Source organism: Luteimonas lutimaris, assembly GCF_039537065.1.
Taxonomy (GTDB): Bacteria; Pseudomonadota; Gammaproteobacteria; order Xanthomonadales; family Xanthomonadaceae; genus Luteimonas; species Luteimonas lutimaris.
Genome location: NZ_BAAAZU010000031.1, coordinates 181,839 through 273,984 on the forward strand (window position 1 = coordinate 181,839; position 92,146 = coordinate 273,984).

At 69.3% G+C, this 92,146-nt stretch carries 77 protein-coding genes, 1 tRNA gene, 1 pseudogene and 2 riboswitches; of the genes and pseudogenes, 36 read left to right on the plus strand and 43 right to left on the minus strand.

From position 1 onward, the window contains the following. Nucleotides 1-110: 110 nt before the first annotated feature. Nucleotides 111-1,115, plus strand: a complete 1,005-nt coding sequence (locus ABD679_RS14600) for an alpha/beta fold hydrolase (RefSeq protein WP_344760740.1) — start codon at nucleotides 111-113, stop codon at nucleotides 1,113-1,115. Here ABD679_RS14600 and ABD679_RS14605 read toward each other — a convergent pair. The 3 genes from ABD679_RS14605 to metX are packed head-to-tail and all read right to left on the minus strand — an operon-like array spanning nucleotide 1,084 to nucleotide 4,510. Further along, the gene (locus ABD679_RS14605; RefSeq protein WP_344760741.1) at nucleotides 1,084-2,226 is read right to left on the minus strand and encodes a homoserine dehydrogenase family protein; all 1,143 of its coding nucleotides are present in this window, start codon (nucleotides 2,224-2,226) and stop codon (nucleotides 1,084-1,086) included. The two genes, ABD679_RS14600 and ABD679_RS14605, sit on opposite strands and share 32 nt — an antisense overlap. Next, entirely contained in the window at nucleotides 2,223-3,470 is a 1,248-nt protein-coding gene (locus ABD679_RS14610; protein ID WP_344760742.1) for an O-succinylhomoserine (thiol)-lyase, read from the minus strand. The genes ABD679_RS14605 and ABD679_RS14610 overlap by 4 nt, the downstream gene beginning before the upstream one ends. Then, a complete protein-coding gene (metX, locus tag ABD679_RS14615; protein WP_344760743.1) occupies nucleotides 3,467-4,510 on the minus strand; it encodes a homoserine O-succinyltransferase MetX in 1,044 nt (347 codons plus the stop codon). Before metX ends, ABD679_RS14610 begins: the two co-directional genes overlap by 4 nt. A 98-nt stretch (nucleotides 4,511-4,608) precedes the next feature. Beyond that, nucleotides 4,609-4,741, minus strand: a riboswitch (SAM riboswitch). 124 nt (nucleotides 4,742-4,865) lie between these two features. Between metX and ABD679_RS14620 the strand changes: the two genes are divergently transcribed. From ABD679_RS14620 to ABD679_RS14650, 7 genes are all read left to right on the plus strand, one after another. Then, nucleotides 4,866-5,981 carry a 6-bladed beta-propeller gene (locus tag ABD679_RS14620; RefSeq protein ID WP_344760744.1) on the plus strand — a complete coding sequence of 372 codons (1,116 nt, stop codon included), beginning with the start codon at nucleotides 4,866-4,868 and terminating at the stop codon, nucleotides 5,979-5,981. Further along, nucleotides 5,969-6,796, plus strand: coding sequence for a M23 family metallopeptidase (locus tag ABD679_RS14625; protein WP_344760745.1), 828 nt, complete (start codon nucleotides 5,969-5,971; stop codon nucleotides 6,794-6,796). The genes ABD679_RS14620 and ABD679_RS14625 overlap by 13 nt, the downstream gene beginning before the upstream one ends. A gap of 118 nt (nucleotides 6,797-6,914) precedes the next feature. Continuing rightward, nucleotides 6,915-8,519 (plus strand): peptide chain release factor 3, encoded by a 1,605-nt coding sequence (locus tag ABD679_RS14630; protein WP_344760746.1) that lies wholly within the window; start codon nucleotides 6,915-6,917, stop codon nucleotides 8,517-8,519. Between the two features lie 86 nt (nucleotides 8,520-8,605). Further along, the gene (locus ABD679_RS14635; RefSeq protein ID WP_344760747.1) at nucleotides 8,606-9,046 is read left to right on the plus strand and encodes a hypothetical protein; all 441 of its coding nucleotides are present in this window, start codon (nucleotides 8,606-8,608) and stop codon (nucleotides 9,044-9,046) included. Nucleotides 9,047-9,077: 31 nt separating this feature from the next. Next, nucleotides 9,078-9,731 carry a PAQR family membrane homeostasis protein TrhA gene (trhA, locus tag ABD679_RS14640; RefSeq protein WP_344760748.1) on the plus strand — a complete coding sequence of 218 codons (654 nt, stop codon included), beginning with the start codon at nucleotides 9,078-9,080 and terminating at the stop codon, nucleotides 9,729-9,731. Between the two features lie 55 nt (nucleotides 9,732-9,786). Further along, the gene (locus ABD679_RS14645) at nucleotides 9,787-11,742 is read left to right on the plus strand and encodes an AsmA family protein (protein ID WP_425561912.1); all 1,956 of its coding nucleotides are present in this window, start codon (nucleotides 9,787-9,789) and stop codon (nucleotides 11,740-11,742) included. A gap of 72 nt (nucleotides 11,743-11,814) precedes the next feature. Beyond that, a complete protein-coding gene (locus ABD679_RS14650; RefSeq protein ID WP_344760749.1) occupies nucleotides 11,815-12,237 on the plus strand; it encodes a hypothetical protein in 423 nt (140 codons plus the stop codon). A gap of 51 nt (nucleotides 12,238-12,288) precedes the next feature. Here the strand turns inward: ABD679_RS14650 and ABD679_RS14655 are convergent, their stop codons facing one another. The 3 genes from ABD679_RS14655 to mtgA are packed head-to-tail and all read right to left on the minus strand — an operon-like array spanning nucleotide 12,289 to nucleotide 14,456. Then, nucleotides 12,289-12,717, minus strand: a complete 429-nt coding sequence (locus tag ABD679_RS14655) for a CBS domain-containing protein (protein WP_344760750.1) — start codon at nucleotides 12,715-12,717, stop codon at nucleotides 12,289-12,291. Beyond that, nucleotides 12,656-13,696, minus strand: a complete 1,041-nt coding sequence (locus tag ABD679_RS14660; RefSeq protein WP_344760751.1) for a glycosyltransferase family 2 protein — start codon at nucleotides 13,694-13,696, stop codon at nucleotides 12,656-12,658. The genes ABD679_RS14655 and ABD679_RS14660 overlap by 62 nt, the downstream gene beginning before the upstream one ends. Before the next feature lie 37 nt (nucleotides 13,697-13,733). Beyond that, on the minus strand, nucleotides 13,734-14,456 hold the full coding sequence (gene mtgA, locus ABD679_RS14665; RefSeq protein ID WP_344760752.1) for a monofunctional biosynthetic peptidoglycan transglycosylase: 723 nt from the start codon (nucleotides 14,454-14,456) through the stop codon (nucleotides 13,734-13,736). Nucleotides 14,457-14,571: 115 nt separating this feature from the next. Between mtgA and hslO the strand changes: the two genes are divergently transcribed. The 3 genes from hslO (at nucleotide 14,572) to ABD679_RS14680 (ending at nucleotide 19,808) form a co-directional block, all read left to right on the plus strand. After that, nucleotides 14,572-15,489, plus strand: a complete 918-nt coding sequence (gene hslO / locus ABD679_RS14670) for an Hsp33 family molecular chaperone HslO (protein WP_344760874.1) — start codon at nucleotides 14,572-14,574, stop codon at nucleotides 15,487-15,489. A gap of 140 nt (nucleotides 15,490-15,629) precedes the next feature. After that, on the plus strand, nucleotides 15,630-16,463 hold the full coding sequence (locus ABD679_RS14675; protein WP_344760875.1) for an XOO1806 family protein: 834 nt from the start codon (nucleotides 15,630-15,632) through the stop codon (nucleotides 16,461-16,463). A gap of 492 nt (nucleotides 16,464-16,955) precedes the next feature. Then, nucleotides 16,956-19,808, plus strand: coding sequence for a TonB-dependent receptor plug domain-containing protein (locus ABD679_RS14680; RefSeq protein WP_425561919.1), 2,853 nt, complete (start codon nucleotides 16,956-16,958; stop codon nucleotides 19,806-19,808). A gap of 182 nt (nucleotides 19,809-19,990) precedes the next feature. On the opposite strand, the gene ABD679_RS14685 is transcribed toward ABD679_RS14680, so the two are convergent. The 3 genes from ABD679_RS14685 to ABD679_RS14695 all read right to left on the minus strand — a co-directional run bounded on the left by ABD679_RS14685 (nucleotide 19,991) and on the right by ABD679_RS14695 (nucleotide 24,121). Further along, on the minus strand, nucleotides 19,991-21,601 hold the full coding sequence (locus ABD679_RS14685) for a tetratricopeptide repeat-containing sulfotransferase family protein (RefSeq protein ID WP_344760753.1): 1,611 nt from the start codon (nucleotides 21,599-21,601) through the stop codon (nucleotides 19,991-19,993). 121 nt (nucleotides 21,602-21,722) lie between these two features. Beyond that, nucleotides 21,723-23,501: a phosphoenolpyruvate carboxykinase (GTP) gene (locus tag ABD679_RS14690; protein WP_344760754.1), complete on the minus strand. Its 1,779-nt coding sequence runs from the start codon at nucleotides 23,499-23,501 to the stop codon at nucleotides 21,723-21,725. Next, nucleotides 23,498-24,121: a TetR/AcrR family transcriptional regulator gene (locus ABD679_RS14695; protein ID WP_344760755.1), complete on the minus strand. Its 624-nt coding sequence runs from the start codon at nucleotides 24,119-24,121 to the stop codon at nucleotides 23,498-23,500. Before ABD679_RS14695 ends, ABD679_RS14690 begins: the two co-directional genes overlap by 4 nt. Nucleotides 24,122-24,352: 231 nt before the next feature. Between ABD679_RS14695 and ABD679_RS14700 the strand changes: the two genes are divergently transcribed. Beyond that, the gene (locus ABD679_RS14700; RefSeq protein ID WP_344760756.1) at nucleotides 24,353-25,438 is read left to right on the plus strand and encodes a tetratricopeptide repeat protein; all 1,086 of its coding nucleotides are present in this window, start codon (nucleotides 24,353-24,355) and stop codon (nucleotides 25,436-25,438) included. A gap of 108 nt (nucleotides 25,439-25,546) precedes the next feature. Here the strand turns inward: ABD679_RS14700 and ABD679_RS14705 are convergent, their stop codons facing one another. Beyond that, nucleotides 25,547-28,534, minus strand: coding sequence for an outer membrane beta-barrel protein (locus tag ABD679_RS14705; RefSeq protein ID WP_344760757.1), 2,988 nt, complete (start codon nucleotides 28,532-28,534; stop codon nucleotides 25,547-25,549). 399 nt (nucleotides 28,535-28,933) lie between these two features. Between ABD679_RS14705 and ABD679_RS14710 the strand changes: the two genes are divergently transcribed. Together ABD679_RS14710 and ABD679_RS14715 are read left to right on the plus strand one after the other, a co-directional pair. Continuing rightward, entirely contained in the window at nucleotides 28,934-31,411 is a 2,478-nt protein-coding gene (locus ABD679_RS14710) for an acyl-CoA dehydrogenase (RefSeq protein WP_344760758.1), read from the plus strand. Between the two features lie 84 nt (nucleotides 31,412-31,495). Next, nucleotides 31,496-31,963 carry a hotdog fold domain-containing protein gene (locus tag ABD679_RS14715; RefSeq protein ID WP_344760759.1) on the plus strand — a complete coding sequence of 156 codons (468 nt, stop codon included), beginning with the start codon at nucleotides 31,496-31,498 and terminating at the stop codon, nucleotides 31,961-31,963. A 160-nt stretch (nucleotides 31,964-32,123) separates the two neighbouring features. On the opposite strand, the gene ABD679_RS14720 is transcribed toward ABD679_RS14715, so the two are convergent. After that, the gene (locus tag ABD679_RS14720; protein ID WP_344760760.1) at nucleotides 32,124-33,428 is read right to left on the minus strand and encodes an NTP/NDP exchange transporter; all 1,305 of its coding nucleotides are present in this window, start codon (nucleotides 33,426-33,428) and stop codon (nucleotides 32,124-32,126) included. 113 nt (nucleotides 33,429-33,541) lie between these two features. Between ABD679_RS14720 and ABD679_RS14725 the strand changes: the two genes are divergently transcribed. After that, nucleotides 33,542-35,155 (plus strand): GMC family oxidoreductase, encoded by a 1,614-nt coding sequence (locus ABD679_RS14725; RefSeq protein WP_344760761.1) that lies wholly within the window; start codon nucleotides 33,542-33,544, stop codon nucleotides 35,153-35,155. A 100-nt stretch (nucleotides 35,156-35,255) separates the two neighbouring features. Here the strand turns inward: ABD679_RS14725 and ABD679_RS14730 are convergent, their stop codons facing one another. Both ABD679_RS14730 and ABD679_RS14735 read right to left on the minus strand, forming a co-directional pair. Next, nucleotides 35,256-37,157, minus strand: a complete 1,902-nt coding sequence (locus ABD679_RS14730) for a M48 family metallopeptidase (protein WP_344760762.1) — start codon at nucleotides 37,155-37,157, stop codon at nucleotides 35,256-35,258. A gap of 23 nt (nucleotides 37,158-37,180) precedes the next feature. Beyond that, nucleotides 37,181-37,777, minus strand: a complete 597-nt coding sequence (locus tag ABD679_RS14735) for a LemA family protein (RefSeq protein WP_344760763.1) — start codon at nucleotides 37,775-37,777, stop codon at nucleotides 37,181-37,183. 81 nt (nucleotides 37,778-37,858) lie between these two features. On the opposite strand from ABD679_RS14735, the gene ABD679_RS14740 reads away from it, so the two are divergent. Continuing rightward, nucleotides 37,859-39,274, plus strand: a complete 1,416-nt coding sequence (locus tag ABD679_RS14740; RefSeq protein ID WP_344760764.1) for a serine hydrolase domain-containing protein — start codon at nucleotides 37,859-37,861, stop codon at nucleotides 39,272-39,274. 391 nt (nucleotides 39,275-39,665) lie between these two features. On the opposite strand, the pseudogene ABD679_RS14745 reads toward ABD679_RS14740, so the two are convergent. The 6 genes and pseudogenes from ABD679_RS14745 to ABD679_RS14770 form a co-directional block, all read right to left on the minus strand. Continuing rightward, nucleotides 39,666-39,749: pseudogene (locus ABD679_RS14745) on the minus strand (histidine biosynthesis protein HisIE); the annotation flags it as partial. A 1,386-nt stretch (nucleotides 39,750-41,135) separates the two neighbouring features. Further along, the gene (gcvH, locus tag ABD679_RS14750; protein ID WP_344760765.1) at nucleotides 41,136-41,531 is read right to left on the minus strand and encodes a glycine cleavage system protein GcvH; all 396 of its coding nucleotides are present in this window, start codon (nucleotides 41,529-41,531) and stop codon (nucleotides 41,136-41,138) included. A gap of 90 nt (nucleotides 41,532-41,621) precedes the next feature. Then, complete coding sequence (gene gcvT, locus ABD679_RS14755; RefSeq protein ID WP_344760766.1) at nucleotides 41,622-42,725, minus strand: glycine cleavage system aminomethyltransferase GcvT; 1,104 nt, start codon at nucleotides 42,723-42,725, stop codon at nucleotides 41,622-41,624. Between the two features lie 90 nt (nucleotides 42,726-42,815). After that, nucleotides 42,816-43,475: a hypothetical protein gene (locus ABD679_RS14760; RefSeq protein ID WP_344760767.1), complete on the minus strand. Its 660-nt coding sequence runs from the start codon at nucleotides 43,473-43,475 to the stop codon at nucleotides 42,816-42,818. A 20-nt stretch (nucleotides 43,476-43,495) separates the two neighbouring features. Continuing rightward, nucleotides 43,496-43,930 (minus strand): NfeD family protein, encoded by a 435-nt coding sequence (locus ABD679_RS14765; protein ID WP_344760768.1) that lies wholly within the window; start codon nucleotides 43,928-43,930, stop codon nucleotides 43,496-43,498. A 6-nt stretch (nucleotides 43,931-43,936) separates the two neighbouring features. Further along, nucleotides 43,937-44,899 carry an SPFH domain-containing protein gene (locus ABD679_RS14770; RefSeq protein WP_344760769.1) on the minus strand — a complete coding sequence of 321 codons (963 nt, stop codon included), beginning with the start codon at nucleotides 44,897-44,899 and terminating at the stop codon, nucleotides 43,937-43,939. 97 nt (nucleotides 44,900-44,996) lie between these two features. Between ABD679_RS14770 and ABD679_RS14775 the strand changes: the two genes are divergently transcribed. From ABD679_RS14775 to ABD679_RS14785, 3 genes are read left to right on the plus strand one after another with little or no spacing between them, the layout of a single operon-like run. After that, nucleotides 44,997-45,614, plus strand: coding sequence for an RNA polymerase sigma factor (locus ABD679_RS14775; protein WP_344760770.1), 618 nt, complete (start codon nucleotides 44,997-44,999; stop codon nucleotides 45,612-45,614). Then, the gene (locus ABD679_RS14780; RefSeq protein ID WP_344760771.1) at nucleotides 45,607-46,197 is read left to right on the plus strand and encodes a hypothetical protein; all 591 of its coding nucleotides are present in this window, start codon (nucleotides 45,607-45,609) and stop codon (nucleotides 46,195-46,197) included. The genes ABD679_RS14775 and ABD679_RS14780 overlap by 8 nt, the downstream gene beginning before the upstream one ends. A 31-nt stretch (nucleotides 46,198-46,228) precedes the next feature. After that, on the plus strand, nucleotides 46,229-47,371 hold the full coding sequence (locus ABD679_RS14785) for a PDZ domain-containing protein (RefSeq protein WP_344760772.1): 1,143 nt from the start codon (nucleotides 46,229-46,231) through the stop codon (nucleotides 47,369-47,371). Nucleotides 47,372-47,436: 65 nt separating this feature from the next. On the opposite strand, the gene ABD679_RS14790 is transcribed toward ABD679_RS14785, so the two are convergent. The 4 genes from ABD679_RS14790 to ABD679_RS14805 form a co-directional block, all read right to left on the minus strand. After that, nucleotides 47,437-48,381: a DUF6607 family protein gene (locus ABD679_RS14790; RefSeq protein WP_425561920.1), complete on the minus strand. Its 945-nt coding sequence runs from the start codon at nucleotides 48,379-48,381 to the stop codon at nucleotides 47,437-47,439. A gap of 108 nt (nucleotides 48,382-48,489) precedes the next feature. Further along, nucleotides 48,490-50,751: a TonB-dependent hemoglobin/transferrin/lactoferrin family receptor gene (locus ABD679_RS14795; RefSeq protein WP_344760774.1), complete on the minus strand. Its 2,262-nt coding sequence runs from the start codon at nucleotides 50,749-50,751 to the stop codon at nucleotides 48,490-48,492. Between the two features lie 115 nt (nucleotides 50,752-50,866). Beyond that, nucleotides 50,867-51,064, minus strand: coding sequence for a hemin uptake protein HemP (gene hemP / locus ABD679_RS14800; RefSeq protein WP_344760775.1), 198 nt, complete (start codon nucleotides 51,062-51,064; stop codon nucleotides 50,867-50,869). Nucleotides 51,065-51,146: 82 nt separating this feature from the next. Beyond that, nucleotides 51,147-52,118, minus strand: coding sequence for an aldo/keto reductase (locus ABD679_RS14805; RefSeq protein ID WP_344760776.1), 972 nt, complete (start codon nucleotides 52,116-52,118; stop codon nucleotides 51,147-51,149). Between the two features lie 92 nt (nucleotides 52,119-52,210). Here ABD679_RS14805 and ABD679_RS14810 point away from each other — a divergent pair, with 92 nt between their 5' ends. The 8 genes from ABD679_RS14810 (at nucleotide 52,211) to ABD679_RS14845 (ending at nucleotide 59,657) form a co-directional block, all read left to right on the plus strand. Beyond that, complete coding sequence (locus ABD679_RS14810; RefSeq protein ID WP_344760777.1) at nucleotides 52,211-53,347, plus strand: GGDEF domain-containing protein; 1,137 nt, start codon at nucleotides 52,211-52,213, stop codon at nucleotides 53,345-53,347. 106 nt (nucleotides 53,348-53,453) lie between these two features. Then, entirely contained in the window at nucleotides 53,454-54,734 is a 1,281-nt protein-coding gene (locus ABD679_RS14815; protein ID WP_344760779.1) for a nucleoside permease, read from the plus strand. A 19-nt stretch (nucleotides 54,735-54,753) separates the two neighbouring features. After that, a complete protein-coding gene (locus tag ABD679_RS14820) occupies nucleotides 54,754-55,719 on the plus strand; it encodes a ribokinase (protein WP_344760780.1) in 966 nt (321 codons plus the stop codon). Between the two features lie 59 nt (nucleotides 55,720-55,778). Next, the gene (locus ABD679_RS14825; RefSeq protein WP_344760781.1) at nucleotides 55,779-56,114 is read left to right on the plus strand and encodes a YegP family protein; all 336 of its coding nucleotides are present in this window, start codon (nucleotides 55,779-55,781) and stop codon (nucleotides 56,112-56,114) included. Between the two features lie 66 nt (nucleotides 56,115-56,180). Further along, the gene (dusB, locus tag ABD679_RS14830; RefSeq protein ID WP_344760782.1) at nucleotides 56,181-57,179 is read left to right on the plus strand and encodes a tRNA dihydrouridine synthase DusB; all 999 of its coding nucleotides are present in this window, start codon (nucleotides 56,181-56,183) and stop codon (nucleotides 57,177-57,179) included. A 206-nt stretch (nucleotides 57,180-57,385) separates the two neighbouring features. Beyond that, nucleotides 57,386-58,030 carry a CDP-alcohol phosphatidyltransferase family protein gene (locus tag ABD679_RS14835; RefSeq protein WP_344760783.1) on the plus strand — a complete coding sequence of 215 codons (645 nt, stop codon included), beginning with the start codon at nucleotides 57,386-57,388 and terminating at the stop codon, nucleotides 58,028-58,030. Next, nucleotides 58,027-58,632 (plus strand): lysophospholipid acyltransferase family protein, encoded by a 606-nt coding sequence (locus tag ABD679_RS14840; protein ID WP_344760784.1) that lies wholly within the window; start codon nucleotides 58,027-58,029, stop codon nucleotides 58,630-58,632. The genes ABD679_RS14835 and ABD679_RS14840 overlap by 4 nt, the downstream gene beginning before the upstream one ends. A gap of 89 nt (nucleotides 58,633-58,721) precedes the next feature. Further along, nucleotides 58,722-59,657: a phosphatidate cytidylyltransferase gene (locus tag ABD679_RS14845; protein ID WP_344760786.1), complete on the plus strand. Its 936-nt coding sequence runs from the start codon at nucleotides 58,722-58,724 to the stop codon at nucleotides 59,655-59,657. On the opposite strand, the gene ABD679_RS14850 is transcribed toward ABD679_RS14845, so the two are convergent. From ABD679_RS14850 to ABD679_RS14870, 5 genes are all read right to left on the minus strand, one after another. Beyond that, nucleotides 59,632-60,795, minus strand: a complete 1,164-nt coding sequence (locus tag ABD679_RS14850) for an ABC transporter permease (protein WP_344760788.1) — start codon at nucleotides 60,793-60,795, stop codon at nucleotides 59,632-59,634. The two genes, ABD679_RS14845 and ABD679_RS14850, sit on opposite strands and share 26 nt — an antisense overlap. Next, nucleotides 60,792-61,970 carry an ABC transporter permease gene (locus tag ABD679_RS14855; protein WP_344760789.1) on the minus strand — a complete coding sequence of 393 codons (1,179 nt, stop codon included), beginning with the start codon at nucleotides 61,968-61,970 and terminating at the stop codon, nucleotides 60,792-60,794. The genes ABD679_RS14850 and ABD679_RS14855 overlap by 4 nt, the downstream gene beginning before the upstream one ends. Next, nucleotides 61,955-62,974, minus strand: a complete 1,020-nt coding sequence (locus tag ABD679_RS14860) for an HlyD family secretion protein (protein ID WP_344760790.1) — start codon at nucleotides 62,972-62,974, stop codon at nucleotides 61,955-61,957. Before ABD679_RS14860 ends, ABD679_RS14855 begins: the two co-directional genes overlap by 16 nt. Further along, on the minus strand, nucleotides 62,967-64,352 hold the full coding sequence (locus tag ABD679_RS14865; RefSeq protein ID WP_344760791.1) for a TolC family protein: 1,386 nt from the start codon (nucleotides 64,350-64,352) through the stop codon (nucleotides 62,967-62,969). The genes ABD679_RS14860 and ABD679_RS14865 overlap by 8 nt, the downstream gene beginning before the upstream one ends. A 118-nt stretch (nucleotides 64,353-64,470) precedes the next feature. Further along, nucleotides 64,471-65,493 (minus strand): metal-dependent hydrolase, encoded by a 1,023-nt coding sequence (locus ABD679_RS14870; protein WP_344760793.1) that lies wholly within the window; start codon nucleotides 65,491-65,493, stop codon nucleotides 64,471-64,473. Between the two features lie 186 nt (nucleotides 65,494-65,679). Here ABD679_RS14870 and metK point away from each other — a divergent pair, with 186 nt between their 5' ends. Continuing rightward, nucleotides 65,680-66,891 carry a methionine adenosyltransferase gene (metK, locus tag ABD679_RS14875; RefSeq protein WP_344760794.1) on the plus strand — a complete coding sequence of 404 codons (1,212 nt, stop codon included), beginning with the start codon at nucleotides 65,680-65,682 and terminating at the stop codon, nucleotides 66,889-66,891. A gap of 246 nt (nucleotides 66,892-67,137) precedes the next feature. Here the strand turns inward: metK and ABD679_RS14880 are convergent, their stop codons facing one another. The 7 genes from ABD679_RS14880 to ABD679_RS14910 form a co-directional block, all read right to left on the minus strand. Next, nucleotides 67,138-68,379 (minus strand): serine hydrolase domain-containing protein, encoded by a 1,242-nt coding sequence (locus ABD679_RS14880; RefSeq protein WP_344760795.1) that lies wholly within the window; start codon nucleotides 68,377-68,379, stop codon nucleotides 67,138-67,140. A gap of 36 nt (nucleotides 68,380-68,415) precedes the next feature. Continuing rightward, entirely contained in the window at nucleotides 68,416-69,300 is an 885-nt protein-coding gene (locus ABD679_RS14885) for an SDR family NAD(P)-dependent oxidoreductase (RefSeq protein WP_344760796.1), read from the minus strand. Nucleotides 69,301-69,349: 49 nt separating this feature from the next. Beyond that, nucleotides 69,350-69,982, minus strand: a complete 633-nt coding sequence (locus ABD679_RS14890) for a TetR/AcrR family transcriptional regulator (protein WP_344760797.1) — start codon at nucleotides 69,980-69,982, stop codon at nucleotides 69,350-69,352. A 156-nt stretch (nucleotides 69,983-70,138) separates the two neighbouring features. After that, a complete protein-coding gene (locus ABD679_RS14895; RefSeq protein ID WP_344760798.1) occupies nucleotides 70,139-71,743 on the minus strand; it encodes an AMP-binding protein in 1,605 nt (534 codons plus the stop codon). After that, nucleotides 71,734-73,395: a carboxylesterase/lipase family protein gene (locus tag ABD679_RS14900; protein ID WP_344760799.1), complete on the minus strand. Its 1,662-nt coding sequence runs from the start codon at nucleotides 73,393-73,395 to the stop codon at nucleotides 71,734-71,736. The genes ABD679_RS14895 and ABD679_RS14900 overlap by 10 nt, the downstream gene beginning before the upstream one ends. Next, nucleotides 73,392-74,699, minus strand: coding sequence for a spinster family MFS transporter (locus ABD679_RS14905; RefSeq protein ID WP_344760800.1), 1,308 nt, complete (start codon nucleotides 74,697-74,699; stop codon nucleotides 73,392-73,394). The genes ABD679_RS14900 and ABD679_RS14905 overlap by 4 nt, the downstream gene beginning before the upstream one ends. Then, nucleotides 74,699-76,978: a TonB-dependent receptor gene (locus ABD679_RS14910; protein WP_344760801.1), complete on the minus strand. Its 2,280-nt coding sequence runs from the start codon at nucleotides 76,976-76,978 to the stop codon at nucleotides 74,699-74,701. Before ABD679_RS14910 ends, ABD679_RS14905 begins: the two co-directional genes overlap by 1 nt. A 359-nt stretch (nucleotides 76,979-77,337) precedes the next feature. Beyond that, a riboswitch (S-adenosyl-L-homocysteine riboswitch) is annotated at nucleotides 77,338-77,417 on the plus strand. Between the two features lie 50 nt (nucleotides 77,418-77,467). Here ABD679_RS14910 and ahcY point away from each other — a divergent pair. Beyond that, nucleotides 77,468-78,916, plus strand: coding sequence for an adenosylhomocysteinase (gene ahcY / locus ABD679_RS14915; protein ID WP_344760802.1), 1,449 nt, complete (start codon nucleotides 77,468-77,470; stop codon nucleotides 78,914-78,916). Between the two features lie 90 nt (nucleotides 78,917-79,006). On the opposite strand, the gene ABD679_RS14920 is transcribed toward ahcY, so the two are convergent. Then, nucleotides 79,007-79,342, minus strand: a complete 336-nt coding sequence (locus ABD679_RS14920) for an ArsR/SmtB family transcription factor (RefSeq protein WP_344760803.1) — start codon at nucleotides 79,340-79,342, stop codon at nucleotides 79,007-79,009. A gap of 17 nt (nucleotides 79,343-79,359) precedes the next feature. Here ABD679_RS14920 and arsH point away from each other — a divergent pair, with 17 nt between their 5' ends. Beyond that, entirely contained in the window at nucleotides 79,360-80,103 is a 744-nt protein-coding gene (gene arsH / locus ABD679_RS14925) for an arsenical resistance protein ArsH (RefSeq protein WP_344760804.1), read from the plus strand. A gap of 9 nt (nucleotides 80,104-80,112) precedes the next feature. Here arsH and ABD679_RS14930 read toward each other — a convergent pair whose 3' ends face one another. Then, complete coding sequence (locus ABD679_RS14930; RefSeq protein WP_344760805.1) at nucleotides 80,113-80,670, minus strand: DUF3228 family protein; 558 nt, start codon at nucleotides 80,668-80,670, stop codon at nucleotides 80,113-80,115. 238 nt (nucleotides 80,671-80,908) lie between these two features. Here ABD679_RS14930 and ABD679_RS14935 point away from each other — a divergent pair, with 238 nt between their 5' ends. The 4 genes from ABD679_RS14935 to ABD679_RS14950 all read left to right on the plus strand — a co-directional run bounded on the left by ABD679_RS14935 (nucleotide 80,909) and on the right by ABD679_RS14950 (nucleotide 84,888). Then, nucleotides 80,909-82,240 carry a M12 family metallo-peptidase gene (locus ABD679_RS14935; protein WP_344760806.1) on the plus strand — a complete coding sequence of 444 codons (1,332 nt, stop codon included), beginning with the start codon at nucleotides 80,909-80,911 and terminating at the stop codon, nucleotides 82,238-82,240. A gap of 144 nt (nucleotides 82,241-82,384) precedes the next feature. Next, on the plus strand, nucleotides 82,385-83,209 hold the full coding sequence (gene metF, locus ABD679_RS14940; RefSeq protein WP_344760807.1) for a methylenetetrahydrofolate reductase [NAD(P)H]: 825 nt from the start codon (nucleotides 82,385-82,387) through the stop codon (nucleotides 83,207-83,209). A gap of 99 nt (nucleotides 83,210-83,308) precedes the next feature. Then, nucleotides 83,309-83,863 (plus strand): hypothetical protein, encoded by a 555-nt coding sequence (locus ABD679_RS14945; RefSeq protein WP_344760808.1) that lies wholly within the window; start codon nucleotides 83,309-83,311, stop codon nucleotides 83,861-83,863. Between the two features lie 113 nt (nucleotides 83,864-83,976). Beyond that, nucleotides 83,977-84,888, plus strand: a complete 912-nt coding sequence (locus ABD679_RS14950; RefSeq protein ID WP_344760809.1) for a branched-chain amino acid transaminase — start codon at nucleotides 83,977-83,979, stop codon at nucleotides 84,886-84,888. Between the two features lie 134 nt (nucleotides 84,889-85,022). On the opposite strand, the gene ABD679_RS14955 is transcribed toward ABD679_RS14950, so the two are convergent. The 6 genes from ABD679_RS14955 to ABD679_RS14980 form a co-directional block, all read right to left on the minus strand. Beyond that, a complete protein-coding gene (locus ABD679_RS14955) occupies nucleotides 85,023-86,375 on the minus strand; it encodes a sensor histidine kinase (protein WP_344760810.1) in 1,353 nt (450 codons plus the stop codon). Further along, the gene (locus ABD679_RS14960) at nucleotides 86,332-87,015 is read right to left on the minus strand and encodes a response regulator transcription factor (protein WP_344760811.1); all 684 of its coding nucleotides are present in this window, start codon (nucleotides 87,013-87,015) and stop codon (nucleotides 86,332-86,334) included. Before ABD679_RS14960 ends, ABD679_RS14955 begins: the two co-directional genes overlap by 44 nt. A gap of 281 nt (nucleotides 87,016-87,296) precedes the next feature. Then, nucleotides 87,297-88,226, minus strand: a complete 930-nt coding sequence (gene rimK / locus ABD679_RS14965; RefSeq protein WP_344760813.1) for a 30S ribosomal protein S6--L-glutamate ligase — start codon at nucleotides 88,224-88,226, stop codon at nucleotides 87,297-87,299. Beyond that, entirely contained in the window at nucleotides 88,223-88,702 is a 480-nt protein-coding gene (locus tag ABD679_RS14970) for an ATP-dependent zinc protease family protein (protein ID WP_344760814.1), read from the minus strand. Before ABD679_RS14970 ends, rimK begins: the two co-directional genes overlap by 4 nt. A gap of 43 nt (nucleotides 88,703-88,745) precedes the next feature. Beyond that, nucleotides 88,746-88,819, minus strand: a tRNA-Gly gene (locus ABD679_RS14975). Nucleotides 88,820-88,937: 118 nt separating this feature from the next. After that, the gene (locus ABD679_RS14980; RefSeq protein ID WP_344760877.1) at nucleotides 88,938-90,764 is read right to left on the minus strand and encodes an autotransporter domain-containing protein; all 1,827 of its coding nucleotides are present in this window, start codon (nucleotides 90,762-90,764) and stop codon (nucleotides 88,938-88,940) included. Between the two features lie 174 nt (nucleotides 90,765-90,938). On the opposite strand from ABD679_RS14980, the gene thiS reads away from it, so the two are divergent. Then, entirely contained in the window at nucleotides 90,939-91,139 is a 201-nt protein-coding gene (gene thiS, locus ABD679_RS14985; protein WP_344760878.1) for a sulfur carrier protein ThiS, read from the plus strand. 220 nt (nucleotides 91,140-91,359) lie between these two features. Beyond that, the coding region (locus tag ABD679_RS14990) for a thiazole synthase (protein WP_344760816.1) at nucleotides 91,360-92,146 on the plus strand (787 nt) is incomplete at its 3' end.

A 92,146-nucleotide genomic window follows, 5' to 3' on the forward strand; every position in this document is an offset into this window, starting at 1 on the left:
ATGAAAGCTCGCGGCTGAAGCCGCTCCTACAAACCCGCGTGCCGGCAACTTTCACGGCCCCGCGGCGGCGCCGTCCCTATCCTCGACGCGGCCTGTCCCCGGAACTCTCCATGCGTCGCTCATTCCTTCCCGCCGCTGCCATCGCCCTCGCGCTGGCCGCTGTCCCCGCCTTCGCCGCGGAACCGCCCTTCTACGGCCCGCAGCTGGAAGGCTTCGCCTACCCGCATCCGGTCAAGCGCTTCGAGTTCGAATCCCAGCGCCAGAAGCTGGCGATGGCCTACATGGACGTGGCGCCCGCCGCGGAGCCCAACGGACGCACGGTGCTGTTGCTGCACGGCAAGAACTTCTGCGCGGCGACCTGGGAAGCGCAGATCACCGCACTGTCCGATGCCGGTTTCCGCGTGATCGCCCCCGACCAGATCGGCTTCTGCAAGTCGAGCAAGCCGCGCCGCTACCAGTTCACCCTCGGCCAGCTGGCCGACAACACCCATGCGCTGCTGCAATCCCTCGGCATCACGCGCGCGGTGGTCGTGGGCCATTCGATGGGCGGCATGCTTGCGGCGCGCTATGCGCTGCAGTATCCGCAGGCCACCATGCAGCTGGTGCTGGTCAACCCGATCGGGCTGGAGGACTGGCGCGCCGAGGGCGTGCCCTGGCGCAACGTCGATGCCTGGTACGCGGGCGAACTGAAGACCAGCTTCGACAGCATCAAGGCCTACCAGCGCAAGGTCTATTACGGCGGCAAGTGGAAGCCGGAGTACGACCGCTGGGTGGCGATGCTCGCCGGCATGTACGCCGGCCCCGGCAAGGCCGCGGTGGCCTGGGACCAGGCGCTGGCCTCGGACATGATCTTCAACCAGCCGGTGGTGTACGAGTTCCCGCGCATCCGCGTGCCGACCACGCTGCTGATCGGCCAGCGCGACCGCACCGCGATCGGACGCGACCTTGCATCACCCGAACTGTCCGAACGCCTCGGCGACTATCCCGAGCTCGGCAAGCGCGCCGCGCGCCTGATCCGCAATTCACGGCTGGTCGAATTCGAAGACCTGGGCCACTCGCCGCAGGTGGAAGCACCTGGGCGCTTCAACGCGGCGCTGTTGGAAGCACTGGAGTAGGCGCGGGGGCGCCACGCACGATCCGCAGCACGTCATCCAGCAGCGCGGCGGCGGTGACTTCCGCACCGGCGCCCGGCCCCTGCACGACCAGTGGCTGCCCGCGATAGCGGTCGGACCAGATCGCAACGCGGTTGTCGGTGCCGGCCCCTGCGGCCAGCGGGTCGCTCGGATCCAGCGCCTCGGGTCCCACGCTGGCGCGAACGCGGCCGTCATCGCCACGCTGCAGGCGGGCGATGAAGCGCAGCGTCGCGCCGGCCGCCGTGGCCTGCGCATGGCGCGCGCGCAGCGGTGCGTCGAGCGTGGACAGCACGGCATCGACCTCGCCCGGCGCGGACGCGGCGAGCGCGGGCGTCAGCAGCGATTCGACGGCGACGTCGTGCGCTTCCAGCGCGATGCCCGCGGCGCGCGCCAGGATCAGCAGCTTGCGGCGCACGTCCTCGCCGGACAGGTCCTCGCGCGGGTCGGGTTCGGTGTAGCCGGCATCGCGCGCGGCACGGACGCAGTCGGAAAACGGCGCGCTGCCGTCGTAGCGGTCGAACAGCCACGCCAGCGAACCCGAGAGCACGCCGGCGATCGCGTGGACGCGGTCGCCACCGGCGCGCAGTTCGCGGATCGAACGCAGCAGCGGCAGCCCCGCGCCCACCGTGGCGGCGTCGCCGTAGTGCGTGCCGCCTTCGGCGCGGGCGTGCGCGATGGCGTGCGCGCGATCGCCGTGGGCGCCGGCGCCGAGCTTGTTGGCGGTGACTACGTGGATGCCGCGCGCCAGCCATTCGCCGTGCCAGCCGGCGACCAGGTCGCTGGCGCTGGCGTCGACGAGGATGTCGCCCCGGCGCAGCGCCTCGGCTTCCACCCAGGGTGACCACGCGTCCGCCCGCGCGGGGGCAGCACGCAGGCGTTCGAGCACGCGCTCCGGCGCATCGCCGGTGCAGGCTTCGAGTGCGCGCGAGTTCGACAGCCACGCGAACGCCGGCAGCGGCACGCCGGCCGCACGCAGTTCGCCGCAGCGGGCGACGAAGGCGCCACCGACGTTGCCGGTGCCCAGCAGTGCCACGCGCGGCGGCGCTGCGTGCGCGACGGCGGCGGGTAGCGGCAGGCTGACGACGTTGCTCATGCGTCCACCTGCGCGGCCTGCCGACGCGTGGCGCCGTCGATCACTGCCTGCGCGCGCGACAGCGCCGCGGCGAGATCCGCCTGCAGGTCGTCCAGCGCCTCGATGCCCACCGACAGCCGCAGCAGGCCGTCGGAAATGCCGGCCTGCGCGCGCGCCTCGGGGGACATCGCCGCGTGCGTCATCGTCGCCGGATGCGCGACCAGGCTTTCCACGCCGCCCAGCGATTCGGCCAGGGTGAAGCACTGCAGGCCGTCGAGGAAGGCGCGCACCGCCAGCTCCTGCGTCGCGTCGTCGCCGCCGCCGAGCTCGACGCCCAGCATCGCGCCGAAGCCCTTCTGCTGGCGCGCGGCCAGCGCATGGCCGGGATGCTTGGCCAGGCCCGGGTAGTACACCGTCGCCACCGCCGGGTGCGCGTCGAGCTGTTCGGCGATCGCGACCGCGTTTTCCTGGTGCACGCGCAGGCGTGCATCCAGCGTGCGCAGGCCGCGCAGGGTGAGGAAACTGTCGAACGGCGAGCCGGTGATGCCCAGGCAGTTCGCCCACCACGCGAGCTGCTCATGCAGCTCCGGCGTCTTCGCCACCACCGCGCCGCCGACCACGTCGCTGTGGCCGTTGATGTACTTGGTGGTCGAGTGCACCACCACGTCGGCGCCGAATTCGATCGGCGCCTGCAGCGCCGGCGACAGGAAGGTGTTGTCGACCACCGCCAGCGCGCCGGCGCGGTGCGCGGCATCGATGACGAAGCGCAGGTCGGTGACACGCAGCAGCGGGTTGGAGGGGGTTTCAATCCACACCACCTTCGGCGCCGGCGTGAGCGCGGCGGCCAGCGCGCGCGGATCGGTCAGGTCGGCGAGCACCAGTTCGAACGCACCTTTGGCCGCCAGCGCCTGGAACAGCCGCCAGCTGCCGCCGTAGCCGTCGTGCGGCACCACCAGGCGGTCGCCCGGCTGCAGCAGCGCGTGCAGCACCAGCGTGATCGCGGCCATGCCGGTGGACGTGATGGTGCCCCCGAAGCCGCCTTCGAGTTCGGCCAGCGCCTCGCCGAGCAGGTCGCGCGTCGGGTTGCCGCTGCGGGTGTAGTCGTATTGCCGCTTGTCGTTGAAGCCGGCGAAGCTGAAGTTGGAGGACAGCACCAGCGGCGGGGTGACCGCGCCGAAGGCCTGGTCGCGGTCGATGCCGGCGCGCACGGCGCGGGTGGCGGGGGCGCGGCAGGCGCCGCCGGTCGAAGCGTCGTGGAAGCTCATGCGTTGTCTCCGTTGTCGCGCAGCGCGTTCGCCAGGATGGCGTCGATGCGGTCGGTGTCCTTGAGGAAGGCGTCGTGCCCGTAGTGCGAGCGCAGCAGGCGCAGCTTGCCGAGCGTGCCCAGGCCTTCGACCAGCGCGACGGCGTCGGACAGCGGCACCAGCCAGTCACCTTCCACTGCCACCACGGTGGTCGGGATGCGGACCCGGGCCGGGTCGACGCGCTGCAGGTCGATCGATTCGGACAGGCGCAGGAAGGCAGTGGCCGGCGTGCGCCCGACGTAGCGCGCGCCGATCGCGTCGAGGTAGTCCTCCGCGGCGACGCGCACGCGGCCGTGGATGAGTTCGGGTGCGGCGTCGAAGCGCTGCCCGAATTCCTCGGGCGTGCGGTACGAGAGCATCGCGAACTGCCGCGCCAGCGACAGCCCCTGCCCGTCCGCGCACTGCAGCTGGCCCAGCTCGACCGCCTTGCGCTGCAGCGCGCGCCAGGCCGCGGCGTAGGGATGCGGCCGGTGTGCGCCGCTTGCGGCGACCAGCCGGCGCACGCGGCCCGGATGGTTCGCCGCCAGCTGCAGCCCCACCAGCGCGCCGTAGGAGTAGCCGACGAAGGCGTCGAGCACGTCGATGTCCAGCGCATCGAGCAGGCCGCGCACGGCCTCGGCCTGGTCGGCCGGATCGATCGGCGCGTCGAGGCTGCCGTCGGCGCCCACGTAGTCGAAGGAAAGGATGCGGCGGTTGGCCGGATCGAGCGTACGCCCGGCGCCAACCAGCTCGTTCGCCCAGCCGGCCTCGGGGAACCGTGCGCTGGCGGCGACGTGGCGATGCGCCGAAATCCCGCCGGCGACCAGCACCACCGGCGCATCGGCGGCGCCGACCGCCTCGAACGCCACGCGCACGCTGCGCACGCCGGCGTGGCGCATCGACAGGACGAGGTCGACGTGGCCGCGCAGCGCGGGCACGGCGTCGTCGTGCGCGGCGGGCGCGAACGCGGGCGGGAAGCGTGGGGCGGAGGACTGTCCGGCGGGGCTTTCGAGGAGGCTCATTGGCGCATTCCGATGGTGGGAAGGGCCATCGAGTTGCGCGGGGCATGCCGGAAGTGGCCGCGAGGCGGCGAGTGCGCATCCACCGCGGGGGAGGATCGCAACCATCTTCCGGTGGACGCACAGGTCCCCGCAGGATTTGGCACCGCGAAGGAGCGCATTCCGCGAGGAAAAGCGCTCCATCAGGTTGCCCCGGCGTCTTCGGGCCTGTCCCTCAGCCGGTCTCGATGGAGCGGGCAGGTTGCCTGCCCGGATCCGGTTTGTCAATCGCTTTATCGGCATGAAGCGATGGAAACTTCGACGCACATCACGAGCCGGCCCTGTCGACCGCCCCGACGCCCTCGCGCATACTCCGCGCATGTCGAAAAACCCCCTGTTCAGTATCGCCGCCGCGCTGTGCCTGGCGGCCTGCACCACGCCGGCCACGCGCTCCGATGCACCCCCGCCCGCTGCCACGGCGCCTGCCACCACCGCGGCCCCGACCGCGCTGGTGCCGGAGCGCTACGTTTCCGCCGACAACCCCGGCGACGAACTCGATTCACTGGCCACCTGGCCGGCTGCGGACGGCCGCACCTGGCTGATCGCCACCGCCAAGTCCAGCCATTCGCTGGTGGTGTTCGACGCCGACAGCGGCGAGCGCCTGCGCGCGTTCGGCCACAAGGGCGGCGGGCCGGGCGAGTTCCTGCGCCCCAACGGCATCGCGGTGTACGGCAACCACCTGTTCGTGGCCGAGCGCGACAACCACCGGGTGCAGGTGTTCGAACTGCCGGGCTTCGAGCCGCTGGGCACGTTCGGCGCCGGGCAGCTCACCAGTCCCTACGGCCTGTGGATCCACGAGGCCGCGCCGGGCGAGTACGAGGTCTACGTGACCGACAGCTTCATGGAGGGCGAGCACTACGACGTGGTGCCACCACTGGAGCAGCTCGACCGCCGCGTGCGCCGCTATCGCGTCACCTTCGACGACGACGGCCGCCGCTTCCGGGCACGCGACGAGGGTTCGTTCGGCGACACCAGCGAGTCGATGGCACTGCGGATCGTGGAATCGATCGCCGGCGACCCGGCGCAGCGCAGGCTGCTGGTGGCCGACGAGGACATGCGACACGCCTCGAACCTGCGCGAGTACACCTTCGACGGCCAGCCCACCGGGCGCGAGCTGCCCGCCGGCACGTTCGAGGCGCAGGCCGAGGGCGTCGCACTGTGGAGCTGCACGCCCGACAGCGGCTACTGGGTGGCCGCCGACCAGCGCTACCCGCAGACGCATTTCCTGCTGTTCGACCGCGACACGCTGGCAGCGCGCGGCAGCTTCATGGGCGAGACCACCGCGCATACCGACGGCATCGCACTGCACGCGGCGGCGACGCGCGAATTCCCGTTCGGCGCACTGTTCGCCGTGCACGACGACAAGGCCGTGACGGCGTTCGACCTGGGCGACGTGGTGCGCGCGCTGGAGCTCGATTCGCGGTGCGCGCAGTAGCGCAGACAGGCACGCCAAGGCGCGCGCACCGGCTGGTCGGCGTGCTGCTGGCCTGCGCCGCGTCCGTTGCGGCCGCGTCCACGTCCGACGACGTCCGCCTGCGCATCGAAGGCGCGGACGGCGGCTACCTGGCCTGGGCCGACAACACCCTCGCCGGCCCGGTGGAGGTGATGCTGCACAGCGACCGCGGCGACATGGTCGGCGAACCACAGCTGCCGGCGCGCGCCACCGTGCCCGCCGGCGCGAGCGCGCTGGTCGCACGCGTGCACCGCCTGCCCGGCGCGCGCGATGGGGGGCTCGGCCTGCGGCTGGAGGTCGTGCCCGGCAGCGTCAACGCGCGCCCGGCCGACTATGAGTACCTGTTCCCGCTGCACGCGATCGCGCCGCGCGTCGAGCAGGCCTGGGGCGGCCGCTACAGCCATGCCGACGCCGAAAACCGCCACGCCGTGGACTTCGCCGCCGCGCCGGGCACCACCGTGCTGGCGGCGCGCGACGGCGTGGTGATGCAGGTCGAAATGCATGATGCCGGCGCCGGCCACGGCCGCGCCAACCTCGTCCGCATCCTCCACGGCGACGGCAGCATGGCCGTCTACGCCCACCTGCAGCCCGGCGGCGCGCTGGTCCGCCCGGGACAGCGCGTGCGGCGCGGCCAGCCGATCGCGGTGTCCGGCAACAGCGGCGCCAGCACCGGCCCGCACCTGCACTTCGCCGTGCAGGCCAACCGCGGCATGCACCTGGAATCGATCCGCTTCCGGATGTTCGGCCCCGGCGGCATCCTGCGCTTCAGCGAACCGGCGGCGGACAACGGGGAATGACCCGGTTCCAGCCCCTCTCCCGCTTCGCAGGGGAGGGCTGAGGCGGGGGCTTTGATTCCGCAGCCCGTATAATCCGCATCCTTCCCGCCTCCCCGTCGCGCCAGCTGGCGCTTTCGCCATGCCTGACGTCGCCGCCGAAGCCGCCCGCCGCCGTACCTTCGCGATCATTTCGCACCCGGACGCCGGCAAGACCACGCTCACCGAGAAGCTGCTGCTGTTCGGCGGCGCCATCCAGATGGCCGGCTCGGTCAAGTCGCGCAAGACCTCGCGCAGCGCCACCTCCGACTGGATGGCGCTGGAGAAGGAACGCGGCATCTCGGTCACCAGCTCGGTGATGCAGTTCCCCTACGGCGAGCGCATCGTCAACCTGCTCGACACCCCCGGCCACGCCGACTTCGGCGAGGACACCTACCGCGTGCTCACCGCGGTGGACTCGGCGCTGATGGTGATCGACGTGGCCAAGGGCGTGGAGGAGCGCACGATCAAGCTCATGGAGGTGTGCCGCATGCGCGACACGCCGATCATGACCTTCATCAACAAGCTCGACCGCGAGGGCCGCGACCCCGTCGAACTGCTCGACGAGGTCGAAAGCGTGCTCGGCATCCAGTGCGCGCCGGTGACCTGGCCGATCGGCATGGGCAAGCGCCTCAAAGGCGTGGTGCACCTGGTCAGTGGCGAGGTGCACCTGTACGAACCGGGGCGCAACTTCACCCGCCAGGACTCGACCATCTTCGCCTCGATCGACGACCCGCAGCTCGAAGCGCGCATCGGTGCCGACATGCTGCGCGAGGTGCGTGACGAGCTGGAACTGGTGCAGGGCGCCTCGCACCCGTTCGACGTCGACGCCTACCTGGCCGGCAAACAGACGCCGGTGTTCTTCGGCTCGGCGGTCAACAACTTCGGCGTGCAGTTGCTGCTGGACTTCTTCGTCCGCCACGCGCCTGCGCCGCGGCCACGCGAAACCACCACGCGCCCGGTGGAACCGGCCGAGCCGAAGCTCAGCGGCTTCGTGTTCAAGATCCAGGCCAACATGGACCCGATGCATCGCGACCGCGTGGCCTTCATGCGCGTGTGTTCCGGGCGCTTCGTCGCCGGGATGAAGGCCTTCCACGTGCGCAGCGGCAAGGAGGTCAAGCTGGCCAACGCGCTGACGTTCATGGCGTCCGATCGCGAGATCGCCGCCGAGGCCTGGCCGGGCGACGTGATCGGCATCCACAACCACGGCACGGTCTCGATCGGCGACACCTTCACCGAGGGCGAGGCGATCTCGTTCACCGGCATCCCCAACTTCGCACCGGAACTGTTCCGTCGCGCGCGCCTGCGCGACCCGCTCAAGCTCAAGCAACTGCAGAAGGGACTGGCGCAGCTGGCCGAGGAAGGCGCGACCCAGTTCTTCCGCCCGCTGATGAGCAACGACCTGATCCTGGGCGCGGTGGGCGTGCTGCAGTTCGACGTGGCCGCTTACCGGCTCAAGGACGAATACGGCGTGGAGTCGGCGTTCGAGCAGGTGCAGGTGGCCACCGCGCGCTGGATCCGCTGCGACGACGCGAAAAAACTCGAGGAATTCCGCGAGAAGAACGCGCAGTACCTGGCCATCGACGGCGCCGGCGAGCTGGTGTACCTGGCGCCGACGCGGGTCAACCTGCAGCTGGCGCAGGAGCGCGCGCCGGGCGTGGAGTTCCTGGCCACGCGCGAGCAGGCCTACACCGCCGGCACGGGCTGAGGGCCGGTCTCCCCCGCCGCGGCCGTCACTTCGCGACCGCGGCGCATCGTCCAGACTCGGGGTTCCCTTTGCAGCGGGAATCCCCCATGACGCGACTTCTCCTTCCGTCCGCACTCGCCATCGCACTCGCCTGCAGCGCCTGCGGCCCGGCACCCGAGGACCCCGCGCGACGCGCGGCCGTGCAGTCCGGGCCGGATGCGCCCGCGACGCCCTCCCCTGCCGCCCCTGCCGCGGATAAGGCCGTCGACACTCCCGGCGACAGCAGCCCCGGCGACGGCGAGGTCGGCTACGCCTGCGACGACGGCAGCCGGCTGGCGGTCGCCTGGCTCGACGGTCACGCGCGGATCCGGCTTCCCGACGGCCGCAACGTGACCCTGCCCAGGGCCGAGTCCGCCTCGGACGGCGAGGACGACGTCTTCGTCGGCAGCGAGATCGGGCTCGAACGCCAGGACAAGGGCGACACGGTGATCCTGTCCACCGGCGCCGAGGAACGCCTGCAATGCCATCCGGACAAGGCCACCGAGTAATTACTCCACCCCGTCGGCGCATGGTGCCCTGATGCACGCTGCACCCGCCATCGTCCACGATCCACGCGAGGAATTCGCCAGCGCGCTGACCCACGGCGTCGGCGCGGCGGCGGCGCTGGCCGGGGGCGCGGTGCTGATCGCGCTGGCCGCGCTGCACGGCGACGGCTGGCAGCTGACCGCGGCGATCGTGTTCGGCATCTGCCTGCTGCTGCTGTACGTCGCCTCCACCCTGTACCACGCGGTCTCGCACCCGGTCGCCAAGCCGCGGCTGAAAGTGTTCGACCATTGCGCGATCTACCTGCTGATCGCCGGCACCTATACCCCGTTCACCCTGGTCGGCCTGCGCGGCACGCTGGGCTGGTCGCTGTTCGCGGCGATCTGGACGCTGGCGATCGCCGGCGTAGTGTTCAAGCTGTTCTTCACCGGCCGCTTCCGGCTGTTGTCCACCGCGATCTACGTTGCGATGGGCTGGCTGGTGATCGTGGCGATCAAGCCGGTGATGGCGGCGCTCGACGACTGGACCTTCGGCTGGCTGGTCGCCGGTGGCCTGTTCTATACGCTGGGCACGGTGTTCTACCACCGCGAATCACTGCGCTACTCGCACGCGATCTGGCACCTGTTCTGCATCGCCGGCAGCGTCTGCCACTACGTCGCGGTGATGGCGCAGGTGCTGCCGCCGCGATGAATCGCCGCTGACGGCGTTCACTGCTGCTTGATCCGCCTGCCCGGACAGTGGGCGCGTGCCCCAGTCCCCCACTCCCACAGCAGGCCGCCGCGCGCGCGATGCCGTCACCGGGTATCCGTGGCTCACGGTGCTCGCCGCCGTGGTGGTGGCGCTGGTGGTGCTGGCGCTGCTGTGGGACTGGAACTGGTTCAAGGGTCCGGTCGAACGCGCAGTGGAAGCACGCACCGGGCGCAGCTTCGAGATCGCCGGCGACCTGGACGTCGACCTCGGCCGCGTCACCACGATCCGCGCCGGCGGTCTGACACTGGGCAACGCCGAGTGGTCGAAACAGGCGCGGATGGCCAGCGCCGACCGGCTGGAACTGCAGATCCGTCCCTTCGCGCTGCTGCGCGGCGACATCGTCGTCCCGCAGATCCGCCTCGACAAACCCGACGTGCGCCTGGAAACCGGCCCCGAAGGCGGCGGCAACTGGGACTTCGGCATGGCGCCGGGCGACGGCGATCCGCCGCGCCTGCAGAGGATCTGGATCGAGGACGGCCACCTGCAGTTCGTCGACGCGGCCAACGGCACCGACATCAACGTCGACGTCGCCAGCCGCAAGCCGAGGAAGGCCGGCCATGCGCCGCCGGTGGAAGTGGAAGGCGGCGGCAAGTGGTCCGGCAACCGCTTCACCCTCGAAGGCGTCGCCGAATCGCCGCTGGAACTGCAGCAGACCGACACGCCCTACCGCATCAACCTGCGCGCCGCCGCCGGCGCGACCCGGGCACACGCGCGCGGCACGCTGGTCAATCCGTTCCGGCTGCGCGATTTCGACCTGCGCATGGCGCTGTCGGGCAAGAACCTCGAAGACCTCTACCCGCTGCTGGGCATCTCGCTTCCGCCCACGCCACCGTACGCGCTGGACGGGCGCTTCATCCGCGACGGCAACACCTGGCGCTACGAAGGTTTCGAGGGCAAGGTCGGCGACAGCGACCTGTCCGGCACCGCCAGCGTGGAAACCGGCGGCGCGCGCCCGATGCTGCGCGCGGAGCTGGTGTCAAGGCGGCTGGACTTCGACGACCTCGCCGGCTTCATCGGCGGCGCACCGCAGGCAGGCGGCGGGGAAACGACCAACCCAGAGCTCCAGGCACTGGCCGCCAAACGCGAGGCGAACCCGAAGCTGCTGCCCGACACGCCGTACCAGCTGGAAAAGCTGCGCGCGATGGACGCCGACGTGCGCCTGAAGGCGCAGCGCATCAACGCGCCATCGCTGCCGCTGGACGAGATGGACGCGCACCTGCAGCTGGACAACGGCCTGCTGCGGCTGGACCCGCTGGACTTCGGGGTCGCCGGCGGCGACATCCGCGCCACCATCCAGATGGATGCGCGCGAGAAAACCATCCGTACCCGCGCCGACATCAAGGCCAGCGGCCTCAACCTCGGCGAACTGTTCCCCGACGCCAAGCTCACCGACGACGCGATCGGCAAGCTCGGCGGCCACGTCGCGATTACCGGCACCGGCAACTCGATCGCGCAGATGCTCGGCAGCGCCGACGGCGACATCGTGCTGGGCATGGGCCGTGGCCAGGTCAGCAACCTGCTGATGGAGCTGGCGGGCATCGACATCTACGAGTCGCTGAAATTCCTGATCGGCAAGGACCACAAGGTCCCGATCCGCTGCGCGTTCGGCGACTTCGGCGTCAAGGACGGCCTGATGACCTCGCGCGCACTGGCGTTCGACACCACCGACACGATCATCGTCGGCGAAGGCACGGTGAACCTGCGCGACGAAACCCTCGACCTGCTGCTCAAGCCGCGGCCGAAGGACCGCAGCATCCTGACCCTGCGCTCGCCGCTGGTGGTGGACGGCACGTTCAAGAACCCTTCGTTCCGGCCCGACCTCAAGCGCCTCGGCCTGCGCGGCGCAATCGCGGTGGCGCTGGGCAGCATCGCCCCGCCAGCGGCGCTGCTGGCCACCATCGATCTGGGCGGCGGCGAGGACAGCGGCTGCGGCGGGCAGTACGCGAAGTAGACGCGCGGCCGCGGGGCGTCACCTGCGCTTGACCACTCCGCGCGCACGATTGCAATCCCGCCCGGAGGCCACGTGCGCACGCTCCCCACCCTTGCGACAGCCTTGCTGGCGGCCTGCCTCGCAGGCTGCGGCAACAACGCCCCGCCACCGGCGCCCGCGCCGGACAAGCCTGCAGCCGGCGCGCCCGCGGATGCCGCCGCTTCCGCACGGGATGACGAAGGCGTCCTGCGCCGTTTCGACTGCCAGGCCGGCACCACCGTCGCCGTGCTTGCCAACGGTGACGCGCGCGTGTCGCTGCCGGGCGGCCAGCAGCACTTTCTCTCGCCCGTCGCCGGCAGCGAGCCGCAGGTCTACACCGGCGACACGCTGTACTTCACGGTGGAAGCCGCTTCCGCGGATGCGGACACTGCGGACGCGGCGTCGACCGGCGCGGCCACAGCGCACCTGTCGCAGCAGGACGGCGCGCGCGAACTGGCGTGCGGGGAAACGTCCTGACTGCTGCCGTTTCCGGCCTCCCGCGATCGCGGGAAAATCGATTGACGGAAATCAGGACGCGATGTAGCGCTGCAGCTGGTCCAGCTCGTGCTGCTGGTCCTCGATCACGGCCTTGACCAGGTCGCCGATCGACACCACGCCCAGCACCGCGTCGCGGTCGACCACCGGCAGGTGGCGGATGCGGCTTTCGGTGACGATCTGCATGCAGCGTTCGGCGGTGTCGTCCAGGCCGACGCTGACCACGTCGACGGTCATGATGTCGCGCACCGGGGTGGTCGACGATGCACGCCCCTGCAGCACGACCTTCCGCGCGTAATCGCGTTCGGACAGGATGCCGGCGAGGCGGCCGCCCTGCATCACCAGCAGCGCGCCGATGCCCTTCTCCGCCATCAGGCGGACCGCGTCGATCACCGGCGCATCAGGACCGATCGCGAAGACTTCCGGACTCTTCCCTTCCAGCAGGTGCCGTACCGTACGCATGGGAGTCTCCCCGGTGGTGGACACCGCCCGAGCATACCTCCGATCCCGGATGCCAGCTATCGACCAGGTACAGCGGCCGCTGTTTGGATTCCTCGTACAGGCGGCCAAGGTATTCGCCGATCATGCCCAGCGCCACCAGCTGCATGCCGCCGAGAAACAGGATCACCGCCATCATGCTCGGGTAACCGGCCACCCGGTCGCCCCAAAGCAGCGCCTTGACCACGATCCACACCGCATACAGGAACGCCAACAGCGCCGTGGCCACGCCGACGTAGGTGGCCAGCCGCAGCGGCGCGGTCGAAAAACTGGTGATGCCTTCCAGCGCGAAGTTCCACAGCCGCCACAGGCTGAACTTGCTGCTGCCTGCCAGCCGCGGCTCGCGCCGGTACTCGATCGCGACCTGGCGGAAGCCGACCCAGCCGAACAACCCCTTCATGAACCGGTGCCGCTCGCGCAGCTGCCGCAGCGCCGCCAGCGCGCGCGGCGACAGCAGGCGGAAGTCGCCGGTGTCGGTGGGGATCGGCGTGCGCGAAAGCCGCTGCATGAGCCGGTAGAAGACGTGCGCGGTGGTCTTCTTCACCCAGCCCTCGCCCTCGCGTCCGCTGCGGGTGCCGTGGACGTCGTCGTGGCCTTCGCGCCACTTCGCCACGAATTCCGGGATCAACTCCGGCGGATCCTGGCCGTCGGCGTCGAGGATCATGGCCGCGCCCTGCTCGACCCGGTCCAGGCCCGCGGTCAGCGCCGCCTCCTTGCCGAAGTTGCGCGACAGCCGCAGCAGCGACACCCGCGCGTCGCCGTTGGCGATGCCGCGCAGCACGTCCCACGTGCCGTCGCGGCTGCCGTCGTCGACATAGAGCACGCGGCCGTCGACCTCGCCCGCCAGCCCGTCCAGCACCGCGGCGATGCGCGGGTGCAGCGACGGCAGGGCCTGCGCCTCGTTGAAGGCGGCGACGACGACGGTGAGCGGTTCGCGGGGCATGGGCGGATCGTAGCGCGTCGCGGGACCGCGCTGCCCCTCAATCAAGGCGTTCGAGATAAGCGGTGCCGCCGATCCGGCGCACGTTGTTCTCGATCCAGCGCGCGCGACGCTGCACGTACGGCCCGGGCCGCGCGGCGCTGTAGCCCTTGGGGTTGGGCAGCACCGCCGCCAGCGTCGCGCTCTGCGCCGGGGTCAGGCGCGCGGCATCCCGGCGCCAGTAGCTGCGCGCTGCGGCCTGCGCGCCGTAGATGCCGTCGCCGAACTCGGCGACGTTGGCGTAGACCTCCAGGATCCGTGTCTTCGGCCACAACACCTCGATCAGCACCGTGTACCAGGCCTCCGCGCCCTTGCGTACCCAGCGCGAAACGCGGTTGCCACCGTTCCACAGGAACAGGTTCTTGGCCACCTGCTGGCTGATCGTGCTGGCCCCGCGCAGCCTGCCGCCGCGGGCGTTGCTGGCACGCGCCTTCTCGATCGCCTCCAGGTCGAAGCCGCGGTGACGGGCGAAGTTCTGGTCCTCGGCCGCGATCATCGACAGCGGCAGGCTGGGCGCGATGTCGTCCAGGTCACGCCAGTCGTAGGCGATGCGGAACGACCCGTCGCCCGCCATCCACGCCTGCGCCTGGCGCGCGGCCATGAAGGCGCTGAACGGCGGATCGACGAAGCGCAGCACCAGCACCTGCAGCACGCTCAGCGCAAGCAGCAGCAGTGGCAGCTTCCACAGCCAATGCAGCCATCGCCGCCCGCGGCGCGGCGCCATCACCTGCACGCCCCGGCGCGCTTGCCCATTCGTGCTGCAGTCCCCACCTGTGATTCCCATGACAGCGACCAAGGCATTATCCGCGATGCCGCCCACCAGGGAATCGACCAACCACATGGCCACCGACTGCACGGACCAGCCGCAGGACAGCGACCGCCTGACCCGTTTCCTCCTCGACCGCGCGGGCGTGCGCGGGGTGCGCGTGCACCTGTCCGACAGCTGGGCGCAGGTCCGCGAACGCGGCCACTACCCGCCGACGGTCACCGAGATACTCGGCGAGGCCACGGCCGCCGCCGCGCTGTTCACCGGCCACGTCAAGGTCGACGGCCGCCTGTCGGTGCAGCTGCGCGGGCCGGGGCGCCTGCGCACGCTGTTTGCCGAGTGCACCGCGGCGGGCACCGTGCGCGGCATCGCCCGGCTCGCCGGGGACGACCCGTCCCCGGTCCCGCGCGACCTGCGCGAACTGGGTGCGGACGCCATGCTGGCGATCACGATCGAGAACCGCGGCCTGTCCGGGCGCGAACCGGTCCGCTACCAGGGCATCGTGGCGCTGGAGGCCGACTCGCTGGCGACCGCCTTCGAACAGTATTTCCGGCAGTCCGAGCAGCTCCCCACTCGCCTGCTGCTGGCGGCCGACGGCAGCCAGGCCGCCGGGCTGATGCTGCAGAAGCTGCCCGGCGACGAAGGCGACGACGACGGCTGGAACCGCGCCGGCATGCTGTTCGACACCCTGCGCCCGGACGAGCTGCTGCAATGGCCGGCCGAAACCCTGCTGGCGCGTTTGTTCCCGGAAGAAGGCGTCCGCCTGCTGGGCGACCGGCCGCTGCGCTTCGCCTGCTCCTGCTCGCGCGAACGGGTGGCGGCGATGCTCGAATCGCTGGGTCCCGACGAAGCCCGGGCCGCGGTCATCGACGGCAGCGCCGATATCCATTGCGAGTTCTGTGGACAGGCGTACAGTTTCAGTCCGGGGGAGGTCGAGGCACTGTTCAGCCGCCCCGGCCCGGACACCCCGGCGCCCGGGGGCCTTCAGTGAACCGGACAGTTTCCGGGGATTGTTAAAGAAACATAAATCGGATAGAGTCAAGGACCCCGCGACTGCGGGAACTTCGACTGGAGAAAGGGGTCGATCCAAGTCCCATGCGCAAGCACCTCGTCCAACTGTCGGTCGCCACCCTGCTCGCCCTCGGCGCGGCAACGGGCGCGCACGCGCAGTCGAAGGCGAAGGCCGATCCGGCCAACACCGCGGTGTTGCCGATCATCTACAAGGACGCCGGCAACGAGATCGGCGGCTACCTGCTGCTGGAACCGGCCGACGGCCAGCAGGCCGGCGCGCGCTGGCGCTTCGGCGGCAAGAACGAGCTCGACGCGGCCTTCGGCCTCGAAGCGGGCGATTCGCTGGCCCTGCTGTGCAGCCGCAAGGGCGCCATGGGCAGCGCGCTGTCGAGCCTGGTCAACAACTGCATGCTCGGTTCGATCAGCGACGGCGACGACAGCCACCACGCCAGCGCCACGGCCGCCTTCAGCCGCCCCGGCGGCAGCGTCGGCGTCACCGCGGGCAGCGGCCGCGCCAACCTGCCGAACTGGCTCACGCCCAACGGCAACCAGCGCAGCGACGTCAACATCAACGACCTGACCGTCTTCGCGCAGAAGAACATCGGCAGCGAAGGCGTGGTCTCGATCGCCGGCACCATGGCCAGGGCGCAGCTGGTGGCCAGCGGCGAGATCCCGTCGGGCATTGCCGACAACTGGGACAGCAAGACCCTCTCGGTCGGCGGCGCCTACGGCAACTTCGGCGCCAGCATCATCGGCCAGGTGGTCAGCACCCCCGGCCAGCAGCAGTGGGAAGGCCTCGGCATCGGCCTGACCTGGCGCACCCCTTGGAGCGGCCAGCTCACGGTCGGCGCCGACAACCTCGTCACCCGCGGCAAGAACCCGTTCTCGCCCAGCGTCGACGGCAAGCAGGACGAAGGCGCCATCCCCTACGTGCGCTACGAGCAGGATCTCTGACCTGCCGGGCGCCCCGCGCGCCCTGCAAACGCCATCACCAGCCCACCAGCGCCACCCGGCATCGGGCATGCGGCGCGGATGATGCCTGCGCGTGACGTCGGCAATTCTCCGATCCATACATTATTAATGTGATGCACGCCGCAGAATCCTGCCGGGCGCGGCTCCGGCCTGCGTCACCAGTTGTGCAAAGCAGCAGCGGCGAGACCCACCTGAATGCGGTCGCCGCGCGCCCATTCATCATGTGCTGCGCCTGCGCCCGCATGCAAAACAGTACCGGTGAGTACTGTTTTCAACAGCCCTGCCTGCGAAAACCCGTTTGTTAACGACACTTTAATTTCTCGGCCAGCCGGACTACTATCGCCGCAGCCTTACCGGAGCTTGGGGTCTTTCTTGACGCCATCCGGCAAGGTTCTCATGGGATTTACCCGAGCTTTTCCACGTTTGGAGAGAGAGATGACCCTCAAGACCACCAAGCTCCGCGACGCCATTTCGATGGTGCTTGCCGTGAGCGCCACGACCCTGATGGGTAGCGGTGTCGCGTTCGCGCAAGACACCTCGAGCGACCAGGATTCCACCACCACGCTCGATCGCATCGAAGTCACCGGTTCGCGCATCCCGCGCGCCGAGATCGAAAACGAGCAGCCGATCATCACCATCAGCCGCGCGCAGATCGAGGAGCAGGGCTTCAGCTCCGTCGCCGACATCCTGCAGAACCTGACCTCCGCCGGTTCGCCGGCCATCAGCCGCGCCGACGCCCTGTCGTCCGGCGAGAGCGTCGGTGGCTACTACATCGATCTGCGCAACCTCGGTGCCAACCGCACCCTGGTGCTGCTCAACGGCAAGCGCCTGGGCGTTGACACCAACGGCCTGCAGGACCTGAGCCAGGTGCCGATGTCCGCCATCGAGCGCATCGAAGTCCTGAAGGACGGCGCCTCCTCCATCTACGGTTCCGACGCCATCGCCGGCGTGGTCAACGTCATCACCCGCCGCAACTTCGAAGGCGCCGAGTTCAACGGCTACATCGGTGCGTTCGACGAAGGCGAAGCCAAGCAGAACTACAGCGTGACCCTGGGCGCCAGCAACGACCGCGGCGGCATCACGGTCAGCGCCGAATACGCCAAGGACGATCCGGTCTACGGCAAGAACCGCGAGTTCTCCAAGTACGGCAACAGCCCCGACCTCCCGTACGACGGCTGGAGCCTGGTGAGCCAGAACGGCCTGTGGCTGGGCAATGTCAACGATGCCGGCGACTTCACGGATCCGTCCTGCGCCAGCGGCCTGTGCACGCTGGACAAGGGCTCCGACCCGCGCAACCCTGCCAACTACCACGACATCACTGCCGCCGAACAGGCCAACGCCAACGAGCAGATGATGGTGCAGACGGGCATCGAACGTAAGTCGCTGTTCACCAGCGCCTACTACGACATCACCGATACCATCCGCTTCACCACCGACATCGGCTACAACCGCCGCACCACCGACCAGCAGATCGCCGGCTACCCGGGCCAGTACTACTACGGCCTGGTCTCCGCTGACAGCTATTTCAACCCGAATCCGACCGCCGGTGATGCCTACTGGCTGCGCCGCTTCTGGGAAGTGCCGCGCACCACCCAGAGCCAGTTGGACACCTTCCGCGTGACCCTGGGCCTGGAAGGCACCCTGGAGTTCGGCGAAGACCGCCTGTGGAACTGGGACGTCGGCTTCCTCTCCAACGAGAACACCGTCAACAAGACGGGGCGCGGCGACGCCTACCTGCCGTCCCTGCAGGCCTCGATCGGCCCGTCGTTCTACAACGCCGAGACTGGCCGGGTCGAGTGCGGCACCGCCGCCAACCCGATCCCGTTTGGCGGCGCCTACGGTGCCGGCGAATGCATGCCGTTCAACCCGTTCCTGCCGTACGGCGAGGCCGGTGACGGTTCGCTGGGCGACACTGCCCTGCAGACCTACCTGTTCCCCGAGTACCACGACCACGGCAAGACCAAGACCACCGACTACACCGCCAACCTGGCCGGCACGCTGTTCAGCCTGCCCGCCGGCGACCTCGGTCTGGCGGTCGGCATCGAGCACCGTCGCGAGCAGGGCCGCTTCGTCCCCGACGCGGTCAACCAGACGGCGCAGAGCACGGGCCTGCCGGCGACCACCACTGCCGGTTCGTACGAACTCGACGAAGCCTATGTCGAACTCGAGATCCCGGTCCTGGCCGACGTGCCGGGCGCCAAGGAACTGACGTTCAACGTTGCCAGCCGCTATTCGGACTACTCGAACTTCGGCGACACGATCAACAACAAGTTCCAGATGCGCTGGCGTCCGATGGACGGCCTGCTGGTCCGCGCCACCTATGCCGACGGCTTCCGCGCCCCGGCCATCAATGACCTGTACGGCGGCACCGGCGGCAGCTACGAGTTCTACACCGACCCCTGCGCCGTGGGCCAGCCGGGCAACGGCGGTGCGGCCTGCACCGCAGCCGGCGTCCCGGCCGACTACGTCCAGATCGGCCAGGCAGGCGCGCCCTGCACGACCTACCCGTGCCAGACGGGTTACCAGTTCACCAACGGTTCGAACCCGAACCTGACGGCGGAAATGGCGACCTCGAAGACCGCGGGCATCGTGTGGAGCCCGAACTTCGCCGATGGCCTGTCCTTCAGCCTGGACTGGTACAACGTCAAGATCGAGCAGAGCATCGTCTCGGACTCCGTCGACAACATCCTGCGTGACTGCTACGTGGCCGGCGTCACTTCGCGCTGCGAAGGCATCGTGCGCAATGCCGACGGCGTCATCACCGACATGTTCTACGGCCTGACCAACGCCGGCGGCACGGAAACCGAGGGCTACGACTTCGGCGTCAACTACCGCATGCCGGAAACGTCGTTCGGCCAGTTCACCATCAACTGGCAGAGCAGCTACGTCAGCAAGTACGACACGCTGGCCGACAACGCGCCGGAAACCCGCTGGGAAGGCAACGTCGGTTATCCGGGCGTCTTCCGCGTCCGCTCGAACCTGGGCGTGAACTGGGAGATGGGCGACTACTCGATCTCCTACATGGCCCGTTACTACTCGGGCATGAAGGAAGGCTGCACCACGGACGTCCGCAAGCCTTGCGACACCCCGGACCACCTGGACGTCTACGGTGCCGCGGATCCGCTGAACTACACCGGTTCCAACACGTTCTCGGACCTGCAGTTCTCGGTCAAGCTGCCCTGGAACGCCACCGCGTCCCTGGGTGCGAACAACATCTTCGACCACGCCGGTCCGCAGATGTTCTCGCAGCCGAACAGCAGCTTTGCCTACTACGGCGGCTTCGACATCGGCCGTTTCTGGTACATGAAGTACCAGCAGCGCTTCTGATCGAACGCTTCATTGCTGCACTTGCTACGGCCCCGAAAGGGGCCGTAGTTTTTTGTGGAAGACGGTCTGGCGAAAGCCGTCGCTGCCGGGATGCCCGGCCACCGGGCACGGCGGATCCGGAAGACCCGGTTCCGCAACGAGAGGCATGGCGCGCGGCCCACCCGGACCGCCGCGGGACCCGGTCAGCCGGCGGCGCCCGCTTTCCCGCCCGCGTCGTCTTCGAGGGCTTCGCGCAGCCCGCGGATCAGCGGCTGCAGTTGCGCTTCGTACGGCTTCCATGCCTGGCCGCGGTTCTTCAGCACGCCCTGCCGCACGTGCGCGGCACTGGCCGTGGCCGCCATCCCCTGCCGGCTGCCGATGTCCAGCGCGCCCGGCACGTAGTCCAGCCCGCAGTGCGCCATCACGCGGCGCGCCTGCGCTTCGGGATCGGCGACGAACCGCGCGTAGTCCACGTCCAGCACCCTGCCCGGCGCGACCGCATGCCAGTGCGCCATCAGGCGTCGGTACTTGAGGTAGTAGTCGGCCAGGTCTCCCTGGTCGCACGCATATGGTGCGCCGCCCCGGAACAGCGTGCGCAGGTTCGAAAAGCAGGTGTCGACCGGGTCCCGGCGCATGTGCAGGATCCGCGCTTCAGGCAGCGCATGCAGGATGAAGCCGATGTGCAGGAAGTTGGAGGGCAGCTTTTCGGTCAGCCAGCGCTTGCCCGGCGCGCGCCAGTTGGCGAACTGCTGCATGCGCGCCCTGACCGCGGCGAAGTCCGCGTGCGGGGCACGCGCCACGATCGCCGGGGACAGGGGCTGGTCGCTGTCGCAATCGGTGGCATCGCGCATGCAGGCGCTGAACGTCGACGTCTCGCCGCCGTCCTGGACGTCCGGGTGCCCGGCCAGCAGGCGTTCCAGCAGCGTGGTGCCGGAGCGGAACATGCCCACGATGAAGATCAGACCGGTCTGGCCGTCCGGCGCGGGCGCCGGTTCGAACGCCGGCAGCACCATGTGCTCCAGCGCCTGGACCAGTTCGCCCTGTTCCTGCCGGCTGTAACGGGTGAGCCTACGCAGGGTCGCATGGCCGTGTGCCAGCGCCTGCCAGGCTTCGTCGTGGCGGCCGAGGGCGTGGTAGCTGTGATGCAGCGAATAGTCGAAGCCGGCGCGTGCTTCCGAACCCGGCTCCGCGGCGCCCATGACGCGCCGCATGGCGTCGATGTGCCCTTCCGCGGTATCCGCCTTTTCCTGCATGGACAGCAGCCAGTGCGCGTTGACCATGCGCGGCTCGAGTTCGAGTGCACGCCGGACCGAATCCCGCGACCCCGCCATGTCGCCGGAGAACATCCTGAACAGGCCGCGCAGGTAATGGACATCGGGCGACGCGGGATCGATCGCACCGGCCTGCGCGAGGCATTCGAACGCGAGCTCGTACAGGCCGCTGAAGCCCAGCAGCTGCGCCACTTCGGCCAGCGCCGGCGCCGAATCCAGCTCACGCCACGCCGTCGCCAGGAACACGCGTTCCAGCGCCTCGGACTCCTCGAACCGGCGCAGCAGGCGCGCGATGCGCAGCAGGTCGCCCGGCTGCACGCGCAGCGTGGACGCCTGCAGCGCGAGCCGGCGCGCGGCGCGGTAGCGCCCTTGCTGCAGCATGAGCACCGACGCCAGCGTCGTTGCTTCCACCGAGTCCGGGGCGCCGTCGCGCACGCGCAGGATGAGGTCGGTCGCCTGGCGCAGGTCGCCGCGCGCGGCCAGCACCATCGCCTGGCCGAACGCCTGCTGCAAGTGCGGCGGCAACTGCGCGGGCGGGCTCACCGCGTGCCGCCCCACAAGCCAGGCCGCATCGCCCCGAAGCCCGGTGGGAGTGGCCCTGGCCGCGACGGGTTCACCGACAGGAGCATCGCGGCCAGGGCCGCTCCCACAGCCACCGGCACGGTCAACCGCCGAGGCGCTTCGCGATGCGGGCGTGCTCGGCCAGCAGTGCTTCCGGTGCGCGTTCGCCGTATCCGGCCAGGTACTCGCCGATCCCGTCGAACTCGCTCCGCCAGCCCTCCGGATCGAAGCCGAACAACTTGTCGCGCGCCTCGTCGGACAGCTCGACGCCGTCCAGGTTGAGGTCCTCCGGCCGCGGCAGTGCACCGATCGCGGTGTCGACCGCGCCGGCCTCGCCCTTCACGCGGCCGATCATCCACTCCAGCACGCGCAGGTTGTCGCCGAAGCCCGGCCACAGGAAATCGCCGCCGTCGCCCTTGCGGAACCAGTTGACGTGGAAGACCTTCGGCAGCTGCGCGCCGGGCTTGTCGAACGACAGCCAGTGGCCGAAATAGTCGGCGAAGTTGTAGCCGCAGAACGGCTTCATCGCCATCGGGTCGCGGCGCATCACGCCGACCTGGCCGGTCGCCGCGGCGGTGGTTTCCGAGCCCATCGAGGCACCGACCAGCACGCCGTGGGTCCAGTCGCGGGCCTCGAACACCAGAGGCACCAGCGAGGCGCGGCGGCCGCCGAACACGATCGCCGAGATCGGCACGCCCTGCGCGGCTTCGGCCTGCGGGGAGTACGACGGGCACTGCTTCGCGCTCACGGTGAAGCGCGAATTCGGGTGCGCGGCCTTGCCGCCGCCGGCGACGTAATCGCGGCCCTGCCAGTCCCTGGCCGGCACGCGGTCGTCCAGGCCCTCCCACCACGGCTGGTTGTCGTCGGTCACCGCAACGTTGGTGAAGATGGTGTCGTGCTGGATCGACGCCAGCGCGTTCGGGTTGGACTTCGCCGAGGTGCCCGGCGCCACGCCGAAGTAGCCCGCCTCCGGGTTGATCGCGTACAGGCGGCCGTCCTCGCCGGGACGCATCCAGCAGATGTCGTCGCCGACGGTCCAGACCTTCCAGCCCTTCTCGCGATAGGCGTCCGGCGGGATCAGCATCGACAGGTTGGTCTTGCCGCAGGCGCTGGGGAACGCCGCGGCGATGTAGTGGGTCTCGCCCTGCGGGTTCTCGATGCCGACGATGAGCATATGCTCGGCCAGCCAGCCTTCGCTGCGCGCCTGGTGGGAGGCGATGCGCAGCGCGTGGCACTTCTTGCCCAGCAGCGCGTTGCCGCCGTAGCCCGAGCCGTAGGACTTGATGCTCAGCTCGTCGGGGAAATGCATGATGTAGCGGCGGTCCGGATCCAGCTCGCCGGTCGAGTGCAGGCCGCGCACGAAGCTGCCCTCGCGCTCGATCCGCGCCTGCGCGTCGGCACCCATGCGCGTCATCAGGCGCATGTTGGCGACCACGTACGGCGAGTCGGTGATCTCGACGCCGCAGCGCGACAGCGGCGAGTCGATCGGCCCCATGCAGTACGGGATCACGTACATCGTGCGCCCGCGCATGCAGCCGTCGAACAGCGCGTCGATCTTCGCGTGCGCCTCGGCCGGCGCCATCCAGTTGTTGTTGGGGCCTGCGTCTTCTTCCTTCTCGTAGCAGACAAAGGTCAGGTGCTCGACGCGGGCGACGTCGTCCGGATCGGAGCGGTGCAGCCAGCTTCCGGGGTGCGTGTCCTGGTTGAGCGGCAGCAGGGTGCCGTCGGCCTGCATCCCGGCGACCAGTGCGTCGAACTCGGCATCGCTGCCGTCGCACCAGTGGATGCTGTCGGGATTGGTCAGGGCTGCAACCTCCGCGACCCAATCATTCAGGGCCTCCAGCGAGCTGGGGGTCGAGGAAGGAAGGGGACTCGCGTTCATTGGCTGCTCTCTTGCACGGGAAGGGGTGGAATCAGCGTCGCCATCATGTGTTCGACGTAGGCTTCGAACTCCTCGCGCGGCGGGCGCGAGTTCTGCAGCTGGAGCTGCAGTTGCAGGAAGCCGACGTAGGCGGCGTACGCGAGCCGGGCGCGGTGCTGGGCGTCGCTGCGGCCCAGGCCGGCCTGGCGGAAGGAGGCGGTCAGGTATTCGAGCCGGCGCTGCGACACGCGCTCCATCACCGGCTGCACGGTGGGATGATCGAGCGCATTGAGCAGCGCGCTGTAGATCACGTGCGACTTGGCTTCGTGCGCCACCAGCTGGAACAGGTTGCGCAGGCGCTCGCGCGGGTCGGGGATGGCCTCCAGGGTGCCGAACACGGCCTCCTGCTCGATGCTTTCCCAGCGCTCCAGCGCGGCCTGCAGCAGGGCGTCGCGCGAGGGGAAGTGCCAGTAGAAGCTGCCCTTGGTCACGCCGAGCCGGCGCGCCAGCGGCTCGACCGCAACCGCCGCCACGCCATGCTCGGCAATCAGGTCCAGCGCAGCCTGGGCCCAGTCCTCGGCGCTCAGGCGCCCCTTGCGTTCCGGCTTGTCGGATGCCGGTGCCGTTGTGGTCGACGTCATCGTCACAGTGTATCCATACGCCACCGGCTGGAACAGTATCGTCGCGCGCGAGCCGTTGTGCGGCGCAGCATCCGGGGTACGGGCATTCGGACGCTCCATCCGCTCGACAGCCGCGAGCCTCCCACCGCGCCGCCCAATACCGATCCCCGCACTTGTTCCCGATGCCCGTCGGGGCATACTGGCCGCCTCGATGGGAAACGCGGAGCGACGCGGCTCCGCTGCGGAGGCGCCATGCTGCGGACATTGCTGGTCCTGCTGCTCGCCTGCTCCGGCGGCATTGCGCTGCATGCCGATGCGGCACCGTCCCGGGCGTCGCAGGAGGACGCCCGGGTGCAGGCGGCCATGGCGGTGCCGGAGGACCTGCGGCAAGCGGTCGCGGCGCTGGAACTCGACCGTGCCGGGATCCCCCAACTCGATCGCGTGCGCCGGCTGTTCGAATTCATGGTCGCCGAGGACGGCCTCGGCCTGCACTACCAGGAACAGCCCACCTACGACATCTCCGGCAGCCATGCGCAGCGCAAGGTGAACTGCCTCTCGTTCACCATGATGTTCATTGCCCTGGCCCGCTCGGTCGGCATCAATGCCTACGCGCAGGCCTCGCAGGACGCGCTTGCGATTCGCGTCGTCGACGACACCGTGTTCCGCGCCAAGCACGTCAAGGCGGGCGTCGACATCGAGGGGACGCAGTACACGGTCGACGTCGGCTGGCGTTCGGTGGTTGCCGAACGCAGGCCGCGGCGGATCCCCGACGCCCAGCTGGTGGCGCTGCTGTACAACAACAATGCGGTCGAGCGCCTGCAGCACGGCGACCACGCCGCCGCCAGCGCGCAGATCGCGACGGCGCTCGCGCTCGACCCGGACAGCGCGACGATCTGGAGCAACGCCGGCGTGATCCATGCGCGCTCCGGGCGGCGCGACGCCGCCGAACAGGCCTACCTGCACGCGCTTGAGCTGGACCGCGACCATATCGGCGCGCTCGGCAACCTGGTGGGCCTGTACCGCACCGCGGGCGAGGCCGCACTTGCGCACCGGTACGACCAGCGGCTGCAGCGCGCGCAGGCCTCGGACCCGTTCTCGCAGTTCCTGATGGCGCAGGACCTCATGCGGCTCGGCGCGTACGACGTCGCAGTGTCGCACTACCGGCGCGCCATCCGCCTGTTGCCGAACCAGCCGGAGTTCCACCGCAGCGTGGCCGAGGCCTACCGCAAGCTCGGCAACGACTGGGCGGCGCGGCGCGCACTGCGCCAGGCGCAGTCACTGGAGCAGCGCAAGGTGTCCCAGCGCGGCCTTGGCGGCGCGGGAGCGGACGCCGGCTGACGCAGCGGCCGGGCGGCGGCGCAATCGCACCGTTCCACGCATTTCATGAAGAAAAAACGCCGGCGCTTCCGCGCCGGCGTCAAGTGGGTCCCGAGTTTTACGTCTGGATCAGAACGAGTAGCGAACGCCCAGGTAGGCACGACGCGGCTCGACCCAGTCCATCGCCTGGCCGAACTGGAAGCCGGAACCGCCAGCGAGCAGGCTCTGCTCCGAGGTCGCCGACTGCTTGTCGAGGATGTTGAACACATCGAGGAAGAACTCGAGCTTGCCGAACGGCAGCGGCCGGGTGTACTTGGCGCGGACGTCGAGCGTGTAGTACGCCGGGCCGGTTTCGCTGCCCACCGCACCAGGCACGACCCAGCTGTCGTACACGCCGCCGTACTCGTACACGTCACCCATTTCCGGCAGGTTGCGCGAGGAAACGAGGAACGTCCGGCTGTACAGGAGGCCGCTGTTCCAGTTGAACACGCCGCTGAGCTCGAAGCCCGAATCCCAGAAGTAGGTACCGAACGCCTTGAACTGGTGTTCGATGTTGCCCGGCTGCGGGCCCCACATGTTCGGCGCGCGCGGATCGATCGCGATCCAGTCACCCTGGAAGTCGGCGTTGCTGTCCGAGTTCGTGTTGCCCTTCGCGTCGTTGTACGTGTAGGACATCATGCCCTGCCAGTTGTTGCTCTTCTGCTTCATCAGGGTCACTTCGAGGCCCTGGTACTCGCGCTTGCCGCCCGCGAGCGTGCCGATCACGTAGTTCGAGTTCGGCTTGCCGTCATACCCGAAGTAGGAATACGGCAGGTAGAACGCGGAAGCGGAATTGGCCTCGCCGTTCTCCGGGTCGCCGTCCGGGTTGGAGTACAGCGCCAGGTCGTAGTCCTCGAGGATGTTGCTGGTCTTGCGGTTCGTGTAGGTCACCTGCAGGCTCAGGTCCTGGCCGAAGGTGGTCGCGTAACCGAGCATGAACTCGTCCGTGTACGGCGTCTTGGTCGAAGGCGCGAACACCGCATCCGGGGTGGTCGGGCCGCCGCGGGTACGGAAGGTCAGCCAGCGATCGCCAAGGAAGATCTGCTCGTCATACACCGAACCGGTCAGGTTGCCGGCGAAGTCCGTCATGTTGGTGCGGATCGGATCGTAATACCGGCCGTAGAAGCCCCAGAGCTTGCTGCGGCCATCGCCGAAGATGTCGTACACCACGCTCAGGCGGGGAGCGAATTCCCAGTCGAACGTGAACAGCTCGGCGCCGTCCGAACCGTGGTGCGCCCACTGCTCCGCGCGCACGCCGGCGTTGACCGTCCACTGGTTCAGCGTCCAGGTGTCCTGGATGTAGGCCGACTTGCCCTTGGTCTGGACGTTGTAGGGCGCCGCGGTCGACTGCACGATGCGGTAGTTGTTCACCGCGCCCGTCGGATTGCCGGCGGTGCTGGTGAAGCGGTAGGCACCCACTTCCTCATTGGATACGGTGCCGTCGTTGTTGGTGTCCAGCAGGCCCAGGAAGTAGGCCCTGTCCGAGCTGCTGTTGATCGCGGCCTGGATGCGCGGGATGTCCACGCCGGTGACCGAGCGCGAACCCGACCAGCCTGCGTCCACGAACTCGTCGAAGCTGACGCCGGCGAAATCATTGCCGATCGACGTGTACTGCGCGAGTTCCTCGCTGGTGTAGCGCAGGTCTTCCTTGTACTCGTTGTCCGAAACCGCGAGCCCGCCCTTGAAGGCGTGCGAGCCGAACGAGGTGTCCAGCCAGTACTCGAGCGTCAGGCCGTATTCCTTGCGATTGCGCCAGGTTTCGATATCGGAGCCCGCGCCGCCCTGCTGCTGCTCGGCCGCCGTCGACGGACGCCGGAAGGCAACGTTGTTGCGCGCCGTACCAACCGCCGCGATGTCCGAGACTTCCGACTTGTGCTCGAACCCGTACATGCTCAGGCGCACGTTTTCCCAATCGTGCGAGTACTCGAGCTTGTAGTTGTCGCCGCCCTGCTTGCGCGCCAGGCTGCGGTTGTTGAGGGTGTTGGGACTGGTGGAACCGTCGCGCTCGTACGGGTCGTTGAAGAAGGTACCCGTCAGGCGGTCGTCGTCGGTGAGCTGCCAGGTGGCCTTGAAGAACGCCAGCTTCTGCTCGGTCGACACCGAACGCAGGGCTTCACCGGTGGTCGGGCTGGTGATGTCGTCGTCGCGGTTCTTGATCTGGTAGGAGCCGAAGAACCACAGCTTTTCCTTGATCAGCGGACCGCCCAGCGTGATAGCGGTGTCATAGGTCGAGAACCCGGCCGACTGACCGTGCTTGTCGTTGGCGACGAGGCTGTCGTTCTGCAGGTAGTAGTTGATCGAACCATGGAATTCGTCGCTACCGGACTTGGTGACGACCTTGGAGATCAGGCCAGAACCGCCCGCGTACTCGGCGGGCACGCCGCCGGTCAGCACCTGCTGCTCCTGGATGATCTCGGAGTTGAAGTTCGCACCGAAGGTGCCGGTCTGGTTGTCCGTGACGTCGACGCCGTCCAGGTAGTAGAGGTTGTCGGTGGACGTACCGGTGGTGCCACCGATGTCGGAATAGTTCACGCCCGACTTCGATGCCGGGTTGCCGCCCGCGCTGGGTTTCACGCCCGGAACGAGCTGCAGGTAGCTCTGGTAGCTGCGTCCGGTCGGCAGCGCTTCCACGATGTCGAGGTTCAGCGTGGTGCCGACGGTGGCCGAGGTGGTGTCCACCGCGGCCAGCGCGGTACCGGTCACGACGATCGTGTCCAGGTTGGTCGCGCCGAGGGCATAACCGAGGCTGAGGTTCTTGCCGCTGACCACCGCGACGTTGTCGGCGCTGAAGTCCGAATAGCCGCTGGCATCCACCTGGACGGTGTAGTTGGTGGCCGGATCCAGGCCGGTCAGGCGGACGCTGCCATCGGCCTCGGTCACGCCGGACCTCGACACCAGGCTGTCCGGCGAGCTGACCTTCACCGTCGCGCCCGCGACAGGCTGGCCGTCATTGCCGGTGATGGTGATGCGCAGGCCGCCGGTTTCGGCGGCCAGCGCCGCGCCGACGAAGCACATGCCCAACGCGGCAGCGAGCGCGCTGCGTCGCAGGCCTTTGACAAAGTAATGACTGGAAGCCATCAGTGTTTACCCTCCCCAGGAACAGTCGTGGCTGGAATTACATGCCCCCCTGCAAGGCCGGTTTTAACGAGAACGGCCTGCCAAAAAGGACTGCATGTCGTCAAGGCCGGAATGGCATGACTGGATCGACTATAAGTGACGGAACAAATCTTTAACAAGCCCCTTGTTGCAAAAAAGTTCCCGGCATTGCAGGCATTGTTGCGCCGCATTAATTCCCGCCCACTACTGCGGGCCTGAAAAGCCCGTGAGATCAAGGACTTTCCTCCGAATACACCCCCTTGAGGCACGGCCATTGACTTTGCCGGCCAAGCATCCATACTTGAGCGTATGGTAAAGCTCGCGCCGCGGCAACGCCGCGCCGGCTACCCTCCCCGTTCAGGCAGCTCACGGAGTCCAGACATGGGCATCGCACTTCCCTTCATCGCCTTCCTACTCGCCGGCGCATTTGCCGCCTACCACCGGCTGCGGCTGGCCTGGTGGGCCGCGATCACCGCCACCCTGCTGGTTGGCTGCTGGCTGCTCGGCGCCAACCATGCCGCGGTGATCGTCGCCGCCGTGCTGGTGGCGCTGATCGCGGTGCCACTGCTGATCCCGGCCATCCGCAAGCCGCTGATTACCGCGCCGCTGCTGAAGTTCTACCGCAGGATCCTGCCGCCGCTGTCGCAGACCGAACGCATCGCGCTGGAGTCGGGCTCGGTCGGCTTCGAGGGCGAACTGTTTTCCGGCGACCCGGACTGGGACCAGCTGCTGTCGCAACCGGCGCCCAGGCTGACCGACGAGGAGCAGGCCTTCCTCGACGGCCCGGTCGAGGAGCTGTGCACGCGGATCAACGACTGGGAGATCACCCACATCCACGCCGACCTGCCGCCGGAGTTGTGGGATTTCATCAAGCAGAACAAGTTCTTCGGCATGATCATCCCGAAGGAATACGGCGGCCTGGGTTTCTCGGCGCTGGCGCACCACAAGGTGATCCAGAAGATTTCCTCGATGTCGAGCGTGGTCAGCTCCACCGTCGGCGTGCCCAACTCGCTCGGCCCGGGCGAGTTGCTGGTGCACTACGGCACCCAAGAGCAGAAGGACCACTATCTGCCGCGCCTGGCCGACGGCCGCGAGGTGCCCTGCTTCGGCCTGACCGGCCCGTTCGCCGGCTCCGACGCCACCTCCATCCCCGACTACGGCATCGTCTGCCAGGGCGAGTGGAACGGCGCCAACGTGCTCGGCATCAAGCTCACCTTCGACAAGCGCTACATCACCCTGGCGCCGGTCGCCACGCTGATCGGCCTGGCGTTCCGCCTGTACGACCCGGACGGGCTGATCGGCGACACCAACGACATCGGCATCACCATCGCGCTGGTGCCGCGCGATACCGCCGGCGTGGACATCGGACGCCGCCACTTCCCGCTCAACTCGCCGTTCCAGAACGGCCCGATCCACGGGCGCGAGGTTTTCATCCCGCTGAGCCAGCTGCTGGGCGGCGAGGACTACGCCGGCAAGGGCTGGCAGATGTTGAACGAACAGCTGTCGATCGGCCGCTCGATCACCCTGCCTTCCACGGCCAGCGGCGGCGCCAAGATGGGCGCGATCGCGACCGGTGCCTATGCGCGCATCCGCAAGCAGTTCGGCCTGTCGATCGGCCGCTTCGAGGGCGTCGAGGAAGCGCTGGCACGGATCGCGGGCAAGGCATACGCGATCAGCGCGCTGTCGCAGGCCACCGCCATGGCAGTGGATCGCGGCGAGACCCCGGCGGTGCCGTCGGCGATCGCCAAGTACCACTGCACGACGATGGCGCGCGAGGTGTCCAGCGACGTGATGGACGTACTCGGCGGCAAGGGCATCATCCTGGGGCCGCGCAACTTCGCCGGCCGCGCCTGGCAGGCGGCACCGATCGCGATCACGGTCGAGGGCGCCAACATCATGACCCGCAGCCTGCTGATCTTCGGCCAGGGCGCGATCCTGTGCCACCCGTGGGTGCTGAAGGAAATGAAGGCCGCGCAGAACCCGGACGAGAAGGCCGGGCTGGAGGAGTTCGACCGCAACCTGTTCGGCCACATCGGCTTCGCGATCTCCAACGCGGTGCGTTCGTTCTGGTTCGGCCTGACCGGCGCGAAGGTCGGCAAGGCGCCGGGCGACGACTACACGCGGCGCTACTTCCGCAAGCTCGACCGTTATTCGGCGAACCTGGCGCTGATCGCCGACGCCTCGATGCTGCTGCTGGGCGGCAAGCTCAAGTTCAAGGAGTCGCTGTCCGGGCGCCTGGGCGACGTGCTCAGCCACCTGTACATGACCAGCGCGATGCTCAAGCGCTATCAGGACGAAGGCTGCCCGGTCGGCGACCAGCCGCTGCTGGCGTGGGCGTTCCACGATTCCGTGCACCGCACCGAGCTGGCCCTGTCCGCGGCGCTGCGCAATTACCCGATTCGCCCGGTGGGCTGGCTGCTGTGGCTGCTGGTGTTCCCGTGGGGCCGCCGCGCGCAGGCGCCGAGCGACCGCCTGGGCCATCGCGCCGCCGCGCTGCTGATGGCGCCCAACGAAGCGCGCGACCGGCTTGCCCGCGGCGTGTTCACCACGCCCGGCGAGAACAACCCGGCCGGCCGCATCGACAGCTACCTGGCGAAGGCGATCGCCGCCGAGCCGGTGGAGCGCAAGTTCCTCAAGGCACTGAAGAACAGCGACATCGAGGCGCTGGACTTCGCATCCCAGCTCGACGAGGGCGTGCGCGAGGGCTGGATCACCGCCGACGAACGCGTCCAGCTCGAGGAACTGCGCGCGCTGACGCTCGACGCGATCATGGTCGACGACTTCGACACGCACGAACTGCGCGCCGCGTCCTACTACGACCTGCCGCAGCACAAGCGCGAGCCGCGCGAAGCGGCCTGAGGCGCCTCCCATCGCCACCTGTGGGAGCGGCCGTGGCCGCTCCCACAAGGCAGGGGCACGAATCCCCGATCGCACGGACACGCCATGCCCGCATCCGTCCTTGACCTCTACCGCCGCATCACCCGCTGGCCGGCCGGGCACTGGCTGTTCTCGCGCGCGGTGTGCTTCAAGGCGCCCTACTTTTCCAGCATCCGCCCGCGGATCGAACTGCTCGAACCCGGCCGCTGCGTGGCCAGCCTGCGCCACCGCCGCGCGGTCACCAACCACATCGGCACCGTGCATGCGATCGCGCTGTGCAACCTGGCCGAACTGACCGGCGGCCTGGCGATCGACGCCGGCCTGCCGCCGTCGATGCGCTGGATCCCCAAGGGCATGACGGTCGAATACCTGCGCAAGGCGACCGGCACGATGCGCGCGGTGGCCACGCTCGCGCGGCCGGTGGCCGAGGCTGGTGAAGGCTACGAGTTGCCGGTCGACGTAGCCGTCAACGATCCGGCCGGCGAGACCGTGTTCCGTGCCCGTATCGCGATGTGGGTGTCACCGCGCCGCTGAGCCGGGGCCGGACTCCGGCGGTGCAGCGCGCACCCGTCGAGGTGCTTCGGCGCAATCGGCAACGCCCCGGCACGCCGCATGGATGCCGTCGGCAAGCCCCTTGGTGGCCGCGCAGCAGCGGCATCCACATCTCCCGCGGGCAACAGCGTGCAGCGGCAGGTCAGCGCGCCGCTTCGGCGGGCTGCGTGCCCGGCACGCTTTCCACGCGTCGCGCCAGCCGCCAGCCGATGGCCGCTGCCGCCACCGCGGCCACGGCGCTGAGGCTGGCGAATCCGCCGGTGGTCATGCCGAGCGTCCTCAGGCCGTTCATGCCCGAGGCGATCGCCACGTCCCCGAACCGCCACACCGCAGTGTCGACCGCGTTCTGCCCCTTGTAGCGGACGCTGCGCGGCACCCGCGTGTACAGGCTGTGGCGGGCCGGTTCGGCCATGCCGTAGGCCAGGCCGCGGCTGACGACCAGCGCGATCGCCACCGCCGGCATGCCGGCCAGCAGCGGGGCGTGCGGATCCGGCGAGAACACCACCACCATCAGCACCACGATGCTCGTCAGTGCCCAGACCAGGATCACGAAGCCCGGCCCCCTGCGCGGCAGCAGCCAGCGGGTCACGAACAGCTGGGTCACCATCGTCAGCAGGTTGCCCGCGAGATCGACGTTGGCGGCGAAGCGCGTGCGGGCCACCGCGTCGACGAAGGTCGCACCGGAATAATCGGTCACCAGCGCATAGTTGACCGTGCCGATACCGTCGGCCAGCAGCAGCAGGATCGCCATGCCGCGCATGAACGGGTCGGCGAAGATCTGCTTCAGCCCGTCCCACATGCTGCCGCCGACCGCGTCCTCGTGGCCGGCCTCGTTCCGGCGCGCACCGTGCTCTCGCGCCCATCTCCCGAGCAGTACCACGCAGACCAGGGCCACGCCGAGCAGGCTGGCCGAGACGATCAGCAGCGGCCCCACCCCGATCACGCCCACCAGCGTGCGGGTCAGCGTCGGCCCCGCCACCGCGCCCAGCGTCCCGGCCACCGCAATGATCGGGAACAGCCGCCGCGCCTGCTCGGTGCTCCAGATGTCCGACATGAAGCTCCAGAACACCGACACCACGAACAGGTTGAACACGCTCACCCAGACGAAGAACACGATCCCCAGCATGCGCGGGCTGAGCAGCCCCTGGTGGGTGAACAGCGGCACGAACGCCAGCAGGCAGGCGATGAAGAACGCATAGACGACCGGCACGACGATGCGCCGCGGCCAGCGCGAGATCAGCGCCGCGAAGATCGGGCTCAACGCCAGGGTGACGATGAAGGTGGCCCCGTAGAACCACGGCAGCTGGGTCGAACCCACCGCGGCCGAGAGCTGTTCGCGCACCGGCCGCATCACGTAGTACGCGGCCAGCACGCAGAAGAAATACACGAACGACAGCGCCACCGCGCGCCATTCGCCGCCATGCACCCTGCCGCCTTCGCTGCTCATCCGGATCCCGTCGTGCCGGCAGGCGCCGGTTGCGCGCACGTTAGCCGATGACCGCCCTGTCCCGCCAGCGCGCGCCGAGCATATGCTCTAGGCCCGCTGCCCAACATGGCCCGATGACCGAATCCAGCAACAACGCGCGCGCGGACTACGACTACATCATCGTCGGCGCCGGCTCGGCCGGTTGCGTACTCGCCAACCGCCTGACCGAGGACCCCGCCTGCCGGGTGCTGCTGCTGGAAGCCGGCGGCCGCGACTGGCACCCCTTCATCCACATGCCCGCCGGCCTGGCGAAGATCGCCGGCAACCGGCGCATCAACTGGGACTACAGCACCGTGCCCGAGCCACAGTTGGGCAACCGCGTGATCTGGTGGCCACGCGGCAAGGTGCTCGGCGGCTCCAGTTCGATCAACGCGATGTGCTACATCCGCGGCGTCGCCGGCGACTACGACGGCTGGGCCGCGCAGGGCGCCGACGGCTGGGACTGGGCGAACGTGCTGCCCTGTTTCAGGCGCGCCGAGGGCAATGCGCGCGGGGCCGGCGAACTGCACGGCGGCGACGGCCCGCTGACGGTCTCGGACCTGCGCAACGTCAATCCGTTGTCACGGGTCTTCATCGAAGCCGGGCAGCAGGCCGGCCTGGCGCGCAACGACGACTTCAACGGCCCCTCGCAGCTCGGCGTCGGCCTGTACCAGGTCACCCAGCGCGACGGCGCGCGCTGCTCCGCCGCGGTCGCCTACCTCGACCCCGCCAGGCCGCGCCCGAACCTCACCGTGCGCACCGGCGCCATGGTCGAACGCATCACCTTCGACCGCCAGCGCGCAACCGGCGTGGCCGGTCGGCAACGCGGCCGCGCATTCCGCTACCAGGCCACGCGCGAGGTGATCCTCAGCGGCGGCGCGATCAACTCGCCGCAGTTGCTGATGCTGTCGGGCATCGGCCCGGAGGCCGAACTGCGCCGGCACGGCATCGACGTCCTGCTCGATCGTCCCGGCGTGGGCGCCAACCTGCAGGACCATCTCGACGTGTGCACCCTGCAGCACGAGACCCGCCGCACCAGCTACGACCGCGCCAACGAGCTGAAGCTGGCCTTCGACTACTTCCTGCGCGGCCACCGCGGGCCGGGCACGAGCAACATCGCCGAAGGCGGCGCGTTCCTGCGCTCGCCGCTGGCCACGGACGACCGCGCCGACATCCAGCTGCACTTCATCCCCGCGATGATCGACGATCACGGCCGCAACCGCCTGCCCGGCGACGGTTACACCCTGCACGCCTGCAACCTGCACCCGCGCAGCCGCGGCCGGATCACGCTGGCCAGCGACCGCGCGACCGACAAGCCGCGGATCGAGGCCAACTACCTGGGCGACCCGGAAGGCTTCGACCTGAAGGTGATGGTCGAGTGCGCGCGCATTTCGCTGGACCTGTTCGCGCAGCCGGCCTTTGCCCCGTATCGCGGCGCACCGATCTTCCCGCCTCGCCTGCCGCGCAACGATGCCGAGCTGGTCGAGTTCGTCCGCGCCAAGGCCGAGACCGTCTACCACCCGATCGGCACCTGCCGCATGGGCAGCGACGATGCGGCGGTGGTCGACCCGCAACTGCGCCTGCGCGGCATCGACGGCCTGCGCGTGATCGACGCCTCGGTGATGCCGACGCTGCCGACCGGCAACACCAACGCGCCGACGATCATGATCGCCGAGCGCGCAGCGGACCTGATTCGCGGCCGGGCCTGATTCCCGGGGCAGGCTGCACGCCCACCCGTGCCGAAGTCACTGGCTCCCCGCCTGCGCGGGGATGACGGTTCATTGGATGTCGCGCAGCGGTAATGCGCTGCTACGCCCGCTCCAGCATCGGCGGCAGCGGACAATGCAGCACTGCGCAGATCGTGCGCAGCAACTCCGCCTCGGCCACCGAGATGCGCCCGTCGTGGCTTGCCGCAGCGGTGATCGCTTCGACCATCACCTGCTTGGCCAGCGGGTCGAGCGCATCCAGCGGCTCCCATACCGCGTCCAGCGCCAGCACGCCCTCGGCCGGCGGCGCGTAGGGCACGTGGTCGCGCGGCAGCACCCGCTGCATGCCGGCAAGGTAGGCGCGCTGCGCCTCCGCCTGGTCGTCCGGGTTGCCGGCCTTCGCGACCACTGCCAGCAGGGTCGCGAACTCCTGCTTCACGTTGCCGGGCTTGCGCCGCCCGAAGTGCGCGTAGCGCCCCGGATCGAGCGACTCGCGCACCTGCACGCGCAGCAGTTGCCCGAGGCAGTACTCGAACAGCGACACCTGCCCGTCCGCATTGACGGTAGCGGCCACCGTGTCCATGAACACGTCCAGCTGCGGCCGCGGCCGCAGCCGCAGCACCTGGAACGAGAGCGACGCCAGCGGCAGCCGCTGCATCGGGTGCAGCGCCTGCCCCAGGGTGCCGCGCAGGGCGAACGCGGCTTCGGCCATCTCGTTGCCCATGCGCGAGGCGATCTCGATGCGCTGCTTGCCAAGCACCGCCTGGTCGCTGCCGAGCAGCATCGCCAGCAGCAGCGGCATCACCTGCTCGCGGTCGCGCGCCAGCTCGCGCAGCGCATCGGGGATCGAATGGACGATGGCGTCGGCGCGGCGGTAGTCGTCCGACTCCGGCTGCGCGACCTGCGCGGACACCATCGCCGGGGTGACGTTGAGCCGCGTCGCCGCCGCGGGCAGCGCATCGTGCGCGCCGGCCAGGCCCATGCGCGCATCCTCCTGCAGGCCGTTGGGCGGCGCGGCGCGCCACTGCGCCTGCAGGCGCTCGAGTTGCGCGGCGTTGAAGCCCGGCTCCAGCGCCTGGATGCGCTTGAGGATCGGAGGATGGGTGGCGAACAGGCCGCTGAAGCCCATGCCCTCGCCGAACAGCATGTGGCTGATTTCCTCGGTCTCCGCGGCCCCGCCCAGGCGCGAGCCTTCGTACACGCCGGCGATCTTCTTCAGCGCGCCGGCCAGGCCCGCGGTCTGGCGGGTGAACTGCACCGCCGAGGCATCGGCCAGCGACTCGCGCGTACGGCTGATGCCGGCCTTGATCATGCGCCCGAACAGCAGCCCGACGTAGCCGACCACGATCGCCACCAGCGCCACCATCAGGAACACCACCACGCCATCGCGGCTGTTGCGGCTCATGCCGCCATGCAGCATCAGGCGGCGGCCGATGATGCCCATCACCATGATCCCGAACAGCACGCCGATCAGGCGGATGTTCAGGCGCATGTCGCCGTTGAGGATGTGGCTGAACTCGTGCGCGATCACGCCCTGCAGCTCGTCGCGGTTGAGCTTCTCCAGCGCGCCGCGCGTCACCGCGATGACCGCGTCGGACGGCGAATAGCCGGCGGCGAAGGCGTTGATCGCCGACTCGTGCTCCAGCACGTACAGGCCGGGCATCGGCACGCCGGAGGCGATGGCGATTTCCTCGACCACGTTGCGCAGCCGCTGCAGGTAGCGGTCGGTGGTGTCGCCGGACACCGGCGTGCCGCCGAACTGCAGCGCGACCGCCTCGCCGCCGCCGCGCAGCGACGCGATGCGGTACATCGACGCCCCGCCGATCACCGCCAGCGTCACCAGCGTGGTGAACACCAGCACCCCACCCGCGTTTCCGCCGCCGCCGAACACCGCCAGCATGACCAGGTCCATCACCGCCACGATGGCCAGCACGGCGAGCGCGAACAGCAGCACCAGCCGGGTCGAGGTGCGGCGCGCCTTGGCCTGGTGTTCGAAGAAGTTCATCGATGGCGCCGGGGACCGGCTTCTCAGAACTGGACCTTCGGCGCCGCCCGCACCTGTTCCTGCTGGTCGGCCGGGATCTCCAGCAGCGCGGCCGGGGCGAAGTTGAACATGCCGGCGACGATGCTCGAGGGGAACACCTCGCGCTTGTTGTTGTAGGCCATCACCGAATCGTTGAAGGCCTGGCGCGCGAAGGCGACGCGGTTTTCGGTGCTGGTCAGCTCCTCGGTGAGCTGCATCATGTTCTGGTTGGCCTTGAGGTCCGGGTAGGCCTCCACCGTCACCAGCAGGCGCCCCAGGGCGCCGTCGAGCATGCCCTGGCTGCGGCTGAGTTCGGCCATCGCGGCCGGGTCGCCCGGGGATGCCTTGGCGGCGGCCAGGCCGGCCTGCGCCGCGTTGCGGGCGGCGGTCACCGATTCGAGGGTGCCGCGCTCGTGCTCGAGATAGCCCTTGGCGGTCTCGACCAGGTTGGGGATCAGGTCGAAGCGGCGCTGCAGCTGCACGTCGATCTGGGCGAAGGCGTTCTTGTAGGCGTTGCGCGCGGTCACCAGGCCGTTGTAGATACCCACGGCCCAAACTGCGAACACCACCACAATTGCGAGCAGGATCAACAGACTAAGCATCAAAGTTCCCCTTGTTCATGCAATCCGCGAAGCAGGCGTTATGATCGACCTGCATTGCAGCATACGCAGGGGGCAGGCCCGATGAAAGACAGGACGAGGCGGCAGCGGCTGATCCGGCGCGGGGCGCTCATCGGCGCGCTGCTGCCGATGGCGCTGGCGACTTCCGCGCAGACGCCGCTTCGCTGGAACGTGCAGCCGTCGGCCCCGGCGCCTGCCGCTTCCACGGCTCCCAAGGCGCTTCCGACCCAGCCCGCCTCGATGCCGGCCTACCTGCCGCCGGTGGAAGAGGTCATGCCGCCGTCCTCCGACTTCAACGTGCGCCAGTTCGAGGCGATCGCCCAGGAGCTGGTCGCCAACCAGCGTGTGCCCGGCATGGCCATGGCCATCGTCCAGGGCGGCAAGGTGCTCAGCGCGCGCGGCTACGGCATCACCGACGTGGGCAACGCCGAGCCGGTGGACGAACACACGGTGTTCCGCCTGGCGTCGCTGTCGAAGGCCTTCGCCGGCACCATCACCGGGCTGCTGGTCAACGAGGGCGCGCTGCGCTGGGACAGCCACGTGGCGGACTACATGCCGTCGCTCCAGTTCTCGCGGCCCGGCGCCGCGCAGGAACTGACCGTGGCCGAGGTGCTGAGCCAGCGCGTCGGCCTGACCCACAACGCCTACGACCGCGAGCTCGAACGCAACGTCGACTACAACACCCTGGTGCAGAAGCTGGCCTACGCGCCGATGAAGTGCGCGCCCGGCGAGTGCTACAGCTACCAGAACGTCGCCTTCAGCCTGGTCGGCAACGTGGTCTACGGCGCAAGCGGGCAGTTCTACAGCGAGGCGGTCACCCGCCGCATCTTCAAGCCGCTGGGCATGAACGACGCCAGCTACGGCCTCGAGGGCATCGAGGCCAGCCCGAGCTGGGCGCGCCCGCACGTGCGCGCCGGTGGCGGCTGGCGTTCACTCACACCCAAGCCCACCTACTACCGCGTCGCACCGGCCGCCGGCGTCAACGCCAGCGCCAGCGACATGGCGCAGTGGCTGATCGCGCAGACCGGGCATCGCCCGGACGTGCTGCCGGCGCCGCTGCTGGCGACGCTGCATTCGCCCGTCGTGGCGACGCCGTCCGAAACCCGCGGCTCGTCCTGGCGCCGGCAGCGGCTCAACGCCGCCGGCTACGGCATCGGCTGGCGCGTCTACGACTATGCCGGCCACCGCGTCGTCTTCCACGGCGGCGCCGTGCAGGGCTACCGCGGCGCGATCGCCCTGCTGCCGCAGCGCGACCTGGGCGTGGCGATCCTGTGGAACGGCGAGAGCAGCCAGCCTTCGGGCCTGTTGCCCACCATCCTCGACCGTGCGATCGGCCTGCCCGCGCAGCGCTGGCTGGACGTCGATCCGTTCCCGGACGTGATGTACGCCGAGGACGACCGGGCCAGGCGCCCCAACCTGCCGCAGGCCGAGCGCCACGGCGGCGCGCAGGCCACGTCGGCCAACGCCAACCCGCGCTGAGCCCACACGCGCCGGCGACATTCCCGGCGTGACACCGGATGCGGCGCAGGCCGCGCCGCGGGAAGCACCGGCCCTGCCGGCAACCACCCGGAACAAAAAAACTCCCTCTCCGCCTGGGCATGCGGAGAGGGAGCCTGATGACGGTTGATCGGGTTTCTTGTTCTTACATCATCGGAGCGGGAGCGGCCGGGATGGCCACGGCTGCCGCCTTCTTGGCGCGCTTCGCCGGGCGTCGGGCCTTCTTCGCAGCCTTCTTGGCAGGCTTCTTCTTGGCCGCCTTCTTGGCAGGACGCTTCTTGGCGACCTTCTTGGCAGCCTTCTTCGCCGGGCGCTTCTTGGCGACCTTCTTGGCTGCCTTCTTCGCCGGACGCTTGGCGGTCTTCTTTGCGACCTTCTTCTTTGCGACCTTCTTCTTGGCAACCTTCTTCTTGGCGACCTTGCGAGTGGCCTTCTTGGCGACCTTCTTCTTGGCGACCTTGCGGGTGGCCTTCTTGGCGACCTTCTTCTTGGCGACCTTCTTCTTTGCAACCTTGCGGGTGGTCTTCCTTGCGACCTTCTTCTTGGCGACCTTGCGCGTGGCCTTCTTCGCCGGGCGCTTGGTGGCCTTCTTGGCAACCTTGCGAACCGCCTTCTTCGCGGTCTTGCGGACCGCCTTCTTCGCCGCCTTCTTGGCGGGGCGCTTCTTTGCAGCTTTCTTCGTGGCCATGAGATGGCTCTCCTCGTCAGTGGAACTATCGGGTGTAGCAGCCCAGTTCAAAACAACGCCGCGGGTATCGGACCCACGACCAACCGCCGACGCGCATGGCGCGTCGGGACGGATGCGGATGCAGCCCGCCACCTGCGGTGGGGGCCTGTGCAGGAGCCACGCACGCCGGCGTTGCGCCGGCACAAAAAACCCGCATCGCAGGACGAAGCGGGTGGTGGTTCCGATGACGTTGCAGTTTCGCAGCGGAGACGATGCCTGATTCCACCTTGAGGAATTTCCGGGCAGAGGTCTTGGTTGTGCTGCGCGTTTTCGTCGTGACTTGACTCACTCTCTTCTGCGGCAACGTCTGTTGCAGCGAAACCTAATCACGGTTTTTTCGGCTGTCAACACCTTCGTGAAGTTTTTTCGCGCCCCCAGGACGGATGCACATGCGCCGTCCGCGGCAAACGCATCGGCCCGTCGGCGTCGCCATGCACGACATTGCACGCGCATGTTTTTTCGCGCGTTCGAAAAAGCACGCGAAACAAGCTGTTTTTCGCGCGGCGCGCATTTGCATGCACGCGACCGCATGCAAGCGTGCATCGCGTTGCCGCCGCGCGAGCGACCGTGCAGGAAGGGTGTACGGCAGCTGTCGGAGCACTGCCGCGGCCCAAACATTTCCGGCACCGCACAAGCCAGATTGCGCAAAACTGCGCAGCCTTTGAACCGGTGTCGCACCCTTGCCGCATGCGTCGCGGAACAACTCCGTCGCGTTGCACGCCATCCCGATTGCCGGTTGCGGGACATGCCATGCAGGCATGCACGTCGTCGCGTTCCGGCATCGCTGCAACGACGTTGCACGACGCCGATTCGCGTGGAGTCCGGAGCGACGACGGCGGGTCCTTCGCCGACAACAACCGCCGCGGACGACACGTCCGCCGCACTCCCTTCTTCCACACGCGATGCCATGCATCCCGCTTTCGCCACGCCGGGGCATCAGCCCGACGCGCATTCATGCAGGCGCCGGACGCTCGGGCTGCGTACGCCACACGGCAGGCGCGATGCCCACCATTCGGCGGGAGCAATCGCAATGCCCCGGCCTGCGGATCCGGGCGCCGGAAACGACGACGGCACCGCAAGCGGTGCCGTCTGGGCCAGCAGGAACTGCAGGAACCGTCAGTGGTCTTCGTCTTCCAGCAGCTCGGCGTAGTCGTCCGGGCCAAGCATCTCGTTGAGCTGGTCCGGGTCGTCGATCTCGACCACGAACAGCCAGCCTTCGCCGAAGGCATCCTCGTTGATGGTCTCCGGCTTGTCGGCCAGCGCGGTGTTGACCGCGGTGATGGTGCCCGACACCGGCGAATACACGTCGGAAGCGGCCTTCACCGATTCCACCACCGCGCACGCGTTGCCGGCCTCGGCGCGGTCGCCGACCTGCGGCAGGTCGACGTAGACCAGGTCGCCGAGCAGCCCCTGTGCGTGGTCCGAAATGCCGATGGTGACCTTGCCGTCGCCTTCGACGCGGGCCCACTCGTGGGATTTCATGAACTTCAGGTCGCCTGGGATCTCGCTCATGGGCTGGTGCTCCGGATGTGTTGCGGTCGTGGAAGGGGTGGCTAGTTTAGCGAAGGAAACGCGGCGCGGCGGCAGCCGTGCGACCGCCGGTCAGATGCCGTCCTGCGGCTTGCCGTCGCGCACGAACGGGAACCTGACCACGCGCACCGGCACCTCGCGGCCGCGGATGTCCACGCGCACGCCGGTGTCGTCGCCGCCGGCAGGCACGCGGGCGAATGCGATCGCCTTGCCCAGGGTCGGCGAGAACGTGCCGGACAGGATTTCGCCCTCGCCGCCGGCGGTGAGCACCTTCTGGCCGTGGCGCAGCACGCCCTTCTCGTCCATCACCAGGCCGACCATGCGGCGCGCGTCGCCGGCGGCCTTCTGCGCCTCCAGCGCGCCGCGGCCGATGAAGTCGCGGCCTTCGTCGAGTGCCACGGTCCAGCCCAGCGCGGCCTCCCAGGGCGTCACGGTTTCGTCCATGTCCTGGCCGTAGAGGTTCAGGCCCGCCTCCAGGCGCAGCGTGTCGCGCGCACCCAGGCCGGCCGGCTTCACGCCCGCGGCAAGCAGCGCGTCCCACAGCGCGACGGCGCGGTCGGCGGGCAGCACGATCTCGAAACCGTCCTCGCCGGTGTAGCCGGTGCGGGCGATGAACAGCGGCGCGCCGTCGGCGGCCTTCGCCTCGGCCGCGGAAAACTTGCCGAGCTTGCCGACGCGGTCGCGTTCGTCTTCCGCGACCAGCCCCAGCGCCTTGTCCCGCGCGTTCGGCCCCTGCACCGCGATCATCGCCAGGTCGGTGCGCTCGCGGACGTCGATGTCGAACGCGGCGGCCTGCCGTTCGATCCACGCCATGTCCTTGTCGCGGGTGGCGGCGTTGACCACGATGCGGAACCAGTCGTCGGCCAGGTAGTAGATGATCAGGTCGTCGATCACCCCGCCCTGCTCGTTGAGCATGCAGGTGTAGAGCGCCTTGCCGGGCTTCTTGAGCTTGTCGACCGAATTGGCGACCAGCCTGCGCAGGAATTCGCGCCCCTTCGCCCCGTGCAGGTCGACCACGGTCATGTGCGAGACGTCGAACATGCCGGCGTCGCGGCGCACCTGGTGGTGCTCCTCGATCTGCGAACCGTAGTTGAGCGGCATGTCCCAGCCGCCGAAGTCGACCATCTTCGCCCCGAGGGCACGGTGGGCATCGTTGAGGATCGTCTTCTGGGTCATGGCGGGCTCGTATTGGGCAAAGGCCGTCATTATCCCAGACGCCACGGACGCGCGCCGCCTGCCGGTTCGTGCCGGCGCGCGACGCGGCCGCTACTTGACCAGAGGCATCACGCCACCGACGGGCTCGCTGAGGATGACTTCCGCGTCACCCCACTCCGGCTTCCACGGCAGTTCGATGCCGTTGTAGCCGCCGCCGGCATCGGCGACCGCTCGCCAACGCTTGCTGGTGCCGTCGGCAAACCGGATCTCGAGTTCCTGCGCCGGCCCCGGCCGGAAGCGGACGTCCAGGGCGTGGGGCTTGGGTGCCGCGAAGCTCAGCCACCCCGCTTCGGCCTTGATGCCACGCTCCATGACGGCCGCCGATTCGGCAAACTGCGAGTAGCGCATGCGGGTGCCGGACGGCGGCCGCGCGCGGAAGTTGTAGCCCAGCAGCAGCTTGCCCTTGGGCTGGTTGATACGCAGTTTTGCACCGGCATCGACCCACGCCTGGCGGACCGGCAGCCGCAACCGCCCGTCGGAATCGACCCGGACCGGGATCGCCTCGTCCCCGACCAGGACCTCCACCCGCAGGTCCGCCGGCAGGGGTTGTTTCGCGTCAACCGACGCCACCGAGAATTCACCGCTGAAGACGTGGTCGTTGTCCACCGTCTCCATCATCAGCGGGATCCGCACGAGGTCCTTGTACGGCACTTCGCGCGACGTCTCGGCGGCGTGCCCGACACCTGCCAGCAACAGGGCCAGTACCGCCACCCAAACCCGCGCCCCGCCGCTCATCCCACGGCGTCGACCACAAGGGTCATGCCATCGGCGGCGACCACCCGCACCCGCGCACCGGCCGGCAGGTCCGGCCCGGTCACGTCCCAGTAGGCATCGGCGATCTGCACCCGCCCGCGCCCGTCGACGATCGCCCGCTCCAACGTCGTGACCGTGCCGACCAGCGCCGCGACGCGGCGGTTGAGCGCCGGGCGGTCGCTCTGCGGTTCGCGACTGCGGAACCACTTCCGGTAGACCTGGATGGAAATGAAACTGAGCACCACGAACGCAACGACCTGCGCCAGCACCGGGATCCCCGGCACCAGCAGCACGCCGACGAACACAGCCGCCGCGGCGAAGCCGAGCCAGAGCATGAACGCGCCCGGCGCCATCGTCTCGGCGGCCATCAGCAGCAGCGCGACCGCGGCCCAGGTGAACACGTCCCAGCGCATGGCCGCTCAGCCTCCCTGCCGCGGCATGGCGGGCGGCTGCGGTGCGCGTGTGCCCTGCTGCCCGAGCGCTTCCTTCGCCAGTTCGCCGATGCCGGCCAGCGAGCCGATCACGCCGGCCGATTCCATCGGCATCATCACGAACTTCTGGTTCGGCGCCATCGCCAGCGCCTTGAACGCTTCGATGTATTTCTGCGCGACGAAGTAGTTGATCGCCTGCACGTTGCCGCCGGCAATCGCCTCCGACACCACCTGCGTTGCCTTGGCTTCGGCCTCGGCCAGGCGCTCGCGCGCCTCGGCTTCCAGGAAAGCGGCCTGGCGATCGCCTTCGGCGTCGAGGATGGTCGACTGCTTCTCGCCCTCGGCCTTGAGGATCGCCGCCTGGCGGAAGCCCTCGGCCTCGAGGATGTTGGCGCGCTTCTCGCGCTCGGCCTTCATCTGCCGCGCCATCGCCTCGATCAGGTCGCGCGGCGGCGCGATGTCCTTGAGTTCGATGCGGTTGACCTTGATGCCCCACGGATGGGTCGCCTCGTCGACCGCCATCAGCACCTTGGTGTTGATCTCGTCGCGCTTGGACAGCGATTCGTCCAGGTCCATCGAGCCGATCGCGGTACGGATGTTGGTCATCACCAGGTTGAGGATCGCGATCTCCAGCGTCGCCACCTCGTAGGCCGCCTTGGCCGCGTCGAGCACCTGGAAGAACACGATGCCGTCGACCTTGACCACGGCGTTGTCCTTGGTGATCACGTCCTGGCTCGGCACTTCCAGCACCTGCTCCATCATGTTGATCTTGCGCCCGACGCTGTACATGATCGGGACCAGGAAGTGCAGGCCCGGCGTCATCGTGTAGGTGTACCGGCCGAAGCGCTCGACGGTCCATTCGTAGCCCTGTGGCACCACGCGCACGGTCTTGAACAGGATGACCACGCCCGCGAAGAGCAGGACAAGGGCGAGCAACGATCCACTGAACATGGCAATCCTCCCTGGATGATGGATCCAGTATAGGGTCGCCGGGGCCGGCCGCGGCCGCCTGCGACGCTTTCGGCCGCTGCCGCATCCATGCAGGGGAATGCTGATCGAATCCCTCCCAGCCGCCGCCACGCCGCCGCCCGCCCCGGCCCGACCCTCGAGCTTCGCGATCGAGGTCCCGGACGCGCTGCTGGCCCGCGCCCGCGCCGGTGAACGGGCGCCCCTGGAACAGATCTACCGCCGCTTCGAGCGGCCGGTGTTCACGCTGGCCCTGCGCATCTGCGGCGAGCGCGAGGCGGCGGCGGACGTGCTGCAGGACACGATGCTCAAGGTGATCGCCCGGATCGGCGATTTCCGCGGCCGCGGTGGCAGCCCGTTCTGGGGCTGGCTGCGACAGATCGCCGTCAACGAGGCGCTGATGCACCTGCGTCGCGGACGCCGCCAGGCCGGCGAGCTGCCCGATGACGGCCACGAGCCGGCCGACGAGCGTGCCCTGCCGCCGCCGGCCGCCGCCGACGCCGCGCTGCTGCAGCGCGCGCTGGCCCGGCTGCCGGCCACGACCCGCGGCGTGCTGTGGCTGTACCACGCCGAGGGCTACACCCACGAGGAGATCGCGGCGCTGATGCAGCGCACGCCGAGCTTCTCCAAGTCGCAACTGGCACGCGGCACGCGCCGGCTGCGCGCGCTGCTGCAGATCGAGGAACACGACCATGGCTGACCGCAACCTGCCCCCGTCCACCCCGCCGGCCAACTGGCACGAGGCCTTCGCCGCGCTGCCGTTGGAGGAAGCGCCGCCCGGCGGCTGGAACGTGGTCTCGCGGCAACTCGACGCGCAGCGCCAACGCCGCCGCCCGCGCTGGATGCTGCCACTGGCCACCGCGGCGGCGCTTGCGCTGGCCGCCGTCCCGGTATGGCTGCAGCGCCAGTCCGACGCGCCGCATCCCGCGCTGGCCACGCCGCCCGCCGTTGCAACGCAGCCGCAGGACGACGCCGGGAACGGCGAAGCCAGCGCCATCGCGCAGCTGCAGGCCGAATCCGCCCGCCTGGAGGCGCTGCTGCGCTACGCCCGGGACGGACGCGTGGCCAGCGGCGCGGCGGCGGCGATGGCGATGCAGTTCGACGCCCGGCTCGCCGCGGTCGACGCCGCGCTGATGCAGCCCGGACTCGCGCCGACGCAACAGTCGCAGCTGTGGCGCGAACGCGTCGAACTGCTGCGCGCATCCGCCGGCATGGAAAGCACACGCCGCTGGCTGGCCGCGCAAGGCAGGCAATACCAACCCGCGCTGGTCCACGTCGACTGATCGCGCCCCACATGCCCGACACGGAGCTCCCATGGACACCCGACTGACAATCAAGAGCCTGCTTGCGCTGGCCGCATGCGTGGCCGCGGCCGCCCCCGCGCACGCACAGAGCGAACGGATCAAGCGCGCGGAGGACGTGAACACCGCCTCCGCACTGCAAAGCCTGTCCGACGACCGGGTCACACCCCCGCGCAGGATCACGACGATCCGTCGTGAATCGTCGCGCCCGGTCATTGGTGTCGTCCTCACGCCCGACGACGGCACGGGCGTGCGGATCTCGGCGGTGACGCCGGGTAGCGGCGGCGCGAAGGCCGGCCTGAAGCCCGGTGACCGCATCACCGCAATCGGCGACAGCACGGTGCAGGGGTCCAACGGCGAGCTGCGCCTGCGCAACGCACGCAAGCTGCTGTCGTCGCGGCTGGAAGCCGGGTCGCCGGTCCGGATCGGCTACGTGCGCGACGGCAAGCCGTCCAGCGTCGAGGTGGTGCCGCAGGCCGGGCAGGGCCTCTACATTCTGCAGGACGACGGCTCCGTGACGCGTGCCGAAGGCAGCGTGCGCGTGGAGCTCGATGACAGCGGCAAGCTGGGCGTCTCCGCCGACAGGATCCAGGTCGCGCCCGCGCCGGGCGTGCCGCCGGCAGTCCGCCACGAGATCATCCGCATCGGTCCCGGCACCGCCTGCACGGACAACGACTGCGACATGCCGGCGCTGATGTCCGCGTTCCGCTGGAACGGCCTGAACCTGGCCTCGGTCGACAGGCAGCTGGGCCGCTACTTCGGCACCGACCGCGGCGTGCTGGTGCTGTCGAACGGCGAGCTGGCCGGCCTGCAGGCCGGCGACGTGATTCAGCGCATCGACGGCAAGGCCGTGGCCAGCCCGCGCGAAGCGATGGCGGCGATGGACAACAAGCCCGGCGGCACGAAGGTGGCGGTGGATTACCTGCGCGACCGCAAGGCCGGCAAGGTCCAGGTCACGGTGCCGCAGCTCGCACCACTGCCGCTGCCTCCGGCACCGCCAGCGCCGCCTGCACCACCCGCCGCGCCAAAACCGCCGAAGGCGCCGCCTGCTCCGTCAGCCCCGCCCGTACCGCAGGCCATGGGGCCGGCGGCCCCGGCCGCGCCGGTACCGCCTGCTGTGCCATCCGCACCCGGTGACCAACGCGACGCTGCCTAGGCGGGCTTCCGTCGCGGGCCCCTGTGGGAACGGCCATGACCCCTCCCACAGGAGATGCCAGGGCGTCAGCGCCCGGCCACCGCCGGCGCGGGCGCCGGTTCCACCCACTGCGCGAACACCGCGTCGATCGCGCCTTCGTCGATCGCCGCGCCGCCCTGGATCGCCTCGGCCTGCTCGAACAGCGGCATGATCATCGCCATGCCGTCGATCTTCGTCTTCAGGTGCACGCCCGGCGGCTGCGAGAGGAAACCGTCCCAGCGCGAACGCACCTGCACCCAGAAGTCCTTCGTCGCCTTCCAGTAGTCGTAGGCCGGGGTGAAGTCGATGTCGTCGACCTTCTGGTAGTTGTCGAAGCCGAACTCGCGCGCGATCGCCACCTGGCTGCCGTCGGGCTTGCGCAGGACCTTGGTATTGAACTGCTCGTGGGTCCAGCCGGCCGGAACGATGGTGTGGCGGTTGACCACGCGCAGCGCGTTGTAGTCGTCGCGCTTGGTGTACTCGCGTCGCGGCAGCGGTCGCCAGGTGGCGTCGCTGGTCCAGGTGGCCACGCCGTCGTCGTAGTTCCACTTGCCGGTGCCGCAGTAGCGCGGCGCGTCGCTGACCTCGTACACGCACTGCGTCCACGCGCCGCGGGTTTCCTCCGGCGACAGCGCACGCACGGTCCAGGTCTGGTCGGCGCTGAACTCGAAGCGCACCGGCGCCTCGTAGGTCCAGTCCTGGCGCCAGTGCTTGGTGACGTGGCCGCTCCTGGCGTCGACCAGGATGTGCTGCAGCACCACGCGCGTGGGCGTGTCCTCGACCACGATCACCACTTCGTCGCCGCCGCTGCGCATCGCCGGGCTGCGCTCGTAGCCGGGCTGCAGCAGCACGGTTTCGTCGAAGGCGAAGTCGACCATGTGTTCGCCCTGCATGGCGAGGATCGCGTCGTGGTCGCGCGCGGGGGCGGCCGTTGCGCCTGCGGTCGCGGCCGCGACCTGCGCGCCGGCGGTGGTGGCGAACGCCGAAATCATCAGCGCGGCTGCCAGTGTGGTTTTCATGCAACTCTCCGGGTTTGGTGGATCATCGGGTTGGGACGTGCGACGGCCAACGTGGTCGCCGGCGCGGCGGCCAACGGCGGCTCACCACGAGAACGCCACGCTCAGCGACAGGTTGCGCCCGGCGGCGGTGTAGCGGTCGAGCGTGGTGCTGTCCTGGCTGACCAGCTCCATGCTGCCGAGGTCGAAGTAGCGGCGGTCGGTCAGGTTGAAGATGCCGGCATTCAACTCCGCGCCCGGCGCGAACGTCCAGTGCGCGAGCAGGTCGAGCACGCCATGTCCGGGTGTTTCGAAGTACGAATCGTCCTCGAGCGCCGGCAGGCGGTCGTGGCGGCCGGCGAAGCGGCCGGCCAGCTCCGCGCCCCAGGCATCGGTGCGGTAGGCCAGGCCGAGGGTGGCGGTGAGCGGGTCGATCGAGGCCAGCGGCTCGTCGTCGGTGCGGTTGTCGCCGCGCGCCCAGGCTGCCGCCGCGCGCAGCGACCAGCCGTCCATCGACGGCGACAGTGCACCGAAGTCGATCCCGCCGCGGAGCTCGACGCCGCGGATGCGCGCGTCGGACACGTTGCGCGACTGATACACCATCAGCCCTGCGTCGTTGAAGCCCACGAAGGCGAACGATTCGATGAAGTCGTGGTAGCGGTTCTCGTAGGCAGACAGGCTGGCATAGACCGCATCGCCGACGTAGCGCACGCCCAGTTCCACGCCGTCGCTGGTTTCCGGCTTCAGGTCCGGGTTGGCCACGGCGGTGTAGCCGAACATCACGTTGGTGAAACCGATGTTGACGTCGCCGTAGGGCGGCGAGCGGAAGCCGCGCGCGTAGCCGCCGAACAGCGACCAGTCCTGCGCGAAGTGCCAGACCGCGCCGAGCTTGGGCGACACGCTGGTCTTGTCCAGCTCCGCGACCGCCACGCCCGGATTGTCCTCGGCGAAGATCGGGTCCAGCTCCGGGCGCAGCTGGTAGCGGTCCACGCGCACCGCCGGTACCAGGCGGAAGGCGTCGTCGGCAAAGCTGATCTCGTCCTGCAGGTACAGCGCGGCATTGGTGGTCTTGCTGACCGGGAAGTCGCGCACCGGGAACACGTCCGGCAGCATTGCGTTGGTGACCGTGCCGGTATCGAGGTTGTGCACCCTGCCATCGCGCTTCTGCCGGGTTTCGGTGCGCGAGACGTCGAGACCGTAGGCCAGCGCATGGTTCACGCTGCCGGTCTGGAACTCCTTGCGCAGGTTCAGCTGCAGACCGACCAGGCGCTGGTCGAAGTTGAACTCGCGCTCGCGGCGCTCGTTGACGCCGCCGGCGGTGCGGCGCACCTCGACCGTGTCCTGCGTGGTCTCGCTGTCCTGCCGGTACACCTGCCAGTCCAGGCTGTCGGCGAAGCCGGCGCCAATCGCATCCATCTCGTGGGCGAACGACACCCGTGCGCGGGTTTGGTGGTCGTCGGCGGTGACCAGCAGGTTGTCCGCGCCGGTCAGGCCCTGCAGGCCGCGGGAGGTCAGCACGTCGGTGTCGGCGGCGTCCTCGTTGCCTTCCACGGTCAGCCGGAAGCGCTGGTCGACGCTGGGCGCGAACACCAGCTTGGCCAGCAGGCTGCGGCCGTCGCGATCCTGCGGATTGGGACGGGTGCGGGCGCTGCCCTCGCCGCCCACCGTGCCCTGGTTCTCCGGCTCCTGTCCCTGGCGGTGGTTGGCCACCACCATGCCCGACCAGCGCTCGCCGCCGAATGCGGCGGTGGCGCCGGCATGCAGGCCGTCCCAGCCGCTCTCGTAGCCGAAGCGCAGGCCGAAATAGGCATCCCTGCCCGCCTCCAGGTAATCCGAAGGATCCTTGGTCACGAACGACACCGTGCCACCGAGGGCATCGGAGCCGTAAAGCGAACTGGTCGGTCCGCGCACGACCTCGACGCGCTTGAGGGTGTCGAGGTCGACGAAGTTGCGGTTGGCGTCGGAGAAGCTGCCGATCATGAAGGCGTCCGACACCGGGATGCCATCGGTCTGGATGCGGACGCGGTTGGCGTCCAGGCCGCGGATGCGGATGCCACCGATGCCGAAGCGGCCAAAGCCGGAGGTCACGGTGATGCCCGGCTCGTAGCGGAACAGATCCTTGAGGTCGCGCGCCAGGATTTCGTCCATGCGCTCGCGGTCGATCACGTCGACGGTATTGGGGACATCGGAGATCGCCCGCTCGGTGCGCGTGGCGGTCACCACGACGCGGTCGAATTCGGTGGCCTCGGCGAACGCGGAGGCGGCGGCGGTCGCCGGGACGGACTGCGGGGCCGCGGACTGGCCATGGGCAAGGGCCATGCCGGGCAGCGCCAGGCACAGCGCGAGTGACAACAGGTTGGGACGCATGGACGGACTCGTCGAAAGGAAAACGTTCGGCGGGCTGGCGTCCGGCGTCTGGCCGGTGGCGGGCGGGCCTGGAGAGATGGGTGTCGCCGGCCACGGGGGCCGGCGAGGAATGCTTTTATTTGGTGAGGATGAGCTTGTCGTTGCGCGTGTGGCGCAACCGATAGCACTCGCTGCCGTGGCGGATCAGCAGTTCGCGCTGGCCCTTGAGCAGGCGGATGCTGTCGATTTCGACGGTGTCGGTGCTGGAACGCTCGTCCGCGTGGTGCGGGACGGACTGGGACGTGCTGTGCGCGTGCGGGTGGACGGCAAACATCGATCGGCTCCCTCGATAGGAGACATTGATGTTAATGATTCTCATTTGCCTGTCAAGAACCAATGCCCCGGACGCCCCGGGATCAGACCATGGTCGCCTCGACCCGCGCCCACCCGGCCTCGTCGACCTGTTCCAGCACCTCCAGCGCGCGCAGGTTCTGCTCCAGCTGCGCCACCCGGCTGGCGCCGAGGATCACGCTCGACACGCGCGGGTTGCGCAGGCACCAGGCGATCGCCAGCGGCGCCGGCCCGGTGCCCAGCTCCGCGGCCAGCGCGGTGAACGCGCGCGCGCGCTCGAGCCGGCGCGAGGCGGCGTCGCCGAGCACGTCGCGCTGCAGCCAGGCGTAGTCCTCGCTGGCCAGACGCGAACCGGCCGGCACGCCGTCGTTGTACTTGCCGGTCAGAAGGCCCGAGGCCAGCGGCGACCAGGTTGTCGTGCCCATGCCGAACTCGTCGTACAGCGGCGCGTACTCGACCTCGACCCGCTCTCGGTGCAGCAGGTTGTACTGCGGCTGCTCCATCGTCGGCGCCTGGAAGCCGCCGGCGCGCGCGACCTCGTGCGCCTCGCGGATGCGTTCGGCCGGCCATTCCGAGGTGCCCCAGTACAGCACCTTGCCCTGGCGGACCAGCGTGTCCATGGCGGCCACGGTCTCCGCCACCGGCGTATCGGGGTCCGGGCGGTGGCAGTAATACAGGTCGAGATAGTCGACGCGCAGGCGCGCGAGCGCGGCATGGCAGGCGTCGCGTACGTGCTTGCGCGACAGCCCGCGCTGCATCGGGCGCGGCTCGTCGACCGCGCCGAAATACACCTTGCTCGACACCGCGAAGCCGTCGCGCGGCAGGCGCAGGTCGGCGATCACGTCGCCCATCACCTGCTCGGCCGCGCCGTTGGCGTAGGTCTCGGCGTTGTCGAAGAAGTTGATCCCGTGGTCCCAAGCCGCGGCCACCAGGTTGCGCGCCTCGCCGCGCGCGACCGCGCCACCGAACGTGGCCCAGGCGCCGAACGACAGCGCGGACAGTTGCAAGCCGGAGGAGCCGAGACGGCGGTATTGCATGGGAATCTCCTGCCGCGGGATGCGTGCGGCGCTGCGGGGAAAGCCACAGTCTAGTGCGGGCGCGCGCTATCCTCCGCACAGGGGGAACCTCCATGCTCGGATCGATGCAACGGCTCAGGGATTTGGCTGCGCGACTGCTCGCGCGGCCCGACGAGATCATGCTGTCCCTCGGCGCCGGCGGCGAACTGCTGGTCGCACGCCTGCGCGCCCTGCTGTCGCTGCTGATCCTGGCCATGCCGCTGGTCGCGGCCGTGGGCGGGGCGAAGACGAGCGAGGTCGTGATCGGCCTCGCCCTGGCCGTGTTCGTCAACCTGATGGCGCAGATCTGGCTCGCGCTGGCGCGCCGGCAGCTGCGCTACGGCTGGCTGCCCTACGCCACCGGCACCTACGACATCACCCTGACCACGCTGGTGCTGGTGCTGCTGGCACTGGGCGATCCGGTGGCGGGCATCAACAGCATCGTGGTCTGGTGCTTCTACCTGATCGCCATCGCCATGACCGCGCTGCGCAACGACGGCCGCCTCACGCTGTACGTCACCGCGCTGGCGCTGGTGCAGTACGCACTGCTGGTGGCGACGGTGTTCGCGCTCGCCACGCCCGGCCGGACGCTGCTCTCGATCGACTACGGGATCGCCGCGCCCGGTACCCAGGCCGAGCGCCTGATCCTGATCCTGATGATGGGCCTGCTCACCTCGGCCATCGTCTACCGCATGCAGCGGCTGGTGGAGATGTCGGGCAACGACAGCCTGACCGGCCTGCCCAACCGCGCCTGGTTGCTGCAGGGCATGCCGCGCATGTTCGAGACGATCCGCAACGACGGCGGCTCGCTGACCCTGGCCCTGCTCGACCTGGACCGCTTCAAGCGCATCAACGACGAGGTCGGGCACCGCGCCGGCGATCGCGCGATCCGCCACTTCGTGGCCGCGGTCAACGAGATCCTGCAGGAGAAGGAGCGCCTGGTGCGGATCGGCGGGCAGGAGTTCGTGGTCCTGCTGCACTGCCCGATCGGCAGCACCTGGGAACGGCTGGACCGGCTGCGCCGCTCGATGGGCGACCGGCCGTTCCTGCCCGGGTCCGGCCGCGACCCGCAGGTGATCACCTTCAGCGGCGGGCTGGCTTCGTTCCCGCAGGACGGCGTCGACGTGTCCGCCCTGCTCGGCAGCGCCGACCGGCGCCTGCAGCTGGCCAAGCGCGACGGCCGCAACCGGGTGGTGGCGCGCGACACCTGAACGCGGCGCGGCCACGGCCGTGCTTCACTCGCCCGCGGTTTGCCCGTAACCTGCCCCGCTGACGGTCGCCACCCGTTGCGATCGATGTCCGAGGGGAGAACGCCGGGTGAGCCTGAAGCTGCGTCTGATCGTGATGAACTTCCTCCAGTTCTTCGTCTGGGGGGCGTGGCTGCTGACCATCGGCGCCTACTGGTTCCAGAACAAGGGCTGGTCGGGCACCGCGTTCGGCGCGATCTTCTCGACCATGGGCATCGCCTCGCTGTTCATGCCGGCGCTGATGGGCGTGGTCGCCGACAAGTGGATCAACGCCGAAAAGCTCTACGGCCTGCTGCACATCTGCGGCGCGGTGATGCTGTTCCTCGTACCCCGGGTCGACGACCCGCACACCATGTTCTGGGTAATGCTGGTCAACATGATCTTCTACATGCCGACGATCGCGCTGGCGATCACGGTGGCCTACAACGCGCTGAAGAAGGACGGCCGCGACGTGGTGCGCGACTACCCACCGATCCGTGTATGGGGCACGGTCGGCTTCATCGCCGCGCTGTGGACCACCAGCCTGCTGCACATGGAAACCTCGGCCGGCCAGTTCTACATCGCATCGGCTGCGTCGCTGCTGCTGGGCCTGTACGCCTTCACCCTGCCGCCGGCGCCGCCGCGCATGGGCCGCAGCGAAAGCCGCGCGCTGGTCGACGTACTCGGGCTGACCTCGTTCCGCCTGTTCAAGGACCGCAACATGGCGGTGTTCTTCGTGTTCGCCATGCTGCTGGGCGCGGCGCTGCAGCTGACCAACGCCTACGGCGACACCTTCCTGCACGACTTCGCCGGCGTGCCAGCGTTCCAGGATTCGATCGCGGTGAAGTACCCGGCGATCATCATGTCGATCTCGCAGATCTCCGAAACGCTGTTCATCCTCACCATCCCGTTCTTCCTGCGCCGCTTCGGGATCAAGGCGGTGATGACGATGAGCATGCTGGCCTGGTTCCTGCGCTTCGGCCTGTTCGCCTACGGCGACCCCGGCGACCGGCTGTGGATGATCGTGCTGTCGTGCATCGTCTACGGCATGGCGTTCGACTTCTTCAACATTTCCGGCTCGCTGTTCGTCGAACAGCAGAGCGACTCGCGCATCCGCGCCAGCGCGCAGGGGCTGTTCATGGTGATGACCAACGGCATCGGCGCGGTGTTCGGCAGCCTGGGTTCGGGCTTCCTGATCGAGCACTTCTTCACCGCGGCCGACGGCAGCAAGGACTGGCACGGCATCTGGGTGACCTTCGCCCTGTACGCGCTGGCGATGGCGATCGTGTTCGTGCCGCTGTTCAAGCACAAGCACGACCCGGACGCGATCCGCCGGGCGCAGCAGCGCCCCGAAGGCGAACTGGCGCCGTGACCGTGGCCGGGGCGGACGCATGAGCCGGGTCGTCGTCGTCGGGTCGTTCAACGTCGACCACGTCTGGACCACCGCCACCCTGCCCCGCCCGGGCGAGACGCTCGGCGGGCGCTACGCCACCGGCCCGGGCGGCAAGGGCTTCAACCAGGCCACCGCCAGCGCACGCGCCGGCGCGGCCACGACTTTCGTCTGCGCGCTCGGCGACGACCCCGGCGGCGAGCTTGCGCGCCGGCTGGCCGACGCCGACGGAATCGACCTGCGCGCGCAGCGCAGCGACGAGCCGACCGGCACCGCCGGCATCTACGTCGACGGCGAGGGCCGCAACAGCATCGTCATCGGCGCCGGTGCCAACGGCGTGCTGTCGCCCGCGCACGTGGCCGCGCAGCGCGATGCGTTCGACGCGGCCGGCGTCGTGCTGGCCCAGCTCGAATCCCCGCCCGCCGCCATCACCGCGGCGCTGCAGGCCGCGCGCGCAGGCGAGGCGACCACGCTGCTCAACCCGGCCCCCGCCAACGCGCCGACCACCCGCGAACTGCTGGCGCTGGCCGACATCCTCACCCCCAACGAAACCGAGTTCGCCGGACTGGTCACGCGCCACGTCGGCGAACGCATCGACGGCGACGCGGTGACCGCGCTCGACCAGTCGCGCCTGCACGCACTGTGCCGCGAGCTGCTGCCGGCCGGCACCGTGGTCGTGACCCTGGGCGCCAGCGGCTGCTTCGTGTCGCACGCAGGCGACGCACTGCGCGGCGACGAGCGGCCGTTCTACCGCCTCGGCGCCGAACAGGTCCGCGCCGTCGACACCACCGGCGCGGGCGACGCCTTCAACGGCGCGCTGGTCGCCGCGCTCGCCGGCGGGTCGGGCGTGGCGTTCGCCGCGCACCTGCGGTTCGCCTCGCGCTTTGCCGCGCTTTCAACCGAGCGCGAGGGCGCGGCCGCGTCCATGCCGCGGCGCGACGAGGTCCTCGAACGCTTCGGCGCATAACGACTCCCTAACTTGTCGCCTTGGAGAATCGGATTCCCATCAACGAAGGAGGATCGGGCATGGCGGGCAAGTTCGAGATCAGCAAGCGCAGCAACGGCGAGTTCCAGTTCAACCTCAAGGCCGGCAACGGCCAGGTAATCCTGACCAGCGAGGGCTATTCGGCCAAGGCCTCGTGCAGCAACGGCATCGAGTCGGTGCGCAGGAACAGCCAGGACGACGCCCGCTTCGAGCGCAAGACCGCCAGCAACGGCAAGTTCTTCTTCAACCTCACCGCGACCAACGGCCAGACCATCGGCAGCAGCCAGATGTACGCCGACGAGGGCGGGCGCGACAACGGCATCGCCTCGGTGAAGACCAACGCGCCCGACGCCGCGGTCGACGACCAGACCGCCTGAACCGGCCTCCCCGCGCGCGCCCGGCGCCGCCCGGGCGCGCGCCTTGCCGCGGGTAGAATCCCCGCCATGCAGATCGGCCCCCACCGCATCGAACCCCGGGTGATCCTCGCGCCGATGGCGGGGGTCACCGACAAGCCGTTCCGGCTGCTGTGCAAGCGGCTGGGCGCGGGCCTGGCGATGTCGGAAATGACCACCAGCGACCCGCGCTTCTGGCACACGGAAAAATCGCTGCGGCGCATGGACCACGCCGGCGAGCCGGACCCGGTCGGTGTACAGATCGCCGGCACGGTGCCGGGGGTGATGGCCGAAGCAGCGCGCTACAACGTCGACCACGGCGCACAGGTCATCGACATCAACATGGGCTGCCCGGCGAAGAAGGTCTGCAACGCCTGGGCGGGCTCGGCCCTGATGCGCGACGAGGACCTGGTTGCCCGCATCTGCGAAGCCGTGGTGCAGGCGGTCGACGTGCCGGTGACGCTGAAGATCCGCACCGGCTGGGATGCCACCCACCGCAATGCGCCGGCCATTGCCCGGATCGCCGAGGACTGCGGCATCGCCGCACTCGCCGTGCACGGCCGCACCCGCGACCAGCAGTACACCGGCACAGCGGAGTACGACACCATCGCCGAGATCAAGTCGCGGCTGTCGATTCCTGTCATTGCCAACGGCGATATCGACTCGCCCCGGCGCGCGGCGTTCGTGCTGCGCCACACCGGCGCGGATGCGGTGATGGTCGGCCGCGCGGCGCAGGGCCGGCCGTGGATTTTCCGCGAGATCGCCCACCACCTGGCCACGGGCGGGGAACTGCCGCCGCCGTCGCTGGCGGAGGTCCGCGACATCCTGCTCGGCCACCTCCATGACCTGCATGATTTCTACGGCGAACCGCAGGGCGTGCGCATCGCGCGCAAGCACCTGGGCTGGTATGCGAAGGACCGCCCCGAAAACATTCCATTCCGCGCCGTGGTCAACCGCGCCGAATCCGCGGACATGCAGCTGGCGCTCACGCGCGACTACTTCGACGCGCTGATCGCGGGCGTGGACACGGGATTCGCAGCCGCGGCCTGAGCGCGCGGCTTGACCGCCAGCGCCCGCATGGTTATCTAGGTCAGCGGAACCAACTGCGACTCCAACGCCGTCACTCCCGCGAAAGCGGGGGTTCTCCGGGACTCCAGGTCGCCGGGTTCCCGCTTTTACGGGAATGACGGCTTCCGGGATCCGCAGCCACGAGGTTCCGGCCAACCACTCGCCATCTCGCAGGGAGCGCCACCATGGTGGATGAAGCGTCAACCGCGTCCGAATCCGGCAACCGCCGCCCGATCGCCGCGCGCGGTAATGCGCTGGTGCAGCGCTTCAGCACCCTGCTCGCACGCAGCGGCGTGTCGCCCAACGCGATCTCGGTGCTCAGCATCGGCTTTGCCGCGCTCGGTGCGTGGGCGCTGCTGCGACTGGATTGGCCATGGGGGCCGTGGCTGTGCGCGGTCGCCATCGTGCTGCGGCTGCTGTGCAACCTGTTCGACGGCCTGGTCGCGGTCGAACACGGCCGCAAGACGCCGACCGGCGTGCTCTACAACGAAGTCCCCGACCGCCTGGCCGACAGCCTGTTCCTGATCGCGCTGGGTTATGCCGCCGGCCTGCCCTGGTGCGGCTGGCTGGCCGCGCTGCTCGCGGCGCTGACGGCCTACGTCCGCACCCTCGGCGGCACGGTGCTCGACTCGCAGGACTTTCGCGGGCCGATGGCGAAGCCGCACCGGATGTGGCTGATGGTTGCCGCCTGCGTGGCAGCACCGCTGGAGGCCTGGTTCGCAGGCACCGGCTACGCGCTGCGCGCAGCGGTGGTCCTGGTCGCCGCCGGCTCGGCGCTGACCTGCTGGACGCGCCTGCGCGCGATCGCCAACCGCCTGCGGGAGGCGGCATGATCGAGCAGGCCGCCGCGGCGGCGCTGGTCGGCACCACCCGCCTGCTGGTCGGCGCGCGCGCACAGTGGCAGGGACCGCCGCCGGACGGGCAGTGCCTGTACTTCGCCAACCACAGCAGCCACCTGGACACGATGGCGATCTGGTCGGCGCTGGACCCCGCGCAGCGCGCGCGCACCCGCCCGGTGGCCGCGCGCGACTACTGGGACAAGCCCGGCCTGCGCGGCTACGTCGCCGGCAGGGTGCTGCGCGCGGTGCTGATCGAGCGCCGCCGCGAGGAACGCGACGGCGACCCGCTGGAACCGGTGATCGACGCGCTGCAGACCGGCGACTCGCTGATCCTCTTCCCCGAGGGCACGCGCACCGCCGAGCGTCTGCCGCAACGCTTCCGCGGCGGCCTGTTCCGCCTTGCCGAAGCCTTCCCGGACCTGCACCTCGTGCCGGCCTACCTCGACACCCTCCACCGCAGCATGCCCAAGGGCGCGCACATCCCGCTGCCGCTGTACTGCACGGTGCGCTTCGGCCCGGCGCTGCCGCGCATCGACGGCGAACCGCGCGACGCCTTCCTCGAGCGCGCCCGCGAGGCGGTGGTGGCGCTGGCGTGACGTTGTCCGACGTGCCGCCGCGACTTCCAGTGTCGTGCCGGTCCCTTTCGTCGTCCAACTGTCCATCCTGAAATCCTGGTACTCCCAAAATGCCGACACAACAAAAACTCCTCTGGGTCTTCGGCGGCATCGTCACCCTGCTCGCGCTGGCATCGCTCATCGGCTGGGTGCTGCAGGCGCGCAAGGGCCGCACCGAGGTGGTCGCCAACCTCAACGCCCGCGTGCGCGCGTGGTGGGGCATGGTCGCGGTGCTCGCGGTCTGCTTCTGGCTGGGGCCGGTGGCGAACCTGGTGGTGTTCGCCTTCATCTCGTTTTTCGCCCTGCGCGAGTTCATCACGCTGACCCCGACGCGACCGGGCGACCACCTGCCGCTGGTGGTGGCGTTCTACGTGCTGATCCCGGTGCAGTACTGGCTGATCGGCGTCGACTGGTACGGACTGTTCTCGATCTTCCTGCCGGTGTACGCCTTCCTGGCGCTGCCGGCGCTGGCGGTGTTCGGCGGCGATACCGAACAGTTCCTCGAGCGCACCACCAAGATCCAGTGGGGCGTGATGATCGCGATCTACTGCATCAGCCACGCGCCGGCGCTGCTGATCCTCGACCTGCGCGGCTACGAGGGCCAGGGCCCGCTGCTGCTGCTGTACCTGATGCTGGTGGTGCAGATCAGCGACGTGATGCAGTACGTGTTCGGCAAGCTGTTCGGGCGCCACAAGCTGGCGCCGACGGTGAGCCCATCGAAGACGGTCGAAGGCCTGATCGGCGGCGGGCTGGCGGCAACCGGCATCGGCACCGCACTGTGGTGGATCACCCCGTTCACGCCGCTGCAGTCGGCGCTGATGTCGGCGCTGATCGTCATCTGCGGCGCGCTCGGCGGGCTGGCGCTGTCGGCGGTCAAGCGCAGCCTCGGTGCCAAGGACTGGGGCCACATGATCGAAGGCCACGGCGGGATGATGGACCGGATGGATTCGGTGACCTTCGCCGCGCCGATCTTCTTCCACGTCACCCGGTATTTCTTCTCGGGCTGACTGCGCGTCGGTGCGGCGCGTCCTGGCGGGCCGCCGGCATCGGCCGGAACCGCCACAGCACCAGGCCGCCGTACAGCAGCACCAGCAGCGCGAGGTTGCACAGCTCCGGCGCAACCTCGCGCACGCGCGCGCCCATCTGGTTCAGCTGCACCATGGCGTTCATGCCCGGCACGATCGGCAGCAGCTTTGCGGCGGTCACCAGGGCCGGCGGCGACACGGCCGCGGGCCAGCTGATGTTGGCCAGGAAGAACAGCGGGATCGAACCGGCGGTGACGTACTGGAACGCGCGCTCGCGGGTATCGAAGAAGCTGCCGACGAACATCCCGAACAGCACCGTGGCCGCGATGAACAGTGGCCCGGCCAGCAGCAGGCCGGCGAAGTTGCCGCCGCGCGGATAGTCCTGCGCCCATGCCGTGAAGCCGGCGTAGTACAGCAGCGCGGCCACGCCGATCAGGCCGAACGCGGCGAGCATGCCGAGCAGTGCCGGCCGCCGGAAATGCAGCCGCCGGCCGAGTTCGCGCCGGCGCTTGCCCAGCAGTACGCCGATACCGATCAGCAGGGTCTGGTGGACGACCAGTTCGGCCACGCCCGGGACGATACTGCTGCCGTAGCCCTCGCGCGTGTTGTACAGCGGCCGCTGCACCAGCCGCACCGGCGGCGCGGCCGGCGCACCCATGAAGCCGGCCTGGGTCACCGCCGCTTCCCGCGCGGAGGCGGTAATCGCCTCGGCCAGGCCACCCATCGCGGTGCTCGCGCGGCCGAGGTAGGCGCCATCGCCGAGCAGCACCAGCCGCCCCTGTCCGCCACGCAGGATGTCGCGTTCCATTCCACCGGGCAGCAGCACGATCACCTCGGCCCGGCCATCCTCCATGGCCGGCCGTGCCTGCCGCAGGTCACGCGGCTGCGCCACTACCTGCACCTCGCGCAGCGCCGCCATGCGTCGCAGCATTTCCCGGCTCGTGGCGCTGTGGTCCTCGTCGACCACCACCACCGGCAGGCGGCCGGCGACCTGGTGGCGATAGGCGGCCGGATAGAACACCGAATACAGCAATACCGCACCCACCATCGTCACCAGCGCGTAGCGGTCGCCGGCCACCGCCCGCAGTGCCTGCATGAAGGCGGTACCGAAGTCTTTCATGCGCCGGCCCGTCGCAATGCACCGCTGCGCATCGCCGCCAGCCGCCAACCGCCGATGCCGCCGGCCAGCAGCGCGATGCCGGCGAGCGTGGCCATCGGCGCCAGCGACACCTGCCACGGCGCGCCGACCAGCAACTGCTGCATCTGCAGCTTCACGTAGGCGGTCAGCGGCAACAGCGCGCTCCACACGCGGGTGAACAGCGGTGCGCCGATCACCGGGAACGTGGCGCTGGAAAACGCCAGCGATGCCCCGATGCTCAACCCGACCAGCGACAGCGCCGTGCCCATGTCGCGCGTCACCCCGACGAACAGCAGTGCCAGCCCGGCCCCGGCCAGGTGCAACAGCAGCTGCCCGAGTGCCAGTGCCGGCACGCTGCCGGCAACGCCGCTGCCGTGCGCCCAGCCCACCCACAGCGTTGCCAGCAGGCCGTGCAGCGAGAACAGCAGCACGTAGGGCAGCAGCTTGCCGGCGATCGCGCCCCACGGCCGCGCGCCGAGCCAGCGCGCCAGCGTCCCGTCGCGCACTTCGCGCCCCAGCGCCGCGGTCATCGCCAGCGCCGCGACCAGCGACAGCACCGCCGCGAATGCCAGCGGCAGCAGGAACAGCGCATAGCTGCGCGCCGGGTTGAAGAGGATGGCCGCATCGACTGCCATCGGCGCGGCGCGCAGCTTCGCCGGGCCCAACTGCAGGCCGATGTGCTCGCCGAGCAGGCGCGCGTTGAACGCGGTCACCGCATCGGCGATATCGCGCATCGCCGACTGCCCGCCTGCCAGGTAACTGGCGTTGTAGTACGCGATCACCGTAGCCGCCTCGGTACGCCGCGCGCTGCGGCTGAAGTCGCGCGGTATCCAGGCCACCGCGAACACGTCCAGCGCGCGCACCTGCGAGAACGCCTCGTCCAGCGTGCCCGGCTGCGACACCACCTCGATGCCGGGGCTGGCGTCGAGCATGCGCAGCAAGAGCCGGCTGTCGGCGCTGTGGTCGAGGTCGACCACCGCCACCGGCAGCTGGCGCATGCCGCCGGCGCTGAACAGCCAGCCCATCAGCAGCACCATCGCCAGCGGGAACACGGTGATGAACGCCAGGTCCCACCGGTTGCGGCGCAGGTGGCGCAACTCGGCGCGCCATGACGCGGCAAAGCCGTCCTCGCGCGGCGCGCTCAGCCCTGCGGCCATGCGAACAGCACGCTCATGCCCGGGCGCAGGCCCGGCAGGCGCTCCACCGGCCGCAGCCGCACCTCGAAGCTGCGCACGTCGTAGCCGGACGATTCACGGGTCGCGCGCCAGGTGGCGTAGTCGCCGGCGGGATTGACGAAGTAGACCTCGAACTGCGCCTCGCGGTCGCCCAACGCCGGCACCCTGCCCTGCAGGCGGCTGCCGATGCGCAGCCCCTCCAGCTGCGACTCGCGCAGGTTGACCGCGACCCACGGATGGTCGACGTCCACCAGCGTCAGCACCGGATAGCCGGCCGGCACCAGCTCACCGACATCGGCCATGCGCTTGCCCACCTCGCCGGCCATCGACGCGCGGCCGCGGGTTTCCTCGCGCGCCGCGTCCACTTCCGCCCGCGCGCCCTCGGCCTGGCGCACCTGCGCTTGCGCGGCCTGTCTGTCCTGCGCGCGCGCGCCGGACAGCGCCATGTCGTACTGCGCGCGCGCGGCCTTGGCCAGTTCGGTGGAACTGCGCGACTGCGCCAGCGCCTCGTCGCGTTTCTGCCGCGTGACCACGCCCTCGCGATAGAGATTGTCGACGTGACGGTAGGTCGAGTTGGCCAGTTCCGCGCCGGCCACCGCGCGCTTCCAGTTGGCCTCGGCCGCGCGGATGTCCTCGCTGCGCGCGCCTTCGTCCGCCTTGGCCGCGACCGCCTGGGCCGCATCCACCGCCGCCTGTGCCTGCTGCGCCTTGGCCGCGACTTCCGGGCTGTCGAGTTCGAACAGCACCTGCCCGGCCTTGACGCGGTCGCCCTCGCGCACCGAAAGCTTCGCCAGCCGCGCGCTGATCTTGGCCGAGACGTTGGCGGTATCGGCATCGGCCATGCCCTGCAGCTGCACCGGCGGCGTACGGAAGGCAAGCCACAGCCCAACCGCGACCAGTACCAGCAATGCGAGCCCGCCACCCCAGAGCAGCGCGCGCCGCCGCGGCGGCGGCGGGGACGGATCGGAAAGCAGTGCATCACTCATCGTCGACCCCCTTGTCCGCCCGGCGGCGGAATTCCTCGTACCGGTCCATCTGCCCGCTGACTTCGAGCAGCTGAGCCAGCGCAACGTCGTACTGGTAGGCGGCCTGTGCGCGCTCGATGCGCGCGCCGCCGAGCTGCAGGCGGGCGTCGATCACGTCCAGCGACGTCGCCTGGCCTTCGCGGAACGCCAGGTCCTGCAGGCGCAGGTTCTCGCGCGCCAGGCCGAGACTGCTGTCGAGCAGCAGGTATTGCCCGCGCGCGGTGTCGAGTTCGTTCCAGGCCTTGCGCACGCCGAGCAAGACCTGGTTCTCGGCCTCGCGCAGGCCGGCCTCGGCCTGGTCGCGCTGCGCGCGCGCGGCACTGACCTGCAGCGGGCGCGCGCTCGGCGACAGGAAGGTGTACCGCAGGCCGATCCCGAATGCCCAGTCGGGGTCCGAGATGAGTTCGTCGCGGCGCCTGAAATCGTACTGGCCGAACAGGAACAGCTGCGGCTTGAACTTGGCCTGCTGCACGCGCACGCCCTGCTCGGCCTGGGCCACCATCGCGCGCAGCTCGCGAATCTTCGGATGCCCGGACAGCGCGCTGCGCTCGAAGTCCTCGATCGCGCCGGGCGGCGTGCTCGACACGAACAGTGGCGTCACCGGCTGGACCGCTCCGCCACTGCGCAGCAGCGTGGACAGCGCGGCTTCCAGCGTGGCCAGGTCGTTCTCCGCCTTCCGGTATTCACGCTCGGCCTTGTCGCGCGCCACCGTGGCCTGCAGGCGCTGGGCGCGGGTGGCGAAGCCTTCGCGCTCCAGCGTCGTCGCGTCGCGCAGGTGCTGCTCGAGGCCGTCGCGCACCTCGCGTCGCACCCGTAGCGCCTGTTCAGCCAGGCGCTGGCCGAAATAGGCCTGCACCAGTTGCACCGACAGCGACTGGCGCGTGCCCTCGCGTTGCGCGCTGGCCTGCTCCGTGGCCGCAGCCGCGGCCTGTTGCGCGGCCGGGATCATGCCGCCGGTATACAGCGGCAGCACCGCGGTCACGGTCGGCCGGGTGCGCCAGTCCTCGTACTTCAGGTGCAGCGGGCCGTCGATCCCGTACTGCGCGGCGATCGGCTCCAGCGGACCGAGCGGGATGTAGATCGACTTCTGGAAATTCATCCGCCGTATCTCGCCGGTGACCTCCGGCAGGCGCAGCCACGCGGTGGCGTCCTGCAGGTCCTGGCGATTGCGCACCGCGGCATCGGCGGCGCCCAGCGCGTCGGACACCTGCAGCAGGCGTACCTGCGCTTCGGCAAAGCTGAGCGCCGGCGGTTCTGCCGCCGGCGGCACCGTGTCCACGGTCTGCGCCGTCGCGCTGCCGACCGCCAGCAACAGCGCGGTAGCCAGCGAACACGACATGCAGATGACGGTAGCCGACCGGCTTGGCCTCACGCGATGCCCCGGGAGTCTTGCTGGGAGGCAGGATAGCCCGAACGCCGGCGGAACCCGCGTGAACCCGCATCGCCCCCGGCGCGAACTACCGGAGCCCGGCTTCGGCCGGCGGCTGGTGCCAGATCCGATGCCAGGTGGCCTGCCACATCGGGCCGAAGTCCCGGTGCGGGTCGAGCTTGCGCGGCGGTTCGAGCGGCTGCCAGCCGTCGCCCTCGCGGCGCGCGACCGCGTAGCTGAAGAAGTAATCGGGCTCGTTGCCCATGCGCAGGTCGCTGAGCACGAGTTCGCCATCGACCACCTGCGTACGCATGAAGCCGTGGTTGAACCACGCCAGCTCGCGTACGGCGGCGATGTCACGCGCTTCGGCCAGCGCCTGCACATTCGTCGGATAGCCCCGGAACGTCATCGGCCCCGTGTCGGCGGCCACCGAGCGGAAGCCTTCGACATAGCCGCCCGGCGTCATCGCCACCACCCGCCACAGCAAGGTGTTGAGCGGCATCGGCACCGAGAAGCGCGGCGCGTCGGCGAGGCCCATCGCGGCCAGCGCGCGGTCGGCTTCGCGGTCGACCAGGGTCTTGGCGATCCACGACCAGCCCAGGTAACCGACGCCGAGCGCGATGCCCAGGGCCAGCGCGTGCCGGCCGATCCGCTCGCGCGCGAACCACGCCACGATGAAGGCAACCAGCCATGGCAACAGGAACAGCGGGTCGATGATGAACAGGCTCGACCCCATCAGCGGCCGCATCGGCAGCGGCCAGAACAGCTGGGTGCCGTAGACGGTGAAGGCATCCAGCAGCGGATGCGACATCAGGGTCACCAGGATCACCACGAACCAGCGCCCCGGCGCCGCCGCCACGCGCCCGCCGCGGCGCTTGAACCAGGCCCACAGCGCCCACGCCACGAACGGCAGCACCAGCCACGAATGCGTCGCCGCGCGGTGCCAGGTCAGGCGCACCACCGGATCGTCGCACAGGGACAGCGGCAGCACGTCCAGGTCCGGCAGCGTGTTCAGTGCCATGCCGGCGAGCAGCGCCGCCCGCCGGTGGCCGCGCGGCGCGATGGCCGCGGCGATGACGCCGCCGTAGAACAGGTGGGTGATCGAATCCATCGCGGGATGCTAGCAGCGCGATCTGGCCTCCCGGGCAGGCCATGGCTGCCCTTCCCGCCTGCCCCGGGCCACCATGCGATGCGGCTTAACCCCCGCCCAACCCGCCGCGCGGCACAATGCGCGGGCCGCCGCGCCCGTGTATCATTCGCGGCCATCTTTCCATCCGAATCAAGGGATATAAGACCGATGTCCAGCACCCTCTTCACCTCCGAGTCGGTCTCCGAAGGCCATCCGGACAAGATCGCCGACCAGATCTCCGACGCGGTGCTCGATGCGCTGCTGGCGCAGGACAAGCGCGCGCGCGTGGCCTGCGAAACCATGGTCAAGACCGGCGTGGCGATCGTCGCCGGCGAGATCACGACCTCGGCCTGGATCGACCTGGAGGCGCTGACCCGCAAGGTGATCCTCGACATCGGCTACAACTCCAGCGACGTCGGCTTCGACGGCGAGACCTGCGGCGTGCTGAACCTGATCGGCAAGCAGTCGCTGCACATCGCCCAGGGCGTGGACCGCAAGAAGCCCGAGCAGATGGGCGCCGGCGACCAGGGCCTGATGTTCGGCTATGCCACCAACGAGACGCCCAGCTACATGCCGGCGGCGATCCACTACGCACACCGCCTGGTCGAGCAGCAGTCCAAGGTGCGCAAGAAGCGCAACTCTCCGCTGCCGTGGCTGCGCCCGGACGCCAAGAGCCAGGTCACCCTGCGCTACGACGACGGCGTGGCCACCGCCATCGACGCGGTGGTGCTGTCGACCCAGCACGACCCGGGCGTGAAGCAGAAGGACCTCGTCGAGGCCGTGCGCGAGGAGATCCTCAAGCCCGTGCTGCCGGCCAAGTGGCTGCACAAGGGCACCAAGTTCCACATCAACCCGACCGGCAAGTTCGAGATCGGCGGGCCGGTGGGCGACTGCGGCCTGACCGGGCGCAAGATCATCGTCGACACCTACGGCGGCTGGGCCCGCCACGGCGGTGGCGCGTTCTCGGGCAAGGATCCGTCGAAGGTCGACCGCTCGGCCGCCTACGCCGCGCGCTACGTCGCCAAGAACGTGGTCGCCGGGGGCCTGGCCGACCGCTGCGAGGTGCAGGTCAGCTACGCCATCGGCGTGGCCGAGCCGACCAGCATCTCGGTCACCACCTTCGGCACCGGCAAGGTCGCCGATGAGGTGATCGAAAAGCTGATCCGCAAGCACTTCGACCTGCGCCCCTACGGCATCCTGCAGATGCTCGACCTGGTGCACCCGATCTACCAGCGCACCGCCAGCTACGGCCACTTCGGCCGCAAGCCCCAGCAGGTCGCCTACACCGACGGCGCCGGCGAGCAGCAGTTCGCCACCGCGTTCTCGTGGGAGCAGACCGACAAGGCCGAGGAGCTGCGCAAGGCGGCGAAGCTGAAGTAACACGCGGCGATCCGTCCTTTCCCCGCCTGGCGGGGAAAGTCGGCACCCAGGCCACGGGCGCAGTGGTCGACTCCACCCGAACGCTCGCCGCCGGGAAGGGCCCGCGCAACCCCGACGCCAACGCGATCGCGCCCGGCTGCTTCCCGTCGAAGCCCGCCGCCGCATCCCGCGCTGGCGATCGACGTGGCGCGGCGGCGATGTGAACACACGCATTCGCATGGGCAGGCCGGATCACCCGGCCACCGGTCAGCCTTCCCGGGCCAGCGCCTCGTAGACCATCGGCCGCAACCGGTCGCGCGCGGGCATCGCGGTGACCGGCATCAGCTGGGTCATCAGGACCATCGACAGGCCCAGGCCCGGCGTCGCCAGGAAGCCGGTGCCGGCAGCCCCGCCCCAGGCATACTCGCCCGTCGAACCCGGACCGGCGCGATCATCGAGCCGCACCACGCCGCCGAGCGCCATGCCGATACTGCCCGGTTCGTAGCCGCCGAAACGCGTGAGCGAAGGCAGCAGCGGCGTCTGCGGCCCGTAGGCGGTCACCAGCCGGCGCACCGATGCCGGCGCCATCACCCGCGCCTGGCCGCGCGTGCCGCCGTTGGCCAGCATATCGGCGAAACGTCCGTAGTCCTCGAGCGTCGAGACCAGCCCGGCGCTGCCCCCGTCGGCGAAGGGCCGGCGCAGCGGCGCACGCTCGCTGCCGTCGGCGACGCGGGCGATCCCGCCGTCGCGCGCGACGTATAGCCCGGCCAGCCTCCCCGCACGCGCCCCGGGCACGAAGAACCCGGTCGCATCCATGCCCAGCGGATCGAAAAACCGGCGCCGCAGGTAGTCGCCAAGCCGCTCGCCGCTGATGCGCTCGATGACCAGCCCGGCAATGTCCAGGCCGTAGCCGTAGATCCAGTCGGTGCCGGGCTGGAACTCCAGCGGCAATGCGCCGAGCTTCTTCGCGAACCCTTCCAGGCCCCCGATTCCAGGGTCGTACATCCACCTGGCCGCCACCAGGCCGGCCTCGCGGTAGAGCGGCGCGACCCTCGCGTCGCCCCAGCTGTTGGCCAGGCCGCAGCCGTGGGTCAGCAGGTGCGCCACGGTCATTGTCCGCGCAGGTTCCCGCTGCCCGCCGGGACCGGCCACTTCGAGGCTTTCGAATTCGGGCACGAACTTCGACACCGGGTCTTCCAGTGCCAGCCTGCCGTCCTCGACCAGCAGCACCACGCCCGCGGCGACCACCGGCTTGGTCATCGAGTAGATGCGATAGAGGCTGTCCGGCCCGACCGGTTCGGCGCCGGGGATGTGCGCCTCGGCCAGCACCCGGCCATGGCGCGCGATGCGGATCGACGCGAACGGCAGTTTTCCTTCCTCGACGTAGCCGCGCAGGCGTGCGATCACCGCCGCGAAACGGTTATCGCCCGAAGCCGGCCACGCAGGCCCGGCGATGCCCCATGCCGCGGCTGCGGCCGCCGCGACCAGGAACCGCCGTCGATCGATCATTGGCAAGCCTCCACCGTCGACGCCGCGCGCCACGGCTCAGGCCGATTCATGCACGGCCGCGTGGGCCCGGGCGCTGGCCACTTCCCGCTCGGCCTGGGTGAATCCGTATTCCGGCACGACCTGGCCGGCGGGGTCTGACACCTGGTCCCACGCCGCGATGAGCCGTTCACCCGCGTCCGCGCCGAGGTGGCGGCCTTCGGTCAGCGTCACGCCGGCACGGGCGAAGTGGCCGGCACCGGCGCAGACGATGGCGCGGGTCGGCGCATCGTCCACCACCAGCGGCAGCAGCGCCGGGCTGACCAGTGCCGGATCGAGCGCGGCCAGCTGCTCGTCGGGCAGGATGCCTTCCATCATCCCCGTATGCGCGGTCGGCGCCAGGCAGTTGACCCGGATGTCGTACTTGCCGCCTTCGATGGCGAGCGTCTGCATCAGCCCGACCAGCGCCATCTTCGCCGCGCCGTAGTTGGCCTGGCCGAAGTTGCCCCACAGCCCCGACGAGGACGTGGTCATCACGATGCGGCCGTAGGCCTGCGTGCGCATCGTTTCCCACACTGCCTTGGTGCAGATCGCCGCGCCCATCAGATGCACGTCGACCACCTTGCGGAAGTCGTCCAGGTCCATCTTGGCGAAGCTCTTGTCGCGCAGGATGCCGGCATTGTTGACCAGGATGTCGATGCGGCCCCACGCCTCGAGCGCATGCGCGACCATCGCCGCGACCGCCGCTTCGTCGGTCACCGATCCGCCCGCCGCGACGGCTTCGCCGCCGGCCGCGCGGATCTCGGCAGCCACGGCTTCGGCGTGGTCGGCGCCGAGGTCGTTGACCACCACGCGCGCGCCCTTGCGCGCCAGGTAGAGGGCGTGCTGGCGGCCCAGTCCGCCGCCGGCGCCCGTGATGATTGCTACGCGCTCGCTGAGCGGCATTGCTGTCTCCCCGTCTGTGGAAGGAAACCGGACGGGGACGTGCGCCGGCTCAGCCCGCCTCGTCTTTCCGCCGGTCGCGGATGGCCCGGAAGCCGGCGGCCATGAAGCTGGCCATGCGCGCCTTCACCGCGTCGTAGTCGTCCGAGCGGCACAGGCCGCCCGAGAGCCTGTCGATGCGCCCGGTGCGCGCCAGCGTCAGCATCAGCGCGCCGGTCACGAAGTGGTAGCCCCAGAAGATGTCTTCCTCGGCGCAGTCCGGCATCGCCTTCCTGAGCAGGCCGATCAGCCGCAGCACCACCGGGTCGAAGTGCTGGTCCATGAGCTCGGCGCCGTAAGGCGTGGTGGATGCCAGAGCGCTGAGCGCGCCGTAGTTCTTCCAGTTCTCGCCGCCCTGGATGTACAGGTCCAGGTCGGTGTCGAGGAAGGCGTGCAGCGCGCCCTCCACCGTGGGCTTGCCGCCGCTCGCCGCCTCGTACTCGTCGAGCGCCTGCATGCGCAAACCGCTGGTTACCCCCGCACGCCGCGCCATCACCGCGTCGAACAGGGTCTTCTTGTCGGTGAAGTAGTAGTTGAGCAGCGTGTGGTGCACGCCGACGCGGCTGGCCACGTCCTTGAGCGTGACGCCGTACAGGCCGTGCCTGGAAAACAGGTGCTCCGCGGCGTCGAGGATCTGCTCGGTCATCTCCGCGCGCTGCTCCGCCTTGGTCGGACGCCTGGCCCTGGCCGCGGGCCGCTTCTTCTTGTCGCCGCGACCGGAGCGGGATCCCGCGGAACGGGGTGTCGCGTCTTTTGGCACGCTGCCGCCTCCACTGCGCTGCGCCCTCGTCGTGCCGGAACGTCATGTCCCAGTCTCTCCGAGCGCAGAGCCAAATTCGGCCCTGAGGCGCATTTTGTCAATTTTGCCCGTCGCCGCCAAAGGCATGTGCGCCACGCGGATCACCGCGTCGGGCACCCACCACGACGCAACGCGGCCATGCAGCGCTTCGATCAGCGTGGCGTCGCTCACCGCGCTGCCTTCGCGCATCTCCACCAGCAGGACCGGGCGCTCGCCCCACTTCGGATGCTCGCGTCCGATCACCGCCGCCAGCGAGACGTCGGGCAGTTCGCCGACGATGTCCTCGATCTCGGCCGGGTTGATCCACTCGCCGCCCGACTTGATCAGGTCCTTCGCGCGCCCGGTGACGATCAGGTTGCCTTGCTCGTCGATGCGCGCAAGGTCGCCGGTCGCGAACCAGCCGTCGGCGCCGACCGCATCGCGCGTCTCGCCGAAGTAGCGCTGGATCGTGCTTGCCCCGCGCACGTGCAGGTGTCCTTCCACGCCACGCTGCACGGGCAGTGCGACGCCGTCGGCATCGGCGACCCGCAGGTCGACGCCGATGGACGGACGCCCGGAAAGGTGCGCCGCGCGCGCAGGGTCGTCCGGCGGCGCGACGGTGCCGGTCGGCGACATTTCCGTCATCCCCCAGCTGGTCTGCACGGTGACGCCGAGCCGTCGTTCGATGCGCTGCATCAGCGCCGGCGCCATCGGCGCGCCGCCGACGATCACGCGCTTGAGCGAAGGCACCTGTCCTCCCGTCGCCTCGAGGTGCTCGACCAGCGCCAGCCAGACGGTGCCCACGCCCAGCGCCATCGTCACCGACTCGGCGTTGACCAGGCCGGCCAGGCTGGCGCCGTCCAGGCATCGGCCGGGTAGCACCAGCCGCGCGCCCACGGCAGGCGTGGCGAACGGCACGCCCCAGCCGTTGGCATGGAACATCGGCACGGCGAGCAGCACGCTGTCGCGGCTCGAGATCGCCATCGTGTCCGCTTGCAGCGCGCGCAGCGTATGCAGGTAGATTCCGCGATGGGTGTAGGTCACGCCCTTCGGCGCGCCGGTCGTGCCCGAGGTGAAGCACAGGCCGCAGGGCGCGTTCTCGTCGAAGCCGCCCCACGGCACGTCGCCATGCGCGGACGCCAGCAGCGGTTCGAGCGCTTCCACGCGGGGGCCGGGAGCTCCCCCCGGCACAGGTCCGTCGATGCACAGGATCCGTTCGACGCCAGCCGCCATGGCGGCGATGCGCCGCGCCAACGGCACCAGGTCGGACGAGGCCACGATGACGCGCGCGCCCGATTGCCCGAGCATCGCGGCCAGGTGGGATTCGCCCACTCTCGGATTGAGGGTATGGCAGACCGCGCCCATGCCGACGACGGCGAACCAGGTCTCGACGTGTGCGTGCGTGTTCCAGGCCAGGGTCGCGACCATGTCGCCTCCGGCGATGCCGAAACCGGCCAGCACCGCCGAGGTCCGGCGCGCGCGGTCGCGCAGGCCGGAATAGCCGATCCGGTGGTTGCAGCCATCGCCGGCGGTGACGACCTCCGCGCCCGGATGCCACTTCGCGCCGTGGTCCAGGAACTTGTCCAGGGTCAATCGATAGGACTGCATCGTCCCGTGGGTCATGGACATCCAGCGCTCCCTTCGGGAAGCGGCGGCGCGATCACGCCGACGTTCCAGTGCCAGGGCAGGTCGCCCTGCGCGCGCCGCCGACACACCACCGTCTCGACCAGTTCGTACATGCCCGGCATGAGGTGCTCGCCCGGCACCGGCGCCTGCTCGAACGCCATGTAGGCGCGCGCTTCACCGTATGCCGGCCAGGCCGGCGCGCCCGCGGCCGCCGGGACGCCGTCGCGCGCGAATCCCGCCCAGTACCCGAGCATGGCATCGGAAAGCGCGGCTTCCGCGGCGGTGCCGGGGACGGCCGGCCAGTTCGACGACAGCAGCGCCCGGGTGCCGAACACGTAGGGAAGCTCGGCGGCATGGAACGCATGCAGGCCGGCACTGTCGGCCGCGGGATACCCGTGGTCGAAGTAGTAGAGGAACGAGGGCTGCCCGAGCGCAGTCTGCTTTCGCACCAGCCGCTCCGCCGTCCAGCCGTACATCGCATCGCGGGTGGTGGCCAGCATTGCTGCATCCAGGTCCGCCGGCGGATAGCGCTGCAGCATCCGGTCGGCCAGCTCGCCATAGCGTTTCCGGATCTGCGCCTCGTAGGCGGCGGCGTCGGCCGGCGCCGGCGGCAGCAGGAAGCGCAGCGAGCGGATTTCGCCGTCGTTGAATCCGGCCAGGATCGGCACCGGCGCCTGCGCACCGCGATCGAACGCGTCGACGATCTGGTACGGCAACACCTCGCCGTCCACGTTTCCCAGCGGGAAGAAACCCGACGTTGCCGCCTTGACGGTCAGCTCCTGCGGATCCATCGCACGCAGCCGCGGCAGGCCGCGCACCCCGATCTTGCGGCTCAGTTCGAGACCCGATTCTTCGGCCGGGGGCGCACCATGCGCCGCCACGCGCAGCGCCGGCATCGAGATCATGTACGCGCTCTGCGCGATGGCCTTGTCGAACAGGCCGCGCGCCGAGGGTGCGGCCATCAGGTACATCACGCTCAGCGCGCCGGCCGATTCGCCGGCGATGGTGACGTTGCCCGGGTTGCCTCCGAACGCGGCGATGTTGCGCTCGACCCAGCGCAGGGCTTCGACCTGGTCCAGCAGGCCGTAGTTGCCCGAAACCCCGTCCGCCGATTCCTCGCTGAGCTGCGGATGCGCCAGGTAGCCAAGCACGCCGAGGCGATAGTTGATCGTCACCACCACCAGGCCACGCGCGGCCAGGGCGGCACCGTCGTACATCGGCTCCCTGCCCGATCCGGCGACCAGCGATCCGCCGTGGATCCACACGAACACCGGGGCACCGACGGCGTCCGCGGGCGCCCACACGTTCAGCGACAGGCAGTCCTCGCTCATCGGCAACGGTTGATCCGGGGCATAGATGCTGCCGGGACGCGACGGCGGCTGGTGGCAGGCGGGGCCGAAGCGCGTGGCATCGCGCACGCCATCCCAGCGCGCGGCCGCGACCGGCGGCTTCCAGCGCAACCGGCCCACCGGGGGCCGGGCATAGGGAATCCCCCGGAATGCACGGATGTCGCCGTCCAGCATTTCCCCGGACATGGTGCCCGCCGGCGCCTCCACCACGGGTGCCTGGCGTGCCGTGGCCGCGGTGGGCAGGCCTGCAAGCAGCAGGGCGAACAGCATGCCGGGGACGGATATCCCGGACCAGGTGCGGGTCATGGACGTGCCTCCTGTTCGGCCTGTCGACGGATGGTGCGTGCCAGCATCAGGAACATGGCCACCGCCAGCACGTAGAACGGGATCAGCGTGTAGAACGCCATCTGCAGCGAGTTGTCCGGATGGGTGGCCATGAAGAAGTCGCTCGCCGCACCGAGATAGGTCGGTCCAAGGCCAAGCCCGATCAGGTTCATCACCAGCAGCAACAGGGCGCCGGACAGCACGCGCTGGTTCGGCCGCACTTCTTCCTGCACCAGGGTCACCGCCGGCGACAGGTAGAAGTAGTTCAGCCCGGTCGGCAGGAACAGGAAGACCATTGCCAGCTGCCAGCTGTCCGCCCACACGAAGGCGGCGAAGAGCGGAATCGCCAGCGCCAGCCCGACCGCCGGGATGTAGGCGTAGGCGGTCCTGGACCGCTTCGCCAGCCTGTCGATCAGGCGTCCGGACAGGATCATGCCGCCGGCAACGCCGACACCGACCAGCAGCGCATACCAGACCGCGACTTCCTCCAGGGTCATGCCCTTCTCGCGCATCAGCAGCAGCACGGTGAAGTTGAGCACCCCGTAGGTGATGAACTGGGTCGCGCCGCACGCCAGGGACATGCCGCGCAGCACGGGGTTGGCGAAGAACGCCTTGAAGGTCTCGCGGAAGCCGGGCGCCGGCTCGTCGACATGCATGCCGCGATCACCGGCCGGCGGAACATCCAGCCCTCCTTTCCTGGGTTCCCGCACGCAGATCCAGACCACCGCCGCCGTCACCAGCCCGATCACGCCGACCCAGATGAACGCCAGCCGCCACGAGTACGCCGCTGCGACCGAAGCGCCGAAGGCCACGCCCAGCGCCGCGCCGATCGGAGGCCCGAGGTTGTACAGGCCCAGCGCGGTGCCGCGCGTACCGGACGGGAAGTAGTCGGAAATGATGGCGTAGGACGGCGGCACCCCGCCGGCCTCGCCCACGCCCACCGTCATCCGTGCCAGCACCAGCTGCGGATAGGTCGAGGCCATGCCGCAGGCCGCGGTGGCCACGCTCCACAGGCCGCAGGCCAGCGACAGCACCTTGACCCGGTTGGTGCGGTCGGCGAGCCAGCCGACGGGTATCGCCAGCACGCAGTAGAACATCGCGAAGTACAGGCCGCCGATCAGGCCGAGCTGGCCGTCGGTGACGCCCAGGTCGTCCTGGATCGGCTTGGCCAGGATCGACAGCAGCTGCCGGTCCAGGAAGTTGAGCACGTAGACGAAGCACAGGATCGCCAGCACGAACCAAGCGCGTGGTCCGGGGCGCACGGCGGCGGGAGCGACGGCCGCCATCAGAACTTGTACCCGACGCGGACGCCGACGGTCCGCGGCCTCAGGACGCCGTAGCGACCGTCCAGGAACGCTTCGGGGTGCACGTACGTGACCGAACGGTCGTCGAACAGGTTCTCGACGTACAGGCCGAACGTGTAGTGCTCGAACGCCGCCGCCAGCGAGCCGTTCACCACGGTGTAGCTGTCGGTGTAGTCGAACGTGGGGCTGACCACGCCGGGCTGGCCGGGCACGTTCGGGAACGAACCCGGGAACGAGCCGACGTGCACCACCGCGAGCGAGGCGCTGGCTACGGAGTCGCGGATCCAGTCGAAGTCGTACTTGACCGTCATCGACCCGCTGAAGTCCGGGCCGGCCAGCCGCGCGCCGCTGACCGCACCGGAGATCGCGGCTTCACCGGGCGTGAGCGTGTCGACCCTGGCGCGGTTGAGGGCGGCGTTGAGCATGAACGTCCAGCCCAGCGCCGGCATCGCCATCAGCTCGAACTCCACGCCGCGGCTGTAGGCGCCGCCGATGTTGGTGGCAAACTGGACCTGGTCGGAGACGCGGTTGGCCTGGACCTGGATGTCGTTCCAGTCGATGTAGTACAGCGCCAGGTTGGCGGCCAGGCGGCCATCGAGCCAGCGCCCCTTCATGCCCAGCTCGTAGTTGGTCAGCTCGTCGGAATCGGCGCCCGCGGGGATGACGATGTCGTCCGGATCGAGCGCGCTGGACAGGCCGGCGCGGGCGTTGACCACCGGCGCGCGGAAGCCGGTGGCCACGGCGGCGTAGGTCGTGATCGACGGCACCGGCCGCCACGAAGCACTGAGGCGGTAGGACGGGCCGGTTTCCTTGGCCACCAGGCCGGTGGCCGCCTGCACCGGCGTGATGGTCACCGGCAAGCCGCAGATGTCGAGGAAGGCGCAGTAGTAGGCCAGCGTCAGGTAGTCGCTGCTGTAGCCGCCCTCGCGGGTGAAGCCCTGCGACTCGATGCTGCCGTAGCGCAGGCCCGCGGTGGCCCAGGCGTCGTCGGTGAAGCGGTACGTGAGCTGGCCGAACAGCGCCTTCTCGGTGGTCACGTCGAACGAGTGGAACTTCTGGTAGTACTCGTCCGGCAGGCCGGTGATGCCGCTCTGCGCCAGGTACTCCTCGTTGGAGCGGTAGTTGAAGAACACGTCGCGGTCGCGCTCGTAGTAGAAGCCGCCCAGCACCCAGTCCCACGGGCCGCCGGTGTCGGATACCAGGCGCACTTCCTGCACGAACGAGCTGTATTCGGCCGGCGCGTCCAGGGCGAAGGCGAACGCCTGGCCGTAGGTGCCGGCCAGGTCGACGTTGAACAGCGCGTCGTAGTCCGACCACGTCGACGAGCTGGTGAGCGTCGCCTTGTCGAACTGGTAGCCCAGGGTCAGGTTGTAGTTCGTCATCGTGCCGGTGAACTTGTCCGGGCGATCGGAGAAGCGCTTGTCCATGCCCAGGTCGGGGTTGATCAGCGACGAGTCTTCCGGCGTGCTCTTCTCGCGCGAGATCCGCGCCTCCAGCGACAGGCGGTCGGTGGGCTCCCAGAGCAGGGTGGCACGGCCGCCGGAACTCTTGAGCGAGTTCGCATCGTCGATGCCGGTGCCGAGGTTGTCGATGTAGCCTTCCTCGTCGCGGGTGAAGCCGACCACGCGCAGCGCCATCGTGTCCTTCACCAGCGGGACGTTGAGCATCGCGTTGTAGCGCTGGCGCAGCGAGCTGGAACCGGTGACGCCGACGTCGGCCAGGAACGAGGCGTCGAAGCCGCCCGGATCGGGCGAATGGCTGAGGATGCGCAGCGCGCCCGCGAGCGAGCCCGACCCGAACAGCGTGCCCTGCGGACCCCGCAGGAACTCGACGCGTTCGACGTCGTAGAGGCTCGGGTCGAGGATGGTCGAGTTGCCGTTGGCCGAGATCGGCAGCTCGTCGATGTAGATCGCCACCGCGCTCTGCAGTCCCGCGCCGTAGCCGTTGGTGGCGATGCCGCGCGCGGTGAAGTTGTTGAAGTTCGCGCTGGCCCGGTTGAGCACCACGCCGGGCGTTTCATATGCGAGGCCTTCGTAGCCGACCACGCCCTTCTCGTCGAGCTCTTCCTGCGACAGCACGCTCACACTCAACGGCACGTCCTTCAACGGCTCGCTGCGGCGCGTCGCGGTGACGATGACGGTGTCCAGGTCCTGGGCGCTGGCCTGGCCCGGCTCCCGCTCCCCCTCCCCCTGGTCCCCGGTCGATGCAGCCTGAGCATCGCTCGCATCGGTCGTGGCCTGCGCCAGGACCGATACCGGCATGGCGAGCAGTGCGGCCACGGATGCAGACGCAATCAAACGACTTCCCATAACAGATCCCTCCCAAAGGATGCTGATCGAACGAGACCGCGCTGGGCGTCGATACTGTGCACTGCCGGGGCTGCTGTCAATACTCACTCACACGACTGTGAATATTCTGCGATCCCCGCTATTTCCAGCCAAATCAGTATGTTGCATCGCAGCACGCGCGCTGCCTTCCCGTGCGCATCCCGCCTCGGCACGTCGCTGCCGACGCCGCAACCGTCGAATGGTCGTCGGGCCGCCCCTGCCGGCAGCGTCGCGAACAGCCGGACCGCCCCCGCCCGCGCATGGCCGGCGCGCAAAGACGATAGAATCCGCTTCCCGCCGAGGGGCGCTGCGACCGTGGAAACAGCACGGCCAGGCTCGGTGGACTCCCATGCGACAACGGCGCCCGGTTGCCCCTGCCCTTCCACCGAAGCGGCACGAGGGCCGGAAAACCGGAGCTTTCAGATGAACGCACAAGTGAAGACCTTCTCCCAGGACGGCGACTACAAGATCGCCGACATCTCGCTGGCCGACTACGGCCGCCGGGAAATCGACATCGCCGAGCACGAGATGCCGGGCCTGATGTCGATCCGCCGCAAGTACGCCGCCGACGCGCCGCTCAGGGACGTGCGCGTGACCGGTTCGCTGCACATGACCATCCAGACCGCGGTGCTGATCGAGACGCTCAAGGACATCGGCGCCGACGTGCGCTGGGCCTCGTGCAACATCTTCTCGACCCAGGACCACGCCGCCGCCGCGATCGCCGCCAGCGGCACCCCGGTGTTCGCCTGGAAGGGCGAGACGCTGGAGGAATACTGGGACTGCACGCTGGCCGCGCTCTCGTTCCCCGACGGCAAGGGCGGCTTCCTCGGCCCGGAGCTGGTGGTCGACGACGGCGGCGACGTGACCCTGCTGATCCACAAGGGTTACGAGCTCGAACAGGGCGACCGCAGCTGGGTCGACAGCCCCGGCGCCAGCCATGAGGAACAGGTGATCAAGAACCTGCTCAAGCGCGTCGCAACCGAGCGCCCGGGCTTCTGGACCACCGTGGTCCGCGACTGGAAGGGCGTTTCGGAAGAGACCACCACCGGCGTGCACCGCCTGTACCAGCTGGCCGAAGCCGGCAAGCTGCTGATCCCGGCGATCAACGTCAACGACTCGGTCACCAAGAGCAAGTTCGACAACCTGTACGGCTGCCGCGAGTCGCTGGCCGACGGCCTCAAGCGCGCCATGGACGTGATGCTGGCCGGCAAGGTCGCGGTGGTCTGCGGCTACGGCGACGTCGGCAAGGGCTGCGCGCATTCGCTGCGGGCCTACGGCGCGCGCGTGGTGGTCACCGAGATCGACCCGATCAACGCGCTGCAGGCGGCGATGGAGGGCTTCGAGGTCAACACGGTCGAAAGCACGCTCGGCCGCGGCGACATCTACGTCACCACCACCGGCAACAAGGACGTGCTCACGCTCGATCACCTCAAGGCGATGAAGGACCAGGCGATTGTCTGCAACATCGGCCACTTCGACAACGAGATCCAGGTCGACGCGCTCAACGCGATGGCCGGCGTTACGAAGATCAACATCAAGCCGCAGGTCGACAAGTACGTGTTCCCGGACGGCCACGCGATGTTCCTGCTGGCCGAGGGCCGCCTGGTCAACCTGGGCTGCGCCACCGGCCACCCGAGCTTCGTGATGTCCAACTCGTTCTCCAACCAGACCCTCGCCCAGATCGACCTGTGGGCGAACAAGGACAGCTACGAGAACAAGGTCTACATCCTGCCCAAGAAGCTCGACGAGGAAGTCGCGCGCCTGCACCTGGACAAGATCGGCGTGAAGCTGACCACGCTCACCGACGAGCAGGCGAAGTACCTCGGCGTGCCGGTCGAAGGGCCGTACAAGCCGGACCACTACCGCTACTGAACGGCCACGACGGCAGTAACGAAAACGGGCGCCACGTCGGCGCCCGTTCTCGTTTGCCGGCACCACGCCCGGCACTGGCATGGCGATGCGTCAGCGGCCCCGCCTGCCTTTCCCCGCCGCCGGCGCGCAGCCGCGACCCCGCGACCCGGCGCAGCAGTTCTCGGTCAGGTACGCGACCAGCGCATCCATCGCCGCGAAGTTGGCGCGGTAGCGCATGTTGCGGCCGGCGACCTCGCTCCCGGCCAGTCCGGCGCGAACGAGTTCCTTCAGGTGGAAGGACAGCGTCGCGTTGGGCACGTCGAGCGCCTCCGCGATGTCACCCGCCACGCGGCCATCCGCCCCCGCCTCCACCAGCAGCCGGAAGGCACCCAGGCGCGTCGGATGGCCCAGCGCCGTCAATGCATCGATTGCGCTATTCATTTCCATTATTCTAGAATAATGGAATGGATACGCCCGAACAAGACCACGCTCCCGCCCTGCCCCACGTCGCCACGGACCTGCTGCCACCGCCCGAGCACGGCCGCCTGGCAGCCGGCAGCGACCACCCGCCGCGCATCCTGCTGCTCTACGGCTCGCTCCGTCCGCAGTCCTTCAGCCGCAAGCTGGCGCTGGAGGCCGAACGCATCCTGCGCCACCTCGGCGCGGAAACGCGCGTCTTCGATCCGCACGGCCTGCCCCTGCTCGACAGCGTCGACAAGTCGCATCCCAAGGTGCAGCAGCTGCGCGAATGGTCGCTGTGGTCCGAAGGCCAGGTCTGGGCGTCGCCGGAGCGCCACGGGACGATCACCGGCTTGTTCAAGAACCAGATCGACTGGCTGCCGCTGGAAGACGGCAGCGTGCGCCCGACCCAGGGCCGCACGCTGGCGGTGATGCAGGTCTGCGGCGGCTCGCAGTCGTTCAACGTCGTCAACGCGCTGCGCGTGCTCGGCCGCTGGATGCGGATGGTCACCATCCCCAACCAGTCGTCGGTGGCGAAGGCCTGGCAGGAGTTCGACCCGGACGGCCGCATGCGACCGTCGCCCTATTACGACCGCGTCGTGGACGTGATGGAGGAACTGATGAAGTTCACCCTGCTGGTGCGCGGGCGCAGCGACTACCTGGTCGACCGCTACAGCGAGCGCAAGGGCGCCGTCGAGGCCGCCCGGCTGGCGCTGCAGGCCGGTGCGGTGGAGGACGCGATTACATAACGCGAAGCGCTAGGGTCGCCAGTTCGCATTGTTCTCCCAGAACTCGACGCTGCGCCGGTAGGCCTCGCGGTCCAGAGGCACGCCCGAGCCGCCCTCCTCCACCCCGAGCGCGTTGCGCATCATCGTGATCGGTGCCATCGGAATCTCCTCGGGCCCGGCGGTGTACAGGCAGCCGACCACGCCCCAGTCGGCCTCGATCGGGGCGCCCTCCTTTGCCAGCTGTTCGCGGTTGTAGAGGATCACGACGAAATAGGCGGCGACCGGCGCCTCGACGCCCTCGAACCAGCGCACCAGCACCGGCAATTCCGCGCGCGAGCGCGCCTCGTAGGCCGAACGCAACAGGTGCCGGTTGCCGTCGGTGACCGGCACCGTCAGACAGCGCGTGGACGTCCAGTTGCGGTGCACGTGCAGCTTGCAGAACGGCGCGTAGCCGTCGAGCACTTTCAGCGGTGGCACCTCGTTGAGGTGGCGCTCGAACGCCTGCGGCGTACAACCCTGGATCGTATTCGCCCGGCGCTCGCCGGGAAACAGGCGGGTGCGTGCGAAGGGCGTCAGGACGATCGACATCGGGCATGTCCACGGATGGAAGAAGTGGACAAGTCTAGCCAACCCCTGCGAACACACGATGTCCCGACACGCACGCCGCCGGCTCCAGCTCTCCTTCCGCTTCCCCTTGCCCAGATTTTTCACTTCCATGAATGCCGCACCTTGCATACTTCGACCCCGCAGGGGGACTCGCATGCGAGTGTCCGTACACGAGCGGGCCACATGCGATCGTCGTCGAACACATTGCACAGGAGTCCGCATGACGTTTTACAGAAGGAACGCTTTCAACATCATCGCCGCGCTGGCGCTCACGCTCGCCTGCCTTCCCTCGCAGGCACAAGCCCAAGACCACGACGCACCAATTTTCAGCGGGCACTCGGTCACCAGCCCCCTGCAGGCGAGGGCCGCCACACGCCCGCTGCTCGCCCACATCGTCGAACAGGACAGCGCACGGCAGGTGCAGGTTGTCCGGGCCGACACGCAGCAGGTTGCCATCGATGCCGAACGCCTCAGCATCAACCTGTCGCCCGGCTCACCCTTGAGCGTGGAAAAGCTCAAGGCATACCGCAATGACGACGGCACCATCGTCTGGACGGGCGTGGTCGGAGGCACCGAATCGATCGTCAAGCGACTCATGCGCCATGGCCCGTCGGAAATCGTGGAGGATCCGCTCAACATGGCAACCATCGTCCGCGACGGGGACATGCTGACCGGCAGCATCCGGGTCGATGGCCAGTTGTTCACCATCAAGCCAATCGGCAACGGCGAGCACGCGATCGTCGAAGTGGACGAGGCGCGCATGCCGCCTGACGACCTGCACGGTGAATCCTTGCCGATCACCCCGATGCCCGGAGGCGGCGGCATCCCCGGCGACAATGAAACCGTGGTCGATGTCCGGGTGACGGCGGTGTTCACCGAAGCCGCAGCGAAGAGCATCGGCAGCATCAAGGGCTGGGCCCAGGCCGTCGTTGCCGAAGCCAACCAGGGCTACGAGGGCAGCGACGTCAAGATCAGGCTGAAACTGGCCAAGGTTCGCAGGACGTCCTATGCGGAATTCAACCCGCCCGGTTCGAAAGGAGTCGGCAGTTACGAAAGCTTCGCCAAGGACTTGGTACGGTTCCGCGAAAAGAACGATGGCCACATGGACGGCATCCATCGCAAGCGCAACCAGGACAAGGCCGACCTCATGATTCTCGTGCGCCGCGACAGCAAGGACCTCTGTGGCCAGGCATCCAGCATCGGTTCCACAGCATCCACGGCCTTCGCCGCGGTGTCCGTCTCCTGCGGGCCAGGCAGCTACACCTTCGCGCATGAGATCGGCCACCTCCAAGGGGCACGTCATGACAGGGCGACCGACGGCAGCCTGACTCCATACCGTTACGGACACGGCATCCGTCGACCCAACGCTCCCGACGGCGGATATCGAACCGTCATGGCCTACCCCTGCGACGCGCCTGCCTCCTGCCCCAGGATGCCTTGGATCTCGAACCCCGGTCTCTTCTACCGTGGCCAGCGGATGGGAACCAAGAAATACAACGACAACCACAGGGTGATGAACAAGACCCGCTGGGATATCTCGTCCTACCGCTGACGTTGCCACCGCGCAACGGACCGGGTCCTCTGCGCCGGTCCGTTGCGTGACGGCTCGCCACCTGCAGCGGCAGGACCCGGGCTTGATTATTCATCGCGATAAAGAGATATCATCGAAGTTCCTCCTGTACGGGCCGGCGCCACGATGATCCCGCTCTCCTTCGAGTTCTATCCGCCGAAGACCGACGAGCAGCGCACCCAGCTCGACCGCACCGCGAAGAAGATCAAGGCGCACGCGCCCGAGTACGTGTCGTGCACCTTCGGTGCAGGCGGCTCGACGCTGGACTACACGCCGGAAACCATCGACCGCCTGCACGCGCGCCACGGCCTGGACGCCGCACCGCACATCTCCTGCGTCGGCGGCAGCCGGGCGGAGATCGCGGCCCTGCTGCAGCGCTACCGGGACATGGACTGCCGCCGCATCGTCGCGCTACGCGGTGACCTGCCCTCGGGCATGGGCCATCCCGGCGAGTTCCGCTACGCCACCGACCTGGTCGCCTTCATCCGGCGCGAGCACGGCGACGCGTTCCACATCGAGGTCGGCTGCTATCCGGAGACGCATCCGCAGTCGGAGCACGCGCTCGCGGACCTGAAGCATTTCAAGGCCAAGGTCGACGCCGGGGCGGACGGCGCGATCACCCAGTACTTCTACAACGCGGACGCCTACTTCCACTTCGTCGAGGCGGTGCGCCGGCTCGGCATCGACATCCCGATCGTGCCCGGGATCATGCCGATCTCGAACTTCAGCCAGCTGCGCCGCTTCTCGGAAGCCTGCGGCGCGGAAATCCCGCGCTGGATCGCCAAGCGCATGCTCGCCCATGGCGACGACGCGGATGCCGTACGCGAATTCGGCGCGGACATCGTCACAGCGCTGTGCAGGCGGCTGGTCGAGGGCGGCGCACCGGGACTGCACTTCTACACGCTCAACCTTGCCAAGCCAACGCAGGCGGTCCTGGCGCGGCTGGCATAGACCGGGGGTCACCCCGGCTTCACGCGGGGCGCGTGCACCGCTAGTCTTCGGGGGATGCCCCTTCCCCGCGCCCTTTCCGTCGCATCCGCGGCGTGCCTGTTGGCCATCCTGCTCTGGCCGCAGCGCGGCGATGCGCAGATCCGCCGCTGCACGCGGCCCGACGGGGAAGTGGTCTTCACCGACCGCGACTGCGCGGACGTCGGCGGCACCGACCGCCCGCAGCCATCCGTGCATTCGCCCACCTATGGCGGCAAGCCCTGGGCGCGCGGCTGTTCGCGCAGCCTGCGCGCGCTGGTCAACGAGGTCACCGCGGCGATCGAGAGCCGCGACGTCAACCGCCTGGCCGGCGTGTACAACTGGACCGGCATGTCCAGCCGCAGCGGTTACGCGGTGCTTGGCCGCCTGGACCTGATCGCCAACCGCCCACTGGTGGGCGTGAGCGCGGTACTGCCCGCGCCGCAGCTCAGCGTCGACGCCGACGGCGCCATGGTCGTCAGCGGTGCGGTCAGGGCCGAGGATTACCCTGGCGCGAAGATCGTCAAGCGCACGCCCGTGGCGCTGCGCGTCGACCAGACGCTTTCGAATGGATCCACTCCGACGCGCACCACGTTCGGCCTGCGGCAGCACATGGGCTGCTGGTGGATCGTGCTCTAGGCCCGGAACGGGAAAGAAGACGGGACAGCGGAACAGGGGCCGGCAACCCCCCGGCCGGTGCACACGCCCACGATCGGGCAAAATGGCGGTTTCCACGCACCAGGGCGACCGACATGCAATACCCCGAATGGATCTGGCAGAACGGCACCCTCAAGCCCTGGGCCGATGCGACCACGCACGTCATGTCGCATGCGCTGCACTACGGCTCGTCGGTGTTCGAGGGCATCCGCAGCTACGAGACGCCGGACGGTCCGGCGATCTTCCGCCTGAGCGACCACAACCGGCGCCTGTTCGCCTCGGCGCGGATCTACGAGATGGACATCCCGTACTCGCTGGAGGAGCTCAACGCCGCCTGCCGCGAGGTGCTGAAGAAGAACGACCTGGGCAAGGCCTACCTCCGCCCGGTGGCGTACCGCGGGCTCGGGGGCTTCGGCCTGTCGGCAGACACACCGATCGACGTCGCCGTCGCGGCGTGGCAGATGGGCGCGTACCTGGGTGACGGCGTGCTCGAACAGGGCATCGACGCCTGCGTGTCGAGCTGGCAGCGGATGGCACCCAACACCATTCCCACCGGTGCCAAGGCCGGCGGCAACTACCTGTCCGGGCAGCTGATCGCGCGCGAGGCGCGGCGGCTGGGCTTCGGCGAAGGCATCGCGCTGGCGTCCACCGGCCTGCTCAGCGAGGGCGCGGGCGAGAACATCTTCCTGGTCTTCGACGGCGCGCTGCACACCACGCCGGTCAGCGCCGCGCTGCTCAACGGCATCACCCGCAACAGCCTGCTCACCCTGGCGCGCGACGCCGGCATCGAGGTAGTCGAGCGCGACATGCCGCGCGAATACCTGTACCTGTGCGACGAGCTGTTCATGTGCGGCACCGCCGCCGAGATCACCCCGATCCGCTCGGTCGACGGCCGCCAGATCGGTGCCGGCAAGGCCGGCCCGGTGACGCGCCGGATCCAGGAATTGTTCTTCGGGCTGTTCGACGGCAAGACGCCGGACAAGTACGGCTGGCTGGAGCGGGTCTAGACGCCCGCCAACGCACGCAGCTTCGGCCGTGCGGATGGCAATCAACCCGGGCTCTTGTAGGAGCGGCTTTAGCCGCGAGCTTTTCAGACGAACAGCTCGCGGCCAAAGCCGCTCCTACACAAAAGAACCGGCGCTCAGCCCCCGCCCGCCGAAAACGTCAGCGTCGCCACCACGCCCTTCTCCTCGCCCGGCACCACGCGCACTTCCCAGCCGTACAGGCGGCACAGGCGGCGCACGATCGACAGGCCGATGCCGCCGCCGAGCGAGTGCTCGGCGTGGGTGCCGCGGTAGCCGCGTTCGAACAGGCGTGCGGCGTCCTCTGCCGACAGGCCGGGGCCGGAGTCGACCACCTCCACCGCATTGTCGAGCAGGCGCACGACCACTTCGCCCTGGGTGGTGTACTTGACCGCGTTGCCGATCAGGTTGCCGAGCGCGACGTTGACCGCGGCTTCCGGCGCGTCGACCACCAGCCCCGTGCCGCCTTCCGTGCGCAGCACCAGCGGCTTGCCGCCGAGCTGGGTGCGGTGGGCGTCGAGCAGTTGTTCTGCCACGCGCTGCACGTCCGTCGCGCCGTGGCCGCGCTCGTTGCGCGAGAGCAGCAGCAGCGCGCTGATCAGGTCGGTGCACTGCGCCTCGGCGCGCTGGATGCGCAGCAGGCGCGCCTGGGTCTTCTCGTCGATGCCAGGGCGCGACAGCAGCAGTTCCACCGCGCCCTTGATCACCGCCAGCGGCGTGCGCAGTTCGTGGCTGACGTCGGCGTTGAACTCGCGGTCGCGCTGGACCACTTCGGTAAGGCGTTCGGCGTAGTCGTCGAGTGCGGAGGCGAGCTGGCCGACTTCGTCCTCCGGGAAATGCGCGGAGAGCTGTTCGGGCTCGGTGCTGTCGCCCGAGGCCCGCAGGCGTCGCGCAAGCTCCGACACCGGGCTCATGACTCTGGCGGCCGACCACCAACCGATCAGCGCTGACAGCAGGGTGAAGATTCCGACGCTTCCAATCAGCGCTCGGTTAAGCCTCTCCTGGCTTTCCCGCTCCTCGGCGATGTCGTAGGCAAGGAAGAACCAGTACTGGGGATCCTTGCGCACTGCGAGTCGATAGACCCGCTCCTTGCGTGTCAGCGGGTCCCGTTCGGTGATCTCATGTACACCATTGGTCAGGTCGCGCCAGGCCTCCGGCACGCGGTCCAGCTTGCTGGTACTGAACTGCCGACCCTGGATCTTCTCGAACGGCACCCCGATCGCATCAGGGTTGCGATAGAACCCTTCGGCAAACACGTTGTTGTTTTTGGTCAACGCGGCACTGATCACCTGGTCCTCGACCCGGTTCCGCAGATAAACGGCGGTCGTCGCGATCAGCGTCGTCAGGCCGAAGCCGAAGATGACGAACGACAGGATGATGCGGCTGCGCAGCCGCCGCCGGTAACGCGCTTTCCGGCGCGTGCGCCCGTTACGCGTTCGCATCGGGCGCGGCGATGCGGTATCCGATGCCATGGCGGGTCTGGATCAGCAACACGGGGAAAGGCTTGTCGACCACGGCGCGCAGGCCGTGGATGTGCACGCGCAGCGAGTCGGAATCGGGCAGTTCCTCGCCCCAGACCCGCGTTTCCAGCTCCTGCCGCGTGACCACGGCGGGCGAGGCCTCCATCAGCGCCTGCAGGATCTTCAGCGCGGTCGGGTTGAGCTGCAGCAGCTTGCCGCCGCGGCGCACCTCGAGCGTGTCGAGGTTGTATTCCAGGTCGGCCACTTCCAGCACCCGCGTCTGCACGCCGCGGCCGCGGCGCGACAGCGCGTTGAGGCGCACCTCGACCTCCTGCAGCGCGAACGGCTTGATCAGGTAGTCGTCGGCGCCGGAGTCGAAGCCGGCCAGCTTGTTGTCCAGGCTGTCGCGCGCGGTGAGCATCAGCACCGGCGTCTGCTTGCGCGCGTCGTTGCGCAGCTTGCGGCAGACCTCCAGGCCGTCCATGCCCGGCAGGTTGAGGTCGAGCACGATCGCGTCGAAGTCGTGTACCACGGCCAGGTGCAGGCCGGTCACGCCGTCGGCGGCGAAATCCACGGTGTGGCCGCGGTCTTCAAGGTAGTCGCCGAGGTTGGCGGCGATGTCCTGGTTGTCTTCGATGACGAGGATGCGCATCTGCTGCTGGGTCCTGTAGGTCCGTTCTCAGACCGGAATCCGGGGCCGTGGTTCAGTCCACGGCGTGCCGCGCGATTCTGGCACGGCACCGCGCGAACGGAATGCGAGGTTGCGGGGCCGCATAAAAAGACCCAAGCGAGGGCATCGCTTGGGCCGAATGAGGTACTGCCCCGATTAACCGTAATCCGCCGACTGACCTGATGGAATGTCTGGAGAGAGCGCGCGATTCCGGTTCGGTAGAAGTTACGACCGGCTCGGTTAGCCACTTGTTAAACGACTGGTTATTTTTTTGTTAGCCGCGCTTTCCTGCGCCGCGGCGCCCGCGCGGCGGGCACGGGAGGCGCCCCGGCCGCCAGGTGATCGATGATGCAGCGCGCGATGTCGACGCCCGTGGCCTGCTCGATCCCCTCCAGCCCGGGCGAGGAATTCACCTCCAGCACCAGCGGGCCGCGTTTGGAGCGGATCAGGTCGACGCCGGCCACGCCCAGCCCCAGCACCCGCGCCGCGCGGACGGCCACGGCCTGCTCGGCGTCCGTCGCCTCGGCTGCCTCGCCGGAGCCGCCGCGGTGCAGGTTGGAGCGGAAGTCGCCCTGCGGCGCCTGCCGGCGCATGGCCGCCACCACCCGGTCGCCGACGACGAAGCAGCGCAGGTCGGCGCCCTCGGCCTCCTCGACGAATTCCTGCACCAGGAAGGTCGCATACAGTCCGCGCAGGGTCTCGATCACGCTGCGCGAGGCCGATGGCTTCTCGGTCAGCATCACCCCGCTGCCCTGGGTGCCCTCGTTGAGCTTGATCACGTGCGGCGGCGGGCCGAGCATCGCCAGCAGGTCGACGGTGTCGTCGGGGTTGTCGCCGAACACCGTCACCGGCAGGTCGATGCCCTCGGCCGCCAGCAGCTGGTGGCAGCGCAGTTTGTCGCGCGAACGCATGATCGCCGCCGAGGGGTTGGGGGTGTAACTGCCCATCAGTTCGAACTGGTGCAGCACCGCGTTGCCGTAGCGGGTGACGGACGCGCCGATGCGCGGAATGACGGCGTTGTAGCCGGCGATCGGCCGCCCCTTGTAGCGCATGTCGAAGCCCTCGGCGCTGATGCGCATGTAGCAGCGCAGCGGATCGAGCACGCGCACGCTGTGGCCGCGCTCGCGCGCGGCTTCGACCAGGCGCCGGGTCGAATACAGCTTGCTGTTGCGCGAGATGATGGCGAGCTTCATACGGGGGGACCGGGCAGGTGGCGCGGCGGGCGGCCGTGGATGGAGGATCGTGCGGGATCGACCGTGAACACACCCGCGATGGCGCTGCGCCCGAGCAACATCGGAAAGCGCATGCCGCGGCGGTCGGCGAGGTTGAGCTCGATCATGCGGTCGATCCCGGCCACCCGCAGCTGCGCGGCGAGGAACACGCGGCGCGTGCGGCGGCCGCCGGAATCGACCACGTCGCGCTCGTCGACCACCGGCGCGCACGCCTCGACCACCCCGTGGCCGGCAATGCCGGGCGTGATCCGGAAACCGACCACCGGCGCCCCGCCCTCGGTATAGCGCCACTGCGCGTCCACGTGCAGCGCCGAACTGCGCGCACCGGTGTCGATCTTCGCGCGCATGCGCGCGATGCCCAGCGACGGCAGCGACACCCATTCCCGCCAGCCCAGCTCCACCATCGCACGCCCTCGCTGCGCGCCGGGGCGCGCCATCAAAAACGGCGGCCCGCCCCAGGGGCGCGCCGCCGTCCGCAATTGGAGCGGGTGAAGGGAATCGAACCCTCGTCAGTAGCTTGGGAAGCTACAGCTCTACCATTGAGCTACACCCGCGTCGGCGCCAAGTCTATGCCGGCCACGCGCGTGCTGGCAATCGGCCGGCCGCCTACCGCGCGGCCAAAAGGAAGGGGCCGCGCGGGCCCCTTCCTGTGTTTGCCTGGCAATGCCTGCCTCAGAAGCTGCTGCCCAGGGTCGCGAACACGGTGGCATTGTTGCCGCCGCCCTGCTGCACCGTGGCCGTGGCGCCGACGTTGGCGTCCAGGCCGAGCAGGCGGGTCCGCGCGCCGATCACGACGGTGGTGTAGTTGCGGTCGTACTCCAGCCCCGGCACCGCGTACTCCAGCGAACCCGGGATCGACTGCGCGCGGGCGAAGACCTGGTCGTTGCCGTCCTCGAACTCGTGGTCGTAGGTGAAGCGTGCGTACGGCACCAGGTGGTCGTTGATCGCGTAGCTGGCCTGCCAGCCGATGCTGCCGATCAGCGAGTCGAAGTCCTGGTCGGCGAAGGCCAGCGACGAGGACTGGCCCGGGTCGCTTTCGGCGTAGCCGTCGACCTTGATCCGCTGCGAGACCACGCCCAGCACCGGGCCGTGCTGCAGCGCGCCGCTGCCGAAGTTCCAGCCGGCGTTGATCGCCGCGGTGACGTTGTCGCCGTCGGCGGAGCCGGAGTGCGTGCGCACGGCCTGGCCCAGGCGCAGCCTGCGGTCGACGTCGAAGTCCAGCTTCGAATAGCTCACCTGGCCGTTGACCCAGCCGCCGCCCTCGCCGTACCAGCCGATGAAGGCGCCGAGGGTGGCATCGGACTGCTCGAACTTGCCGGTGTTGTGGCCGAAGTCGATGCGCCCGCGGCCGTAGCCGGCAAAGCCGCCGAACACCAGGTTGCCGCTGCTCCAGTCGACGCCGCCGGCCAGCGCCGGGATCACGCCGTCGTAGTCGTCGCCGCTGCCGTAGCGCTGGAAGTCGCCGCGCAGGTTGGTCCACCAGCGCATGCCGTCGGACTCCGGCGCGCCGGACACGTGCGAACCGACGATGTCGGCGCGTGCGCGCCCGGTGGTCGCCGCCGAGTGCGGCAGCACCGCGATCTGGCGCGGGCCTTCGAGCATGCCCAGCGCCAGCTGCGAGATTGCCTCCTGCGCGGCCGCGCTGGGATGCACGCCGTCGGCGAACAGGTAGCTGGTCTGCACGCTGGGATCCACGTACGAGCCGGGGTTGCAGAACAGCGACGAGTCGCCGGCCGGCGCGGGCTGCATGCCGCAGCCGGCGGTGGTCACGTTGGCGAAGCCATACTGGCCCGGATCGGCCACCACTTCCTGCAGGAAGTGGAAGGTGTCAACCGGGATCACCCGCAGGCCGTTGCTGGCCAGTCCGCCGAACAGCGCATCGTTGTAGGCCGTCGCCAGCGCGGTGCCCTGGCCCATCGCCGCCGCGCCACCTGCGCGGAACGAAGGCGTCACGCCGATGTCGGGCAGGTTCGGCACCAGCACGTACTGCGCGCCGGCCGCCTGCAGGGTGCCGACGATGCTGATCTGCGCGGTGACCGCACCGCCGATGATCGCCTGTGCCTGCGACGGATCGGACACCACCGCGAACACGTCGTTGGCGCCGCCCCAGACGGTGTACAGCGCATTCGGATCGGCGCGGCCGCCGTTGGCGGCCAGGTAGTTGCTGGTCTGGGTGGCCAGCGAAGGGATGAAGCCCAGCGCGTTGGTGACGTCCACGCCCACGCGCGCGCCGCCGGCGGCGTAGTTGTCGCCGCTCTGGCCGTTGCCGTTGGGCGAGGCGTCGGTGCCGTAGTAGTCGGCCAGGTATTCGGACCAGACCAGGCCCGGATTGGTGGTGAACTTGCCGATCAGGGCGCCCGACGGGCCGACGACCTGCAGCAGCACCGGGCGGAAATAGCCGGCGTCGGTGAGGCTGTCGCCGATGAATACGGTGTCGCTATAAGGGCTGTCGCCCTGCGCGAATGCGGGCGCGGCGGCCAGCGCCAGCGCGACGGCCAGGGTGTGACGGAGGGGACGGGACAGCAAAGCCATTTGCAGATCTCCAGGAATACGGGGCCGCCCGCGGCATACGCGGGCGGATGGTGCTGCATGTTTCCACGAACACCCCGGCCGCTCAAGGTGCGCCGCCGCATGGCAGGTGCAGCCGCCGGCGCGAATGGCGACAATGCCGGCATGGACATCCAGCTCAACGGCGAACCGCTCGCCCTGCCCGACCACACCACTGTCGCCGCGCTGCTTGAGGACCGCCAGCTGGTCCAGCGCCGGGTCGCGGTCGAGATCAACGGCGAGATCGTGCCGCGCAGCCGCCACGGCGAGCACGTGCTGGCCGCCGGCGACAGGGTCGAGATCGTCCACGCGCTCGGCGGCGGGTGAGCAACCCGAAGCCCGGAGGTCACACCATGGACGGCAGTGCGGCGCCTGGAGAAGCAACGGGATACCCCCGTCGAACTCCCGGCCGGCAACTTGCGGCCGGGGCCCGTCCCGCAGGAAGCAGGATCTGCAGCGCAGTGCCCAAACACCCGCAGCCGACCCGCCGCTGACCACCCCCGCACCGATGACTGGATCACCACCGCACTTGCGCGATAATCCGGCGATGGATATCCAAGTGCACCACGGCGACGCACTGGTCGTTGCCGGCAAGACCTATCGCTCGCGCCTGCTCACCGGCACCGGCAAGTTCAGGGACCTCGACGAAACCCGCGCCGCCACCGAAGCCGCCGGCTCGGAGATCGTCACCGTCGCCATCCGCCGCAGCAACATCGGCCAGAACCCCGGCGAGCCCAACCTGCTCGACGTGCTGCCGCCCGACCGCTACACCATCCTGCCCAACACCGCCGGCTGCTACACCGCCGAGGATGCCGTGCGCACCTGCCGGCTGGCGCGTGAACTGCTCGACGGCCACACGCTGGTCAAGCTCGAGGTGCTCGGCGACCAGAAGACCCTGTACCCGGACGTGGTGCAGACGCTCAAGGCCGCCGAACAGCTGGTCGCCGACGGCTTCGAGGTCATGGTCTACACGTCCGACGACCCGCTGCTGTGCAGGCGCCTGGAGGAGATCGGCTGCGTGGCGGTGATGCCGCTGGCCGCGCCGATCGGCTCGGGCCTGGGCATCCAGAACAAGTGGAACCTGGTCGAGATCGTCGAGAACGCCAAGGTACCGATCATCGTCGACGCCGGCGTGGGCACGGCGTCCGACGCGGCCATCGCGATGGAGCTGGGCTGCGACGGCGTGCTGATGAACACCGCCATCGCCGGCGCGAAAGATCCGGTGCTGATGGCGCATGCGATGAAGCTGGCAATCGAGGCCGGCCGCGCGGCGTTCCGCGCCGGGCGCATCCCGCGCAAGCGCTACGCCAGCGCCTCGTCGCCGGTCGAGGGAC

Excerpts from the sequence above, each read along its gene's own strand:
- ABD679_RS14600 (WP_344760740.1), top strand. The coding sequence starts at position 111 with ATGCGTCGCTCATTCCTTCCCGCCGCTGCCATCGCCCTCGCGCTGGCC.
- ABD679_RS14605 (WP_344760741.1), bottom strand. The coding sequence starts at position 2,226 with ATGAGCAACGTCGTCAGCCTGCCGCTACCCGCCGCCGTCGCGCACGCA.
- ABD679_RS14610 (WP_344760742.1), bottom strand. The coding sequence starts at position 3,470 with ATGAGCTTCCACGACGCTTCGACCGGCGGCGCCTGCCGCGCCCCCGCC.
- metX (WP_344760743.1), bottom strand. The coding sequence starts at position 4,510 with ATGAGCCTCCTCGAAAGCCCCGCCGGACAGTCCTCCGCCCCACGCTTC.
- ABD679_RS14620 (WP_344760744.1), top strand. The coding sequence starts at position 4,866 with ATGTCGAAAAACCCCCTGTTCAGTATCGCCGCCGCGCTGTGCCTGGCG.
- ABD679_RS14630 (WP_344760746.1), top strand. The coding sequence starts at position 6,915 with ATGCCTGACGTCGCCGCCGAAGCCGCCCGCCGCCGTACCTTCGCGATC.
- ABD679_RS14635 (WP_344760747.1), top strand. The coding sequence starts at position 8,606 with ATGACGCGACTTCTCCTTCCGTCCGCACTCGCCATCGCACTCGCCTGC.
- trhA (WP_344760748.1), top strand. The coding sequence starts at position 9,078 with ATGCACGCTGCACCCGCCATCGTCCACGATCCACGCGAGGAATTCGCC.
- ABD679_RS14655 (WP_344760750.1), bottom strand. The coding sequence starts at position 12,717 with ATGCGTACGGTACGGCACCTGCTGGAAGGGAAGAGTCCGGAAGTCTTC.
- ABD679_RS14660 (WP_344760751.1), bottom strand. The coding sequence starts at position 13,696 with ATGCCCCGCGAACCGCTCACCGTCGTCGTCGCCGCCTTCAACGAGGCG.
- mtgA (WP_344760752.1), bottom strand. The coding sequence starts at position 14,456 with ATGGCGCCGCGCCGCGGGCGGCGATGGCTGCATTGGCTGTGGAAGCTG.
- hslO (WP_344760874.1), top strand. The coding sequence starts at position 14,572 with ATGGCCACCGACTGCACGGACCAGCCGCAGGACAGCGACCGCCTGACC.
- ABD679_RS14680 (WP_425561919.1), top strand. The coding sequence starts at position 16,956 with ATGGTGCTTGCCGTGAGCGCCACGACCCTGATGGGTAGCGGTGTCGCG.
- ABD679_RS14690 (WP_344760754.1), bottom strand. The coding sequence starts at position 23,501 with ATGAACGCGAGTCCCCTTCCTTCCTCGACCCCCAGCTCGCTGGAGGCC.
- ABD679_RS14695 (WP_344760755.1), bottom strand. The coding sequence starts at position 24,121 with ATGACGTCGACCACAACGGCACCGGCATCCGACAAGCCGGAACGCAAG.
- ABD679_RS14700 (WP_344760756.1), top strand. The coding sequence starts at position 24,353 with ATGCTGCGGACATTGCTGGTCCTGCTGCTCGCCTGCTCCGGCGGCATT.
- ABD679_RS14705 (WP_344760757.1), bottom strand. The coding sequence starts at position 28,534 with ATGGCTTCCAGTCATTACTTTGTCAAAGGCCTGCGACGCAGCGCGCTC.
- ABD679_RS14710 (WP_344760758.1), top strand. The coding sequence starts at position 28,934 with ATGGGCATCGCACTTCCCTTCATCGCCTTCCTACTCGCCGGCGCATTT.
- ABD679_RS14715 (WP_344760759.1), top strand. The coding sequence starts at position 31,496 with ATGCCCGCATCCGTCCTTGACCTCTACCGCCGCATCACCCGCTGGCCG.
- ABD679_RS14720 (WP_344760760.1), bottom strand. The coding sequence starts at position 33,428 with ATGAGCAGCGAAGGCGGCAGGGTGCATGGCGGCGAATGGCGCGCGGTG.
- ABD679_RS14725 (WP_344760761.1), top strand. The coding sequence starts at position 33,542 with ATGACCGAATCCAGCAACAACGCGCGCGCGGACTACGACTACATCATC.
- ABD679_RS14730 (WP_344760762.1), bottom strand. The coding sequence starts at position 37,157 with ATGAACTTCTTCGAACACCAGGCCAAGGCGCGCCGCACCTCGACCCGG.
- ABD679_RS14735 (WP_344760763.1), bottom strand. The coding sequence starts at position 37,777 with ATGCTTAGTCTGTTGATCCTGCTCGCAATTGTGGTGGTGTTCGCAGTT.
- ABD679_RS14740 (WP_344760764.1), top strand. The coding sequence starts at position 37,859 with ATGAAAGACAGGACGAGGCGGCAGCGGCTGATCCGGCGCGGGGCGCTC.
- gcvH (WP_344760765.1), bottom strand. The coding sequence starts at position 41,531 with ATGAGCGAGATCCCAGGCGACCTGAAGTTCATGAAATCCCACGAGTGG.
- gcvT (WP_344760766.1), bottom strand. The coding sequence starts at position 42,725 with ATGACCCAGAAGACGATCCTCAACGATGCCCACCGTGCCCTCGGGGCG.
- ABD679_RS14765 (WP_344760768.1), bottom strand. The coding sequence starts at position 43,930 with ATGCGCTGGGACGTGTTCACCTGGGCCGCGGTCGCGCTGCTGCTGATG.
- ABD679_RS14770 (WP_344760769.1), bottom strand. The coding sequence starts at position 44,899 with ATGTTCAGTGGATCGTTGCTCGCCCTTGTCCTGCTCTTCGCGGGCGTG.
- ABD679_RS14775 (WP_344760770.1), top strand. The coding sequence starts at position 44,997 with ATGCTGATCGAATCCCTCCCAGCCGCCGCCACGCCGCCGCCCGCCCCG.
- ABD679_RS14780 (WP_344760771.1), top strand. The coding sequence starts at position 45,607 with ATGGCTGACCGCAACCTGCCCCCGTCCACCCCGCCGGCCAACTGGCAC.
- ABD679_RS14785 (WP_344760772.1), top strand. The coding sequence starts at position 46,229 with ATGGACACCCGACTGACAATCAAGAGCCTGCTTGCGCTGGCCGCATGC.
- ABD679_RS14790 (WP_425561920.1), bottom strand. The coding sequence starts at position 48,381 with ATGATTTCGGCGTTCGCCACCACCGCCGGCGCGCAGGTCGCGGCCGCG.
- ABD679_RS14795 (WP_344760774.1), bottom strand. The coding sequence starts at position 50,751 with ATGCGTCCCAACCTGTTGTCACTCGCGCTGTGCCTGGCGCTGCCCGGC.
- hemP (WP_344760775.1), bottom strand. The coding sequence starts at position 51,064 with ATGTTTGCCGTCCACCCGCACGCGCACAGCACGTCCCAGTCCGTCCCG.
- ABD679_RS14805 (WP_344760776.1), bottom strand. The coding sequence starts at position 52,118 with ATGCAATACCGCCGTCTCGGCTCCTCCGGCTTGCAACTGTCCGCGCTG.
- ABD679_RS14810 (WP_344760777.1), top strand. The coding sequence starts at position 52,211 with ATGCTCGGATCGATGCAACGGCTCAGGGATTTGGCTGCGCGACTGCTC.
- ABD679_RS14820 (WP_344760780.1), top strand. The coding sequence starts at position 54,754 with ATGAGCCGGGTCGTCGTCGTCGGGTCGTTCAACGTCGACCACGTCTGG.
- ABD679_RS14825 (WP_344760781.1), top strand. The coding sequence starts at position 55,779 with ATGGCGGGCAAGTTCGAGATCAGCAAGCGCAGCAACGGCGAGTTCCAG.
- dusB (WP_344760782.1), top strand. The coding sequence starts at position 56,181 with ATGCAGATCGGCCCCCACCGCATCGAACCCCGGGTGATCCTCGCGCCG.
- ABD679_RS14840 (WP_344760784.1), top strand. The coding sequence starts at position 58,027 with ATGATCGAGCAGGCCGCCGCGGCGGCGCTGGTCGGCACCACCCGCCTG.
- ABD679_RS14845 (WP_344760786.1), top strand. The coding sequence starts at position 58,722 with ATGCCGACACAACAAAAACTCCTCTGGGTCTTCGGCGGCATCGTCACC.
- ABD679_RS14850 (WP_344760788.1), bottom strand. The coding sequence starts at position 60,795 with ATGAAAGACTTCGGTACCGCCTTCATGCAGGCACTGCGGGCGGTGGCC.
- ABD679_RS14855 (WP_344760789.1), bottom strand. The coding sequence starts at position 61,970 with ATGGCCGCAGGGCTGAGCGCGCCGCGCGAGGACGGCTTTGCCGCGTCA.
- ABD679_RS14860 (WP_344760790.1), bottom strand. The coding sequence starts at position 62,974 with ATGAGTGATGCACTGCTTTCCGATCCGTCCCCGCCGCCGCCGCGGCGG.
- ABD679_RS14865 (WP_344760791.1), bottom strand. The coding sequence starts at position 64,352 with ATGTCGTGTTCGCTGGCTACCGCGCTGTTGCTGGCGGTCGGCAGCGCG.
- ABD679_RS14870 (WP_344760793.1), bottom strand. The coding sequence starts at position 65,493 with ATGGATTCGATCACCCACCTGTTCTACGGCGGCGTCATCGCCGCGGCC.
- metK (WP_344760794.1), top strand. The coding sequence starts at position 65,680 with ATGTCCAGCACCCTCTTCACCTCCGAGTCGGTCTCCGAAGGCCATCCG.
- ABD679_RS14880 (WP_344760795.1), bottom strand. The coding sequence starts at position 68,379 with ATGATCGATCGACGGCGGTTCCTGGTCGCGGCGGCCGCAGCCGCGGCA.
- ABD679_RS14885 (WP_344760796.1), bottom strand. The coding sequence starts at position 69,300 with ATGCCGCTCAGCGAGCGCGTAGCAATCATCACGGGCGCCGGCGGCGGA.
- ABD679_RS14890 (WP_344760797.1), bottom strand. The coding sequence starts at position 69,982 with ATGACCGAGCAGATCCTCGACGCCGCGGAGCACCTGTTTTCCAGGCAC.
- ABD679_RS14895 (WP_344760798.1), bottom strand. The coding sequence starts at position 71,743 with ATGTCCATGACCCACGGGACGATGCAGTCCTATCGATTGACCCTGGAC.
- ABD679_RS14900 (WP_344760799.1), bottom strand. The coding sequence starts at position 73,395 with ATGACCCGCACCTGGTCCGGGATATCCGTCCCCGGCATGCTGTTCGCC.
- ABD679_RS14905 (WP_344760800.1), bottom strand. The coding sequence starts at position 74,699 with ATGGCGGCCGTCGCTCCCGCCGCCGTGCGCCCCGGACCACGCGCTTGG.
- ABD679_RS14910 (WP_344760801.1), bottom strand. The coding sequence starts at position 76,978 with ATGCCGGTATCGGTCCTGGCGCAGGCCACGACCGATGCGAGCGATGCT.
- ahcY (WP_344760802.1), top strand. The coding sequence starts at position 77,468 with ATGAACGCACAAGTGAAGACCTTCTCCCAGGACGGCGACTACAAGATC.
- ABD679_RS14920 (WP_344760803.1), bottom strand. The coding sequence starts at position 79,342 with ATGGAAATGAATAGCGCAATCGATGCATTGACGGCGCTGGGCCATCCG.
- arsH (WP_344760804.1), top strand. The coding sequence starts at position 79,360 with ATGGATACGCCCGAACAAGACCACGCTCCCGCCCTGCCCCACGTCGCC.
- ABD679_RS14930 (WP_344760805.1), bottom strand. The coding sequence starts at position 80,670 with ATGTCGATCGTCCTGACGCCCTTCGCACGCACCCGCCTGTTTCCCGGC.
- ABD679_RS14935 (WP_344760806.1), top strand. The coding sequence starts at position 80,909 with ATGACGTTTTACAGAAGGAACGCTTTCAACATCATCGCCGCGCTGGCG.
- metF (WP_344760807.1), top strand. The coding sequence starts at position 82,385 with ATGATCCCGCTCTCCTTCGAGTTCTATCCGCCGAAGACCGACGAGCAG.
- ABD679_RS14950 (WP_344760809.1), top strand. The coding sequence starts at position 83,977 with ATGCAATACCCCGAATGGATCTGGCAGAACGGCACCCTCAAGCCCTGG.
- ABD679_RS14955 (WP_344760810.1), bottom strand. The coding sequence starts at position 86,375 with ATGGCATCGGATACCGCATCGCCGCGCCCGATGCGAACGCGTAACGGG.
- ABD679_RS14960 (WP_344760811.1), bottom strand. The coding sequence starts at position 87,015 with ATGCGCATCCTCGTCATCGAAGACAACCAGGACATCGCCGCCAACCTC.
- rimK (WP_344760813.1), bottom strand. The coding sequence starts at position 88,226 with ATGAAGCTCGCCATCATCTCGCGCAACAGCAAGCTGTATTCGACCCGG.
- ABD679_RS14970 (WP_344760814.1), bottom strand. The coding sequence starts at position 88,702 with ATGGCGCGCCCCGGCGCGCAGCGAGGGCGTGCGATGGTGGAGCTGGGC.
- thiS (WP_344760878.1), top strand. The coding sequence starts at position 90,939 with ATGGACATCCAGCTCAACGGCGAACCGCTCGCCCTGCCCGACCACACC.